This window comes from Actinoplanes oblitus (genome assembly GCF_030252345.1).
GTDB lineage: Bacteria > Actinomycetota > Actinomycetes > Mycobacteriales > Micromonosporaceae > Actinoplanes > Actinoplanes oblitus.
On the sequence record NZ_CP126980.1, the window covers coordinates 5,091,688 to 5,202,316 of the forward strand.

Here is a 110,629-nt window from a genome sequence, read left to right on the forward strand (position 1 = left end):
CGCAGCTCGTCCAGCTGTCGCGGGTCCTTGCCGTCCGGCCCGGGTGACCACGTGCCGCCCGGGTGCATCAGTCGCCAATAGTCGTGCCGCAGGATCAGCAGGTCCAGGTCCCCGTGGCTGCCGAGCCGTCCGGCCGCGGCCAGCCGGGCGGCGGCCAGGCCGGTGCCGGCGAACCAGTCGGATTCGAGGGCGACCTCGGCCGCGGTCAGGGCGATCCGGAACCGGTCGGCCTCGGCGGCGGCCGGGGCGGTGATGTCCAGCAGGGACAGTGCGCGCTGCCACCGTCCGGCCCAGGCGAGTTCGCGGGCCGCGGCGACGATTTCATCGAGGTCGGTCATACCGCGGACGGTAGTTATCCGAAAAACTATCCACAAGAAAACTACTTTGGGGGTACGCGTGCGCGACGCCGTCGACGACCACGTCGAGTTGTGGTCCCGGGAGCTGCCCGGGTTCGACCCGGTCCGGGAGGCGATCATGGGCCGGTTGTCGCTGCTCGGCCGGCACCTGACCCAGCTGCGGCGGGCCACCCTGGACGCGAGCGGGCTCAAGCAGTGGCAGTACAAGGTGCTGCTGATGCTGCGGCGCGCCGGGGAGCCGTTCGAGCAGAGCCCGTCGGAGCTGGCCGACCGGCTCGGGCTGACCCGGGGTGCGCTGTCGGCGCGGCTGCGGCCCCTGGAACTGGCCGGCCTGATCACCCGCACGACAGCGGACGGGGATCGGCGCCGGGTCCGGGTGCGGCTCACACCCGCCGGGCTGGCGGCGTGGGAGCGGCACACCGACGCGGAGAGCGCCGCCGAGTCGTCGCTGCTGGCCCTGCTCGACCCGGCGGAGCGGGAGGAACTCGCCGGGTTGCTGCGCAAGCTGGTCCTGCGGACGGGACTGCCATGACGGCGGCAAGGGTTATCGGAGCGGTTAACCCTTACGGGGGCGCGGTGGGCGTACCCGAATCGGGGTGTTGATCCTCAGGTCAGCGCGGCGATCAGCGCGGCGACGGCGGGATGGGTCGCGGCACCCCGGCGATAGGCGATCCGGGTGCGCCGTCGCAGGCCGAGCGCGATCAGCCGGACCGTCGGCGGTGGCGCGGCGGCCGCGAGCCGCGGGACCAGCGACACGCCCTGACCGGCGCCGACCAGGGCGAGAACCGTCGCGAAGTCGTCGGCGCGGTGCCGCACCCGGGGCGTGTAACCGTGCCCGGCGCAGACCCGCACCGTCACCTCGTGGCACAACGTCCCGGCACTGGCCATGATCCATGGCTGGCCGGCCGCGGCGTCCAGCGAGTCGCAGTCCACCTCGGCCGGCACCGCCAGGAACACCGTCTCGTCCAGCAGCGGCACCGAGTCGAGATCGGCATCGACGTCACCGGGCGCGATGTCGTAGTCGTTGAGCAGCCCCACATCGAGACGCCGCTCGCGCAGCGCCGCCGGCACGTCGGCCGGGTCCACCTCGGTCACCATGAGTTCCAGGGCCGGATGGGCGCGGCCCAGGCTGACCAGCGCGCTCGGCAGCAGGGTGCGCACCGCGGTCGGGAACGCGCCGATCCGCAGCGGCCCGGCCGGCCCGGTGCGCACCGCGGCCAGGGCGGCGTCGGTCTCCTCCAGCGCGGACAGCACCCGGGCGGCGTGCCGGGCCAGGACCTGACCGGCCGCCGTGAACGCCACCCGCCGCCCGGTGCGCTCCAGCAGCGCGACGCCCGCCTCCCGCTCGAGCGCCGACAGTTGCTGGGAGACCGCGCTGGCCGTGTAGCAGCGGGCCTGGGCCACCGCGGCAATCGTGCCGAGGCGCTCCAGGTCGCAGAGCAGGCGCAGTTTCCGCACGTCGAGCATCAGCACAGCTTACGGTTTACGTCAGAAATGTGAACTGGATCTGATGCTGGCCGGCGGGCAGGCTTGCGGGCATGGAGCTGACCGGCGTCTTCGTCCCGATGATCACCCCGTTCGACGCCTGCGGTGCGGTCGCCTTCGACGCGCTGGAGCGGCTGGCGCACGAGGTCCTCGACGCCGGCGCGACCGGCCTGGTCGCGCTCGGCACCACCGGGGAGCCGTCGGCGCTGACCGCCGGGGAACGCGACGGTGTCGTGGCCGTGCTGTCCCGGGTGTGCGCGGCGCACGCGGCGCCGTTGCTGGGCCCGCCCGACGAGCGGGTCAGCGCCGCGCTGACCCTGGTCCCGCCGTTCGTGCGGCCCGGACCGCGAGGTGTCCTCGCGCACTTCACCGCGCTCGCCGCGACCAGCCCGGTCCCGCTGGTGATCTACCACGTGCCGCCGCGTACCGGCCAGCCGCTCGACGCCGTGACCCTGCGCCGCATCGGCGCGCTGGACCGGGTGATCGGGATCAAGTACGCCACCGGCGCCCTGGACGCCGACGTGATCGCGTTGCTCGCCGACCCGCCGCCCGGTTTTGCCGTCCTCTCCGGCGACGACCTGTTCCTGTCCCCGCTGCTCGCGCTCGGCGCGGCCGGCGGCATCCTGGCCTCCGCGCACCTGGCCACCGACCGGTTCGCCGCACTGACCCGCGCCTGGCAGACCGGTGACCTGGACGCCGCCCGCAAGCTCGGGCACGAGCTCACCCCGCTGTCCGCGGCCCTGTTCGCCGAGCCCAACCCCACGGTGATCAAGGCGGTGCTGCACGCGCGGGGCCGCATTCCGACCCCTTCGGTACGCCTGCCGCTGCTGAGCGCCACGGCCGCGTCGCGCGACGCGGCCCTGCGCTGCCTCGGTGCCGCCGGACGCCGATCGTCGCCGGGTGCACCCGGCTCGGCCGGCCGGTGACGCGCCGGGCGCCGGAGCAGGCGAGAACCGGGCTAGGCTGCGGGCCGTGACGCGACGTCTTCTGATCACCGGTGGCAGTGGTGCGCTCGGGCGGCGGGTCGTCGCCCGCGCCGCGGCGGCCGGCTGGGAACCGATCGGCACCTACGTGTCGAAGCCCGCCCCGACCGCCGGCGTGCACCTGGACGTCCGCGACCCGGCCGGTATCCGCCGGGTGCTTGCCGAGGTCCGGCCGGACGCGATCGTGCACACCGCCGCCGGCCGGGACCGCAACGACTGGCCGTCCACCGCCGACGGTGCCGCGCACCTGGCGGTGGCCGCCCGCGGCCTCCGCCTGGTGCACGTCTCCAGCGACGCGATCTTCTCCGGCCGCGAGGTGCACTACGACGAGAGCGCCCTGCCGGACCCGGTCTACCGGTACGGTGCGGCCAAGGCCGCCGCCGAGACCGCGGTCCGCGCCGTCGACCCGGGCGCCGCGATCGTCCGGACCTCGATCATCCTGGGCGACGGCGACGGCGCTCACGAGATCCTCACCCGTGACCTGATCGCCGGCCGGGTCGCCGGCGCGCTGTTCACCGACGAGATCCGCACCCCGGTGCACGTCGACGACCTGGCCGACGCCCTGCTCGAACTGGCCGGCGGCGACTACGCCGGGGTGCTCAACGTGGCCGGCGCCGATCCGGTCAGCCGCTACGACCTGGGTGTGCTGGTCGCCCGCCGGGAGGGCCTGGACGTCGCGGCGATCCCGGCGACCAGCCTGGCCGCGCTGGGGCTGAGCCGGCCGACCGACGTACGCCTGGTCCTGGACCGCGCCAAGCAGCTGCTGCGCACCCGGCTGCGCGGCGCCCACGAGTTCCTGGCCGGCTGACACCATCGGTAATCGGCTGTCGGTGATCGCCGCCGGCGGCCGATACTGTCGCGATGAGTGAGAGCCGCACGATTCGCGTGACCGTACGCGGGTCCTTCGACAACCTGACCGACGAGCAGAAGGCCGAGCTGGCCGCCGGCGGCGGTGACGACCTGCTGAGTGTGCGGTACACCGAGCAGGGTCACCTGACCTACGACATCGCGGCCCGCCCGTTCTTCACCTTCCGCTTCGCCGAGCAGGTCGCCGATGAGAAGGAGATCCCGCAGGCCGCGATCCGCGCGGAGATGAAGGCCGTCGCCTGGCTGGAGGAGCACGGGTACGGCTACAAGAAGATCACCTCGCAGACGGTGGACATGTCGGAGGTGCCGCTGGGCAGGCGCGGCAAGCGGGAAGCCGCCCGGAACTCCTAGGCGGCGCGTTCGGCGGCGCCGCGCTCCACGCAGAACTCGTTGCCCTCCGGGTCGAGCATGGTCACCCAGCCGGTGCCGTCCGGCTTGCGGTGGTCCTCGTGGATCGTGGCGCCGGCCGCCTGCAGCTGCGGGACGAACTCGTCGCGGGTACCGGTGGGCGGCTGGATGTCCAGGTGCAGCCGGTTCTTGGCGGTCTTGCCCTCCGGCACCTTGATGAACAGGATCCCCGGCGCGTCCGGGAACGCCGGGGTGAGCAGCGCCTCCTCGGCGGTGGACTCCTCGTGCAGCTGGTAACCGGTCAGCGCCGCCCAGAACGTCGCGATGGTGACGGCGTCGCGGGCGTCGACGGTGATGTGCCGGATCGGGTTGCTCGTCATGGCGGTCATCCTGCCCGATGCCGCACATGCCTGCCCGGCAGCGCCCTAGATCGTCAACTCACGGTTGACGGTGCCCGCTTCGTCAACCTATGGTTGACGGCATGACGCAGATTACCCCGCCCGTCCGGCTGGACGACCTGATCACCGCGATCACCCAGAACCGTCCCGACGCCCCGCTCGACCGGCTCTCCGACGCGGTCCTGCTCGCCGACCACCTCGGTGAGCTCGCCGACCACCTGATCGGCCACTTCGTCGACCAGGCGCGCCGCTCCGGCGCCTCGTGGACCGACATCGGCCGCAGCATGGGCGTGAGCAAGCAGGCCGCGCAGAAACGGTTCGTCGCCAAAGACAAGATCGACATGTCGCAGGGCTTCAACCGCTTCACCACCGTCGCCCGCAGCGCGATCGTCGCCTCGATGAACCAGGCCAAGCGGCACCACAACGGGGAGATCACCCCGGCGCACCTGATGCTCGGCCTGCTCGACCAGCCGGAGGGGCTGGCCGTCGCGGCGGTCCGCGCGCAGGGCCTGGACCTGGACGGGGTCCGCGAGCGCCTGGTCGCGGCCCTGCCCGAGCGGGTCGACGAGCTGCCCACCCTGACGCCGTACGACGCCCGCTCCCGCAAGGCGCTGGAGCTGACCTTCCGCGAGGCGCTGCGCCTGTCGCACGACGACATCGGCACCGGCCACGTGCTGCTGGCCCTGCTGGAGGAGGAGCAGCCGGACGGCGGCCTGCTCAACGGCCTCGGCCTGACCAAGGCCGCCGTCGAACCGGTGGTCGTCGCTGGCCCGCAGGAACCGGGCCAGGATCATTCCGGCAGCTGACCTCCGGTACGCCGCGGCGGCGTCACCCGAGCGGGAAGTCGGTGAGCGTCTGCCACGAGTCACCCGGCTCGCGGCGGCCGGTGATCAGCCGCAGCGCCGTGACCCGGGCCCGGATCGGCAGTCGCTCCCGCAGCTGCGCGGCCGCGTCGGCCAGCGCCGGCGCCGGCTGGTCGTGCCCGACCGTCAGGTGCGGGATCACCTCGGCGAACTGGCCGCCGTACGGCTGGGCCGCCGGGAACCGCACCGCGAGCCGGTTGGTCAGCTCCCGGAACGGCTCGGCCGGGTTCGGTGACAGCCACAGCACCCGCTGGTCGAACCAGCCGAGCTTGTCCAGGCTCAGATAGAACCGGGGTACCCCGGCGGCGATCCGGCGCACCGCGGCCAGGGCCGGCGTGCTCAGCTGCTCCGGCGGCAGGAACGGGAAGATGACGGTGATGTGCGCGGGCACCCCCCACGAGGCGGACCGGTCGAGACGGGCGCGCAGACCGGCGACGGCCGGCTCGGCCTCCGGAATCGGGACGATCAGGGCGCTCTGCAGCGGTTCCATCCGCGAAGTGTGGTCGATACGCGTCGTGGCGCAAAGCACATACTGACGTTTGTCATGGGCGAGCCGTGACGCATAGCCGGGGACCGGGCGCGGCGGGGCCACGACACTGTCGGTATGACGCTCACCGCTTCACCCGACCTCACGGCCGCCGACACGGGGCAGCTGGCCGTGAACCTGGACGGCGTGGTCAAACGTTTCGGCGCGGTCACCGCCGTGGACGGCATCGACCTGCGCATCCGCCCCGGCGAGGTGGTCGCCCTGCTGGGGCCCAACGGTGCCGGCAAGACGACCACCGTGGACATGCTGCTGGGCCTGTCCCAGCCCACCGAGGGCACCGCCCGGGTGTACGGCCGGCCGCCGCACGAGGCGGTCGCGCTGGGCTTGGTGTCCGCGGTGATGCAGACCGGCGGCCTGCTCAAGGACTACACCGTCGCGGAGACCGTCCGGCTGACCGCCGCGCTGTTCGGCCGGCCCCGCTCGGCGGTCGACGTGGCGCTCAAGCGGGCCGGGATCGCCGACATCGGCGACCGGCTGGTCGGCAAGTGCTCCGGCGGGCAGCAGCAGCGGCTGCGGTTCGCGATGGCGCTGCTGCCCGACCCGGCGCTGCTGATCCTGGACGAGCCGACCACCGGCATGGACGTCGGCGGGCGCCGCGAGTTCTGGGACGCGATCCGCGAGGACGCCGAGGGCGGGCGCACCGTCATCTTCGCCACCCACTACCTGGAGGAGGCCGACGCGTACGCCGACCGGATCGTGCTGGTGCGCCGCGGCCGGATCGTCGCCGACGGCACCGCCGCCGAGGTCAAGGCGCTGGCCGCCGGCCGGACCGTGCGGGCCACCCTGCCCGGCGCCGAACTGGCCGACCTGACCCGGATCCCCGGCGTCGAGTCCTCCGAGGTGCGCGGCGACACCGTCTACCTGCACGGCCGCGAGACCGACGAGATCGCCCGCTACCTGCTCACCCAGACCGCCGCGCGGGACCTGGAGATCACCTCCCGAAACCTGGAAGACGCGTTCCTGACCCTGACGGCCGACGAGGAGACCGCGGCATGACCGCCACCGCCACCCCCACCACCGCGCAGACGCGCACCCTGCCCAGGTTCGGCGGGTTCAGCCTCGGCATGCTGGCCCTGGAGTTGCGCCGGCTGATCCGCAACAAGCGCACCGTCATCTTCACGTTCATCATGCCGGCCGTCTTCTTCCTGCTGTTCGGCACGAGCGCGAACTACAAGCACGAGCAGGTCGGCAACGGCAACGTCACCGGCTACGTCATGGTCAGCATGGCGGTGTACGGGGCGATGCTGGCCACCACCTCCGGCGGCGCGATGGTCTCCATCGAGCGGGCCGCCGGGTGGAGCCGGCAGCTGCGGCTCACCCCGCTGCGACCCGCCGCCTACATCGGCGTCAAGCTGGTGCTGGCGATGGTGATCGGCGCGGTCTCGGTGGCGGTGGTCAACGTGGTCGGCGCGTTCACCGGCGCCGAGCTGGACACCGGCCCGTGGATCGCCTGCGCCCTGCTGTCCTGGGTGTGCTCCCTGGTGTTCGCCGCGTTCGGCCTGTTCATGGGCTACCTGCTGCCCAGCGAGAACGTGATGCAGATCCTCGGCCCGGCGCTGGGCCTGCTCGGTCTGGCCGGTGGCCTGTTCGTCCCGGTCGACAAGCTCGGCAGCACCCTGGAGACGATCGCCAAGTTCACCCCGGTGTACGGCGTCGGCGAGGTGGCCCGCTACCCGCTGACCCACAGCGACAACCTGTGGCAGGCGATCCTGAGCGTCGTGGTGTGGACCGCGCTGTTCGCGGCCGGCGCCATCTGGCGCTTCCGCCGCGACACCGCCCGGGTCTGACTGGCCGGTACCGTTCCTGTCATGGCCCCGGCACCTTCGGAGACACCCGGCCGCGTCGGTTTCCGCGCCGGCTGGGTGTTCGCCGCGATCTGGCTGTTCTACCTGGGTGAGAACCTCAACGCGCTGCTGCGGCATCCGGCCGGCATGTGGCGCGACGTCGGCCTGGTCGCCCTGGCCCTGTTCGCCGTCACCTACGTGCTGCTGGTCAGCATCATGCGCAAGCCCCGCTCCGACGGCGGCTACCCGCCGTCGGAGCTGCGCATCTGGCTCGGCCTGCTGGTCCTGCTCGCGCTGGCCCTGCTGCAACTGCCGGCCGCCGGGCAGCACATCCTGACCTGCACCGTCTACATCGCGGCCAGCGCGGTGATGGGCCTGCCGTTGCGGTCCGGGCTGGCCGTGGCGGTCACCATCGCCGTCGCGGTGGAGGTCGCCATCCGGGTGGTGCCGGAGTGGCGCACGACCAGCCAGGGGTACGCCCTGGCGGTGGTCCTCGCCGCGGCCGCCACCTGGGGGATGCGGCTGGCGTTCGAACGGCAGGGCCGGCTGATCCAGGCGCAGAACGAGCTCGCCGAGCTGGCCGTCGCCGACGAACGCTCCCGGATCGCCGGGGACCTGCACGACATCCTCGGGCATTCGCTGACCGTCGTCGCGGTCAAGGCGGAACTCGCCCAGCGGCTGCTCGACGTCGACCTGGACCGGGCCCGCGCCGAGCTGCGCGACCTGGAGTCGCTGGCCCGCGACGCCCTGGCCGACGTGCGGGCGACGGCGCTGAACATGCGCGGCATCTCGCTGCCCGGTGAGATCGCCGCGGCCAAGGCCGCCCTGGCCGCGGCCGACGTCAAGGCGGAGCTGCCCGGCGCCGCCGACGACGTGCCGACCCGGTACCGGGAACTGTTCGCCTGGACGATCCGGGAGGCGGTCACCAACATCGTGCGGCACAGCCGGGCGCGGCACGCCGAGGTGCGGCTGTGCCCGGACAGTGTCGAGATCGTCGATGATGGGCAGGGCTGCACGTCGACCGCCGGTGGCGGGCAGGGCCTGGCCGGGCTGCGCCGGCGGGCCGACGAGCTGGGTGCACGACTGATCGCCGGGCAGCGGGGGGACCGGCCCGGATTCCGAGTACGAGTGGAGGTCCCCTCATGATCAAACTGTTGCTGGCCGACGATCAGGCGCTGGTCCGCGGCGCGATGGCGGCCCTGCTCGACCTGGAGCCCGATCTGAAGGTGGTCGCCGAGGTCGGCCGTGGTGACGAGGTGCTCGACGCGGCCCGCGCCCACGAGGTCGACGTGGCGCTGCTGGACGTGCAGATGCCCGGCCTGGACGGGATCGCCGCGGCCCGGCTGTTGCAGGAGTCGCTGCCCGGCTGCAAGGTGCTGATGGTGACCACGTTCGGCCGGGCCGGCTATCTGCGCCAGGCGATGGCGGCCGGGGCCAGCGGGTTCGTCGTCAAGGACACCCCGGCGCGGCAGCTGGCCGACGCGGTCCGCCGGGTGCACCAGGGTCTGCGGGTGGTCGACCCGGCCCTGGCGGCGCAGAGCCTGGCGCACGGCGACTCGCCGCTGACCGAGCGGGAGTCCGACGTGCTGCGCGCCGCCCGCGACGGCGGCACGGTCGCCGACATCGCCCGCGAGCTGCGCCTGTCCGACGGCACGGTCCGCAACCACCTGTCCGCCGCCATCGGCAAGACCGGCGCGCGCACCCGCGCCGAAGCCGTCCGCCTCGCCGTCGACAACGGCTGGCTGCTCGGCTGACCCACGGCGGGCGGACCGCTGCCGGGCCCGCCCGCCGCCCCACTCTCGCCACGCCCCGCCGCCCCGCCGACCTGGCCGCCCCCTCGGCTGCCGGCCCTCGGCTGCCCGGAAACAGCTGGTCAGCGTGCCTGTCAAAGGCGCGACGGGCGGGCCGCGGATCTGCTATGCGGCCGACCCCGGTACTTGAGAAGAAATTCGGAGTGCAACCGAGCGGCAACCGAGAGCGACCACTTGCTGCACCCGTAGCCGCGAAAAGTTCCCCCTGCAGCCACCACCACGGGGGGAATCGACATGACCGCGACCACTTCGCCGACTGCCACCAGCACCACCGCCGTCCGTTCCGTGACCCGCGAGCAGGAGCAGCTGATCCGCGACAACATGGCGCTGGTCGGGCACATGGTCCGCGAGATGCTGTTCAAGGTGCCGCCGCACGTGCACCGTGACGACCTGGCCTCGGCCGGCTACGCCGCCCTGGTCACCGCCGCCCAGGCGTACGACGCGTCGCGCGGCATCCCGTTCGGCCGGTTCGCCGCCGTCCGGGTGCGTGGCGCCCTGCTCGACGAGCTGCGCGGCATGGACTGGGCCAGCCGCTCGGTGCGGGCCCGGGCCCGGCGCGCCGACGTCGCCCGCGAGGAGCTGACCCGCCAGCTGGGCCGCACCCCGACCGCGGAGGAGCTGTCCGAGCTGCTCGGTGTCGCGGTCAACGAGCTCGCCAGCGTCGACGACGACGTGCAGCGCGCGGCCGTGCTGTCGCTGCAGGGCTTCACCGCCGGCGCGGCCGAGGACATGGTCACCGAGTCGTCGATGAACCCGGAGGAGATGCTGCTGCACCGCGAGCGCCTCGGCTACCTGCACGACGCGGTCGCCGTGCTGCCCGAGCGGCTGCGTTTCGTGGTCGAGGCGTCCTTCCTGCAGGAGCGTCCGCTGTCCGAGGTCGCCGCCGAGCTCGGGGTCACCGAGTCGCGGGTCTCGCAGCTGCGCACCGAGGCCCTGGCGCTGCTGCGCGACGGCCTGACCACCCACATGGAGCAGGTCGCCGCGCCGGTCGTCAAGGACGGCTGCGTCACCCGGCGCCGCGCCGCGTACGCCGCGCAGATCGCCGCGCGCAGCACCATGGCGTCGCGGCTGGGCGTCACCGACGCGCAGGGCATGCGCCTGGCCGTGGCCGCATGACGCGCCGCCCGTGCGGCGGGGCCGGCGCCACCGCGACCCCGCCCACCGCAGACGCTCAGCCGAGCTTGTCCTTGGCGTCGTCATATCCGGCCTGCCCGGGCGCCTCGCCCGGCGCGTAGATCACCCGGAGCACCCCGGTCGGGAACGCCTCGGTCGACGTCACCTTCAGGTGGTACGGCCGGTCGCCCTCGTCGAACAGCCGCCGCCCCTTGCGCGCGGCCACCGGATGCACCAGCAGCCGCAGCTCGTCGACCAGCCCGGCCGCGAGCAGCTGCCGCACCACCGACAGCGACCCGGGGATCAGGATCGCGCGCACCCCGGCGGTCTGCTTCAGCGCCGTCACCGCGGGCACCAGCTCGCCGTCGAGCCGTTCCGAGTTGCGCCAGGTGAACTCCGGCGACCGGCGGGACACCACCACCTTGCGCATGTCGCCGAGCTGCTTGGCGAACGGCGCGTCCTCCCCACCGCCGCTCTCGCGATCCGGCCACGCCCCGGCGAAACTGTCGTAGGTCTCCCGGCCGATCAGCAGCACGTCGGCGCTCTCGTAGTCCTCGCTGACCGCCCGGCCCATGTTCTCGTCGAAGTACGGGAAATGCCAGTCGGGATCGATCTCGGCGACCCCGTCGGCCGAGATGAACAGCGTCGAGATCAGCTTCGCCATCACAGTGCTCCTTCACGTCAGGTGCGGTCGGCTGTCAGACCACCGCAGCCTGCCAAACTCATCGCCAGACCAGAACCTCTGTCGGCCGGGTTCACGCACCGCCGGATGGACCGGCGGGCAAACCAATTCCGGGTCCAATCCGGTCCTGAACCGGCGTTAGGCTTCCCGCAGACGCCTCAACCAGGCCGTTTCCTCGCCGCGCGCGCCGATGGCACGACCGTCCGCCGACCGTGGGCACCCACGCACCCACCGGAACGGACTCCCGTCATGCCCAGCCAGCGCCTGGCCGCCGTGGCCAGCTCACCCGTGCGCGACCTGCTCGCCCTGATCAACCGCCCGGAGATCATCTCGTTCGCCGGTGGTCTGCCCGCCCCGGAACTGTTCGACGTGCCCGCCTGGCGCGCCGCGTTCGACACCGCGCTGTCCGGTCCGGCCGCCCGCCGGCACCTGCAGTACGCGCCGACCGAGGGCGACGCCCGGCTGCGCGAGCTGGTCGCCGCCCGGATGACCGGTCGCGCCCTGCCCACCGGCGCCGACCAGCTCCTGATCACCACCGGGTCGCAGCAGGCCCTCGCCCTGGTCGCGGCCGCCCTGCTCGACCCGGGCGCGGTCGTCGCCGTCGAGCAGCCCACCTACCTGGCCGCCCTGCAGTGCTTCAGCATGGCCGGCGCCCGGCTCGTCCCGATCACCCCCGACGACCCGGACAGCGTCGCCGACGTCTTCGCCCGCGAGCGTCCCGAGCTGCTCTACCTGGTGCCGACGTTCGCCAACCCGACCGGGCGCACCCTGGACGCCGGCCGCCGGGCCGCGCTGGTCGCCCTGGCCGAACGCCACGGCGTCTGGATCGTCGAGGACGACCCGTACGGCGAGCTGCGCTACCGGGGCGCGCACCTGACCCCGATGGCGGCCGGCAGCGACCGGGTCATCCACCTCGGCAGCCTCTCCAAGATCGGCGCGCCGGGGCTGCGGCTCGGCTGGCTGCGCACCCCGGCCGCACTGCGGGCCGCCCTGATCGTCGCGAAACAGGCCGCCGACCTGCACACCTCCACGATCGACCAGGCCGCCGCGGCCGCCTACCTGGCCACCGCCGACCTGGACGCGCACCTGGCCCGGCTGCGCGCGGCCTACCGGGAACGCCGCGACACCATGCTCGGCATGCTGCCACGGATCATGCCCGCCGGGACGCGCTGGACCGACCCGGACGGCGGCATGTTCGTCTGGGTCCGGCTGCCCGGGCCGGCCGACACCGCCGCGATCCTGCCCCGCGCCCTCGACCACGATGTGGCGTTCGTGCCCGGCGCCCCGTTCTACGCCACCGACCCGGACCCGGCCACGCTGCGGCTGTCGTTCAGTTCCAGCACGCCGGCCGAGATCACCGCGGGGATGCGGCGCCTCGGCGCGGCGGTGACGGCCGGCTGAGCGCTCACCGCGTACGCGAAACGTTTTTTCGGTTGCGGGGCCGGGGCCGCACGGGCAGAGTGGGCCGCGGACCCGGACCCGAGCGCGAGGAGCACGAACAGCCGATGTGAGAGCCACCCGACACCTGCGACATCCGTCGGCTCCGCTTTCCGGAAGGCTCCCGCATGCCCGCTCATCTCAAAGCCACCTCGCTCGCCCGCGCCCACGACGGCGACCTGCTCTTCGCCGGCCTCGACCTGGTCCTGCGCGACGGCGACCGGATCGGGCTCGTCGGGCCCAACGGCGCCGGCAAGACCACCCTGCTGCGCGTGCTCGCCGGCGACCTGCCACCCACCGACGGCGCGGTGGTGCGCGCACCGGGGACCGCGATCGCCCACGTCACCCAGCAGATCCCGGACCCAGCCGGCACCGTCGGCGCCTACCTGGCCGCCGGGCTCGGCGAGCTGGCCCAGGTCACCGCCACCATGCGGGAGCTGGAGAGCCGGCTCGCCGCCGGCGACGACGTCCTGGACGCCTACGCCGCCGCCCAGGAACGCTGGACCGCCCTGCGCGGCTGGACCGCCGAGACCCGGCTGACCGAGATCCGCCAGCGGCTGGACATCGACCACCTCGACGACGGTCTGGCGCTGGCGCAGATCTCCGGCGGCGAGCAGGCCCGGCTGATGCTGGCCCGCGCCCTGCTGGCCGGCCCCGACCTGCTGCTGCTCGACGAGCCGACCAACCACCTCGACGCCGAGGGCGCCGCCTGGCTGCGGGACTGGCTGCGCGAGTTCCCCGGCGGGGTGCTGGCCGTCAGCCACGACCGGGCGTTCCTCGACGCGGTCGCCACCCGCATCATCGAGCTCGACGGCATCGACGAGCAGCCGCAGGACTATCCCGGCGGCGGCTACACCGCCTACCGGCAGGAGAAACAACGCCGCTGGCAGCGGCTGCTGCTCGACTACGAGGCCCAGGAGAAGGACCGGGCCCGCTGGGAAGTCGACATCGCCAGGACCAAGGGGTACGCCCAGGGCGTGGAGAACACCGTGCGCTCCGGGGCCGAGGCACCCCACCTGCGGCGCGTCGCGCGTCTGGTAGCGCGCAAGGCGAAGGTCCGCGAGCGCCGCCTGCGCCGGCAGATGGCCTCGGTCCGGTGGATCGCCGAGCCGCGCCGGCGCCCGCCACTGACCCTGGCCTTCCCGGACGACGACGGCGACCCCGGCGACATCGTCCTGAAGGTCCGCGACCTGACCGTGTCGCATCCCGGCCGGGTCCTGCTCGCGCACGTGGACCTGGACGTCACCCGCGCCGACCGGATCCTGATCACCGGCCGCAACGGGGCCGGCAAGACCACCCTGCTGCGCGCCATCGCCGCACGCCACCCCGAGGTGGCCGTGCTGCCGCAGACCACCGACCACCTGCGGGTGGACACCACCGTCCTGGACTACTTCCGCTCCCAGGTGCCGGTCTACGCCGACGACGCCGAGCGGCTGCTGGCCGGCCACCAGTTCGACACCGACCAGTGGACCGCCCGGCTGCGTGACCTGTCCGCCGGGGAACTGCGCCGCCTGCTGCTCGCCGTGCTGGTCAACAGCCCGGCCCGGGTGCTGCTGCTCGACGAACCGACCAACTTCCTCGATTTCGCCGCCCTCGACGTCATCGAGGAGGCGCTGCGCCGCTACCGGGGCACCCTGCTGACCGTCTCGCACGACAGGTACTTCGCCGACGCCGTCGGGCACACCCGGCACTGGCATGTCGCGGACGGCGCGGTGATCGAAAGCTGAGACCATGAACCGCATGTCGCTGCTGCCCCACGTCACCACCTCCGCCACCCAGTTCACCGAGGCGTGGCTGGAAAACCGGCGACTGTCCGAGCACACCCGCGACGCGTACCGCCGCGACGTGGCGTCCTGGCTCGGCTGGTGCGCCGAACGGGGACTCGATCCCCTGCAGGCCACGTTCCTGGACGTCAACGCGTACGCCAGGGGTTTGGAAGCGCGCCCGATGGCCGCCGCGACCGTGGCCCGCAAGCTGTCCGGACTGTCCTCCTGGTACGCCTTCCTGGTCAAACTGCGCGCGGTGGACGCCAACCCGGTCGGCGGCGCCGACCGGCCCTACGTCGACCGCGACCACTCGGCCACCGTCGGACTGACCCCCGACCAGGTCGACGCCGTCCTGGCCGCCGCCGACCGCCAGGCCGGACCGGCAGCGGTCCGGCACCGCGCCGTGCTCACCCTGCTCGCCGACCTCGGCCTGCGGGTGGGGGAGCTGGTCAGCCTCGACCTGGCCGACCTCGGCTGGGAACGCGGGCACCGCACCATCCGGTTCATCGGCAAGGGCGGCCGGCCCCGCCGCCGGGTGCTCACCCCGGGCGCCGCCGCCAGGCTCGACGAGTACCTGCGGGTGCGCGGCGCCGGCGACGGGCCGCTGTTCACCACCGCCAGCGGCGCCCGCATCGACCGGCACGCCGTCTTCCGCCTGGTGCGCCGCCTCGCCGAACAGGCCGGCATCCCGGGCGCCGCCAAGATGTCCCCGCACTCGCTGCGGCACGCGTTCGCCACCACCGCCCGCGCCGAAGGCGTCCCCCTCGAAGACGTCCAGGACGCCATGGGCCACGCCGACCCGCGCACCACCCGCCGCTACGACCGTGACCGCCACAACCTGGACCGTGACCCCGCGTACACGATCGCCGCGGCCCGGGACCGCCGTCGGTCCGCCTGATCCGTCCCCCTATGCTCGGAACCCGGTCAGGCAAGCTACAAAGGGCGGGATCAGGGTTTGAACATCTTCCAGGCAATTCTGCTCGGTGCCGTGGAGGGCATCACCGAGTTCCTCCCCGTCTCGAGCACCGGGCACCTGACCATCATGGAAAAGATGATGGGCTTCGGCCTCGACGACCCGGACATCACCGCCTTCACAGTGATCATCCAGTCCGGCGCGGTGCTGGCCACCATCATCTTCCTGATGAAGGACATCGTCCGGATCGTCCCCGCCTTCTTCAAGGGCCTGACCAGCGCGGCAGCCCGCGAGCACCCGGACTTCCGGTTCGCGGTGGCGGTCATCATCGGCTCCGTCCCGATCGTCATCGCCGGCCTGACCTTCAAGGACGCCATCGAGACCACGCTGCGCAGCCTGTGGTTCGTCGCGATCGCGCTGATCCTGTGGTCGGCCGTGATGGCCTTCGCCGACCACGCCGCCACCCAGTACCGCCACGAGGACGACATCACCTGGAAGGACTCGCTGATCATCGGCGTCGTCCAGTGCCTCGCGGTGATCCCCGGCATCTCCCGCTCCGGCTCCACCATGTCCGCCGGCCTGCTGCGCGACTTCGACCGGGTGACCGTCACCAAACTATCGTTCTTCCTGTCCGTCCCGGCCCTGACCGGCGCCTCGATCCTGCAGGGCGTCGAGGAGTACGACAACATCTCCACCGGCGTCGGCTGGGTCAACACGATCGTCGCGACCGCGGTCAGCTTCGTGGTCGCCTACTTCGCCGTCAACTGGCTGCTCAAGTTCGTCGCCAAGCACTCCTACAGCGTCTTCATCTTCTACCGGATCGCGCTGGGCTCCCTGCTCATCCTGCTGCTGTCCACCGGCACCATCGCCGCCCAGTAACCCCCGCCGCCCAGTAACCCCCGCCGCCGCCAGCGCCCCACCCCACCGCGGGTGGGGCGCTTTTTTCGGCACACCCCCGCCATTGCCTTCGCGGTGGCCACCCGCCGAGACTGAGGGCGCCGGACCACGGGGGTACCGGCAGTCATGACAAGGGGAGACCCCATGTCACCACGGGGAATCATTGCTTTTCTCACGGCTCTGCTGATCGCGCCGGCGGCACTGCTCAGCGTCGCGGCACCCGCCCAGGCGGACACCATCACCACCTGGATCAGCGTGAAGACACCGTCGGGGCACATCGGACCCAAGGTCCTCGACGTCAAGAAATGGTCGATGGACGACCGAGGACAGGTCCAGATCTGGGACCGGCAGACCGCCAACAACAGCAACCAGCTGTGGCGCATCACCGAGATCGTGCGCGGCTCCGGCGTCTACCAGATCCAGAACGTCAACTCCGGGAAGTGCCTCGACAAGTCGACGGACGCACCGGACGCCAACGGCACACCCGTCTACCAGTACACCTGCCAGACCGGCTGGATCACCAACCAGGCCTGGCAGTTCGTGCCCGTCGCGCCCGGCGACAAATGGGGGAAACTGAAGAACGCCTCCGGCGGCCGCTGCCTCGACGTGCAGGGCAAGAGTTTCACCAACGGCGCCCTGCTGCAGGTGTGGGACTGCGTCGGTGACTGGAACCAGCGCTTCAACATCTTCTGAACCCGCCACACCCACGCCACCAGGCGCCGATGAACCGGCGCCGGCGCGACTAACCGCGACAAGGCTTGCTGGAGGCCGCCTCCTGGGGCACCCCACGGCAGATCACCGCCATCACCTGGGCCCCAGGCGGGCGGCCACCAGCACCCTTCCGCGCACCGGCGCTCACGACGCCGGCGAACCCGCCTCACCCAGCTCCGCCAGCCGCGCCTCGATCTCGGCCAGCTCCGCCCGCAACCGCTGCGCCTGCTGCTCGGCCTCCGCCCGCTCAGCCGACAGGATCTGCTCCACCGCCTCCTGCACCCCCGGCACGTCGATCAACTGCACCATCTTCAACGCCTCCGCCGGGCGGATCACGTAAGGCTTCGCCAACGGCTTGGCCCCCTGAGTGGCACCCACCGTCCACTCACCCTCCCCATAAGCCAGGGTCACCGTCAACGAGGGACCCGGCTTCGCCTTCACCGGGCGAGCCGCCTTACGCGGCGCGGGAGCTGTCACGTCCTGCACATCCTCACTCTTACGCTGCACCGGCGCCGGCTTGCGCTCCACCGGCTTGTCGATCAGAAACTCCGGCCCGGACAACACCGGCTCCGGCTCCGGCTCGGGCGCCACCACCTTTTTCGGCGCCGTCGCACCTCGGGGCGCGATCCGCAGATCACCGGGGGAGAACGGCAACTCGTCACGGCCGAACCGGACCACCACCCACTCCTCGGACACCGCCGGATCCTCCAGCGCCACCACCTGACCGATCTGCCCCGCGATCTGCCCCGCCGACTCGGTGAACTGCACCCGCGGCTTACGCCCCGCCGCCAGCGCCTCCCGAACCCCATCCAACTCCTCCGTGGTCAACCCACGGACCTCCACACCCGCCGCCACCGTCGCCCCACCTTCGTACGCCTGTATCAGAGGGCCCCTTTCTACCAGCACCCACCGACAACAACCGGCACGCCCCGCCAGATACCGTCCACCTTGGCGACGTTCAACCGCTCGAACGGACCCGGACCGCCACCGGACCCCGGCGCCGCGTCGAGACGCACCCTGACCACCGCACCTCACACCCGGAACGTGCGCCGATACGCATCCGGCGCCACCCCCACCACCCGCTGAAAATGCCGCCGCAACGTCGTCGCCGTCCCCATCCCCGCCGCCACCGCGATCACCTCCACACTGTCGTCCGTCGACTCCAGCAACTCCTGCGCCCGCCGCACCCGCTGCGCCGACAACCACTGCAACGGCGTCGTCCCGGTCACCGCCTGGAACTGCCGCGCCAACTGCCGCGAACTCAGATTCGCCCGCCGCGCCAGATCCTCCACCGTCAACGGCTCATCCAGCCGGGCCACCACCCACGCCAGCAACTCCGACAACACATGCCCGGAACGCTGCGGCACCGGCGTCCGCACGAACTGCGCCTGCCCACCCGAACGATGCGGCGGCACCACCAACCGCCGCGCCGCCACATTCGCCACCGCCGGCCCATGATCCAACCGCACCAGATGCAGACACAGATCCATCGCCGCCGCCTTACCCGCCGACGTCAACACCCGCCCGTTGTCCACATACAGCACATCCGGATCCACCCGCACCCGCGGAAACCGCGCCGCCAACTGCTCCGTATGCGCCCAATGCGTCGTCGCCGACAACCCGTCCAACAACCCCGCCGCCGCCAGCACGAACGCACCCGTGCACAACGACACCACCCGCGCACCCGCCGCATACGCCGCTCGCACCGCCGCGACCAGACCCGCCGGGGGAGCGGCATCCACATCCGCCAACCCCGGCACGATCACCGTCCCCGCATCGGCCAACCCGGCCAGCCCGACATCCGGCTCCACCACGAACCGCCCCAGCCGCACCGGCGCATCCCCACACACCCGCACCTCGTACCAGGGCACCGACACCGCGTCCGGACGCGAGCCGAACACCTCGTACGCCAAAGCCAACTCGAAATGCAGCATCCCGTCCGTGGCAGCCACCGCAACCGACCTCATGTCGGAAATTGTATGGACCACGTCGTTCCCGACACTGTCCCGCCCGCCACCACCACGAAAAGATCAACACATGAGCCACACCATCGCCGTCTACGGCGCCACCGGACACACCGGCCGGCACGTCACCACCGAACTACGCCGCCGCGGCCACCACCCCCTGCTCCTCGGCCGCGACCTCACCACCCTGCACACCCTGGACGACCACCCACGACACGCCACCGTCGACGACCCCGACTCCCTCGACCGCGCCCTGCACGGCGCCGACGCCGTCATCAACACCGCCGGACCCTTCGCCACCACCGCCGGCCCCCTGATCGACGCCGCCCGCCGCGCCGGCATCCCCTACCTCGACGTCGCCGCCGAAATCGAAGCCAACCTCGACACCTTCACCCACCACACCGACGCCACCACCCTGATCATCCCGGCCATGGCCTTCTACGGCGGCCTCGGCGACCTCCTCGCCACCACCGCCCTCGACGGCGACACCCACGCCGACACCATCCACATCGCCTACGGCCTCACCAGCTGGCACCCCACCCCCGGCACCCTCGCCTCCGGCACCGTCTCCACCCAACGCCGCGGCGGCCGCCGCCTGCGCTACACCAACGGCGCCCTGCACCACCACGACGACGCCCCCACCACCGTCACCTGGCCCTTCCCACCACCCCTCGGCCCCCGCGAAGTCCTCGCCGAATTCACCATGGCCGACGTCGTCACCCTCCCCACCCACCTGCGCGCCCACCACATCACCACCTACATGACCACCACCGCCGCCACCGACCTCGCCAACGCCGGCCCCCGCCGCGACACCCCGGAAACCTTCACCGTCGACGTCCTCATCCGCACCGGCACCACCCAACGCCGCATCACCGCCACCGGCCAGGACATCTACGCCATCAGCGCCCCACTCGTCGTCGAAGCCACCGACCGCGTCCTCACCGGCCGCACCCGTGTCACCCACGGCGTCGCCTCCGCCGGCACCGCCTTCGACGCCCCCGACTTCCTCCGATCCCTGCACACCCACCTCACCATCCACCACCACAAACCGATTTCCGGTACGCCCACAGCACCGTTCCCGGCCAGCGACAGGGGAACGGCACCGCTCACGCCGTCAACCCGGAATTGACGACGGTGTCTCGGGCGGTCGAGACCAGGGAAGAGGCGGTCCACTTGCCACCCGGCCAGATCGGTTGCGGCTGCCCGGCTCCGGGTAGCCGGGCAGCCGCCTTACCCCGGCCACGCCGATCCCGCGGTGAGTAGGGAAGTGGCCGCCAGGCGGCTCACCGCAACATCGTCAAATCCACCGCACATCGCCTGGAAACGGACGCACATCAACTCCAGCGCAACGCGGTGATGCACAGGCGGACGCATCGGGCCCGGTTCGAACAGCTGTGCGCCGACCGGAGAGCGCAGCCGTCATGGGTGCCGGTGACCATCGGAACGCGCAGACCCGTCTCGTCTCGTCGCGCCGCCGAGACGGTGATCTGCCTGCCTGAGCGCCGACCGCCATCGACTCGTCCGCGGCCCTAAAATATCAGGTCGATAATCTATATTATGTCAACTAGAGCGCGGAGAGGGGTCGCTAACACCGCATTGCCCACCCCCCGCGCTTGTGCGGACCAGCCGGCGGAACTCCAGGGCCAGCACGCAGGAGCGTGGCGTCTGATCGGGCGCCTCCGGCAGTCCCGGGGTCCGCTGCGGCATCCTTCTGCGAGCACTGCGCTCAGGCCACCCGCGCAGGTTTTGAAGGCTGTCCGCACAGGCGTTCGACACAGGCGACGGAGCACTCAGGAGGGTTCTCCTGGAACCGATGCGTGGGCGAATTGGTTCGTGAGCGCCCGTGGAGTGCACGCCGGGCCCGCGTGCTTCACGTATAGGGCTCGGACGGCTTCACGCGCGACGGGGCCGGACGCTTCCCGCGAGGGCTTCCGAGCTTTTCCACAGCAGCGACTTGTCCACAGACCGCCGATCAGCCCGGCGCCTTTTGCGCCACACTGCCTAGCGGGGGCAACCCCCAGGGTTGGGCGGGACTGTGACTGGTTGGCGCGCGGCGTGCCGAAAAATGGTGTGCGCCGCTTGCGCGACAGGGGTGATCAGGAAACCCTCCCCGCTTCCGCGGGTCGGGCACCTCCTGCCTTCCGCCGACTCGCCGCCAACCTCAGGCCAGCCGATCGTGTCGAGCCCTCTTGGGCGCCGCTTGCCCCGGATTCGGGTGAAAGCCTACGCAACTGATCCAGTCGCATGCTAAGGTCCATCCAGGCACAAATGCGGATATATCATGCATAATATCTCTTATGCAGCACGAATCAGCCGCTGAGCCCCCCACCCCCTTGGCCGAGCTCGTCGACGAGTTCTTGGCGGCACGGGCCACCCGCAAGCCTTCGGCGCACACCCTCGCGGCGTACCAGCGGGATTTGACCTTGGTGTTGCGGCTGGTGTCGCCGGTGCCGCTCGCCCCTGCCGACCTCTCCCCCCGGGTGTTGCGGGCGGCGTTCGCGCGGTTCGCCGCGCAGCGGGCGCCGGCGTCGGTGGCGCGGGCGTGGTCGTCGTGGAACGCGTTCTTCACGTTCTTGGTGACGGAGGGTGTTGTGGCGGGGAATCCGATGTCGGCGGTGGACAAGCCGCGGATGGTGGCGCACTCCCCCAAGCCGTTGCGGGGTGAGGATACGCCGGAGCAGTTGTTGCGGGTGGTGTCGCAGGTGGATGAGCGGCAGCGGGATCCGTGGCCGGAGCGGGACGTGCTGGTGCTGGCGTTGGCGTTGTGTGCGGGTTTGCGGTTGTCGGAGTTGTTGGGTTTGCGGGTTGGTTCGGTGTCGGGTCGTGACGGTGAGCGGCGGGTTGAGGTGGCCGGGAAGGGTGGGCGGCCTCGGGTGGTGCCGATCGACAATGGGTTGGACGCGGCGGTGGCGCGGTATGTGGCGAGTCGGCGGGTGCGGTTCGGTCGGGTGGTGCCGTCGGATCCGTTGCTGGTGGATCGGCATGGGGCGCCGTTGCAGCGGGGTGGTTTGCAGTATTTGGTGCGGTCGTGCTTCCGGCGGGCCGGGATTGGTGATCGGGTGCCGCGGGGTGCGCAGTTGCATGCGTTGCGGCATACGTTCGCGACGCGGTTGGCGGAGGACGGGGCGAACGCGTCGGAGATCATGCGGTTGCTGGGGCATGCGTCGTTGGCGACGTCGCAGAATTACATCGAGGTGACGGCGGAGCAGCAGCGGGCAGCGATCGCGTCGAATCGCACCAACCGGGTGTTGCGGGAGTTGGGCTGATTCGGGTGCCGCTCCCCCGCGTTAGGTTGATCGGCATGAGGTTGCGTGAGGATGAGGTGCGGATCGGTGACATCCGCGCGGTCGTGATCGGTCCGGCCGGTGGTGGGGTGTTTCCCGGTGTGCTGTTGTATACGGATATTTTTCAGCTGACCGAGTCGACGTTGCGGTCGGCGCGCCGGTTGGCGTCGGCGGGGTTTGTGGTGTGTGTGCCGGAGATTTATCCGCGGGGTGAGCTGGCGGGGGTGGCGCTGGAGTTCGACGATGCGGGTAAGGCGCGGGGTCTGGCGGGTGCGGCGGCGATGTCGACGGCGCAGTTCGATGCGGATCGGGTGGCTGTTCTGGATTATCTGGAGCGGCGTGCTGAGGTGTCGTCGTTGCTGGTGACCGGGTTTTGTATCGGTGGGCATCTGGCGTTTCGGGCGGCGTTGGATCCGCGGGTGTCGGCGACGGTGTGTTTTTATCCGACGGGTTTGCACAATGGTGCGCTGGGTGCGGATGTCGCGGATTCGCTGGCGCGGGCGGGTGAGATTCGGGGCCGGTTGATGGTGGTGTTCGGGTCGCGGGATCCGCATGTGCCGGCGCAGGCGCGGTTGGCGACGGTTGGTGCGTTGTATGCGGCGGGTCTCGACGATGTGGAGTTGCACGTTTTCGCCGGTGGGGAGCATGCGTTCATGCGGGATGTGGGGGCGCGGCACGATCCGGTGTTGACCGACTTGGCGTTCGCCGAGGCGGTTTCGTTTTTCCGGGGTCGTTGAGCTCGTGTTCTCGTGGGTGCCGTTGGAGACGTCGCGGTTGCGGTTGCGGCGGTTCGAGGCCGCTGACGCGGCGGGGGTGCAGGCCGTGTGGAGCGATCGGGATTTCTTGCGGTTCGCGCCGGTGGGTTTTCGGTACGCGGGGGCGGGTCTCGATCGTGCGGTCGACTGGTGTTCGCGGGGTGTGGACGGGTTGGCGGGGGTGTCGCGCGAGGATGGCCGGTTGGCGTGTCATGTGGGGTTGTTCAACGCGGATTGGTCGGCGATGACCGCGGAGATCCATTATTGGACGGCGGGGTGGGCGCGGGGCCGGGGTTTCGCGGTGGAGGCGGCGGTCGCGGTGAGCCGGTGGGCGTTGACGTCGGAGGGGCTGCATCGGGTGACGTTGCAGGTGGATACCCGTAATGAGGCGTCGGTGCGGGTGGCGTCGCGGGCCGGGTTCCGGTTCGAGGGTGTGTTGCGTAATGCGTCGTGGACCCGGTCGGGGCGTGGTGATCTGGCGGTGTACAGCCTGATCCCGGCGGACTTGGTGGGGTCGGCCGGTTAGTGGTAGGCGCGGAAGGCGCGCATCAGGTAGCCGGGCATGGTGAGTTTTTCGGCGTTGACTTCGGCGGTGATCTGGACGTCTTTGATGGTGATGTCGGTCCAGGTGGGTTCGGGGAACCATTGGGTGAGGTGCTCGCGGGTGATGGTCCAGGTGTCGCCGGCGGCGGCGGAGATGGCCAGGACGTAGAGCATGGTGCCGGGTTCGGCGAGGCCGGGTAGCTGGGCGAGGTAGGCGTCGAGGCCGCCGAAGCGGTGCAGGTTGTGCAGCAGGCCGCAGTCGATGATGGTGTCGAACGGCGCGTTGGGCAGGTTGAGCTGGGTGGCGTCCTGGACTTCGAAGGTGGCGGTGAGGCCGGTGGCTTTGGCGCGGGCGCGTTCGATGGCCACGGGTGAGATGTCGATGCCGGTGACGTGGTATCCGCGGCGGGCCAGGGCGAGGGAGAGGTCGCCGGTGCCGCAGCCGAGGTCGAGGACTTTGGGGCCGCGGATGCCGAAGTCGAGCAGGGCGGTGAGTGCGGGTTGTGGTTTGCCGATGTCCCAGGGTGCGGTGCCGGTGCGGTAGGCCTCGTCGTAGTCGATCATTTCTCCCCCAGAGCCGGTCGGCGTGCTGCGACCCTATCGTGCCGGTGCCGGTGCCGGTGGGGGTGTTGGCGGGTTTGAGGCTTTGTTCGGCGAAACCCGGGTTTCGTCGCGGGAAGTCTCAACGCTTAGAGGCCGAGTCCGTTCAGGATGCGGTGGATTGTCTCGGCTGTTCCGCCGGTGCTCTTGGCCGGTCCGTCGGCGGCCAGGATGTGGTCGCCGGCGATCAGCCGCATCAGTGCGTCGACGTGTTCGATCACGTCCTGCCGGTCGGCGTCGGCTGCCGCGGCTCGCAGTTGCAGGGAGAGTTTCAGCAGTGTGGCGGTGTGCTCCCCCACCTGGTTGGTGCGTTCGGGTCCCATGTTCGCAGAGTAGGGAGGGAACGCCAGGGGGCCGCAACGCGGACCGCGAATCGGGGTTCGGCTCTGTTGCGCGGGGTGTGACCCGGGCCGGTTGTCAGGGGATGCGTTCGGCGAGGGAGACGATGATGCCTTCGGGGCCGCGCAGGTAGGCCATCCGCCAGGTGTTCTCGTATTCGCCGATGCCGCCGACCAGGGTGTAGCCGGCGCTCGCCGCCCAGTCGACGGTGGCTCGCAGGTCGTCGACTTCGAAGCACACGTTGCGCAGGCCGAGTTCGTTGGCCATGGCGGTCGGTGAGCCGGGTACGGAGTCGGGGCGGACGAAGCGGGAGAGTTCCAGGCGGGCGCCGTTGTCGGGGGCTTTCAGCATGACGATCTCGGTGCGTGAGCCGGGGATGCCGCAGACGGTGTCCAGGAAGGCGCCTTCGACGAACATCCGGCCTTCCACCCGCAGGCCGAGTGCCACGAAGAAGGCGGTGGCGGTGTCGAGGTCGGCGACGGTGATGCCGACATGGTCGAAGCGTCGTACGTGGGTCATGGGCGGTGCTCCCGTCGTCGTGCCGGGCCGGTGACTGGCAGGGTACCGGGGGTTGCTGCCCGGGCCGGGCGACGCCGCCGTGCCGGTGGTCGCGGCGGTGGGCCGGGTGGACGGTCGAGGTGTCCAGGCCGGTGGGTGTCTTCTCCCCAGGTGGCGCTCCCCCGTATCGGTGGGTTCGAACGGGTTCCGACGGTACCGCCGTCGCGCGGTGGGTAGTCCTTCTGCGCGGACGTGGCCGTGGGAGGGTGGTGGGTGATGGAGTTGCTGGCCCGGGCGATGTGGGGGCCTGCCGCGCCGGGGTTGCGGGTGTTGCCGTCGTCGGCGGCGGAGCTGTTGACGGCGTTGCGGGCGCCGGCGCGGCTGGGTGCGCATTTGCGGGCGGTGCACGATGTGGCGTGGCGGTTGACCGGCTGGCTGGGTGGGGCGTATCCGGGGTTGCGGTTCGACCGGCGGGCGGTGCTGTTCGGGGCGGCCACTCACGACATCGGCAAGGTGCTGCATCCGGAGGAGTTGTCGGGGCCGGGGTCGCGGCATGAGGATGCCGGCCGGTGGCTGCTGCTGGCGGCCGGGGTGGATCCGCGGTTGGCGCGGTTCGCCGGTAGCCACGGCAGGTGGGATGCGCCGGGGGCGCGGCTGGAGGATCTGCTGGTCGCCGTGGCGGACAAGGTGTGGAAGGCGAACCGGGTGCCGGATCTGGAGTACCTGGTGGTGCAGCGGCTGGTCGTGGTGTCCGGGCAGGAGCCGTGGACGGCGTTCCTGACGCTGGACGGTCAGCTGGACGCGCTGGCGGCCGGGGCGGGCGGGCGGTTGGCGTACCAGAACGGGTTTCCGATCGCCGTCGGGTGACGGCCATGCCGCGCGCCTCGGTGGTCCATCCCGGGCACGGGGTTGTGGTGTGCCCCGGCCACCTGCCGGAATACCTCGGCCGGTTGGTTCTCGCCGGCAAGGCTGTGAAAGTTCACCGGGCCTGGCCGGGCCGGCTCGACAGGTCAGGCATGTCGATGAGTATGCGCTGCGCCATGATCGGGGTCGTGGTCACGGGTCGAGGGCCTCGATGACCGGCTTGCGGGCGTGTTCGTAGATGACCGAGCTGCGGAACCCGATGATCTCGCGGCGGCCGCTGAACTTGTCCATCAGGAAGCCGTGCAGATGAGCCACGATCGCCGCATCAAGTTCGTCCACGACCGGCGTTATCGCCGAGCTGGCGAACGAGGTTCGGAATCGGGCCGGGCAAGCCGCCGGTGTGGCTAGCGTCGCCGCATGGAGCACGAACATGTCGTCACCCGCCGCGGTGAGCGCTGCGGCCTGCCGATCACCATCGCCGTGCACAGCACCGTGCGCGGCCGTTCCGCCGGCGGCTGCCGGATCGCCCACTACCCGCACTGGCGCGACGCGGTCACCGACGCGCTGCGCCTGTCGGCGGCGATGACCGGTAAGTGCGCGGTCGCCGGGCTGCCGCTCGGCGGCGCCAAGACCGTGGTGGCGCTGCCCCCGGCGTACGAGCTGGGTGCCGCGACCCGCCGCGATCTGCTGCATGACGTCGGTGACCTGATCGCCTCCCTGGACGGTCGCTATGCGACCGGGCCGGACGTGGGCAGCGGGCCGGACGACATGGCGGTGATCGCCGAGCGCACCCCGCACGTGTTCTGCCGGCCGCGCTCGGCCGGTGGCAGCGGCGACTCGTCGCCGCACACCGCGCTCGGCGTGCTGGCCGCCCTGCGCGCCGTCTGCGCCGACCGGTTCGGCTGCGCCGAGCTGGGCGGGCGCAGCTTCGCGGTGCTCGGCGCCGGCCGGGTCGGCGGGCATCTGCTCGACCTGCTCGCCGCCACCGGGGCGACGATCCGTGCCGCGGACACCGACCCGGCCCGGCGCCGGCCCGGCGTCACCTGGCTCAGCCCCGAGCGCCGGTCGACGTGCTGATTCCGGCCGCGCTGGGCGGGCTGCTCACCGCGGCGTCGGTGCCCCGGCTGCGCTGCGCCGCGGTCGCCGGGCCGGCCAACAACCAGCTGGACCGGCCGCAGACCGCCGGCCTGCTGCACGAGCGCGGCATCCTGTGGGCGCCGGACATCGTGGTCGGTGCCGGCGGGCTGATCCACGCCACCGCGATCGAGCTGCTGCACGAGGCCCCCGAGCGGGCCGGCGAGCGGGTCGAGGCGATCGGCGACACCCTCGCGGCGATCCTGGCACGTGCCCGGGCCGCCGGGATCGCCCCGGCCGCCGCCGTACGCTAGATCGCCATGGATGTGCAGCTGCGACCCGTACACAAAAATGATCTTGATTTGCTGGCCCGGTTCGATGTGGAGCCGGGACTGATCGGCCCGAACTGGTACGGGTTTCGGGACGCTGCCCGGCACCGGCGGCGCTTCGAGGCCGACGGCTGGCTCGGTGACGAGGACGGCCAGCTGATCGTGACCGCCGACGGGGAACCGGCCGGGTTCGTCGGGTGGCGCCCGGCCGGGTTCGGCGCCGGCCGTTACCGTACCATCGGCGTGGTGCTGCTGCCCGAGTGGCGGGGCCGGCGGATCGGGACCCGCGCGCAGCTGTTGCTGTGCCGCTACCTGTTCGCGCACACCAGCGTGCACCGCATCGAGGCCGGCACCCAGCCGGAGAACGTGGCCGAGCAGCGGGCCCTGCGGCGGCTGGGGTTCCAGCGCGAGGGCCTGCTGCGCGGCGCCGAGTTCCGCGACGGCGCCTGGTGCGACATCGTGGTGTTCGGGCTGCTGCGCGGCGAGCTGGCGGACGACGTGGCGTGACGCTCGGTCGGTCGCCGGTCGGGAAGGCCGGCCGGGAAGGCCGGTCGGTGCCGCCCCGGGCGATACTGGGCCGATGGACAGCCCGCCGCTGCGGTTCGCCCGCACCGAGGACGGCGTGACCCTGGGCTACCAGATGTTCGGCAGCGGCCCGGTCCTGGTGTGGATGCCGTCGCTGAGCAACATCGTCGCCCAGTGGCGGATCCCGGCGATCCGCGCCGCCTACCAGGCGCTGGCCCGGCAGGTGACGCTGGTGCTCTACGACGGCCGCGGCACCGGCAGCTCCGACCGGCGCATCGATCTCGGCGACCTCGGGGTGCCCGCGCACCTGCGGGACCTGCACGCCGTCCTGGACCACGCCGGGATCGCCCGGGCGTCGCTGCTGGGCTATTACCACGCGACGGCCACCGCGATCGCGTTCGCGGCCCGCCGGCCCGAGCGGGTCGACCGGCTGGTGCTCTTCGGCGGCGCGCCGCGGATGCGTGAGGCGATGCTGCCCGCCCAGACGCAGGCGCTGCTGTCGCTGATCGAGCAGGACTGGGACCTGTTCGCCGACGCCGCCGCCGCGGCCTGGCTGGGCTGGGACACGGGCCCGTCGAACCGGTGGACCGCCGAGGCGTTCCGGACCGCCACCACCGCGCCGGTCGCCAAGGCCTGGTTCGCCGCCGCCGAACGCATCGACGTGACCGGCGACCTGCCCCGGGTGCGCGCGCCGGCGCTGGTGCTGCACCGGCAGGGCCACCAGCAGATCCCGGTCGAGGTGTTCCGCCGGCTCGCCGCCGCCCTGCCCGACGCCCGCCTGGTCGAGCTGCCCGGCAGCACGCCGACGCTGTTCCTGGAGGACCCGGCCGCCGACCTGGGCCTGGTGACCGGGTTCCTGACCACCGGCACGGTCACCGCGGTGGCCGCTCGCAGCACCGGCACCGACACCCGGGTGGCCGGCCATCCGCTGACACCCCGGGAACGGCAGGTGCTCGGGCTGCTGCCCGACGGCGACTCCAACGCCGAGCTCGCCCGCCGGCTGGGGATCGCCGTGCACACCGTGGAACGGCACCTGGCCAGCATCTACCGCAAGATCGGCGCGCGTGGCCGGGCCGACGCGGTCGCCTACGCCCTGCGCCGGGTAACGGATTTCCGTCATCCGTCGTGACGGCCGCCGGTGATGCGCCGCCCCGGCCGCGCGCGCCACCATCGGCGGCATGAGTGTTTCCGCAGTCCCTGACAACACCTCGTGGCGTGTCGCCCGGGCCACCGCACCCGCCGTGCGGGTCCTGGCCGGGCGCCGGTTCTTCCCGCTGTGGGCGGTCGTGCAGCACCGGGGCCGGGTGTCCGGGCGGGCCCTGAGCGTGCCGGTCGCGGTGGTCGCCACCCCGGACGTCATCGTGATCAACCTGCCGTGGGGTGCGCGCACCAACTGGGTTCGCAACGTGCTCGCCGCCGGCTCGTGCACGCTGCGCTGGAAGGGCCGCACCCACCAGCTGGACCGCCCCGAGATCATCGGTGCGGCGGCGGCCCGCCCGTACTACTCGCCCGTGGCGTGGCGGCTGGCCCGCACCCTGTTCCCCGCCGACGCCTGGCTGCTGCTGCACCGCGTCCCAAGAGCAAAACCGGTTTCCGGTACGCGATGAGCACCCGCCCGCCCTCGCCGGCGCGCCCCGAGCCGTCACCGCTCAGGCGAGCATCACCCGGCGCAGCAGCGTGCGGTGCCGGGCGATCCACGAGGCGCTGCGCGCCCGCCAGGTGATCCCCCACAGGATCGGATAGCCGTCGGCGCCGACCGCCGCGGTGCTGTCGATGCGCACGGCCGCGTCGACCGCCTCGTGGCGGGCGCTGTGGATCGCGACGTCGGCGAGCCGGTCGACGAGCTCGTCGCGGGCGGCGCGGGGCAGGCCGTACCCGTCGGCGATGGCCCGGGCGTGCCGGGCCCGGGTGGGCGCGTCGGGCAGGTTCTGCAGCTCGGCGACGTCGTCGTCGACGAGGTGGGCGTTCAACCAGACGGTCTGGGCGAGCTCCCAGAGGCGGTCCACCGGCCCGGCGAACTCCCAGTCGATGAACGCCCGCGGCCGCCCGTGCTCGCCGACGATGTTCCACGGGGCGGTGTCGCCGTGACCGATCACCACGTCGTCGCCGCCGAGCTCACGCAGCCAGTGCGGCTGCCACGCGGCGCCGGCCGGTGGCGTGAACGTGGCGGTGGCGTCGTGCAGGCCACGCAGCAGCGTCCCGACTCCGGCCACCGCCTCGTCCGGCCAGGCGTGCGGGTGCGCGGACCGGCCCGGCACGAAGGTGCAGCCGTCCCCGGCCACCCGCGGCGCCCCGCCGAAACCGGCCCGCTCCAGGTGCCTGAGCAGGGCGAATATCGTGGGAGTCCAGGGCCCGGGGCGCTTGCGGACGACACCGTCGCGCAGGACCGCGTCCGCGGCGTGCCCGCCGGAACCCCACGTGCTCAGCTGCTCGGACGATGCCATCGGGTGCCCTCCGTCGCCGGTCGGCGTGCCTGGCAGAGGTCGAGCATCACCGCGCGCAGCCCGGGCCGCAAGCAGGTTGTGCCCGCGCCGGTGCGCGTCCCGGGAAGCCGCCTGCCGCTCGATGGCGTGGTTGCCGGGCCGGGGCCGGCAACCATCCGCGCCGGTCGGCGACGCCGTGGGCACGGCAGGCCGTGTCTGATTTCTCGGTTTCCTGCCGTTTAGGGGTACTCTCTGAAGGAGGTGCTCTGCTTGTGGACTTGCCATTCACCGCGATCGCGACTGCGGCCCGGGGTGGGATGGCAAGGCCCGGCCGGTTGGCCGGGTCCGCCTGAGGTGAGGCGGGGCGGGTAATCATGGTCGTTCTCCATCCCCTGATCTCCGCTGTCCAGGGCGACGGCTTCGTCGCCGCGCTGCTGGACAGCGTGCAGGCGGGGGTGCTGGTCTGCGACAACGACGGTCAGGCGCTGCTGTTCAACCAGGAGTTGCGCCGGATCCACGCGATACCCGACACCGCCTCGCCGCACGAGGCGATGACCATCGCCGTGGGCCGGCTGTACCACCTCGACGGCACCCCGATGCCATCGCAGGACCTGGCCATCACCCGAGCGCTGCACGGCCGGCACATCCGTGACGGGCAAGCGCTGCTGCTCGTGCCCGGCCTGCCGGAGCGCTACCTGCATGTCAACAGCCAGCCGATCGTCGCCGCCGACGGCTGCCAGAGCGGGGCCGTGGCCACCGTCATGGACGTCACCGTCCGGCGACGCGCGCAGCGTTTCCGCGACTGCGAGATACAGGTCGCGGACATTCTGGCCCGCTGCGACACGGTCCCCGAGGCGGTATCGGGTCTGCTGCGAGCGGTCGCCGCGGCATTGGACTGGCCCTATCTGGCGCTGTGGCTGGCCGACGAGGTCAGCGACAGCCTGCTCCCGGCCGGGGACTATGCCGCCGCCGGCCACGAGGATCTGACCGGCCTGCTGCCGCAGCGGATCGGCAGGCACGACCGTGGGCTGGGCCGGGTGTGGACCACCGGGCAACCACTCTGGATTCCCAGCCTCGCCGACATAGACCCGGCTCGCCTGCACACGCCCGGCGCGCCGGCCTTCATCCGAGCATGCGCCGCACGGGGACTGCGGACACTGGCCGCCGTGCCGGTGCCTTGCGGGGACACCACCGTCGGCGTGTTCAGCGGTGTGGCGCAGGCCGCCGAGCATGACAGGTTTCTGCTCACCGGCCTGCTCGACGCGGTCGCCGACCGGTTCGGGTACTACCTGTCGCGCCGCCACGCCGTCCAGCTCGCCCGGCAACTGGACCACGCCAAGAACGACCTGGTGGCCCTGGCCGGCCATGAACTGCGCACCCCGCTGACCTCGATCACCTCCTACACCCAGATGCTGCTCGACGACCCCAGCCCGGACCCGGCCGACGACCGGCGGTATCTGCAAGCGATCGACCGTAACGCCGCGAGGCTACGGGCCCTGGTCGACGACCTGCTCGACCTGGCCGCCCTCGACGCCGGGCACCTGCCCCTGGCCGACACTGTCGTCGACCTGTCCGCACTCGCCACGACAGCGTGCTCCGACCATCAGCCGGCAGCCGCCGTCACCGGGATCAGGCTGCGGTGCGACCTGCACCCGCGGGTCACCGTGACCGGTGACCCCGGCCGGCTCCGCCAGCTCACCGACCGGCTGATCACCCACGCCATCACCGCCAGCCCGGCCGGCGGGCACATCCACGTCACTCTCGGCCTCGTCGACGGTGCCGCCGCACTCACCATCACCCATCCGCGGCGCGACGACGACCCGGTCGATCTGTATCAGCGGCTGTCGGACACCAACACCACCGGCCTGGCCACCACCGGCGGCGCGAGCACCCTGGCCCTGACGCGCATCATCGCCGAACTTCACCACGGCACCATCACCGTGCACCCGGATCAGAGCGGCACCGCCACCATCACCGTGCGGCTACCGGCCGACTGCCCCGCCACCTCTGAGCCAGCGAAGGAAGGCATCATGCCCACCATCCTCATCGGGGAGAACGTGCCCGACATCGCCGACGTCTTGAAGCGGCTGTTCACCCGTGCCGGATACCAGACCCGCGTCGCCGGCACCGGCGATCTCACCCTGGCGAGCGCTCTCGCCGACCTCCCGGACCTGGTTGTGATGAATCCGTCGCTACCCGGCATCAACGGTCTCGACATCTGTCGCAAGCTACGCGCCGAACCCACCACCGAGCACCTACCGATCATCCTGCTGTCCGTACGCCACTACCCGGCCGAACAGGCCGCTGCCCGCGAAGCCGGCGCCGACGACTACATCGGCAAGCCCTTCGACAACAACGACCTGCTCGCCCGCGTCCATCATCTGCTGCAACGCCCCACCACCTCGGCCTGAACACCGGCCCCGGACCGGGGACCCGGAAACGCGGGGTCCGCAAAGCGTGCGCGTGCCCGCGCCGCCGACCTCGGCCTCGACGAGGTCCGCCACGACGTCGTCACCCCTGCGCGCGACGACGCGATCCGGACGTGCGGAAGGAGTCCGATTCGTCACTGCGCGTCATCGGCGGACCGGATCGGGTCCGGTGCCGATGGCCGGCCGCAGGTCGGCGCGGTTCGCGTAGTCGTTGGTCGGTGTGCGGCGCCGTCGGTGGTGATGGCGCGCACGGGGGCCGCTCAGGGCTGGTGCTGGTGCCGCCAGTCGCGGGGGCAGAGGCCGTAGGCGGCGCGGAACAGCTTGCTGAAGTGGGCGTAGTCGGTGAAGCCCCACCGGGCGGCGATCGTCGTGATGGAGCAGCCGGCGCGCAGCGGGTCGCCGAGGTCGGCGCGGCAGCGTTCCAGCCGGGCGGCGCGGATCGACCCGGCGACCGTCTCGCCCTGCTCCTGATACAGCTGGTGCAGCAGGCGGACCGAGATGTGGTGGGCGGCCGCGATGCTGCGCGGGGTCAGCCCCGGATCGCCCAGTCGCTGCTGGACGAAGGCCTGGATCGAGGTGTGCAGCACCCGCCGCCGCGATTCCGGTGACGCCGGGCGCCCCGCGTCGTCGCCCAGCTCATGGCTGAGGACCGCGGTCATCAGGTCGAGGACCACCGGGGCCAGCCGGGACGCGTCGGCGGCGGTGTACCGGGTGGCGTCGGTCAGCAGCCGGTCGACCACGTCGACCATCAGGGCGGCGACACCGTGCCGGCCGGCGATCGGTGCGGCGATCATGCTTTTGACGAGGTTGTCCGCGACCGGCAGCAGGCCCCGGGAGACCGTCAGGGTCACCAGGTGCAGCCGGCCGTTGATCGTGCGCCGCGAGCCGTGGAACGGCCGGGAGGTGTCGTAGAACGCCATCTGGCCCGGGGTCAGCCGGGGGCTGCGATCGCCCTGCGTCATCTGGATGCGGCCGCGCAGGGCCAGCAGCAGCCGGAACGCCTCGGGGTCGCTGCGGCGGATCAGCCGCCGCGGCCGGCTGATCTCCACGTGGGCGTCGTCGGTGGCGCTCACCGAGCACACCTCGACCTGGCCGAGCATCATCAGGCCCATCCGTACCCGGATCGGCGCGCCCGGATCGGCGTGCACGTTGACCGGGACCAGGGCCTGCCCGACGGCCTCACGGTAGCCGGCGAGCCGCTCCGCCGCGGGAAGGTCGTCGCTGCTGAAGATCTCGCGCATCGTCTGTCCCCCTGTTGTCGTCGCCGGGGTGCGGAGTCGCGGCCGGCCGCGGGGCGTGTCGCCACGGCGGTGCCGCGGTGGTGGCGGCGCACGTGGTGCGTCGAGGCCATCATGGACGACGGTGTCGACAACCGGCACGGCGACGGGGCCGCCGGGCCGCGGGTGGGCGAGCGCTGGGCAGTGGGGGCGGTGGGCGTACCGGAAATCGGGCTGACCGGGATCGGCGGCGGCCGTGAGCGGGCGGGCGGTCCGGATGCGGATGCCGCAGGCGACGCGGGAGGTCAGTCGGGCTGGCGCTGGCGCAGGTAGGCCAGCACGGCTTCGCGGGTGGTGCGCACCCCGAACAGGGCGCGGGCCTCGGCGATGCGGCGGTTGGCGGTGCGCAGGGACAGGAATTCGGCGGCGGCCGCGGCGGCGATGGTGTCGCCGGCGGCGAGCCGGTCGAGCAGGGCGCGTTGTTCGGGGATGAGGCTGGCGACCGGGTCGGCGCCGCGGTGCACGGTGCCGATCCGGCCGAGGTCGTCGATGAGGGCGCGCCCGGCGGTGGACTCGGCGTTGCAGACGGCGACGACGCCGGCGCCGCGGGCGGCGGCGAGCACGGCCAGCGCGACGGTGTCGGTGTCGTCGTCGCCGATGCGCCCGTGCAGGACGATGCGGTGCGCGGCGACGTCCCAGGCCGGGTCGGGCAGGGCGAATCCGGGCCGGGCCGTCCAGCCGTCGCGGGCCAGGCGGCGCAGGACGGTGTCGGCCTCGGCGGAGGTGGCTACGACGTGCCGTGGGGCGTCGGGCTGTGTGTTCACCGGCCATCCTCGCTGTTGTCGCTGGTGCCGCGGCCGGTGTCCGGCCGGGCGAAGGCCAGGGCGGCGGCTTCGGTACGGGTGCGGGCGCCGAGTTTGCGCATGCTGGCGCGGATGTGGGTGTCGACGGTCTCGGTGGAGATGCCGAGCTGCCCGGCGATGCGGCGGGTGGGTTCCCCGGCCGCGACCAGGCGCAGCACGTCCTGTTCGCGCTGGGTGAGCCCGCCCTCGGAGCGGCGCCCGCGCACGTCGCGGTGCACCCGGTGGGCGCGCAGGCCGCGCCGGGCCCGGCCGGCCAGCACGGTGAGCCCGGCGGTGTCGGCGAGCTCCTCGGCGCGCAGCAGGGCGGCCACGGCCCGGTCCCGGTCGGTGTCGGTGAGCCCGGCCGCGAGCAGGCAGCGGATCTGTTCGCGCAGGGCGACCGGGTGCCAGCTGTCGGCGGCGGCGGGGAAGCCGGTGCCGACGGCCCAGGCGGTCAGGGTGCGCCGGGCGGGGCCGGGCAGTCCGGTGGGGATCGGGGCGTGCGCGGTGAGGCCGAGGTCGTGGGCGGCCCAGCGGGCGGTGATCGCGTGTAGGCCGGCGAGCAGCCCGTCGCCGGTCGCGGTGCCGGTGCCGCGCTCGGGTTGCCCGTCGAGCCAGGCGGCTTCGCGGGTGACCCAGTCGGCGGCCGGGTGTGCCGGTGCGGTGGCCAGCCGGGCGCGGGCGGCGGCGAGCAGGCCGGTGTCGGCCTCGATCAGGGCGGTGGCGGCGGTGGCGTAGGCGCGGGCCTGCTCGGGCAGGGCCAGGTCGGTGAGGTTGCCGGCCTGCCGGAGCACCGCCTCGGGGTCGGTGTCGTCGCGCCGGCCGTGCAGGGCGAGGGCCCAGTCGGCGGCGGCCAGGAACCGGGTCTGCCAGCCGTAGGCCAGGGCGGTGCCGGCCGCGTCGGCGGCGCGCCGGGCGACGACGGCCGATTCGGTGAGCCGGCCGTCGGCGGCCAGGTGCTCGACCAGCAGCCAGGCGCTCCACCGGCTGATCAGCGGGTCGCCGGCCGGGTCGGCGGCCTGCGCCAGGGCGGTGTCCCAGCCGGGGACGCGGTGCTCGGCGCGGACGGCGGCCAGGGCGGCGGCGACACCGGGCGGCGGTGCCGGGTGCCGGGTGGCGATCTTGTCGGCCAGGTCGAGGGCGGACATCGGGGCGGTGTGCAGGGCGGCGAGCAGCAGGACCCGGTCGCGGGCGGCCAGGACCGCGGTGGCGGCGGTGTCCGGGACGCCGGTGACCGCGTCGCGGGCGGCCTCCGGGTCGCCGGCCTGCAGCAGGGCCTCGCCGCGCAGCACGGCGACTTCCAGGGCCAGCGGTGCGGCGGCGCCGGTGGGGCGGGCGCCGGCCGCGGCCAGGACGGTGGCGGCGTCGGCGGGCCGGCCGGCGACCAGGGCGGCGTCCGCGGCGGCCAGGCGTACCCGCAGGTCGACCGGGGTGTCCAGGCCGCAGGCGAACAGCAGCAGGTCGGCGCGTTCCCCGGCGGTGGCGTGGTCGGCGGCGGCCAGGGCCTGCCGGTACGCCCCGGCCGGGTCCCCGGCGGCGGCCAGGTGCCGGGCGGCCTCGGCCGGCGGGGTCAGCTGGGCGAGCCGCTGGTGCATGTCGGTACGGGCGGCGGCGTCGAGCAGGCCGGCGGCGGTCTCGGCGACGTAGGCGGAGACCGGGGACAGCGCGCCGCCCGGCTCGGCCCGCACCAGCCCGGCGGCGTGCAGGTCGGCGGCGCCGGGACCGAGCAGGGCGGCGTCGGCGGGCCGGCCGAGCAGGCCGAGGGCGGCCAGCGCGGTGCGCGCCGGGCGGGGCAGGTCGGCCAGGGCGGTGGCGATGGCGTACCCGATCTGGTCGATGTCCTGCCCGGCGGGGGCGCGCCCGGCGCCGGCCTGCCGGGCCAGCGCGATGATCGCCAGCGGGTTGCCGCCGGCCCGGGCGAGCACCTGGGCGAGGGTGGCCTCGTCGAGGCGCGCGGCGGTGCGCCGGGCCAGGGCCAGGGCGTCGTCGCCGGTCAGCGGCGGCACGCCCAGCCAGGCGGTGGCCGCCTCGCGCAGCGCCTGGTAGGCCTGGTCGCTCAGCCGGTGCGGGGTGCGCAGCGCGACCAGGACCCGGCAGGTGCGGGCCAGGTGCGGCAGGGCGGCGAGGGTGGCCGGGTCGCAGTGCTGCAGGTCGTCCAGGACGAGCAGCCCGCCCCGGACCCGGGACCGGACCGCCTCGGCCAGCAGGTGCACGTCGTCGCCGGGCAGCCGGGCGCGGACCGCGCGTGACAGGGCCAGGGCGGGCACGCCGGCGAGCATGGCCAGGCCGCCGCCGCTGTGCACGGGGCCGCCGGCGGCGGTGGCGATGCGCTGCAGCAGGGTGCTGCGGCCGCAGCCGGGCGGGCCGGTCAGGACGACGAGGGCCGGGCCGTGACGCAGAGTGGAGGATGCGGCCAGGTAAGGCTCGTCCGCCACTAGTGTCCTCCTCGCCTGGCACGAACTCGGGATCCCCGACGCGTCATCGGCATCCTAGGCTGTGCGGCGGGCAGGTGATCGTCCTGCCATCGCCGCGAGAAGGGCCCCGTTCGTGACGTCGACTGCCGCGTCCCGCACATTGTCGCTGACAGTGTGCTGCGCTGACGAGTCGTGGTGACCGGCCCGCTCAGCCACCGTCTGGCTACACTGTGTCACGAGATCGTCACGGAATTCGGTTCCCACGCTGGTGGCCAGGTACGACAGATCGGCAACCGTCTACACGAACCGTTACGGGTGGCGATCGCGGGTCGCCTGAAAGCCGGAAAGTCGACACTAGTGAACGCCCTGATCGGCCGGCGGGTCGCCCCGACCGCCGCCGGCGAATGCACTAGAGTCGTCACCCGCTTCCGGTACGGGCCGGCCGACCGCATCGACGTCGTCACCCGCGACGGCGCCCGCCGCAGCCTGCCACTCGACGACGACGGCATGATCCCCGCCCGGCTCGGCGTGCCCGCCACCCGGGTCGCCTACCTCGACGTCACCCTCACCAACGACCGGCTGCGCACCCTCACCGTCGTCGACACCCCGGGCCTGTCCTCCACCGACACCGCCAGCAGTGACCGCGCCGCCCGCGTCGTCGGCGACGCGCCCTTCGACGACGACATCGACGCCGACTCCGAACGTGAGGTCGCCGCCGCCGAAGCCGTCGTCTACGTGTTCACCCAGGCCGTGCGCGCCGACGACGTACGCGCCCTGGACGCCTTCCACGACGCCTCCGCCCGCCTCGCCGCCTCCCCGATCAACGCCCTCGCCGTCCTGGCCAAGGTCGACACCCTGGCCGGTGGCGCCGACGACCCGTGGCCGATCGCCGCACCCCTGGCCCAGCAGCAGGCCGGCCTGCTGGCCCGCACCGTCGGCGACGTCGTCCCGCTGGCCGGGCTGCTCGCCGAGACCGCCGGCGCCGGCCGGCTCACCGACGCCGACCGCGACGCCCTCACCCGCCTGGCCGCCCTGCCCGGCCCCGACCTGCAGCTGCTGCTGACCTCCGTCGACCTGTTCCGCACCGGGCCCGCCCCGCTGGACGCCGAGCGCCGCGAACGCCTGCTCGCCCGCCTCGACCTGTACGGCATCGGCTACGCCTGCGCCCAGCTGGCCGCCGAACCCCGCCTGGGCACCGGCGAACTGGTCCGCCGGCTGCTCGCCGTCTCCGGCTTCCCCCGGCTCGCGCACACCCTGCGGCAGTCGTTCGGCTGGCGCTCCGACGCGATCAAAGCCGGCTGGGCGCTGACCCGGCTGGAACGCCTGGCCGGGCACACCGGCGACCCGCGGCTGCGCACCCGGGTCCGCGACGCCCTCGAAGACGTGCTGCGCGACCCCGCCTACCACCGGCTGCGGCTGCTCGACGCCGCCCAGCGCGCCGCCACCGGCGCCGTGCGGCTGCCCGCCGACCGGGAGACCGAACTGATCCGGCTGGCCACCTCCGACGACCCGGCCTACATCCTGGGCCGGCCCGGCGCCGGCGCGAAGGACCTGATCGCCGCCGCCGGCCGGTGGCGCGCCTACGCCGTCGACGGCGCCGGGCCCGCCCAGGCCCGGATCGCGCACATCGCCCACCGCGGCTTCCAGCTGCTCGCGCAGGAGGTACGCCATGCGTGACCTGACCGCCACCCTGGACACCGCCGTCCGCGACGCCCTGGCCTATCTGCGCACCACCGACATGGACGCCGCCGCCGACCTCGCCGAGCTGCGCCGCCTGCACCTGACCCGGCCCGGCATCGTCGTCGTCGGCGAAACCAAACGCGGCAAGAGCTCGCTGGTCAACGCGCTGCTCGGGGTGCCCGGCCTGTCCCCGGTCGACGTCGCCGTCAGCACCGCCGCCTACCTCGACGTCGTGCCCGGCGACACGTTCACCGCCCGCGCCTGGCTGCCCGAGGGCGGCGAACCCGTCCCGGTCGACGACCTGGCCGACTGGGCCGCCGGCCGCCGCCGCGCCCGCCGCATCGAGATCACCCACCCGGCGCCGCTGCTGCGCTACCTGAGCCTGCTCGACACCCCCGGCGCCGGGGGCCTCGACCCGGCCCACGCCACCATCGCCCTGGACGCGGTCCGCCGCGGCACCGCCCTGCTGTTCGCCGCCGACGCCTCCGCCCCGCTGTCGCGACCCGAACTCGACTTCCTCGCCCAGGCCGCCGAACGCGTCGACGCCGTCGTGTTCGCCCTCACCAAGATCGACGCGTACCCGCAGTGGCGGGGCATCGCCGAGGACAACCAGGCCCTGCTGCACGCCCACGCCCCCCGGTTCGCCGCGGCACCCTGGTTCCCGGTCTCGGCCCGCCTGGCCGAACTCGCCCTGGCCGCCACCGACCCCGACCGGCAGGCCGCCCTCGCCGACGCCTCCAGGATCCCCGGCCTGCAGCACGCCCTGATCGAACTCGCCGGCCGCGGCCACCAGCTGCAACTGGCCAACGTGCTGCGCGCCGCCCGCGGCGAACTGGGCCGCCTGCAGGGCCTGGCCGAGGCCACCGTGCAGGCCGCGGCCGCCGACCCGGCCCGCCACGCCGGCCTGCGCGCCGACCGGGCCGCCCTGGCCGCCCGCAAACGCACCGAATCGCGGCAGTGGACCCTGCTGCTCGGCGCCGAGATCCAGCGCGCCCGGGTCGAGACCGTCGGGCTGCTGCGCAGCCGCATCGCCGACCTGCAGCAGGAGATCGGCGCCCGCATCGAGACCTCCCGCGGCGACCAGCTCAGCAAACTCCCCGACGACCTCGACATCCACCTGCAGGCCGTGGCCGCCACCGTCTCCGAACACCTGCAGACCACCTTCGCCCAGGTCGCCGAGACGGTGCTGGCCAGCGCGTTCGACACCGGCGAGCGCGACGCCGTGCTCGGCAAGGTCAACGCGACGCTGCGGCACACCCTGGCCGCCACCCCGCCGCGCGACGGCTCCGGCGACAACCTGCTGATCGCCCTGTCCGCCGGCGGCATCGCGTTCATGGCCGGCCGCGGCGCCGCCCTGGGCATGTCGGTGCTCGGCGCCGCCGGCGGCCTGCTCGTCCCGGTCGCCGGCCTCGGCCTCGGCCTGGCCGCCGGCGGCTACGTGCTGTACCGCCGGCGCGTGCACAGCGACCGCCAGCACGCCCGGACCTGGCTGCGTGACGTGCTCGGCGAGGCCCGCGCCGCCCTCGCCGACGAGATCACCGTCCGGTTCACCGACCTGCAGTACGCCCTGTCGGTGGCCCTCGACGACGCCGTCGAACGCCGCCTCAAGGACCTCGACGCGCAGATCGCCGAGATCGACGCGGCCGCCGCCGAGGACGCGGCCGGCCGCGCCAGACGCCGCGCCGCGGCACAGCAGCAACTCGACACGGTACGGGTACGGGTACGGCAGGCCGACGAGGCGCTGCTGCGGGCCCGGGCGTTGACGCCGGCACCCATCGACGACGAAAGGCAGAAATGAGCGACCACTGGGGTGGCTTCGACCACCACGACGATCTTCCGGATCTCGCCGACACGCACGACGTGCCGCAAGCCCACGATCTGCCGGACCTCTCCGACATCGCGGAGCATCACGAGGACGATGTTCCCGCATGGGAGCACCACGATCCGGTGCTCGATCACGACGATCTTCCGGACACCCCCGACACGCACGACGTGACGGCGGACGACTTCCCGCCCGCCCTCGACGTCGGCGACCTGCCCGAGCCCGTCGACGGCTTCCCCTGGGTCGACGCCGCCACCCTCGGCACCCCCGGCGCCTACCAGCCGGACGTCGACCCGGTCGACCCGCACGAGCTGGCCGCCTCCGCCGGCGTCGAGATCCCCGAGGGCACCGATCCGTGGACCGCCCTCGCCGCCTCCGACGACCCCGCCGTCAGCGCCCTCGCCCGCTGGTGGACACCCGATGAACAGTGAGAAGAATCTCGCCTGAACGACCCGCGGATGGCATCATGTGCCCGCACCGACGAACCCTGGAGCGCACACGATGGCCGTCACCGGCACCCCGACCCCCGTCCCGGCCGGTAAACGCGAACGCACCGGCTGGTACCTCTACGACTGGGCCAACTCGGCGTTCTCCACCACGGTCATCACCGTCTTCCTGGGGCCGTTCCTGACCAGCGTCACCGAACGGGCCGCCGGCTGCGCCATCGACGCCGATGAATGCCACGCCAGTGTGCACCCGCTCGGCATCACCGTCGCCGCCGGCTCCTACTTCCCCTACCTGGTCTCGCTGTCCGTCCTGCTCACCGTCTTCGTCCTGCCCGTCATGGGCGCCGTCGCCGACCGCGCCCCCCGCAAGAAACCGCTGCTCGCCACCGCCGCGTTCGTCGGCGCCGCCGCCACCGTCGCGATGGCCTTCGTCACCGGCGAGCGCTACCTGCTCGGCGGCGTCCTCTTCCTGATCGCCAACATCGCCTTCGGCGCCTCGATCGTCGTCTACAACTCGTTCCTGCCCCAGCTCGCCGGCCCCGACGACCGCGACAAGATCTCCAGCCGCGGCTGGGGCATCGGCTACCTCGGCGGCGGCGTCCTGCTGCTGCTCAACCTCGTCGCCGTCACCCTGTTCAGCCAGGACGACAACCCGCAACGCACCCTCGACCTGGCCCGCTGGTCCATCGTGTCGGCCGGTGTCTGGTGGGCCGCGTTCACCCTGCTGCCCCTGCTCTGGCTGCGCGAACACCCCGGAGCCGACAGCACCGCCCAGCGCGGCAACGTCCTCACCGACGGCTTCCGCCAGCTCGGCCACACCCTGCGGGCGATGCGCGCCTACCCGCTCACCCTCGCCTTCCTCGGCGCCTACCTGATCTACAACGACGGCATCCAGACCGTCATCTCGCTGGCCAGCCAATTCGGCACCGAAGAACTCCACCTCGAACAATCCACGCTGATCATCACCATCCTGATCGTGCAGTTCCTCGCCTTCGGCGGCGCCCTGCTGCTCGGCGCCCTCGCCCACCGCATCGGCGCCCGCAACACCATCCTGGTCGCCCTGGCCCTGTGGCTCGGCGTCGTCATCGCCGCGTTCTGGCTACCCGCCGAAGCACCCGTCCCGTTCATGCTGCTCGGCGCCGGCATCGGCCTGGTCATGGGCGGCAGCCAAGCCCTCAGCCGCAGCCTGTTCTCCCAGCTGATCCCAGCCGGCCGGGAAGGCGAGTACTACGGCTTCTACGAGATCAGCGACAAAGGCACCAGCTGGCTCGGCCCGCTGTTCTTCGGCCTGATCTTCCAGCTCACCGACAGCTACCGCCTCGGCATCGTCTCGCTCGTCGTGTTCTTCGTCGCCGGTGGCATCCTGCTCGCCCTCGTCCCCATCCGGCGCGCCATCGTCGCCGCCGGCAACACACCCCCGAAGCTGGTCTGATGCCCGTGCTCGCCGACGACATCACGCTCGACCCGGACTCCCCGATCCCGCCCTACGAACAGGTCCGGCTCCGCATCGCCGCCCTGGCCGCCGGCGGCGCCCTGGCCGCCGGCACCAAACTGCCCCCGGTCCGGCAACTCGCCACCGACCTCGGCCTGGCCGCCAACACCGTCGCCCGCGCCTACAAGGAACTCGAACAAGCCGGCCTCGTCGAAACCCGGGGACGGGCCGGGACAGTGGTCACGGCCCGCGCCACCGGGACGTCGCTGCGGGCCCAGACCGCCGCTGTGGCGTACGCCCAGACCACCCGCTCCCTGGGCATCCCCACCGAGACCGCGCTCGCCCTGGTCAAAGCCGCCCTGGAAGCCGGCTGACCCCGCCGGGGCCGCACGCCGGCCGGTGCCGCTGGACCTGACCACGGACCGGCGCCTGCGCGACGCCGCCGCGGCCGGGCAGGACCGGGCCGGCACCGTCCCGGCCGCCGCCGGCCGGTCTGCCGGTGCCGTCCGGGATACCGGAAGGCGATCAGATCATCGAAATGACGATCTTGCCCCTGGTGGTGCCCCTGGCGATCTGGTCGAGGGCTTGCGGCGTGGCGGAGAAGGGGAAGACGCGGTCGACAACCGGCCGGATGGTCCCGTTCTCCACGAGGGCGGTGATCTCGCTGAGTTGTCTGCCGTCGGCCCGCATGAACAGGAACGAGTAGTCGACCCCGAGCCGTGCGGCTTTGCGCCTGGTCGGCAGGCTGAGCAGCCGGGTGGCGATCTTGAGGAGAGGGTTGCCGCCGATCTCGCGGGCGAAGCCGGGGTCGGGCGGTCCGGCGATGCCGATGACCTTGCCGCCCGGCTTGAGGATGCTCATCGATTTCGCCACGCTGCCCGGGCCCTGACTGTCCAGGACGACGTCGTAGCCTTCCAGCAGGGTGGCGAAGTCCTGGCTGCGGTAGTCGATGACGATGTCGGCGCCCAGATCCTTGAGGAAGCCGGCGTTCGCGGCACTCGCGGTGGTGGCCACGGTGGCGCCGAGGTGTTTGGCGAGCTGGATGGCGATGGTGCCGACCCCGCCCGAGCCGGCCTGGACGAGAACCTTCTGACCGGGTCGCACGTTCGCGCGTTCGACCAGGGCCTGCCAGGCGGTCAGGGCGACCAGGGGCAGCGACGCGGCCTCGGTCATGGTGAGGTTGGCCGGCTTGAGCGCGAGGTCGTCCTGGCTCACGCTGAGCAACTCGGCGAAGGTGCCGATCCGGTCCTTGCCGGGGCGGGCGTAGACCTCGTCGCCCGGCTGGAACGCGTGGACCCCGGCACCGACCCGGACGACGACGCCGGCCAGATCGTTGCCCAGGACCAGCGGCAGCCGGTACGGCAGGACCAGCTTCAACTCCCCCGCCGCGATCTTGGTGTCGAGCTGGTTGACGCCCGCCGCGTGAATGCGGACCAGGACCTCGCCGGCCGCGACGTCCGGCTCGGGCAGCTCGGCGAGCCGGACACCCTGATCACTGCGGTACCGGTCGATGACATAGGCCTTCATGGCATTCCCCTGATGGTGGAAGCGGAGACGGTGACGGGCGCCGCGTGGTCCGGCCCGGCCAATTGTAGTATGGTCGTAATTCCAAAGGGCCGGAACATGACGTGCAACACCCGAAGGACGAGGAGGAACCGTGGCGCGCTACGGCAAGGAGCACAAGGAAGTCACCCGGCGGCGCATAGTGAACAGCGCCGGCCGCCGGCTGAAGAAGGACGGCCTGGACGGCTCCGGCGTGGCGACACTGATGGCCGATGCCGGGTTGACCAACGGCGCGTTCTACGCGCACTTCGAGTCCAAGGACGACCTGATCGCCGCGACCATCGCCGACCAGCTCCAGCAACAGCGGATACTCCTGCGGCAGCTCGCCGCCGAGCCGGACGGGTTCACCCGCTTCGTGCACGGATACCTGTCACCGGAACACCGCGACGATCCCGAGGGCGGATGCCCATCCGGGGCCCTGCTCGACGAGGTGGCCCGCAGCTCGCCGGCGATCCGCCGCGCCTACAGCGCGGGCATCCTCGGCGTGGCCGACGACCTGGCGGCACTGATGGCGCCGGACGCCCCCACGGCCGGACGGCGTGAAGCGCTGGGATACATCGCGATCCTCGTCGGATCGCTGCAACTGGCCCGCGCGATCGACGACCCGCAGGAATCCGCGACGGTGCTCGCCGAGGCGATCCGGTCCATCTCCGCGCTCCTCACCACCACGAAGAGCTGAATCCGCACGTCAGGCGCGCAAACCGCACCTCACCCGGCCGACCCCTCCGCCAGCCGCTTGAACGTGAGCAACTGCCGGCGCGCCATCACCAGATCACCGAGACACACCGCCCACGCCACCAACCGGTTACCACCCATCACCACCTTCAGCAGCAACCGCGTCGACCCGTCCGGCTGCGGCACCAACACATACGACATCACCGCACCCATGATCCGCGCGGTCAGCTCCCGCCCCGGCACGACCGCCAGCACCCGGCCCTGCGGCCGCCCACCGGTACTCGTGACCGGCTCACCCACCCGCGGCTCCGCCACCTCCACCAGACGCCGCGGCGAACGCCGCCCCAGATTGTCGATCCAGTCGTAGGAATACGGCCCCAACCGGATCTGCCGCACCCACGCCCACACCCGCTCCGGCGGCGCCGCCACCCGCACCCCGCGCCACGCCCGCAACACCGGATCGACGACGAAGTCATCACACGGATAACGACGCACCGTCTCGCCGCCGGACACCCCCCACCGATCACCGAGCATGTCCCCATTCTTGTCACACCCCCGGAGTAGGCAAGAGGGCATGACTATCGCCGTCACCACACCCACCGGCAACGTCGGCTCCCGCACCGTGCGCCTGCTCGCCCAGGCCGGAGCACGCCCCCGCGTCCTGCTGCGCGACCCCACCCGCCTCGACCCCGGCCTGCACGACCTTGTCGACATCGCCCACGGCGACCTGCGCGACCCCGCCTTCGTGCACACCGCCACCGAGGGCGTCGACACCCTGCTCTGGATCACCCCGGAGGACTTCTCCGCCGCCGACCCACTCGCCGACATGGCCACCCTCGTCGACGCCGGCACCGCCGCCGTCCGCGCCCACCGGATCCCCCGCATCGTCCTGATCAGCAGCGTCGGCGCCGAGCTCGGCACCGGCGCCGGCCTGATCGACGGCCTCGCCCACAGCGAGCACGCCTTCACCGCCACCGGCGCGCACGTGCACACCCTGCGCTGCGGCTACTACTACACCAACCTGCTCGCCATGACCGGCGAGCTGCGCACCGGCCGCCTCACCACCACCGCCGACCCCGACCGGCCGATGCCCTGGGTCGACCCCCGCGACATCGGCGACATCGCCGCCGCCCGCCTGCTCAGCCCGCACCGGACCGGCACCGCCGTCCAAGCCGTCCACGGCCCCGCCGACCTCACCTGGACCCAGGCCGCCGACATCCTCTCCGCCGCCCTCGACACCACCATCACCGTGCACCAGGTGACCGACGAGACGATGGCCGCCCGCCTCACCCAGACCGGCATGTCCACCAAAGCCGTCGCCGCCATCCTGGCCATGACCAGCGGCCTGCGCGACGGCTTCACCCCCGAGCAGCCCCGCACCCCGCTGACCACCACCCCGACCACCCTGCACGCCTGGGCCGTCACCACCCTCGCCCCCGCCCTCACCGCCTGACCCGGGTCACCGGCATCGGCACGCTGAGGGCTGTCACGGTACGCCCGTCGCGCGGCTTCCCCGCCTGCTCCACGCAGGCCACGGCACCGTCCTGTTCAGAGGCCATGCTCGACTCGAAACCACCCGGGCGTACCGGCAGCCACCGTGCCGCCATCCGGCCGGCCTCGCTCCCGGCGACAGCTGCTACGAGCCGGTGAGCGTGTCCAAGAGCCCGACCAACTCCAGGATCCGGCGGATCGACGGCCGCGGCTTCACCAGCCGCAAGACGATACCCGCGTCCTGCGCCTCGCCGTAGGCACGATCGAGAACCCCGATGCCCGACGAGTCACAGAAGCCGACCCCGCCGAAATCCACCACGATGCTCGTCACGCCCGGCTGGACGACCGCCTCGTGCAACGCCTTGTACAGCACGTCGGCGGTCGCCATGTCCAGCTCCCCGGCGACGAGGACGGACACGACACCCGCATCGGCGCGGACGCTCACCTTCATCGGCGACCGGCTCGATTGAGGTACGCGGCCAGGCCGCCAAGCTCCTCGTTCGCGATGAACACCGACCGGACGTTGACGATCGCCTCCTCGACGTGGGCGGTGCAACCCCACGCCGAATCACCCCACGAATCCGCCACCTTGATCTCCGCCGGTTCCGTGCACCCCGCCACCCCACCCAGCTGACAGTGCTCCGGATGCGGCAGATTGGCCTGCAGGGCCGCCGCGGCACGCATCTGAGCCGCCAGCTCCGCGGCGTCCTCGGCCCGCTGCTCGGCCTCGGCACGAAGCTTCCGCTCCGCCCGCACCGTCCTGGCCAGCTCCTCCAACGCCGACGCCGCACGAGCCTCGGCGGCCAGCTTCCCCTGCTCGATATGGTGCCGCTCGATCGCCAAGGCCGCGGTATCGGTGAACAGCCGGGCCAACGCGAGATCGATCTCCTGCGGAGCCCGCGGCGTGCGGTGATACATGGCGAAGGTGCCCAGCAGACTGCCATCACGCGCCAGGATCGGCATCGACCAGCACGCCGCCAACCCGGCCGCCTCGGCCAGATCCCGGAAATCCGCCCAAAACGGATCGGTGGCGATGTCACTGACGATCACCGGCTCCCGGCGGTGCGCCGCCGTACCACACGAACCAACCCCGTCACCGATGGCAATACCATCGATGGCCCGATTGTAGAAATCCGGGAGACTGGGCGCCGCCCCGTGATGCAGATGCCGGCCACCCGAATCGGCGAGCAGCACCGAGACCAGCACCCCGTGCGGCGAAAGACTCTCGATGGACCGCGCCATGCCGTCCAGGACATCACCCAACGGCGCCTGCCGGGCAATCTGCTCCAACAACGCCCGATGCTTGCTCATCAATCGCTGCGCATGCTTGACCTGAGTCGTCTCGACACCGATCACCCGGATGCCGATCACCTCGCCGGAACTGCCCCGCCGCGGCTCGTAGGTGAAGTCGAAATAGCTCTCCCGCACCTGTGCGCCGGTGCCCAGCAGCACCCGGGCATTACGACTGGCATAGGGCTCACCGGTGCGATAGACCCGGTCCAGCAGATCCAGGAAGCCCTGACCGGCCAGCTCGGGCAACAGCTCGGCGACCGGGACCCCGGTGCGGGCCCGCTCCTCACCGATGGTCGAGAAGAACGCCGGATTCGCCACCTCCAGCACATGCGAAGGCCCGGAGAGCAGAGCGAACACGGCGATGGACTGCCCGAACAGCGCCTGCAGATCCTCATCGGCCGGTTCCTCGCCGACCGACCGCTGCTCTGGTACCGCCCTCATGATGTGTGGTGCCTTTCGTCTGCGGTGCACGGGCAAGGGCAGTCTCGGTGATCGGGGGCAGACCGCCGAGGCAGCGCCCAAGCCCCGACCCGCCACCGGTAGGCCGGGACACCTCGGACCCGCATACCCGAGAGAGATCCGGCCATGCGCGAAGTGTAACGAAGAGCCCCCCGCCCCTCCCGCTCCGCCATTCCCGGCCAGGCAGTACCCTACTGCCCCCGCCCCGGAACCTCCGCGCAGCTCAGACCCCGGCAGCAGGCACCGGTCAGAGACAGAGACCCAGCAACCGCCCACCGGGGACGATCAGATGGCGCACCACGCCATCACCCCGCCACCACGACCGGCTTACGCATCCGGACCAGCGGCACCGTGACACCACCGACCTCCTCGGACACCCGCTCGACCGCGACGAACCCGGCGGACCGATACAACGGCTCCCCGGACAGCGTCGCCATCAACTCCAGCGTGGTGAACCCCTCCGCCGCGGCCGCCGCCTCACCCAGCGACAGGATCAGCCGCCCGACACCCCGCCGCGCGAAATCCGGATGCGTGTACATCGCCCGCACCTTCGCCGGATCCCGCCCCGGGACCAGCAGCGCCGCATCCCGCCCCGCCGAATGATCCCCGCCGTACAGCGTCGCCCGCCGGCTCCACCCACCGCACCCGGCGACCCGGCCGTCCTCCTCCACCACGAAGTACGTACCGTCGTCGACCAGCGCCGTATCCAGACCCATGACCGCCCGGCTCGCCTCGATCTGCCCGTCGTCCAGAAACTCCTTCTGCAGCTGCTCGATCGCCGCCTCGATCACTGGAACCAGCACCGGCAGATCCACCCGCGACGCGACCCGATGCGTGAACGCCACAACCACCCCGATCTGTTCGCCCGGCCACCCCGGGCTCCGGCTTCGTGCACGTGTCCCGTACACCTACCCGACCGGCTAGGTCACGGGCACCCGCATTCCCGGCCAAAGTTCCGGATCCGCGGGGCGTACAGAAACAAGAAGTTGGCTCGTCGGCGAAGCCGGCCTTTTGTTTTTGTGGTGCGGCTTGCCGCACTGCCTCTAAGCCGTCCTAGGATACTGATACACGGGCTCAGTGGGCGTATTTCAAGCCCACGACACCGCCCACCACCAAGAGCAGGCAAAAGATCTTCAGGACCGAGACGCTCTCGCCGAGCGCCACCATCCCGGTCACCGCCGTCCCGGCCGCACCGATGCCCACCCACACCGCATAACCGGTCCCGACCGGAATGCTGCGCAACGCATAGCCCAGCCCCAGCATGCTCGCCACCACGGCCACCCCGAAGATCGCCGTCGGCAGCGGACGGGAGAAACCGGCACTACGGTCCAGGGCGATCGCCCACACGGCCTCCAGCAGACCGGAAACGACCAGGACAAACCACGCCATGACAGACCCACCCCACGGAACGGTCGTCTTGTCAGAGCCGGGTACGACACGCACTCGTCCGGGACAGCCGTGAACACGGTGCCGTGACAAACGGTAGCACCGCTGCCACGATGGCCACCGTGACCGAATTCATCAATCAGGACCTGAGCCGCGCCCGCTTCCGCAACGTCGACCTCACCCGCGCCCAGATCCGCGGCGTCGTCCTCGACAACGCCGAGATCGACGGCTACATCACCGGTCTCACCGTCAACGGCGTCGAGATCGAACCCCTGGTCGAAGCGGAACTCAACCGGCGCTACCCGGACCGCGCCAAGATGAAGCCCACCGACCTCGCCGGATACCGCGAAGCCTGGACCATCCTGGAGAAACTCTGGGCCGGCACCGTCGACCGCGCCCGCCGGCTCCCGCCCGAGCAGCTGCACGAACGCGTCGACGACGAGTACTCGTTCATCGAAACCCTGCGCCACCTGCTCTTCGCCACCGACGCCTGGGTCCTGCGCGCCATCCTCGGCAACCCCTCCCCCTGGTCCCCGCTCGACCTGCCGCACGACGAGATGCCGCCGATGCCCGGCGTCCTCCCCTGCGACCGCACGGCCCGCCCCAGCCTCGACGAGGTGCTCGCCCTGCGCGCCGACCGGATGGCCACCGTGCGCCGCGTCCTCGACGACATCGACCTGGACGCCACCACCACCCCGGTCACCGCCCCCGGATACCCCGGGCCGAACGCCTACCCGGTCCGCCGCTGCCTCGGCGCCGTCCTCAACGAGGAATGGGAGCACCGCCTGTTCGCGGAGCGCGACCTCGACACCCTGACCGGCCGGTAGCTGCCCGGCACACGGGCATGCCATCATGGCCCGCCTATGGAAACGTCGACTACCTGGCGACCGCCGCTGCTGTGGCGATTCCTGCTCGCCCTGTCCCGCGTGGTGATCTACCCGTTCTGCCGGCTGCGGGTCACCGGCGACATCCCGGCCGCCCTGCGCACCGGACCGATCATCCTGGCCGCCAACCACATCAGCCCGAGCGACCCGATCATCATGGTCGCGGCCTGCCACAAAGCCGGCCTCGCCCCGCGCATCATGATGACCGGCGGGCTCTTCGACGCCCCGATCGTCGGCGCCGCCATGCGCGCCTGCGAACACATCCGCGTCGACCGCGGCACCGCCCAGGTCGCCGACGCCCTCCCCACGGCCGCCCAGGCCCTCAAGGACGGCGCCACCGTCCTGGTCTACCCCGAAGGCCGCATCGGCCTCGATCCGTGGATGTGGCCCGAGCGCGGCAAGACCGGCGTCGCCCGGATGGCGGCCGCGGCCGGGGCGCCGGTCGTTCCGGTCGCCATGTGGGGCGCCCACGCCGTCCTGCCCTACGAGGCACCCAGAAACATCGGCCGGGCCCTGCTGCGCGCCCTGCTGCACCGGCCGCGCGTCGCCGTCAACTTCGGCGCACCGGTCGACCTCACCTCGGTCACCGGCAGCCCCGGCGCCCAGGCCATGCAGGCCACCCGCCTCATCATGAACGGCATCGACGCGGCCCTCACACCGCTGCGCGCCGACGAGATGCAAACCCCCAAGCACGTCGACACGTCCCGGCCGCACGACACGTCACGAGTCCGCCCCCGGCCCTGACAACGCTCCAGCGAAGGAGGCCAGGACGGGATTGTCGGGCCGGGGCTGCCCCGACTGCGGTCGCAGGTCCGGGCACACCTCACGGCCGGTGATCATGGGCTCTACGGCAGGCGCGGTCACCGACGACACCGGGCCGCGTCCGGCGTCTGGGCGATGCTCATGCGCGAGGTCCGACGCGCCGCTCGCCGCGTCTTCCCCCAGAACCCGCCCGCCCCGGTTTTCGTCACCTCCCGGTGGCAGGATCACCGGCATGGTCAAAGGACGAATCCTCGCCGAAAGCCTGCGCCCCGGCGCCGCGCTGACCGTGCCGGGGCTAGAGCTGACCCGCGTCTCCCGGGTCACCATCACCGATCCGGCACCCGGCCAGCCCTCGATCTGGACCCTGCTCGACATCACCGCCCCCGACGAACGCGCCGAGGAGCTCGCCGCCGCCCTCAGCGCCGTCCTCGCCGCCGACGGCGGGTGGTATGCCGATTTCCGAGCCGGCGCCGACCACGTCGTCGTCTTCGCCGGCCGGATCTTCCGGTACTCGGTGACCGACCCCGCCGCCCGGGAGGAGGCGGTGGCTTACGGCCGCTCGGTCGGCGTCCCCGAGGCCCAGCTCGACTGGGGTCCCTGACCGCCCGTGCACCATTTCTTTCGGTACGCCGCGCAGCCCCCGAGCCCGGGCAACGCGCCCACCCGCGCCGTCCGCCGGTACTCGCAGCGGCCTCGATAGCGGCGGCCGACATGCGGCGCTCCCGCCGCGACCCGGAACCGAAACACCTCGCATCGAGAAATCAAATGTGTACGCGTCGGCGAAGCCGTCGTTTTGATAGGTGCGGCTTGCCGCACTGTCTCTAAGCCATCCTAGGATTCTAGGAATGAGGCGTGTACCCGCCGATCTCCGTGTGACCCGAGTGCCGGATGCGTGCCCAGCCCCGCGGCATCCGCCCCGAGGGCGACCAGCAGCCGCCGGCCGAGCCCGGCGCCACGCGTGTCCCCGGCGATCCACCGGTGTCGCAGCTCGGCGGTGCTCCCCGCGCACCGCGTCCACAAACCGCAGCCGACCGGCCGAGCAGCATGGTGCCGTCGAGCTCGCTCGGATCGGTCAGGGCGCCCGAGTCGTACCCTCGGGGAACCGCTGCGCCAGCTCCGCCGCATAGCGGCGCAGGCACTCGCGGGCCTCCCGTCTGCCGGATCGACCGCGGCGATCGTGATGGCCGCCGCGCGCCGCAGCCGGCCAGGCGGGGCCGGCACACCGAGGCGCGGGCCGAGTTCGAGCGGGCGGCGGCACTGACCCGCAACGAGCGCGAGCGCGCCCCGCTGCTCGACCGGGCCCGGCAGTCCAGGACTTGAACCCGACGTCACGTCAGGTCCTAGCGTCGAGGGCGCACCCGCGAGAAGGAGGCTACGTGGCGGAATCCCCGCATCAGTGGCGCATCGGCGAGCTGGCCCGCGCGACCGGCGTGACGGTCCGCACGCTGCACCACTACGACCGGCTCGGCCTGCTCGTGCCGTCGGCCCGCACCACGGGCGGGCACCGCTGCTACACCGGGGACGACGTGCGCAGGCTGCACGTCATTCTGGCGTTGCGCGGGTTCGGGCTGAGCCTGGCGCAGATCCGCGACACGCTCGGCGAGGCGTCCGGCGACCCGGTCGGGTTGCTGCGCCGCCAGCTGGCCGAGGTCGAGGAGCGGATCCGGCGCGGGATCAGCCTGCGCAGCCGCCTGCACGGGGTGCTCGGCGCGCTCGACCGGATGGCCGAGCCGTCGGTGTCGGATTTCCTGCAGTTGATCGAGGAGATGGTCACCATGTCCGCACCCCTCACCCCGGAGCAGCTCGACGAGATGCAGCGCCAGCGGTCCGCGTGGGCCGCGACGCTGACCCAGGAGGAGCTGGCCGCGATGAACCGGCACCGCTCGGAGGCGATGGCGGCACTCTCGCCCGAGCAGCGCGCGCAGATGCGGGCGCAGCGCGCCCGCCACCTGCCGCAGGCCGGCTGAGAACCGGCAGGACCCGGCCGTCCGGACGTCCGGGTCTTGCCGTACACCCTTGCGCCGTGACAAGCTGTCGGGCATGCAGTTGCGGAATGACATCATTCGCGATGAGATCTGTCTGAGCAGCACGGCCCTGGCCGAGCGCGGCTGGACGCCGGCGGCGATCCGCCTGTTCCTCGGCGAGCCCGACCGGATCACCCCACACCCGGTGCTGCGGAACGCACCGCCGGTGCACCTGTTCCGCCGGGCCCGGGTCCTCGCCGCCGAGGGCACCCAGCAGTGGCAGCGCTGGCACGACCGATCGGTGCAGCGCTCGGCCCAGCTCCGGGCCGCCGCCGACACCCAGCGGGCCGCGATCCTCGCCGAGATCGCCGCCCTCGACATCCGGGTCCCCGAGCTCGACGAGCAGGTCCTGCTCCAGCGCGCGCTGGCGTACCGCAATCGCCGCCACCCGGCGGCCGCCACCGAGGACCCGGACCCCGAGCCGGCCACGCTACGCCGCTGGATGGTCGGCTACCTGCGCCACGAGACCACCATCCAGAACGCCGGCAGTCTGCCCGCCAGGGCCGGCCGAGCCCAGGCCACCCCAGCGATCCGCGCGAGTGTCTACGCGGTCATCGCCGACCGCTACCCGTCCCTCGCCGACGAGGCCCGCAGCCAGGCCGCCGAGCCCCACGACATCCCACCTTGACTGACCGTCGGATCTCCCCCACACCACCCCCGGCCCGACGATCCACACCCCACCCCCATTCCCACCCATTTTCGGTACGCCCACTGCGGCCCCGTGCCACCCCACGCACCGTCGCCGCTGGCCAGAAACGCGCAAGGCCCCGGTCCGGCGACCCACCGCGCGGCGTGATCGCAGATCCACCCGTCCCCACGCCCCCGGCCAACAACACTCGGCCTCCACATCCCCGGTGTCGCCCCGCAAGGCGGATCAACGTCCGCACAGCCGGACGACATGATGCTGCGGTGGAGTGTCACGAGGCCTTTCCGGACCTCGCCGATGTCTATCTCGAGGACTCCGGGGTGCTGGCCGTTTACGCCCACGGAGCATGCGAACGCCGAGTCACCCTCGGTATCAACCGCCCACACCGGGTGGACAGCAGTGGTACCGCGCAGCATGGCTCGTGGTGTCCAGAGGAATCGGCTGCCTCTGACCCGAGCCGCCCGCGCTCTGCAGGACGATCTAGTAGTTCAGCGTGGAGGTTTGCCCCGGGTATGTGCGCACCCATGCTCCTCGGTTCGCCGCAATGCTGCAGGTGAAAAAGATCCATGCCCAACCGGGATTGGTGATTCCCGTGAAGGTGACCTTGTAGCGGATTTTGCCGTCCCACCAGGACGGTGTGAATTTCTGTGCGGGCGGATGTGAATTGTCGAGATCGCCCTTTACCCAAGCAACCTCTGTGCTCGTGTTGGCGCAGGCATATCCGACGACGGTCGATGTCGTCACGGCCGAGGCCGCGGTTGGATTGATCACGAGGCCAGCCAACACCACCGTCGCGCTCAGAAAGCCGGCAGTCATCTTCCTTTTCAAATTCTTCCGTTGCATGAAGCTGTCCTACCACACCTGCTAGACAGGGCGACCGGGGTTCCCTCCTCTGCGGTCGGCCGCCTGGACAGAATTGTATGACCGACCCTATTGGACCAACTCTCGTCAGGGGGACACATCTTTTGACGCGCCGTATCTCACAGGCATAGTGAGGTATTTCATGAATGGCAACGGCTGGCCGCGGGGATGAATCCGGCAGCCCATATGCACGCGTAATCGGCGCCGCTGTGACTGTCGGCGGAATTGCCGCGCCGCCAACGGCATCACCGTGCGCAGCCCTCGCGGCCGTCGCTTTCAGCGATGGGAACGCGACGTATCATCCATCAGGCGCGGCAGGGATGATCTTGCCGCACTCCGGCCGGCCGGCCGCGGCGCCGGGAGCATTCTGACGACGCGCGTCAGGGCCACTGGTCGTTCTCACGGTCCACGTCGGGGATCGGCCCGAGGATCACCCATCCGGGGGTCAGCGACCGGATGCTGCGGAACCCTCGGTTCTCTGCCCACGCCGCTGGGTCCGTGTCGCCGGGCGCATGCATGATCGTGTAGCGCGGCGGGTCCTGCATGAAGAGCCGGAAGAACGTGCGCCCGGAGTCCTTCGACTGATACACGATCAAGTCGACGTCCGGCAGCGCCTCGTAGATCGCTTTGTCCTTTGCGGTGGCGTGCTCGCAGACGTCGCCGACGCAGACCAACGCCCGGGTCCAGGAGACGCGCGGGGCCTGCGGGTGAGCGGCCACCAGCTCCCGCATCCGGGCGTCGGCCTGAGTGAAGGCCGCCGGCGAACGATCGAACTCCGACTCCAGCCGGTCGAACCGCTTCTTGTCGAACCCGCTGCCGAAGTGCAGCTCCAGAGCGCCGAGGACGGCGCCTCGCCAAGCCACCACGAGCGCCGCCACGACGATGAGCGTGACGAGCACGATCCGGACCGGCGAGCGTCGTCCCCGGCGCTGCGGCTTCACGGTGTCAGGTTCCGGCGGATCAGAACGAGCCGCTGATGGGGACTTCGACGTCCGCCACCGCGATCGCCGGGGGGTACTTCCCGTTGAACCGGTCATAGTGCTGAAGCGTAAACCAGTCGATGAAACCGTAATTCGTGATCTCGTCGTCGGGGTCGAGCCCAAAATGGTCGTACGAGTGGAAGAGCAACGTCCCCGAGAAGGTGTTTCCGGTGATCACATAATTCCGCAGTTCGATCGTGTGCCCGTGGAACTGGTGAATGGCGATGGAGAGGGCCCGCTGGTTGGCGTCGGTGACGGAGAAGTCGTAGACCGGATAGTGCAGGCCGCTGCTGTCGAACAGCTGGTACAGCAGGTTCAGGTTGAGATCGTCCTGGACCTGGAACTGCGCGACGCCGCCCAGATTATCCGTGATCGACTGGACGATGATCCCCTTCGCCTTGTCGATGTAGCTCTGCTCCTGAGGCGAGGCCGCGACCGCCCGGGACAGCGCGGTGCCGGAGCCGACCTGGAGGTACTTGGCGGGGTCGTAGTTGTCGTCCACGCTGACGGTGCCCGCGCTCTGCCCGTTGCGGCCGTAGTGGAAGGCGTTGCGCAGGTCGTCAACCGCCTGCTGGTTGTCGGCGGCCGCGCCGACCTTACCGATGTTCATGATGTCGTTGAACTCGCCCCACATGAGGAACTCGGGCGTGATCCGGGCGACCCAGAAATCCCAGTCCAGATCGGTCAGCTCGCCGTAGGTGTAGTCGTTGAACGTCAGGTCGTCCGCCACCTGCTGGCTCGGCGGAACCTGGAAGTGTTCCGGGTCGGGCTCCTTGCGCCGGCCCTCCCGGTTCTGGGACTGGTGGATCAGCATGGACACCGGGTCGGGGGTTTGGGGCTGCCCGTCGTCGCCGTCGCGGGTGCCGTCGCCGTCGGTGTCCTGCCTCAGCGGATTCGAGGTCAGCTTGGCGTAGACCAGCTCCTGCGAGCCGGGCAACTCGTCCGTGGCGATCCGGACCTCGGTGCCGTCGGTGAGTGAGTCGCCGTCGGTGTCCGCGTTGTTCGGGTCCAGCGCGCCGAGCGGCACACCGTTGCCCTGCCGGAGCCGCCCGGCCCGGCTCTCGTTCTCGTAGTAGTCGCTGATCCCGTCACCGTCGGTATCCACCGAACCCGTACGGGAGGCCTGATCCCAGACCTCGTCGAAAACGTGGCTGTCGAGCACGACGTACTTGCCGGCGGTCGCTGTCGTGGCCGTGATCGTGCCGCCGTCGATCCGCTGGTCCACGACCTTCACCAGCCGCTGTGACGTGTCGTCGTAGCGGTAGACGGCGGGCTTGACGTCCGCTCCCGTCCGTTCGGGGTCGACCTTGAAGGTCATCGTCGCCTGGGCGAACCGGCCGTCGACCGAGAACTCGTAGCCATTGCCGAGGTGACCCGGAGTGGACGCCGGGAACTGTCGCTGATCGGCCGGGAGCTCAGTGATCCGGAATGTCGGCACCTGATGGGCGCCGAGACCCTTGATCGTGGCCGAGGCCGTGGTGGCGCCGCCATCGGCGGACCGCGTCACGTCGAACGCGGCGCGCGCGGCACGGGGATCCGATCCGATCCGCGTTTCCTCGCCGTCGTCCACGCCGTCACCGTCGGTGTCGGGCTTGACCGGGCTCGTGCGCCGGGCCAGTTCCTGCCCGTCGGCCAGCCCGTCGCTGTCGGTGTCCGGTCCGGTGAGCGCGGTCTGCAACTGGGCCTCACGCTGGTTCGTCACCTTGTCGCCGTCGGTGTCCTCACTGCCGTCCCGGACGCCGTCACCGTCGCTGTCCGCCTTCGAGGGACTGGTGCCGGTGCCGAGTTCGAGGAAGTCGGAGAGACCGTCGCGGTCGGTGTCCGGACTCCTCGGATCGAGCTTCGCGCGCTGTTCCATGTCGTCCGGGAGCCCGTCGCCGTCGGTGTCCTGCGCCGGCCGCGCCCCGCCCTTCGCGAAGGTCGCCCACCTGGGCGTGTACGCGGCTGTCCGGCCGTCCTGCGCGCGGTACCAGAGCGTCGAGGTCGTGCCCGCCTCGATCAGCTTGTCCGCCGGGTCGTTCTGGATCGTCGCGCGCAGGCCCCGCGGGGCGTCCAGTTTCGCCGCCGCGGTCGCCGTGATCCGGTCCGGCGACTCGAACGACAGCGACCAACCGTCGATGTCGTCGCCGGAGACGTTCTTGATCTGCAGCTGCGCGATGTAGGAACCCGCCGGCAGGGTGTCGCGGAACGTCCGCGGCACGGAGCTCCACTGCGGATCGCCCGCCACGAGCCGCCGGTAGGACACGTCGACCGTGGTGTCCCGGTAGATCGTCTCCCCGGTCGCCGGGCTGGCGACGGGGCCGGCGACGGCGGGCGCCGCGGTGGCGACCATGAGCATCGAGGTGCCTATCGAAAGGCCGAGCCGATGGAGGTACTGAGACGTACGCACACTTTCCTCCCCGTTCTTGGAATGTGGTCGCGCCCGAAGCGACGAATGGGCGTGACCGACTCAAGGTAGGCGGACGTGAGGTTCAATGCGACCCCATCACATTGACGGCAATCAAAGCTTGACCCGACCTGGTGGATCACGTATAGCGGGCCACCCATCAGCGATTCTGAGTGAAAACCGGGCGGCGGCCCGACTGCGCCGTGGGGCATGGGTGACGTGGGTCACGCGTAAAAATGACAGTCAGGCGCATGAGAAGTCGCCAATAGTTCAAGGGGCTCGGACCAACGTCCGGGAAGTCCCGCTAAGCGTGATCTTGGCCGTGCACCCGGGCTTCGATGATCGGAAACTCTGACCGGCTCGACCTCATGCCGAACGCCCTCGATCACGGCGTAGAGCCGCGGCCGGCGGAGCGGCAGACGCGGGCTCCGTTCATGCCGGTACCCCGCCGACATCCGGTGCCGGGGCGGGGCCTGGGGCGTGCCATTCGCCGGCGCCACCGAGCAGAGGCGTGCCCGCGGCGTACCCGGAAATCGGCGGCCGGAAACGACAGCGGTCCGCACCGGGGTGCGGACCGCCGTCGGTGGGTGTATCAGGCGAGGGTGAGCTGGACCTCGACGTTGCCACGGGTCGCGTTCGAGTACGGGCAGACCTGGTGCGCGGCCTCCAGGAGCGCCGTCGCCTGCTCCTCGCTGAGGCCGGGCAGCTCCGCCTCGATCGACACGGACAGGCCGAAGCCGCCGCTGGGCAGCTGACCGATGCCGACGTCGACGGTGATCGCGGTGTCGGTGAGGGTCACCTTCTGCTTGCCGGCGACCAGCTTGAGGGCACTGTGGAAGCAGGCCGCGTAGCCGGCGGCGAACAGCTGCTCCGGGTTGGTCAGCGCGCCGCCGGGGCCGCCCATCTCCTTCGGCACGGCCAGGTCGAAGTCGAGCACGCCGTCGCTGGAGCGGACGTGGCCGTTACGGCCGTCGCCGGTGGCGGTCGCGGACGCGGTGTAGATCGCGGTCATGCGGGGATGCCCCTTTCGAGGGATGTCGGGCCGGCTGCTCCGCCGCGGGCGCGGCTGAGCAGGTCGTTCAGCTGAGCGAGCTCGTCGACGCTCAGGTTCACCGAGCAGAGCAGCGCCTGCGTGAGATCACCGATCTCGTCGCGCAGCCGCATCCCGGACTCGGTCGGGCTGACCAGCACGGTCCGCTCGTCGTCGGCGCCCCGGGTGCGAACCAGGTGCCCCTGCGCCTCGAGCCGCTTGAGCAGCGGCGACAGGGTGCCGCTGTCCAGTTGAAGGGTGCGCCCGAGGTCACGCACCGTAGTCGGACCGTCGTGCCAGAGCACCCGCAGCACCAGGTACTGCGGGTAGGTCAGCCCGTGCGGGTCGAGCAGCGGCCGATAGAGCGCCGTCATCGCCCGGCTGGCCGCATAGAGCTGGAAGCAGATCATCTGGTCCAGTGCCGTGCTCTCCCGCATGGCCAGAACAGTAGCGCGCAATTGAGTTGTGCGCAATCGAATTGGCGACCTCCGACCACGGTGTGTGATCATCGCCGCATGCCGGCCATCCGATTCGTGAAGCTGTCCCCCGCCGCCCTGGCCGCCCTCGTCGAGGGTGACCTGGAGGCCGCCAGCCAGGCCGCCGGAACCCCGCTGAGCCAGTACCTGATCGACGAGAACTGGCTCTGGCGGGTCCGGCTCGACGACATCGCCAACAACCCGGAAGCCGCCGACTGGATCGCCCGCCCCGCCCTCGCCGACCCGGACGGCATCGTCGTCGGCCACGGCGGCTTCCACGGCCCGCCGGACACGAACGGCGTCGTCGAGGTGGCCTACTCGGTGGATCCCGGACACCGGCGCCGGGGCTACGCCAAGGCGATGCTGCGCGCGCTGCTCGAACGCGCGGACGCCGACCCGCGGGTGACGGCGGTCCGCGCCAGCATCCGGCCGGACAACATCGGCTCACGCGCGACGATCAAGGGGTTCGGGTTCAAGAAGATCGGCGAGCAGTGGGACCGGGAGGAGGGCCTGGAGGACGTCTACCTGCGGCCCGCCAGACCCGCCGCCCGCTGACGGGTCCGCCGCCGGTTCCGGCGCCCGATTTCCGGTACGCCACGCGCCGGTCACGCGGGCCGTGCCGGGATACTTCTCGCCGTGACGATCAAGGCGCTGATCTTCGACTTCGACGGTCTGCTGATGGACACCGAAAGCACGCTGCTGGAGAGCTGGCGCTGGGAGTGGCAGCGGCACGGCCTCGCACTCGACCCGGCCGGGTTCTTCGCCGACCACGGCGGCGACGCCAACGAGCCGCGGTACGCCGCGCTCGCCGCGGCGGTCGGGCCGGCATACGACCGGGCGTCCAGCCACGCGCTGCGGATGGCGTACCGGGCCGGCCTCAACGCGGCGCTGACCCCGGCACCGGGCGTGACCGAATGGCTGGACCGGGCCGCGGAGCTGGGACTACGGCTGGCGGTGGCGAGCAGTTCGCCGCTCACCCACGTGGGCGCGCTGCTGGATCAGGCGGGGCTACGCGCGCGGTTCGAGGTGCTGGCGACCGGCGAGGAGGTCACGGCGCACAAGCCGGACCCGGCCGTGTACGCGCTGGCGCTGGACCGGCTCGGGCTGCCGGCGCAGGAGGCCGTCGCCTTCGAGGACACCGCGCACGGGGTGATCGCGGCGCGGGCGGCCGGCCTGCGCTGCGTGGCGGTGCCCAACCCGCATGCCGACCGCAGTCGCTTCGGGATGGCCGATCTGTTGCTGCCCAGCGCCGCCGAGCTGTCCCTGGACGGGGTGCTGGCCACGCTCGACCCTCGCCGGTAGGCGGAGCGGGGACTCGTCGCCGCCGGATGGATCGGATCATGACGCGACACCGAGGACTCCCCGAGCAGCCATGGGACGAATCGCCCCTTGCCCGCGTCGGTGTCAGCACACGGTCTTTCGCACCGCTTCGGTCCAGGGTGAACCGTCGAACTCGGGTAAGGGGGTCACGGTTCTGCTCCCGTTGACCTCCAGGGTCACGTCGGCGCTGCCCGTCACCGCCGATCGGCAGGTCATCTCGCCGGCGATGGACAAGCTCACCGGTGAACCCTTCCGCAGGGTCACCCGGGTGGTGGCGGCGCCCGCGACATCGGTGAAACCCGGCTCGGGATCGAACGCGTCGCGCGGCAGGACAGCGACGGCGAGGTGCGTGAAGGCGGGGTTCTTCGCCTGTGGACCCGCTGCCACCCGGGGCTGGGAACCGTCCTGGTCCTGGAGCGCGTACGTCAGGAGGAACCGTCGCCCGTCAGCGGACAGGGAGTAGGCCGTCTCGATCTGGACGTGCGTGCCGACCCGGATCGGCACCGGATCGGCCCGGGTCACCGGCGTGCCGGCCGGAGAGACGGACGGGCCGAAGGACGGCGAGCCGGCCAGGTCCGCCCGGTCCGGGCGCTGAGCGAGGTACGCCCCAACGACCGCGATCAGAACGGCACCGACGACAGCGCCAGCCACAACTCTCGAACGCTTGCCCGTTGGCGGTCGTTCCGAGCCTTGTCCGAGAATGTCCACAGCTTGGCAAAATAGCAAGGCGCTGCCAGCCGCTCGGCAATCCGAAAGCGCCGGCCTGAACCGAAGCGACGATTTCAGTCCCGGCACGGTGCTGTTCCGCAGCGACCAAACCTTCCAGGTGTTGTCACCCGTGGTCAGCCACAGCCGGCTTCTCCAGTCCGCCGGTCCGAGCGCGGCTGACGAGGGGTGCGAGACCACCGTGCAGGTGCCGGTCAAGGCGGCGCCGGGCGCGACGGCGAACGCCATCGTGACAGCGGCTTTCCTCGGCGCTGCGGCGGTGACCGCGACGACGGCGGTGGCGAAGGTCAGCCGGGTCAGGCGCGCCGGGCGGGCTCCAAGCTGTCACACGCGGTGAGGTCGCGGGTGCTGCGGCTGCGCCGCATACCCTCGTTGATCAACACGCCGGAACGCCCGTACAGATGATCTTGCGTGGCCGAGTTCGGCGGGCGGAAGCTGCCCTACCGGTCGATCCGGACCACCAGCGGGCGGTGATCGGACACCGGCGGGTGTGGTGTGCGCACCTGCACCACCCGCCCCAGCGCCGCCGCCCCGCGCGGATCGACCAGCACATGATCCAGCTGGGTGCGCGGCGTCCCGCTGGGAAACGTCGCCGCCCGCGCCAGCGGCCGCCAGCCGCTGAACGCCCGGACCGGCGCCACCGGCATGTTCAGGTCGCCGAGCAGCACCCGGGGCGCCGGCAACGCCCGCATCGCCCGGACCGCGTGGCGCAGCTGGCGGACGTTCCAGCCCGGCACGAACGACAGGTGCGTGGTGCCGACACTGACGATGCCGTGCGGTGTCTCCAGGACCGCCGCCAGCAGCACCCGCGGCTCGTCCTTGAGCAGCAACAATCCCTCGTCCGGGGTGAGCACCGGCGACCGGATCGGCGCACCGGGCAGCTCGGTGATCTGCCACCGCTGCACCGGGAACCGGCTGACCAGGGCGATCCCGTACTGCGGGTGGGCGGCGTCGGCCTCGGCGTGCCACGGCTGCCAGGTCTGCCCCGGCGTGCCGACGACGGCGGCGGCGAAGCGGTGCACGGGCGCGCCGAGGGCGTCGGCGGCCAGCGCGGTCAGGTCCAGGTGCCCGGAGCGCGGCTGGGCCCGGTCGACCTCCTGCAGGCCGAGCACGTCCGCGTCGAGGTCGGTGACGGCGGCGCGGACCCGGTCGGCGTGGACCATGCCGTCGGACAGGGACCTGCCGTGCAGCAGGTTGAACGTGGCCAGACGCACCCGCCGACCCTAACCGAGCCGTGCCGGCCGCGGGTTGACCGCATCCGGTACGAATCGAGGCATGGACTGGGCGGTGATCGGCGCGATGGTGGGACTGGCGGCCCTGATCGTGCGGGGCGTGGTGGCGTTCGGCATGGCCGGCAAGGAGTTCGGCAAGTTACGGGCCTCCGGGCAGGGCGTGCGCCAGCTGCGCGCGCAGGCCCTGGCCCGCCGCTGGACCTGGGAGCCGGCCCGGTTGGCGCCCAGCTTCCCGGCCGGCCGCCTCGCCGAGCTGCCGCGACTGCGCCAGCGCGGCGCCGCCCACGGCCGGTTCCGGCAGCGCGAGGCGAGCGCGGCGGTGCTGTCCGCGGTGGTGGACTCCGGTTTCGAGTCCGAGCTGGGCTTCGACCACGGCAGCACCCTGCTGTCGCTGGTGGTCACCATGCGGGCACCGGAGCTCGCCGGCGACCTGCGCCTGGATCCCCGCCGCGGCGGCATCGGATACGAGTTGTCCGGCAGCCTGGCACCGCTCGTCGATGGCGCCGTGCTGGCCGCTCTCGACCAGGTGGGCCGGCCGGCGGTGGACCTCGCCGGCGGGCAGGCGATCTTCATCTATCCGAGCCTGCGCGACGCCGGCGAGCTGGATCGGCTCCTGGCCGCCGCGGACGACGTGCTCAGTGGCCTGTGTAACCTCCAGCGGGAGGAACGCCCCTGACCACGAGGAGAGCCATTGTTCACCAAGGCCCTCTGCTGCACGATGCTGATCTTCATCGTCGGCGCTAGCTTCGGTCTCTGGCTGCAGAAGGTGCGCGGCCGGAAATGATCGTGACGCTCCTGGTGGCGGCCGCCGCGGCCGGCTGGGTCGACGCGGTCGTCGGTGGTGGCGGGCTCCTGCTGCTGCCGGCCCTGCTGGTCGCCGCCCCGCAACTACCGCTGCCCACTGCCCTCGGCACCAACAAGCTCGCGGCGATCTGCGGCACCAGCACCGCGGCGGTCACCTACGCCCGGCGTACCAAAATCGATTGGGGTGTCGCCGGACCGTCAGCGGCCCTGGCGCTGCTCTGCGCCGGCTGCGGCGCCGCCCTGGCCGGCAGCATCCAGGCAAGCGTCTACCGGCCGATCGTGCTGGTCGTGCTGATCGCCGTGGCGATCTTCGTGACCGTGCGCCCGGCCATGGGCCTGGCCGAGCACATGGAGAAACGCACCCCGCTGCGCCGCGGCATCGCCGTCGCGGTCGCCGGTGGGCTGATCGCCGCCTACGACGGTCTGATCGGCCCGGGCACCGGCACGTTCCTGGTGCTGGCGTTCACCACCATCGTCGGCGCCGACTTCGTGCACGGCTCGGCGATGGCGAAACTGGTCAACACCGGCACCAACCTGGGCGCGCTGATCGTCTTCGCGGCGACCGGGCACGTGCACTGGTGGCTCGGCGCCGGCATGGCGGTCTGCAACATCGCCGGCGCCGTCGTCGGCGCCCGGATGGCGCTGCGCAAGGGCTCGGGCTTCGTCCGGATCGTGCTGCTGATCGTGGTGCTCGCCCTGATCGTCAAGCTGGGCGTCGACCAGATGAGAATGACCTGATGAGCGACGAGTCGCAGCAACTGATCGCCGAACTCGAGGAGCAGGAGAGGCGCCTGGTCTTCCCCCGCTTCGACGAGGCCGACGCCTGGGCCCTGGGCTGCCTGCTGGTCAACCTGGCCACCGAGCGCAGCCTGCCGGTCGCGGTGGACATCCGCCGCGGCCAGCAGCAGCTGTTCCACGCCGGACTGCCCGGCTCCACCGCCGACAACGACACCTGGATCGAACGCAAGGTCCGGGTGGTGTACCGGTTCGCCCGGTCGTCCTTCCTGGTCGGCCGCGAGCTGGCGGCCAAGGGTCGCCGGCTGGACGAGGCGATGGGCGTCGACCCGATCCTGTTCGCCGCGCACGGCGGCGCCTTCCCGATCCGGGTGCCCGGCGCCGGGGTGATCGGCGTGGTGACCGTTTCCGGTCTGCCGCAGGCGGAGGACCACGCTCTCGTGGTCGAAGCCGTGGAGACGTTCCTGGGCGCCGACGACGACTAGTCTGCCCACAGCAGATCCGTTTGGGGCCGGGCCGGTCGATCCGGCAGGCTCGGCCGCATGCGGATTCTCATCCTGGGTGGCAGCGGTTTCGTCGGTCGTGTCCTCGCCGAGGAGGCGGTGGCGGCCGGTCACCGGGTGACGGTGTTCAACCGCGGCCGGCGAGATCCGGTGCCCGGCGTCACCACGCTGGTCGGCGACCGGCTGACCGATCCGGACTTCGGTTCCGGCACCTGGGACGCGGTGATCGACACCTGGTCCGCCGAGGCGTCCGCGGTGGGCACGGCCGCCGCCGCGCTCGCGGGCCGTGCCGGACATTTGACGTACGTCAGCAGCCGCTCGGTCTATCGCTGGCCGGGTACCGCCCGGATGACCGAGGACGCGCCCCTGGCCGACCTGGACGATCCCGGTTACGCCGGCGACAAGCTGCGCGGCGAGCGGGCGACGGCGGCGTTCGGCGGTCCGGTGCTGTTCGCCCGGGCCGGTCTGATCCTCGGCCCGCACGAGGACGTCGGCCGGCTCCCGTGGTGGCTGGACCGGCTGCGCCGCGGCGGCCCGACCCTGGCGCCAGGGCCCCGGGATCTGCCGCTGCAGTACATCGACGTCCGCGACCTGGCCCTGTTCATCCTCGCGGCCATCGGCACGACCGGCCCGGTCAACCTGGTCAGCCCGTCCGGCCACACCACCATGGGCGAGCTGCTCGACACCGCGGCCGAGGTGACCGGCGGGCGCGCGGAGCTGCGCTGGACCGACCCGGAGCCGATCCTGGCGGCCGGCGTGGCACCGTGGACCGACCTGCCGATCTGGCTGCCGCCGGGCGAGGGCCACGACTTCATGCACCGGGGGGACGTGAGCCGGGCGCTGGCGGCCGGGCTGCGGTGCCGCCCGGTCCGGGAGACGGTGCGGGACACCTGGGCGTGGTTGCGGTCGCTGCCGGGGGCCGCGCCGAAGCGCTCCGACCGGCCGGCCGTCGGCCTCGACCCGGCGACCGAGGCGAGGCTGCTCGCGAGCGCGGTGAGCCGCTGACCGGCCGGATCACCCGGCCCCGGGGCGAGGCGGGGGCGGTGTGCCCGTTCGACCGTGACAACCTTCCTCGCCCGGCCCGGGACGGGTGGCAGTGCCGTCACGCCCGGGACGCCCGGTCGAGGGCCGACCGGGCGTCCGCCGCCACCGCCTGCGGGGAGCGTTCCGCGGCGTGCGGCGCGTCGATGAACACGTCGGTGACCACCCCACCGGCGACCCGGACCCGCACGTAGCGGCCGGGCCCGGTGATCTCGTCGGCGGCCGGGCGGGCCCGGCCCATCGCGGTCAGCTGCCGGTCCGCCCGGTCGAGGGCGTCACGGACCCACTCCAGCCACCGCTCGTCGGTGACGTCCGGCGCGTCGTCGCGGCGCGCCGCCGGTGCCGGGGCGGCGTCGCCGACCAGCCGCGCCGCCATCCGTTTCAGCAGGGCCTGCCGGTACGCCCCGAGGATCGCCGCGGCCAGCGCGTCCACACCGGCGAACCGGCCGGCGATCTCGACGGCGGACACCCCGCCCTCGGCCGTCACCCGGACCCGGACCAGGCCGGCGTCGTCCGTCCCGACCTGCTCGGCGCCGGGCCGCAGGTCCGGTCCGAGCGCCGTGACCACGTCGTCGACCCGGATCCGCGGCAGCTTCGTGACGTTCTCGCGCATGGCTTCGCCGTCCTCTCGGTTCACCCCTACTGAAACGCCGGCGGGGCGAACCCGGCTGACAGCGAGCCGACACCATGCGATCCGCGCGAATTCGACCGTCACCGATGAACCGGCGTGGCCTGCCAGGTGTGTGACCGGGGACGCTCAGAGGGATCGGGCGGCGTGCCGTCCCGCGTTGCGGCCGCTGAACAGGCACCCGCCGAGGAACGTGCCCTCCAGCGCGTTGTAGCCGTGCACCCCGCCCCCGCCGAACCCGGCGACCTCGCCGGCCGCGTAGAGCCCGGGCAGCACCTGGCCGTCCCGGCCGAGCACCCGCGAGTCCAGGTCGGTCTGGATGCCGCCGAGCGTCTTACGGGTCAGGATGTGCAGCTTCACGCCGATCAGCGGCCCGGCGGCCGGGTCCAGGATCCGGTGCGGCGCCGACGTACGCCCGATCCGGTCCCCGATGTACCGCCGCGAGTTGTAGATCCCCTGCACCTGCGCGTCCTTGGTGACCTTGTTCGCCAGCTGCCGGTCCCGCGCCTCGATCTGCCCGCGCACGTGCCCGGCGTCCAGCAGCGGCGTGTCGGTCAGCTTGTTCATGCCGGCGACCAGCTCCTCGATGGTCGGGGCCACCACGAAGTCCGCCCCGTGCCGTTTGAACGCCTCCACCGGCCCGGGCGCGCCCTTGCCCATGATCCGGCCCTTGAGGAACGCCCCGCGGTCCTTCGCGGTGATGTCCGGGTTCTGTTCCGACCCGGACAGCGCGAACTCCTTCTCGATCATCTTCTGGGTGAGGACGAACCACGAGTGGTCGTGCTCGGCCAGCTCCGGCGTGGTCCGCAGGTAGCGCAGCGTGCCGAGGGTGTCGTAGCTCGGGTAGTACGGCTGCGGCAGCCGCCGCCCGAGCGCGTCGAACCACATCGGCGACGGCGCGGACAGGATCCGGATGCCGTGCGCGGGCCAGATCGGGTTCCAGTTGCGGATGCCCTCGGTGTAGTGCCACATCCGGTCGCGGTTGACCAGGCGGGCCCCGGCGTCCTCGGCGATGCCCAGCATCCGCCCGTCCACGTAGGCCGGCACCCCGGTGATCATCGAGGTGGGTGCGGTGCCGAGCCGGGCCGGCCAGTACCGCCGGACGAGGTCGTGGTTGGCTCCGATGCCGCCGGTGGTCACGATCACGGCCTGGGCGCGTACCTCGAAGTCTCTGATCTCGTCGCGGTTGGACGACACACCGCGGGCCGCGTCGTCGTCGGCGAGGACCCGGCCGCGGACCCCGACCACCGCGCCGCCCTCGACGATCAGCTCGTCCACCCGGTGCCGGTGCCGGAACTCCAGCAGGCCCCGCTCGGCGGCCCGGTGCGCGGCGGCGGCGAACGGCTCGACCACGCCGGTGCCGGTGCCCCAGGTGATGTGGAAGCGCGGCACCGAGTTGCCGTGCCCGCCGGCGCGCAGGTCGCCGCGCTCGGCCCAGCCGGCGAACGGCAGCCAGGTCATCCCGAGCCCGGCCAGCCAGGACCGCTTCTCGCCGGCGGCGAACTCGACGTACGCCCGGGCCCACTTGACCGCCCACGCGTCCTCGTCGTCGAGCCGGTCGAAGCCGGCACTGCCGCGCCAGTCGCTCCAGGCCAGCTCGACGCTGTCGGCGATCCGGGCCCGCCGCTGCTCCGGGCTGTCGACGAAGAACAGCCCGCCGAACGACCAGAACGCCTGCCCGCCCAGGTTCGCCGCGTTCTCCTGGTCGATCAGGATCACCCGTTTCCCGGCGCTGGTGATCTCATGAGCGGCGGCCAGGCCGGCCAGCCCCGCGCCCACCACGATGACGTCCACAGCAACTCCCCACGGTGATCCAGACCACTCCGATACACGAATGTATCGGATACACGAATGTATGGAAAGGCTATGCTGAGCGCCATGGTCACCCGCCGACGAGCCGAAACGCGCGGCCGGTTGCTCGACGCCGCCCTGCGAGTCTTCGCCGCCAAGGGCTGGGGCCAGGCCCGGATCGAGGAGATCTGCGACGCCGCCGGCTACACCCGCGGCGCCTTCTACTCCAACTTCGACAGCCTCGACGAGCTGTTCTTCGCCCTCTACGACGAGCGCGCCGACCTGATCGCCGCCCAGGTCACCGACGCCCTCGCGGATCCCGGCCCGGATCTGCACCAGGTCATCGCCCAGGTCGCCGACACCCTGCTGCTCGACCGCGACTGGCTGCTGATCAAGACGGACTTCCTGCTGCGCGCCGCGCGCCATCCCGAGGTCGCCGGCCGGCTCGCCGAGCACCGCGCCAGGCTGCGCACCGCCATCGAGCAGCGCCTGGCCACCATGACCCTGGACATCCCGGACGTGCCGGGCGCCGCCCGGGCGGTGATCGCCGCCTACGACGGGGTGACCGTCCAATTGCTGCTCGACGCCGACACCGACGCCGCCCGGGCCTGGCTGACCCAACTGCTGACCGCCCTGCTCGTGCGCTGACTGTGTCGTCGCTCGCCCCGCGACGCCCTGGAACAGACGCCCCGGGCGGACGACGCGACAATGGTGGGGTGCCGCAGCCGACACCCACCGCCGACCCGGCCCAGACCCGTGCGGATCTCGAAGACATCCGCCCTGACCTGGTCGAACGCTACGACGCGGCACTGCCCGCAGCCCGCGCCGCGATCCTGCGCCGGCTGCGGCTGGCGATCGAGCGCGAGCCGCTGCCCGGCGCCGTCTACGCCGAGCTGGACCCGGTCGAGCTGGCCGCGAAACTCTGGCCCGGCACCGCGTTCGTCACCGAGGTGGCCAACAGCGTCGCCAACCTCGCGCTGGCCCGCGCCGACGCCGTCACGCCGGACCTGACCGAGACCGACCTCGGCCGCATCGAGCAGTTCGAGACCGACGGGCACCCGCTGCACCCGGGCTGCCGCACCCGCGCCGGGATGACCGTCGCCGACGTGCTCGCCTACGCCCCCGAGCACCGCCCGGTGATCCGGCTGCGCCGCCTGCGGGTGCCGGCCGAGCGCTGGCACGGCACCGCCCAGCCGGTCCTCTACGCCCACCCGTGGCAGGCCGCCCGGCTGCGGCAGCAGTACCCGTGGCTGACCGACGTGGGCCCGACCCGCCCGATGCGGCCGCTGATGTCGCTGCGCACGGTCGCCCCGGTCAGCGGCGGCCCGCACCTCAAGACCGCCGTCGACGTGCAGATGACCTCCGCGGTGCGCACCGTCTCCCCGGCCGCCGTGCACAACGGCCCGATCCTCTCGGCAGCCCTGCGGCGACTCACCGCCGACCTGCCGATCGAGGTCCTCGCCGAGACCGAGGCCGGCGCGGTGATCACCGAGCACGGGCCGGACCGGCGGCTGGCCCACCTGGTGCGGCGCGCCCCCCGGCTCGCGGCGGGCGAGCAGGCCGTGCCGCTGGGCGTCTTCACCCACCACTTCCTGCCCACCGTCGACGACCCGTACGCCTGGTTGTCCCAGCTCACCGACCTGCTGTTCGCGCCCCTGGCGACCGTCCTGCGCCGCGGCGTCGCGCTCGAGGCACACGGGCAGAACACCCTCGTCGTGCTCCGCGACCGGCGCCCGGCCCGAATCCTCTACCGCGACCTGGGCGGCGTCCGCGTCCACCGCGAGCTGGGCCTCGACCTGCACGGCGACCTTCTCACCGACGACCCCGCGACGCTGCGCACCAAACTCGCCGCCGCCGCGCTCGGCACCGTCGCGAGCCAGCTCGTCGACGCGTTCGCCGCGCACCACGGCGCCGAACCGGACCGGCTCTGGGCGATCGTCGCGGCCGGGCTGCGGCACGTCCCCGAGCTGCTCACCGAGCCGCTGCCGAGCAAGGCGACCACCGCCATGCGCCTCGCCGCCGACCCGCTCGACGACATCTGGACATACCAGCCCAACCCGATGGCGGTATTCGCATGACCTCCAGCCTCACCACCGGCCGGCTCGCCGCGGCGGCCGCACACACCCAGGCGGCGCTCGCCGTGCACGCACCGGAGCTGGTCAGCGGCTTCCTCGACCACCTGCCGATCGCCGCGGAGACGGTGGGACGGCGGCTGCGCGGCGCCCTCGCCCGGGAGGGCCTGTCCTCGGACCACACGGGCGGGACCCGGCACGCCTTCAACCGTGTCGAATTCGACAGTTCCGGGGTGGCCGACCCGGTCGACCTGCTCACCGCCGACGCGCCGGGATTCGCCGCGGAGATCCGCAACGCGGTGATCAACCTGGCGATCGCCCTCGCCCGGCCCGGCCCGGTCCACCCGGGCGGCGATCCGGACGAGGCGGCGATCGCCGGCGAGCGGCTGGCCATCTCCGGTCACAACCTGCACCCCTGCGGGCGTACCCGGCTGGGCTGGGACACCTGCGACGTCCTCGCTCACGACCTGGAATCCGGACGAACCGAGATCCGATTCATCGCGGTCCGCGATGACGCGCACCTGGGCGACGATCTGGGCGCTCTATATCCCGGCATTCCGGACGCCGGCTACCGCGCACAACCCGTCCACGCCTGGCAACTCGGTCTGATCACGCAGCGCTACCGCGACCTGTTCACCGACGGCACCTTGCGACACCTCGACGGCGCACTCGACGCCGTCCCCACCGCCGCCCTGCGCACCCTGCTGCTGCCGCCCGCCGCCGACGGCACCCGCCGCTACCTCAAGGTCTCCCTCGACATCCAGGTCACCTCCACCCGCCGCAGCATCTCGGTGGCCAGCACCCGCAACGGGCCCGCCGTCTCCGCCCTGCTCCACCGCCTCGCCGCCGACGAGCCATCGCTGCTGCTGATGGCCGAGACCGCCGGCGCCGCGGTTCCCGCCGGCTCCGGCCGTGACCTGTCCGCCATCCTGCGCGACGGCCTCACCGGCCGCCTGCAGCCCGGCGAGGAGGCCATCCCCGGCAGCGCCCTCCCGCACCGCCTGCCCGACCTGGTGCGCCGGCACGGCGGCGGCCCCGCACGCTGGCTCACCGACTACGCGCGGCTACTGCTCCCACCGCTGCTGCGCCTGGCCGTCCACGGCGTCGCCCTCGAAGCCCACCTGCAGAACTGCCTGCCCACCTTCAAGGACGGCCACCCGCATCGGCTCGCCCTGCGCGACTTCGCCGGCCTGCGCCTGCACCTGCCCCGCCTCGCCGCCGCCGGCCACCAGGTCGACCTGTGGCCCGGCTCCGTCGTCGGCACCGACGACCCGGCGATCATGCGGGCCAAGCTCGGCTACACCGCCTTCCAGGCCCACCTCGGCGAGATCGTCCTGCACCTCGACCTCGACGAGCCGGCCGCCTGGCGCCTGATCCGCGACGTCGTCGACGACACCTACGCCGCCCTGACCTCGGCCGAGGCGCGCGCCGACCACGCCTGGCTCACCGCGCCGACCGTCCCGCACAAGGCCCTGGTCCGGATGCGCCTGGCCGGCGACGGCGACCTCTACCTGCCGGTGGAGAACCCGCTGCATGCCTGAGCTGCCCGCGCACGTCGCCGACGCGCTGCGCCACCTGCCCGCGCCCGCCTGCGCCTACCTCTACGACACCGCCGCGCTGCGCGCCCAGGCTGATCACTTGCGCTCCGCTCTGCCACCGTCGACAACCCTTCTGTACGCCGTGAAAGCCAACGGCCACCCCCAGGTCGTGCGCACCCTCGCCGACGCCTGCGACGGTCTCGAAGTCGCCTCGGGCGGCGAACTCGACCTCGCCGTCCGCGCCGGCGCCCGCCGCGTCGTCTTCGGCGGCCCCGCCAAGACCGACACCGAACTCGCCGCCGCCGTCCGCGCCGGCGCCCTGCTCAACGTCGAGAGCCGCCACGAACTCGACCGCCTCGCCGGCCTCGGCCTGCGCGCCGACATCTGCCTGCGGATCAACCGCGCCACCGTCGGCGTCACCGGCAGCCACGCCATGACCGGCACGCCCACCCCGTTCGGCATCGACGAGAACCAGCTCCCCGCCGTCCTCGCCTCGATACCCACCGGCCTGAACGTGATCGGCTTCCACCTGCACGCCGTCTCCAACAACCTGGACGGCGCCGCGCACGCCGCCTTTCTCGATGACGCCCTCGACTGGTCGGTGAAAACCGCTTCCCGGTACGCCCTGACCCTGCGCGTGGTCAACGCCGGTGGCGGCCTCGGCGTCGACTACACCTCCCCCGCCACCATCGACCTCACCCCGCTGTCCCGGGTCACCGTCCCGGCCGGCGTCGAGCTCATCCTGGAACCGGGCCGCTACCTGGCCGCCGACGCCGGCTACTACGCCGCCGAGGTCCTCGACCTGAAGACCACCCACGGGCGCACCTTCGCCGTGCTGCGCGGCGGCACCCACCACTTCCGGCTCCCCGCCGCCTGGGGCTACAGCCACCCCTTCACGATCCTGCCGGTCGACACCTGGGACCGCCCCTACCCCCGGCCCGCCGTCACCGACACCCCGGTCGACGCGGTCGGCGAACTGTGCACCCCACGCGACGTCCTCACCCGCGGCCAGCACGTCGCGCGGTTGCGGGCCGGCGACCGCCTGGTCTTTCGCCGCACCGGCGCCTACGCCTGGGACATCTCGCACCACGACTTCCTGCGCCACCCACCCCCGGACTTCCTCATCCTCTGAACTCGCCGTCCCGCCACTTCGGCCGGGCGCTGCTCGGCTTGCGAAACGAGACCGTCCGCACCCTGGTGGTGGAGCTGAGCGGCAGCCCGCAGCCGGTCCGCTCGGCTCCGCGCGGGCTCACCTCGCCGAGGCCGAGCCCGCCGGTGCGCGCGCAGGAGGCCGGATCCGGACACGGCATGTCTGCCACCGGCCGTCACGCCGGCGAGAATCAGGTCCGCACACCCGCCGCGATCCGGGCAGCCGGCACCATCCGGCACCGGAGTCACTGGCTCTTCTGGAAGGCGTCGAGCCGGGCCCGGGTCTCGGCGTCCACGTCCACGAAGAGCAGGCGGACATCGCCGGGTTCGTCGCTGCCGCGCACTTGACAGTTGAAGTCCGCGGGGCCGTCCGGCAGCAACACTTCGACGGCGACCAACTGGCCGGGGGCCAGCCCGTCAACCAGGTCGATCAACGCTTCCTCGCCCAGATCGTCGACGTCGAGATCGACGATGACGCGTGCCCCGCCCAGGGACAGGTCGATCGCCAGGCCCGGGAACATCTGACCCGATGGCAGGATCAGCACGACCGGCACCTGCACCGAGACGCGCCGGGAACGTCGCCGGTCGACGGCGCCCACGGTCGTGTCCACCCGCATGTACACGCCGGGCAGGCCGCCGGCAGGCGGGGGCACCACCGTGCCCACGACGCTGAAGCCGGCGCCGTTCTGCGTCCAGAGCAGCGCCACGTCGACACCGATCATGGCGAACCCGGTGAGGCTCAGCCGGAGCGTGCCGTCACTTTCCCGGGAGACCCGGCAGCTCCGGGCCGGGCCACCGCCGAGCGACGCGCTGGCGGTCGGGGCGGTCCACGGCTGTGGTTCCTCGGTGGGCTTGACCATCGTTGTCGGATCTTTCTGGGCGTACCGTGCGCGGTCCGGTCGAATCCTCTTCACAGCGACAGTACCGTCGCGAGCGGCACTTCAGGTGCAGGTCAGTACGGCAGGCCGGGCCGGGTGCGACGACAGCCGATCGGGTTGACCCGGCGGGCGGATTTCGACGGCGGGGCCGCACGGCGTGCTCGAAGAAACACGGCGCCGGCGGCTAGAAGCGATGCCACGATCGCGGCTTTACCACCTTCGGGGCCGGCAGCACACGACACCCGTGCGGCGCGGGCCATCTGGCACCGCGATCGACCGGTCAGCCCGGCATCGCGATCTCCAGGAATGATGGGACTGCAGTTCACCTGCCAGTTCGCCGGGAGCCGGGCCGCTGGCCGCGACGACCGGGTCCCGAACTGCGGGGCCGGCCCGGCTGATCGGCCGGGCCGTCGACCGCACCGGGGCTGGAGAACGACACCGAGGGCGCCGCGGGCCGGGATGACGTCGGCGGCGGCCATTGCGACGCCGTGATCTGCGCTCCGGTGACGGGCGGCGGAGGGGAAATCTGGTCGAGCAAGCGCTGCGCCAGAGTGGCGTCGATCTCGAGGTCAGCGCTGATGCGCACATCGGCGGCGATCGCCAGGTCCACGACGTCGTCGCTGGTGAACGCATCGGCTCCGAGAGTGCTCAGCCGCCGTGCGAACTCCTGCAAATTGATCATCTGCAACCTTATCCTCGAATTGCTAATGATCTACCGTAACCCTCACTTCGGTCGGACCCTCCTGCGCCCACCCGAGGGGGCGGGCGTACGGCTCCGGGACGGACTCCGTGAGAGGCTCCGGTGGCGATTCCCGGCGCCGGAGACAGGGATCGGCGCGCGGGTCTCGACGGAGGTCCATAGCGCGACCTTAGGCCCAGCCGTCGATCGACGACGTCGTTGCCCACTCGCTAATCACCTCCCGCGCATAGCCGCAAGTCGCGCGTCTCGGACCGGCACGGCGGCCGGGACCGCCCCTCCCCTGCCCTGGTCAGCGCTGGGCGAACTCCGTCAAGGACAAGATGTTGCCATCCGGATCCCGGAACCAGGCGATGCGGTCGCCTCCGGGCGTCGTCCACACGCCGGCGCCGTCCTGCTCCATACCGTCATAGCGCAGGAACGTGACGCCCACACCACTGAGCCCGGCCACCACCGCGTCGATGTCCGCGACCTCCCAGCCGAACACGGTGAACGGCTGCGGTCGCAGCTGATCGGTCTTGGTGACCCGCAGCGTCGTCGCCCCGACCCGGACGACGCAGGCGAACGACGTGACCTCGTCGACAGCGAGACCGAGCGTGCCGGCGAAGAACCGCCGCGACCGGTCGAGGTCAGTCGACGGAAGGAACGCGATGGGTGAGGCGGAACCGAGCATCGATCCTCCGGAGGCGGCGCGGTCGACGGCGGCACTCAAGGCTATCCCCGACGGTGTGAGGTCCGGCATGGCCTGCCGCACTCCCTCTAAAGCATCCTAGGACTCTAGGAGCCTTGGGTCGGGCCGCTAGGGTAGCGATCTTTCCTGGGACCGGCCACAAGGGAGTGTCATGTTCGACCTCGAGCGGGTGCGGCAGCTGGTCGGCGACGCACAGGTCGTCGGGATCGGCGAGTCCGCGCACAATGTCCGGGAGTATCAGCAGGTCAGGCACCATCTCGCCCGATTCCTGGTGGAGCGGATGGGCTTCGGCGTGCTGGCCCTGGAGTCGGGCTTCAGCGAGGGTCTCCTGGTCGACCGCTGGATTCGTGACGGATCCGGCGACCTCGCGGAGGTCGCGGATCAAGGCCTGACGTACGGGTTCGGCAGCGCCGTGGCGACGCGGGACCTGCTCGCCTGGCTGCGCGAGCACAACGCCGGCGGCGGTGACGTCGGCTTCGCCGGCCTCGACCTGCCCGCCGACCTCGGCTCCCCGCTGCCGGCGCTGGACGGCGTGGCGCACTACCTCGCCGAGGTCGACCCGGCGGCGCGACAAACCTTGGAGCACCTTCGGACGTACGCGTTGCGCTGGGCCAGTCCGTACACGATGGCCGCGTTCCGCGCCTATCAGGCGGTTCCGGCCGCCGACCGGGACGCGCAGACGCTCCTGCTGTCCGAGTTGGCCACCCGCGTCGACGCCCTGCGCCCGCTGTACGAGCGGCGCGGCGGCGCACCCGGCTACGCCACCGCCCGCCACCAGCTGCGCCTCGCCGTGCTGCTCGACCAGATGCTGCGTGCCCAGCTCGCCGCCGCGAACGGATCCGGGATCCACGCCGCAGTCAACGTGCGCGACGCCGCGATGGCGGAGACCGTACGGCACCTGCTCCGGGACGGCCGGCGGATCGTCGTCTCGGCCGCCAACACACACCTGCAGCGGATTCCGATCATGCTGGGCGGGACCTTCGAGGTGCCGGTCATGGGCAGTCACCTGGCGGCCGAGCTCGGCGGGGCGTACCTGTCGATCGCGGTCACGGCCGTCGGTGGCCGCACCCCGACCCGGCGCCCGGCTCCGGGCACCGAGCGCGGCGCGGAGGTCCTGACCGTCGATCTGGCGCCGCCCGCCCCGGGCAGCGTCGAAGCGTTCCTCACCGACCCGGCGTCGCCGCGGGTCACCGGTCCCGGGTCCCCGGACGGCCCGTGGCTCGCCGACCTGCGGCCGCTGCGCGGCGCGCCCGGCGGCCCGCGGCGCTTCCGCAACCTCGACGGCTACGTCGATCTGCCGGTGGCCGACGCCTTCGACCTGGTCGCCCTGGTCCCCCACCTGGCCTGACGTCACCGCCCGCCGGCGTCGCGCACCGGCCGGCCGCGCCCGGCCACACCGTCAGCCGGCCGAGGCGTCGTAGCGGTCGCGGACGAACCCGCCGAGCCGCTCCGCGAACGACTCCAGCGTGGGTGCGGCCGCGTGCCGGGAGTCCCAGACCGCCGCCAGCCGGATGCTCAGCCGCCGGCCACCGACGTCGACCGCCAGCGGCACCAGCCCGAACCGGGGATCGTCCGAGGCCACCGCGATGCCCCGGCCGGCCGCGGCGAGGGCCTGCGCCACCGTCCCGTTGGCCGCCTCGATCGACGACGAGTACGACGCCCCGGCCGCGGTCACCGCCGCCTCCAGCGACTGTCGCGCGGTGGACGTGACCGGCTGCACGATCAGCGTCGACGTCAGCAACTCGGCGAGCGGGATCTCGCCCCGCCCGGCCCACGGGTGCTCGGCGTCGACGTACGCCCACACCGGCAGCACCGCGAGTGGCAGCGACCGGTACGGATCAGGCGCCCGCACCGTCCCGATGGCCAGGTCGGCGCCCAGCCGCAGCGTCTCCACCGGCGACAGCCCGTCGGCGCCGAGCACGTCGGCCGTCGGATCCTCCGGCGCCAGGGTCGCGATGAACGGCGACACCACGTCGGTGAGCGTCACCGTCGGTGCCCCGATGGTCAGCCGTTCGAGCCGGCCGGACGCCGCGACCATGGCCGCCACCCGCAGCGCGTCCACCCGCCCGAGCACGTCCCGGGCCAGCGGCAGCAGCGCCCGCCCGGTCATCGACAGGTCCAGCCGCCGCCCGGACCTGTCGAACAACGGCACCCCGAGATCGCGTTCCAGCACGCGCAGCTGCCGGGAGAGCGCCGGCTGGGTCAGGTGCAGCCGGACCGCCGCCGCGCTCACGGTGCCCGCCTCGGCGGTCGCGACGAAGTACCGCAGCAGCCGCAGCTCCATGTATGCCTCCCGAGCATGGGTCACAGGCCCAATGGGAACTGGACGAGCATACGCAGTGCTGAAGAGACTGCACGGTGTGAGCCTCGAACAGAAACGCCGGCTGGTCACCGAGCTGCCCGGCCCCCGGTCCCAGGAACTGATGGAACGCAAGCTGGCCGCGGTGGCCGGTGGCGTCGGCACCACCATGCCGGTGTTCGCGGCGCGCGCCGGCGGCGGCATCGTGCTCGACGTCGACGGCAACCAGCTGATCGATCTCGGTTCCGGAATCGCCGTCACCACCGTCGGCGCCACCGCGCCACGGGTGGTCGCGGCGGTCACCGAGCAGGTCAGCGCGTTCACCCACACCTGTTTCATGGTCACCCCCTACGACGGGTACGTGGCGGTGGCCGAGGCGCTGAACCGGGTCACGCCCGGCGGCCACGAGAAGCGCAGCGTGCTGTTCAACTCCGGTGCCGAGGCGGTGGAGAACGCTGTCAAGATCGCTCGGGCGTACACCGGGCGCAACGCGGTGGTGGTCTTCGATCACGCGTACCACGGGCGGACGAACCTGACCATGGCGATGACCGCGAAGAGCATGCCGTACAAGCATGGTTTCGGCCCGTTCGCGCCAGAGGTCTACCGCGCGCCGCTGTCCTACCCGTTCCGTGACGGCGGCCTCGACGGCCGGGTGGCGGCGGCCCGCGCCATCGACCAGATCGAGAAGCAGATCGGCGCGGACACCCTCGCCGCCCTGGTCATCGAGCCGATCCAGGGTGAGGGTGGCTTCATCGAACCGGCCCCCGGTTTCCTGCCGGCGCTGGCCGCCTGGTGCCGGGCCAACGGCGTGGTGTTCGTGGCCGACGAGGTGCAGACCGGCTTCGCCCGCACCGGCCACATGTTCGCCTGCGACAGCGAGGGCGTCGTCCCCGACCTGATCGTCACCGCCAAGGGCATCGCCGGCGGCCTGCCGCTGTCCGCGGTGACCGGCCGCGCCGAGATCATGAACGCGCCGCACTCCGGTGGGCTCGGCGGCACCTACGGCGGCAACCCGCTCGCCTGCGCCGCCGCCCTGGCCGCCATCGAGACGATCGAGGCGGACGGCCTCACCGCCCGCGCCCGGGAGATCGAAACCCTGGTCAAGACCCGCCTGCACAAGATCCAGGCGGCGGACGGCCGGCTGGGCGACGTGCGCGGCCGCGGCGCGATGCTCGCCGTGGAGCTCGTGCGGGACGGCTCCGGTGAGCCGGATCCGCGCTTGGCGCGCGACATTTCCCGGTACGCCCACCAGCGCGGCGTGATCGTCCTGACCTGCGGGACCTACGGGAACGTGCTGCGCTTCCTGCCGCCGCTGTCGATCTCGGACGAGCTGCTCGACGACGCTTTCGACGTGCTGGCCGCCGCCTTCGAGGAAACCCGATGAGCGGGCCGGTCGCCACCGCTGTCGCACCGGCCATCGCCACCGCGCGGGCCGCCACCTTCGCCACCGCTGTCGAGGAGATCTGATGGGCACCATCGTCGTTGCCGACCCAGCGACCCTGGCCGCCGTGGCCGAGGTGCCCGACCAGGGTGTCGCAGACGCGCGGGCGGCCGTGGACGCGGCGCACGCGGCGTTCCCGGCGTGGTCCCGCACCGCCCCGCGGCACCGGTCGGAAATCCTGCACCGGGCCTTCGAGCTGATGCTGCGCGACCGCGCGGAGCTGGCCGAGCTGATCTCCCGGGAGAACGGCAAGTCGCTGACCGACGCGGCCGGCGAGGTGACGTACGCCGCGGAGTTCTTCCGCTGGTTCGCCGAGGAGGCGGTCCGCCCCGGTGGCGAATACGGCGAGGCGCCGGCCGGTGGCGCCCGCACCCTGGTCACGCACCGCCCGGTCGGGGTGGCCGCCCTGGTCACACCGTGGAACTTCCCCGCCGCGATGATCACCCGCAAGGTGGGCCCGGCGCTGGCCGCGGGCTGCACGGCGGTGCTCAAACCGGCCGCCGAGACCCCGCTCACCGCACTCGCCATCGCCGCGTTGCTCACCGAGGCCGGCCTGCCCGACGGCGTGGTCACCGTGGTGACGACCTCGGACGCGTCCTCGGTCGTCGGCGCCTGGCTGGCGGACCAGCGGGTCCGGAAGATCTCGTTCACCGGCTCCACCGCCGTCGGCCGGGTGCTGCTGCGCCACGCCGCCGACCGGGTGGTGAACTCGTCGATGGAGCTGGGCGGCAACGCCCCGTTCATCGTGGCCGACGACGCCGACCTGGACGCCGCGGTGGCCGGAGCGATGATCGCCAAGTTCCGCAACGGCGGACAGGCCTGCACCGCGGCGAACCGGTTCTACGTGCACGCGTCGGTGGCCGACGAGTTCGTGGCCCGCTTCGGCGCGGCGGTGGAGAAGCTGACAGTGGGTGCCGCCGCGGACGGCGCCGACATCGGCCCGCTGATCAGTGCGCAGGCCCTGCGCCGGGTGACCCGCGCCGTCGACGGGGCCGTCGCGGCCGGCGCCCGCATCGCCCACCAGGCCGCCACGCCGTCGCTGCCGGGTCACTTCTACCCGCCGACGGTGCTGGTCGACGTGGCACCGGACGCCGAGATCCTGCAGGACGAGATCTTCGGCCCGGTCGCACCCATCGTGACCTGGACCGACGAGTCCGCGATGCTCGACCTGGTCAACGCGACCGAATACGGCCTCGCCGGCTACGTGTTCTCCGGTGACCTGGCCCGCGCGATCCGACTGGGCGAAGCCGTCGAGGCCGGCATGGTCGGCGTCAACCGCGGCCTGGTGTCCGACCCGTCCGCCCCGTTCGGTGGGGTGAAGCAGAGCGGCCTGGGCCGGGAGGGCGCCCGGGACGGGCTGCGCGAGTTCCAGGAGACCCACTACCTGAGCGTTGCCTGGCCGGCCTGACGCCGTACCGAAAATCCGAGGCGGTCCGGTCCCCAGCGGACCGGGTCGCCTCGCCCCACCCGCACCCGCCACCGCGACGGCCCGCACCGGCTTTTGGCCATCCGGAATCTGATCGCGGTAGCGCGACGGGTGTGTTTGGGTGACGGCATGGGCCAACCGACGTTGCGAACCGACCGGCTGCTGCTCGTGCCGCTGACCGACCGGCACTTCGAGCTGGAGGTGGAACTCGACGCCGATGCCGAGGTGCTGAAATACATCTGGGGCCGGGCGCGGACCCGCGACGAGGTGGTCGCCTCGCACGCGGAGCGGATGGCGCTGGCCGCCAAGGTGGACGGGCTCGGCTACTGGATGGCCTTCGGCTCCGGCGGCGGGCGGCGTGATTCGGTGGCGCCGGAAACCGAGGTCGAGGGCGAGTTCGTCGGCCTCATGATGCTGCCGCCGGCGCACGGCGAGGACCAGCCCGACGATCCCACCGTTGCCGAGCTGGGCTACCGGCTGGCCCGCCGCTACTGGCGGCAGGGCCTGGCCAGCGAGGCGTCGCGGGCGTTGCTGCGGCACGCCTTCGACACCGTGGGGCAGTCCCGGGTGATCGCGCAGACGATGGCCGTCAACATCGGCTCGCGCGGCGTGATGGAGAGCGTCGGCATGCGCTACGTGCGCACCTTCCACCCGGTCTGGGACGATCCGCTGCCCGGCTCGGAAGCCGGCGAGGTCGAATACGAGATGACCCGCTCGATGTGGGAGTCGCGCCGCGGAACTCTCTAAGGCGCCCCCGCGTCAGTGAAGCGGCCGGCGTGCCCAGAAGAGTTGGTGCCCGCTGTCCCCTTCCGGCACGAACCGTTCCGACTCGATGTGCAGGCCGGCCTGGATGATCCACTCACGATAGGTGGCCGCGTCGGCGTGGCTCCACCACATCGGGACGGTGCCGCCGAGCCATCGGTTCTGGGTACCGGTCCACTCCTGGGCCCCGGTCGTGGCCAGGAGGATCCCGCCGGGACGTAGCCAGCCGGCGATGCGCTGAAGCAGGCGCGGTTGTGCTTCCAGCGGCATGTGGATCAGTGCGTACAGGCAGACGACCGCGTCGAACGAGTCGCCGGGGAACTCGACTCGGGTGGCGTCGGCCTGCACGAACGTGGCTTGCGGCACCAGCCGACGGGCGCGGTCGATCTGGACTGCGCTGAGGTCCACGCCGGTCACCTGGTGACCGTGGCCGGCGACCGCCTTGGCGACCGGGATGCCGCAGCCGCAGCCGAGGTCCAACACGCTCGCCCGGGCCGGAAGCCGCCGCTGCAGGTCGTCGAGCCAGGGCGCGTATTCGGCCGGGGCGTCGTCGTCGCCACGGTAACGCTGGGACAGGTCATCGTAGCCGCGTCGGACGAGCTCGGCGGGATCGGACACGTTCACGCGGCCATCCTGACCCATCGGCACCCGATCCACGAGCGACTTTCCCTCCGATCCGAGCGCTGGTGCCGGGCCATGGACCTCGCCACCGCCGGGTGAGCACCGCCGCCGGCGCCGATCACACGGTTTCGAGCCACCGGCGAACCTCGGAGAAGTCCGCTTCGCTCAAACCCGCATACGGATCGACCCGATGCACCAGCGCCCGCCCCGGGTGATTAGCCATCACCCACCGCCGATCGGCATCGGTCGTCTCGTCGTCGAGCCAGACGAACGGGCGGCCGGCGGCCCACCGCGTCAAGAAGACGGTCTTCCAATGCAGACCGCCAGCCACGTCCTCGTCCTCGTCCTCGTCCGGCCATTCGACCACGGGCAGTTCCGGCAGCCCCAACCGCGGCGAGACGACCTCGTTGGCCTGTGCCATCCAGGTCGTTGCCCAGACCAACTGACCCCCGAGCGCCAGAAGCCTCCGGCCGTCCTCCGGGTCGAGTCGATCCAGCAACGGATTGCCCCGGTCCGCCGCTGGCTCGCCGGACGCGCCACCGGCTCGTCGAACGGCCCGGGCCTTGAACGGGATCAGCGGCCCATCGACATCGACAAAGATCAGGACAACGCCCGGCATCACGCCCGGACCGTATCGCAGCGTCATCGGCGAAGGCGTCGGGGTGCCCCGGTAAGTGGATCACTGCCTGGATGGTGTTCTGGGGCGTCGACTCGGTCAGACTGGTGTCGCCGTTGACCATCGACGAGGCGCGACGCCGTCTGGCCGTCAGCATCGACCGTCCCCGGTCTGTTCTCGATCTTCGAAGCGGCGGAATCCGCGGCATCTTCGAAGATGACGAGCTGGACGTCGACGCCCCCGATCCGACGACCCGCGATCCGTTCCGGCGCGCGCTGCGTGCTCGCCTCCTCCCGCACGGCGAGGGCTGCCGGCTCGTCGGGCTGATCGGGCCGCCGCCGTGGGCGCAGGCTCTCGGCCTGTTCCTGTTCAACCGTCGTCCGGGAGCATTCGAGACCCCACTGTCCGCACGACACCGGGCGGGGTGTGAGCGCTGTGCCGGTCTTGTGAAGGTGTTGTGTTCATCGGCGGCCAGACTCGCCGGGCGTGGTGGGATCCGGAAATGCTGAGGTCTCTCAAAGCCGCCGCCTACACCCTGTACGCCCGCCGCCTCCGCACGCGACTCGCGGGTGCCGCCCTCCCCCGCCACGTCGCGATGGTGATGGACGGCAACCGCCGCTGGGCCCGCCAGATGGGTTTCGACGACCCGCGGATCGGTCACCGGTACGGCGCCGAGCATCTGGACGAGGTGCTCGGCTGGTGCTGGGCTGCCGGCATCCGGCACGTCACCGTCTTCGTGGCGTCGGTCGACAACGTGACCAAGCGCGACCCCGGCGAGGTCGACAACCTGATGCGCATGATCGAGCAGGTTGTCGCCACCCGTCTGGCCCGGGCCGACAGCCGCTGGCAGGTCCACCTGGCCGGCCGTCTCGACGTGTTGCCGGACTCCACGCGGCACGCCCTCAAGCTGGCCGAGGAGGCGACGCGCGACAACGGCGCCGAGTTCCACGTCGCTGTCGCCATCGGATACGACGGGCGCGACGAGATCGTCAGCGCTCTCCGCTCCCTGCTGGAGGCCGAGGCCCGGGCCGGCCGCACCGTCGACGACATCGCCCAGCGGCTCACCGCCGACCGCATCGCCGAACACCTTTACACCCATGGCCAGCCCGATCCTGACCTGGTCATCCGCACCAGCGGTGAACATCGCATGTCGGGCTTCCTCCTCTGGCAGGCGGCTTACTCGGAGCTGCATTTCTGCGACGTCTACTGGCCCGGTTTCCGCGAGGTCGACTTCCTTCGCGCTCTCCGCTCCTACGCCGCGCGCCACCGTCGTTTCGGCGCCTGACCGGTCGGCGGGAGCCGGCCACCCGCGGATCGGCCACCGGCCCGGGTCAGCCGCCGAAGGTGCTGACGGCCTGGCGGCCCAGGTGCTGGTTGTCAGTGACGTAGGGGCGTAGCTCCTTCTCGTATCGCGTGAAGGCGGCGGCGTGGTCACTCCCGGCCTCGGCCAGGCAGCGAGCCAGGGTGGCGGCGGCGACCAGGGCCTGGGAGGTGCCCATGCCGCTGGTCGGGGCGGCGCAATAGCCGGCGTCGCCCAGCAGGGCGACGCGACCGGTCGACCAGGAGTCCAGGTGGACCTGGCAGGTCGAGGCGAAGTAGAAGTCGGACGCCGCGGTCATCGCGGCCAGCAGGCGTGGCGTCTGCGGCCAGGGGTGATCGGCGAAGGCCGCGCGGACGGCGGCCTCCTGGGCGGCGCGGTCGGCCCGGTCCAACTCCGCGGTGGCGGTCGCGAAGGAGAGGCTCACCGTCATCGCGGCGGGGTCGTCCGCGGAGAACGCGTAGACCGCGCGCCCGGGAGCGGGCTGGAGCAGGCCCTGGTGGTCGAGGGCGAGGAGGTTGCCGGTGGTGAAGCCGGCACCCGACATGCCGAGATGCTCGATCGGGTCGGTGCCGGGAAAGGCCAGGCGGCGGACCGCCGAGTGGACGCCGTCGGCGCCGAAGACCAGGTCGAAGTCGCGGGTCGGTGCGCTCTCGAAGGCGACGGTGACCCGGTCGTCGTGCTGCTCCAGGGCGGTGACGGTGTCGTCGAAGAGGAACTCGGCGTCGACCACGCGGTGCAGGATGCGGGTCAACGCGCGCTTGGGCACCTCGAGGTCACCGGCGAACGTGGACGCCGGCAGCTCGCCGGTGACCGAACCGTCGGGCGCGAGCATGGTGACGCCGCGCATCCGGGTCTCGTGGCTGCGGACCTCATCGAGGATGCCGATCTCGGCGAGCACGTCGAGAGCGGGACCACGGAAGTCCACCGCGTAGCCACTGTCGCGTGGGCCGGGGGCGCGCTCGACGACTGTCACCCGCGCACCGGCGCGACGCAGGAACCAGGCGAGGGCGGGGCCGGCGACGCTCGCGCCGGAAATCAGGACGTCGGTCATGGCGACGACCGTAGCGAAGATTTATCCATCCGGTCAATCCATTTGGATAAACCGCGTGGTTAAGATGGCGGGTATGATCGAGCCGTGGGAAACCGAGAAGCACTCCTCGCCGGAGCGAAGCGATGTCTGACCGAGCGCGGCTGGGCGCGCACGACCGTGCGGGACATCGCGTTCGCGTCGGGGGTCAATCACGCCGCGATCGGCTATCACTTCGGGTCGCGCGAGTCGCTGCTGGTCCAGGCCCTGATCGAGGCGGTGGAGGAGCTGAGCGCCACGGTCGCCGAGCGAGCGGTGGAGGGGTCGGTGGAGGAGCGCTGGCAGGCGCTGATCGACACGTTCGGCACCCACCGGCCCCTCTGGATCGCGCAGCTGGAGGCGGCGGTGCAGGCGGAGCACTCCCCCGAGCTGCGCGAGCATCTGGCCCGGGCCCAGCAACAGGGCCGGGAGGGCATGGGTGGTTCGGTGCCGCTGGCGATGCTGACCGGGCTGATGCTGCAGTGGCTGGTCGACCCGGAGCGGGCCCCGACCGGTGCGCAGGTGGCCGATGAGCTGCGCCGCCAGGCGGCCGAGGCCTGACCCGGCGGGCCGGCCACCCGGTCGAGTGCGGTCAGATCACCTGTCGCGGTTCGTCCAAGAGAATCTTGCGTACGTCCGGCCGCGCCGCAACCGCGAGGACCTGGTCCCGGGTGAGCGTGGCCAGCACCGCGTTCGTCAGTGTCAACCCCCGTGCCCCGGCCACCCCGAGCTCGTTCAGGTGCGCGAAAACGCCGGCCTGCGCGTCGTTGACCCGCTCGGCGAGCCCGCCCAGCCCGGCCTCCCCGGCCGGCACGGCGTGCAGCTCGATGACGACCGGCACCCCGCGGTCCCCGTCCTGCCGGAGGATCGCGGGGTCCACCTTGTCGGCGCTCACGCGGCCTTGCCCAGGATCGGCAGCATCGCGGCGAAGGCGTTCACCAGGCCGTACCCGGTCTCGTTCGGTCCGTACGAGAGGCGTTCCGCGGTGTCCTCGAGGAGCTTCTTGACCACCATCGGCCGGATGCCCGGGTTCTGCTCGATCACCAGTGCGGCGACGGCGGCCACGTGCGGCGTCGCCATCGACGTGCCGTTGAACGAGGCGAACCCGCCGCCGAGCACCGACGAGACGATGTCCGCGCCGGGACCGGCCAGGTCCGGTTTGGTGAGCCGGATCGGGCTGGCCGGACCGACCCGTCCGCTGCCCGGGCCGATGCTGGAGAACGACGCCAGTTGCTTCGCCTTGTCCACCGCTCCCACGGTGACGACCCGGCGGGCCGCGCCGGGGTGCCGGATGTTCAGCTGCCCGGTGCCGGCCCCCGCGGTGCCCTCGTTGCCGGCCGCGACCACCACTGTCACGCCCAGCCGGGACGCGTTGTCGGCCGCCTGGCAGAGGATGCAGTCCGCGTCGTCGCAGACCCACCCGTGGAAGATCTCGCTCCAGCCCAGGCTCAGGCTGGCCACCTGCGCGTTGCGGCGGACCGCCTGTTCCAGACCGTCGATCACGCCGGCCGGGGTGCCCATCCCGGCCGCTGTCAGCACCTTGATGTTGATCAGGTCGGCCTGCCAGGCCACGCCGCGGTACACCGCGTCGTTGCTGGCGATGGTGCCGGCGCAGTGGGTGCCGTGGTCGCCGGGCACGGTGACCGGCTCGCCGGCCGTGCTGAACTCGTCGACCACCTTGCCGGTCAGCGCCGGGTGGGTGCCGTCGATGCCGGTGTCGAGCACGGCCACCCGCACTCCGGACCCCGCGGTCCGGAACTCCTCCCACGCCTCGCGGGCCTCGATCACCGCGACACTCTGGTTCATCGTCGTCACCTTGTCGAGGCGTTCCAGGCGGATCAGCTTCACCTCGTCGAGCTGCGCGACCTGCTCGATCTGCGCCGGGGTGAGCTCGGCGGTGACCGCGTTGGTCAGCGTGTGGCCCCGGGCGGACGCTCCGAGCCCGTCGAGCCGATCGATGATCGGCTGCTGGCTGACCTGCGCCCGCAGTTGCAGCTGCTCCAGCCCGGCCGGGCCGCCGTGGCTCTCCGGCGCGGACAGCGTCTCGTGGTGGGAGATGGTGACGTGGAACTTCTGCCCCTCGGTGACCTCGCCCGCGGCGATCCCGCGGTCCCGGGCCCGGGCGGTCTCCGCACCGATCGCCTCGACCAGCCGCGGCTCGAACTTGTCCATCGACATGACGGTTGTCCTTCCCCTTCGTGTAACGAAGCCCCCTCTGCCAGGACCAGCCGGGACCAGTGCCAGTGACAGGGCCCCACTGTCAGGAACGGTCGGGAACTGCCGGGAACAAGCCAGGGCCAGCGCCCACTGCCAGGAGAAGCCGGGGACAGCGCCCCTCTGCCAGCAAGAGAGACCCGGCCGACCGCGGCAGATACATCCGGAGGTGTCGCTGATCTGGCAGCGACACCGCCTACATCCAGCGTTAGCCTCAGCACGCTCAGTGAGGACTTTGGAGGTTCCGTCATGGACGCTCTGGCCGGCCGCCTGGCCGCCGAGACCGACATCCGCACCCTGCAGATGAGCCAGTACCTGGGATACCTCGACCAGCCGCCGGACACCCCGGCGTACGGCCTGCAACCCGACGGCCGGTTCCACCTCGGCGACCTGCGCGTCGACCTGGCCGCCGGCGAGTCGCTCGGTGAGGTCGGCTTCCAGAACTGCGTGCCGGCCGCGCTGGCCCTGCTCGCCCAGTCCTGGTATGCCGCGGCGAAGGAGCAGTACACCCCCACCCTGGAGGACACCCTCAAGATCTACGAGAGGGTGTCGCCGTTCCGCCGCGACCCGGGCCACGGCCACGACCACCAGCTGACCGTTTCCGGACGTCGCAAGGCGCAGAACGACTTCGGCGCCAGCCTGTTGCTGGCTCTGAAGCTGTGGGTGAACCAGGAGCGGCCGCTGGCCGGCCTGCTGCCCGACGCCAGGGCGTTCCTGGAGATCGAGCCGCGCAACCTGGACCAGGTGCGCGAGGCGGTGCTGCGCTTCGGCGGCGTGCTGCTCGGCCTGGCCCTGCCCCAGTCGATCAGGGACGGCAAGGGTGTGCCGCGCGACGCCTGGTACGTGCCCGGGTACGGCCCGGTCTACGACGCCACGCCGGGCAGCCTGTCCAGCCACTGTGTCGCGATCACCGGGTACTCGTCGCGGGAGTTCTACTGCCTCAGTGCCGGGCGGGTGCGCCGGCTGTCGCCGGAGTTCCTGCTCACCTACGCCGAGGAGGCGTACACGGTGGTGCAGCCGTCGACGCTGGAGACCAACCCGCCGTTGCGCGAGCGGATCACCCAGGACCTGTTCGAGCTGCGTACCTCGGACCGGCCGGGCGCCATGCCGGCGTTCAACCACCGCTGGCGCGGCGGCAACATCATGTAGTGTCCCCGCGCCGGATCAGCGCGGCCTCCCAGCGGTTCGTCGCGCCCAGCTTGGCCAGGATGTTGGAGACGTGCACGCTGACCGTCTTCTCCGCGATCTCCAGGCTGCGCGCGATCCGTCCGTTGGTGTAGCCGAGCGCGATCAGGTCGAGGACCTGCACCTCCCGCGGAGTGAGCCCCCAGTCCGAGTCATGATCAGCGGACGGCGAAGAGGAGGCCGCCTGAGAAGAGGCCCGAGAAGAGGAGGCCGCCTGAGAGGAAGCCCGAGAGGAAGCCCCTTGAAGGGAGGCCGGCTGAGCGGAGGCCGCCCGAGTTGAGGCCGACTGGGCGGAGGCCGGCTGGGCGGAACCCTGCTGACCGGAGACCTGCCGCAGCGAGATCCCGGCCAGCTCCGCCATCGCCTCCAGCTCACGGATGAGCCGCCGGGCCCCGAGTCCGGCGGCCAGCCCTGCCGCGGAGACCAGTTCCCGGTGCAGCGCCGCGGTCGCCCCGCGCCGCAGCAGGCAGGCGGCCAGCCGCAGCCGGGCCTGCGCCTCCGGGTACGGATGCCCCAGCTCCGCCCAGGTCCGCGCCACCTCGACCCAGGCCTCCTCCTGCGGCTCGCCCCGGATCCGCCGCAGTTCCGCGCCGGCCACCCGGTACAGCGCCTCGGCCACCGGCAGGGCCCGCCCACCGGTCGGCGCCCGCAGCGCCGCCATGCTCGCGTCGGCCCGCTCGGCGAGCCGGGCCGACCAGTCCAGCCAGCGTTCCCGGGTGGCGTGCCGGGCCACCGCCTCGCCGGCCGCCTGCAACCCGCAGACCGCCAGCCGCAGCGCCGGGAACACCCCTTCGCCGTCGCCCAGTTTGGCCAGTCCCTCGTCGACGGCCCGGCGCGCCGCCCGCCAGTTCCCGTCGGCGATCTCCAGGGCGCCGAGCGCGGCGTACACGTGCCCGACGAAGTCCTGGTCGGTCTTGCCGGCCGAGCTGCTCATCACCCGGTCCAGGATGTCCCGGGCGGCGTCCCGCTCGTCGCGCGCCACGAACACCTCGGCCCGTACGTACTGCAGGTAGAGCGGCAGGTCGTCGGCCGCCTCGTCGGGCAGCACCTCGCCGATCAGCTTCTCGATCTCGTCCCACCGTCCCAGGTCGAGCAGGATGTCGGCGGCGTTGCCGACCAGCACGGTCCCGGTCGTCATCCGCATCCCGAAGCCGGCCGCCAGGTCGCAGCCGCGCCGGGCCAGGTCGAGTCCCTCGTCGAGCCGGTTCAGCATCTGCAGGCAGTAGGACAGGTTCGTGTACGCCCGCAGGATGTTCTCCTTGCTGTCCGTGCTCTCGGCCAGCGCCAGCCCCTCCCACAGCTGCTCGACGCCGCCCTCCCGCTCCCCCAGCAGGAACCGCACCGTCCCGAGCGTGACCAGCAGGTACCCCCGCTCGACCGGCGCCGTGGCGACCTGCAGGGCGGCGGACCCCTCGGCCAGCGCCTGCCGGTAGTGCCCGCTGAGCATCAGCACCCGGGCGAAGGTGGCTCCGGCCCGGGCCTGCAGCGGCGACCGCGGCACCCCGTCCAGCAGGGCGATCGCGTGGCGCGCCGAGTCGACGGCGCCGGGCGTGTCGTGGGCCCGCCAGCGCAGCCGGGCCAGGTGCTCGTGCAGCCCGGCGAGCACCTGCGGGTCCCCGTCGACGCCGACCACCTGGATCGCCTCGCCGGTCAGCTCGACCGCCCGCTGCGGGTCGCCGGCGTAGTCGAGCACCTCGGCGGCCTCGTCGAGCAGCCGCGGGTAGGTGGTCTCGCAGAGCTTGAACGCGTCCGGGACCCGCCGCCACAGCTCCAGGACCCGGCCGTACTGGCGGCGGGCCTCGGCGTAGGCGTGCACCATCGCCGCCGACCGGGCCGCTCGCAGCGTCCAGAACAGCGCGTCGTCGTCCTTGCGGCCGTGGAACCAGTGGTGGGCCAGCTCGGCCTGCACCACCGGCGACGCGTCGGGCCCGGCCGACACCGCGAGGGCGGCGGCGACCGCCCGGTGCAGTCCGGCGCGTTCGCCGGGCAGCAGGTCCTGGTAGAACGTCTCGGCGGTGAGCGAATGGCGCAGCTGGTAACTGCCCTCCGTGGTACGGACGAGAACCTGCCTGGCCACCGCGTCGCGCAATCCGGACCGCAGTGCCGGACCGGGCAGTCCGCTGGCGGCCTCGAGCAGTGCCCCGGAGACCGGGCGGCCGGCGGCCGCGACCACGCCGACCACCTGCTGACCGTCCTCGGACAGCCCGTCGACCCGCATCATCAGCAGGTCGCGCAGGTGGTCGGGGACCGGGCCGCCCGGGTTGCGCTGCTCGGCGGCGAGGATCTCCTGGGCCAGGAAGGCGTTGCCACCGGACCGCTCGTGCACCTTGGCGATCACCGTGTCGGAGAACGCGCCGCCCGAGGCGCGCAGGAAGACACCCAGCTCGTCCCGGTCGAACCGGTTCAGCTGCAGGTAGCTGGTGGTCCGGCCGCGGATCAGCTCGCCGATCACCACCCGGTGCCGGGAGTCCTCGTCCAGCTCGTCGGTGCGGAACGTGCCGGCCAGCAGCACCGGGGTGTGCCGCAGGTTGCGGCTCAGGAACAGCAGCAGGTCCAGCGAGGAGGTGTCCGCCCAGTGCAGGTCCTCCAGCAGCAGCACCAGCGGGCGCTGGGCGGCGAGCCGGCCGAGCAGCTCCAGGAAGAGCGAGAACAGGTGTGCCCGGGCCAGCTGCCCGCCCTCGCGCGGGTGACCCGAGTCGGTCAGCGCGGGGATGAGCGCGGACAGCGCGGCCTGGCCGCCGCCGGCGCCCTCGACCAGCGCCGCCACGCCGACCTCGGCCTCGACCGCGTGCATCGCGGCCAGCCACGGGCTGTAGGGCAGCTCGCCGGCGCCGACCGAGACGCAGGCGCCGCGCGCGACCAGCAGGTCCTGCCCGGCGCACCGCGACTCGAACTCGTCCAGCAGCCGGGTCTTGCCGACGCCCGCCTCGCCCGCGACCAGCACCGTCCGCGGATCACCGCGGGCGGCGTCGTCCAGCGCCTCGGCGAGAGCGGCCAGTTCGGCCGCGCGCCCCACGAAGCCTTTCCAGGCTGCCATACACAGCAGTATTTACTTCCCGGCCAGCTCCGGGAAGACGTGCGCCAGCTGGGCGCGGCTGGTGACCCCGAGTTTGCGGAACACCTTGCCGAGGTGGAACTCGACGGTCTTCGGGCTCAGGAACAGCCGCGCGGCCGCCTCCCGGGTGGACACCCCGGTCGCGACGACCCCGGCCACCTGGTATTCCGCGGGGGTCAGCCCGGTCGGGGCACGCCCGGTGCGGGTCTCGCCGGTCCCGGTCAGCTCGCGTTCCGCGCGCTGCGCCCACGGGACCGCGTGCAGCCGGGTGAAGCCGTCGCGCGCGGTCCGCAGCTGGTTGCGGGCCGCCCGGCGGTCACCGTCGCGGCGCAGCCTCTCCCCGTACGACAGGTGCACCCGCGCGTTGTCGAACGGCAGGTCCATCGTGGCGTGCAGCCGGGCGGCCCGGGCGAAGCAGTCGTTCGCGCCGTCCCGGGCGGTCAGTCCGAGCACCCGCCAGGCGTTCGCCGCGATCGGCGCCGGCGCCGAGCCGGTCAGCCCGCGCAGCGTGTACAGGTCCTCGGCGCTGAGCTCACGATCCCGGATCAGCCGGGACTCCAGCAGGTCCGGAAGGAACTCCGCGGCGATGTCGGCGTTTCCGCCGACCGCACCGGGCCGTCGCGCGGCCAGGTCGGCGAGCAGTGCGAGCCCAGCACTGACCGGATCCGCTTTCCCCGGTACGCCGGTCGCCGGCTCCCCGCCCCGGGTCGGTACGCCCGACCCGCCGTGCAGCACGCTCAGCAGCAGCCGGGTGTGGTGAGCCCGCGCCGCCACCTCGTCGTTCTCGGTCAGCTGGGCCAGGGCGAGCGCCTGCTCCGCCTCCCGGGAGGCGGCCGCCAGGTTGCCGGCCCGGGCCAGCGCCCAGCTGCGCAGCGCGAGGACGGCCGGGAGCCGGAAGATCACCCCGCTGGCCCACAGCTGCTCCGCCGTGGCCGCCAACTCCCGCTCGGCCGCCAGGTACCGGCCGCGGGCCATCTCGCGCCGGGCCGCCGCGACCGTCTCGTCGACCCGCACGGTCGCCAGCGGGGTCGGCTCGCCGGTCGCGGCGGCGCGGCGCAGCAGCTCGGCCGCCCGTCCCGGCTCCCCCGCGAGCTGCGCGTCGGCGGCCGCCAGGGTGAGCAGCCGGCGCCGCCCGGCCGGTGCCAGGCCGGCCGCCAGTTCCAGGGCGGCGGCCGCGGCGGCGTGCCCGGTCGCGCCCCTGGCCAGGGTGGACAGCTGTTCCAGGACCTCGACGGTGGTGCGTTCGCGGTCCGTCAGCGCCGGCTCGCTCATCGCGCGCCACCGAAGTGAGTGGCGATCACCCGCCGCGCCCAGGCCATCCGGCGGACCGCGTACTCCGGCACCTCCCCGTAGCAGGCCGCCACCTCCGCCGCACAGCCACGGGATCCATGGCACGACCGCACCATGGCCCGGACCACCGCCTCCACCTGCTCCCGCCCCGGCTGTGAGCCGGTGGCCAGCGCACTCACGAACAGCGCATCGGTACGAGCCACGCTCAGCATCGTCGCGGACATCCTCTGCTCCCCCCACCGTTCCCCGGTTTCCGGAACAGACTCGGGCGCGCGGGCCGTCGTACGTTAGGAAGGTCGTCTTAGCCGTGACCCGGACGCCTACCTAGGCCACCGGTCCGGCCTCCCTAGACCGATCGGCCGGGCGGCCTCGGCCGCCGACCGCCACGACTGTCCTGTTTCGGACGCTGACAGCGAGTCGATAGCGGATCGAGAGTCGTTGTCGCGACGATACTGGCACCGGTCGGGGTCGACGCCCCAAGCTCTGGCCCCGTCCGGCCTTCCCGGGATGGGACGATGACGGGCCTGTCGTGGGCGGGCCCGTCATGGCCGCGCCGCCTGTCCAACTGATCGATGCCGGTCAGTACCCCGGATTCGACTGGCGCCCTAGCCTCCTTCGTGGAGGCCGGCGACTCCGGCTTCGTCCATCGACGTCTGTCGCCTTGCGGACGATCCACCGGCCCTGGTCCCCGCGGCTCGCGGGACGATCCGGCCGCCCCCGGCCCGCGACGCGACGACGTCCACCCACGACCACGGGGAGACGACTGTGCGCTATTCCGGCGGGCGAAGGCTCGCGACAGTGCTGGCGGTGGCGGGTGCCATCGCCGTTCCGGGCGGGACTCCCGCACCGGCCGCGGCGGCGGAGGCGGTGTGCCCGGCCGCGGACACGCTGCTGGCCGCCCTGCGGGCCGACCCGCTGACCGACGAGGCGGCCGGGAGTCCGGCCGTACTGGAGAACGTGAGCTGTGCCCTGCCCTGGGCCACCGCCGTGGTGCCGGCCGAGGGCGACTACGACGCCTCGTTCGCGCTGTTCCACGTCGACGACGCGACGCGGCAGTGGAAGCCGCTCAACGTCGGGTCGGGCGGGGTGTGCGACGAGTCGGTGCCCGCCGACCTCGCGGCCCAGCTCGACGGATGCCAGCCCAACGACCCCGGCGACGACCTGCCCGACGACGATCCGGTGGACGGGATCGAGGGCCCGGTGTCCGCCCAGGCGACGGCGAGCGCGTCCACGCTGGCGGCCTCCTCGATCGGCGGCCCGATCACCCGGGCCGAGGTGCTGCAGCGCGCGCAGGGATGGGTGGACAACCAGCCCGGGCCGTACAACCAGCACGCGTTCTCCTGGGACCCGACGCACACCCGCAAGTACCGGCGTGACTGCTCCGGACTGGTGGGCATGTCCTGGCACCTGAACGCCGACCCGAGCACCCGGACGCTGCATCTGTACTCCAACCAGATCAGCAAGTCCGACCTGCTCCCCGGCGACATCCTGAACCTGCCCGCGGCCCACACCGTGATCTTCAAGAGCTGGAAGAGCGACCACCGGCACTTCACCTACTACACCTTCGGCTCGACCCCGGTGAAGATCCGGACGGCGGCGATCGACGCCGGGACGATCGACAGCCACCGGGCCACCAGCTACGTGGCCCGGCGCTATACCAAGATCACCGGCGCCACCCCGTCGCCCACGCCGACCAAGCCGACCGGCAAGGACGCCCCGACGGTCGCGTACGACCAGGGTGACGGGTCGATGCGGATGTACCGCTGGTTGTCCGACGGCGACTCGTTCAACCGCACGAGCGACTACGACTCCGGCGCGTTCCACCTCAGCGCCGTCGGTGACCGGATGGCCGCCGGCGACGTGAACGGCGACGGCAAGGACGACGTCGTGATGGCCTACCAGCTGGCCGACGGGACGTTCTCCTTCTACGTCTGGCGCAACGGCAACTCGGCCGCGAGCGTCTGGTACACCAGCGGCAGGTTCAGCCTCGCCGCCGTCGGCGGTCGTCTGGTGCTGGGCGACTTCAACGGCGACAAGAAGGCCGAACCGGCACTCGCCTACGACCAGGGCGACGGCACCATGCGCATCTATCGCTGGCTGTCCGACGGCGACTCGTTCAACCGCACCACCGACTACGACTCCGGCGCGTTCCACCTCAGCGCCGTCGGTGACCGGATGGCCGCCGGCGACGTGAACGGCGACGGCAAGGACGACATCGTGATGGCCTACCAGCAGGCCGACGGGACGTTCTCGTACTACGTCTGGCGCAACGGCAACTCCGCTGCCAGCGTCTGGTACACCAGCGGCTCCTACAACCTGAACCGCGTGGCCGGCCGTCTGGTGCTGGGCGACTTCAACGGCGACAAGAAGGCCGAACCGGCACTCGCCTACGACCAGGGCGACGGCACCATGCGGACCTACCGCTGGCTGTCCGACGGCGACTCGTTCAATCGCACCACCGACTACGACTCGGGCGCGTTCCACCTCAGCGCGGTCGGTGATCGGATGGCCGCCGGCGATGTCGACGGCGACGGCCGGGACGACATCGTGATGGCGTACCAGCTGGCCGGCGGCACGTTCGCGTACTACGTCTGGCGCAACGGCAACTACGCCGCCCGCGTCTGGTACACCAGCGGCTCGTTCGACCTGACCAACGTGGCCGGCCGCCTGGTCCTCGGCAACTGGTAGGCACCACCTCCCACGACGGCCTCCGCGCGCACGACGTGGGGGCCGTCGTGCTGCCACCACCGAGCGGTCCGGTAGCTGCCGCGCCACCGAAGTGGGCGTCCAACTTGACCCTAAAGCGGGATGGGGATAGATCGATGGCGCCGCTAGTCTGGCGCTTCAGCTGGGGGTGGGCGTGTCCAAACGTGCTTTGCGCGCAGCGGGTGGAGCTGCTGCGGTCGTCATCGGCGTAGCGGTGGGTGTGGCTACGAACGTGGCGACCGACTCGCCGACCACAGGCTGGGTCATCGGGGTTGTCGTCCTGACCGTGCTCGCGGTCGCCCTACAGATCGGCATGGTGATGGTCGAAGGCAACGAGGACCCGCCGGCCGCGGCAGGTTCGCCCGCCCACCAGTCCGCCACGACGAACATGGCCGCCGCGGCCTCCGGGAACGGCCGGATATCGCTGGCCGGTGGCAATATCGGGGTCGGCGGCGGCCACCTCGCCCTGCTCGCCGGTGTGGTCGGCGTCCTCGTGGCCGGGGCGGTGATCGCCGCACTGGTTCTCATTCCGGGGCGCGACGGCGAACAGAACTCCGAGAACGCCGCGGCCAGCGCTTCCACCCCCGCTTCGACGGCGAGTGCCGGCGCGGCGCTCCTGGCGGATGTCGAGACCCCCGCGGACACCAGGGACTGTGACAACGCGTGGAGCGATCAGGCACACGGGGTCCTCACGAGCGGCAGCAAGCTGGGGGTGACACTGCAGGCGCCGGCGGAGCGCACCATTGTCCTCCGCGGCCTGGAAGCACAGGTGGTGGACGCTTCGGCCCCCATCGAGGACCCGCCGGAGGCCACCGAGGAGGGCTGCGGAGGGGTTACCGCTCAGCGCTGGTTCACCGTTCGGCTGCGCGCTGGCGCCACCTCCTCGATAGTCGGCTCGACGAACCGGGATGCCGACCCGGAGACGGCGGGACGGCTGCCGTTGACGATCAAGAATGACGAGCCGGAACAACTGTATTTCCGGTTGGACGCGTCGGCGGCCACCTACCACTTCCGCATTCTGCTGAAATTCGCCAGCGAGGGAAAGAGCTACACCCAGGTGCTGGACAACGGCGGACAGCCATTCGGTGTCACCCCCGATCCGAGGAAAGCGAAGTGATCTCTCACCGGACGCGCCGAGGGCGTCGTCCATCGCTCTCGGTCTTTATTCTCGTCGCGACGCTGGCCGCCTGTGCGAGCTGCTCACATTCCGGAACGCCGCGTACCGAACCGAGTGCGCCGCCGGCGTCGCCGAGTCCGGCGCAGAAATGGATCCCTTCCGACCCGCTCGACTCGAATGATCTCCTCTGGAAGGAATTCCATTTCCGGCAGGACGCGGACACCGGCCAGGTCGCCGTCTCCCGCGACGGCCACGCCTGGGAGGCCGCGGCTCTCGGCAGCTTTCTCTCCGAACAGCGCGTGCGCTTCGCGTTCGACGACACGGCGGCCTACGTTCTCGGCACGTCGACACGCGACGGCCTGCAGGCGGTATGGGCCTCCCGTGACGGGTTGACCTGGGACGGCCCGTCGACCATCGAGGGTCTCCTGGGCCCCTCAGCGCAATTGGACGACACCGATCTGGCCATCGTCGGGTTCGCCGCATACGGTGGCAGGCTGATGGTCGCGGAATTCCAGAACCGGCGGAACATCATCGGGGAGAACCACGGCTTGCGCGTCTGGACCCGGCGGTCCGGATCAGACGAATGGCAACGCCAGCCGAAGGTGCCCGCACTGGGAACATGGGATGCCGCACCGGATGGCGGCCTGGTCGCTCTGCCGTCAGGTTTCTTCATCCTCGGCGGTGACGACGGGCAAGGATGCGACCTCTACTCCTTCGGGCCCTCACAGATCATGGGCCGCAAGGACTGCAGTTTTGTGTACCGGTCAACTGACGGCAGCTCATGGGAGGACGCGTCGCTCGTTCAGGACGGCGGCCGCGTCGGTATTCCCTATGCCATTTCGCAGCGGGGAGACCGGTTGGTCCTGTGGGGTCGGGTGCCGCTCAAGAAGGAATACCAGGCTCCCGGCGGCCCGGTGTTTTCTACCAAGCTGACGGCCTGGTACCGCGACGCGGCGAGTGCGGCCTGGCAGGTGGCCACCGTCGAGGCCGGCAACGTTCCCGACGCCGGCGCCAAACCGCTCACGCAGCAGTTCGTCACCGATGTCGCGACGACGCAGCAGGGTTTCGTGGCCGTCGGCAGCAGCGGGGAAACCACGGGATACGGGGCCCTGTGGACGTCTGACGACGGCGTGGCGTGGCGCAAGGAGCCGACGAAGGCCAACGGATTCCACAAGACCACGAGTCTGCGCCTGCCCGACAGGTCGGCGGCGACGGTGTGCGGCGGCGGCGGGGAGCGCCGGCCGTGCTGGACCCGCCGCTGACCTTCGCGGTGTGGCGGATCATGGCGGGTCGGTATCAGGGGCGGCCGGTGGGGTGTCTTATCGGGCGGACAACCGCACGGGGACGCGCTGGGGAGGCGTCATGCCGCGACAATCGACCGGCGGCCCGGACGCCGCCGACACCAGGATCCATCCGGCCGCCACCGAGGACGCGCCGGGGCCGGGACCGGCCACCATCACGGTCGCCGGCCGGCGACATCCGCTGAACCCCTACGGTACGACCCTCGGTCGCGACCCCGCCTGCGACGTCGTGCTGGCCAGCGACCTGGTCAGCCGCCGGCACGCGGTGATCCGCCGCCGTGGCAGCGGGTTCGAGATCGAGGATCTGGACTCGTCCAACGGCACCCGGGTCAACGGCACACCGATCAGCGGCGCCTACCCGTTGCGTTCCGGCGACCAGCTGGAGCTGGCCGACCTCAAGATCGATTTTTGGTACGCCGGAGCGCCGCCCGCACCCGGCGGATCCCTGCGCCAGGAGTTGCGGCAGGCACCCGGGTTCGGCATGCGCCCGCTGTTTCTCGCCGTCGCCGGTTCGGTCGCCGGAACCGTCCTGCCGGCCGCGCTGAACAGCGGCACCTGGGGCACCCTGGCCGGCGCCGCGATCGGCCCGGTGATCTCCACGGTCTTCTCCACCAAGCACACCGGCGAGACGGGCCGGGTCCGGGCCGCCGCGATCGCGCTGCTCAGCGTGGCCGCGCTGGTCATCACGGTCACCGGGTTCACGCTGGGCGACAAGGCCACCGGTGGCGCCGTGCTGCCCGGCGCGGGCGACCGTACCGCCACGTTCCCCGACCTCATCGAGCCGAACGCCGTGGCGAACACCGCCACGTCGACCCCGGAACCGACCGCCGGGGGCACCACCGAGCCGGTGACCAGCGCCGAGCCGAGCAGCAGCGAGACGACCGACCCGGTCCCCGACGCGTGCCTGTCCGGTTTCGTCTGGCGTGAGGCGGTCGCCGACGACCACGTTTGCGTCCCGCCGGAAACCCGCGACCAGGCCCTGGCCGACAACGCCGCCGCCGACTCGCGGCGCAGTCCCACCGGCGGCGACTACGGACCCGACACCTGTCTGCCCGGCTACATCTGGCGCCTGGTCACCCCGGCCGACCTGGTCTGCGTCACCCCCGAGGTCCACGACCAGGTGGAAACCGACAACGGCCTGGCCGGCTCGCGCCGGGTCGACTGAGGCACGCCGGCCGGGGCGCGCCGCGGACCGGACGGCGCGGCGGCGTCGCGTGCGGTGCCCGGACGGGAGCCGGCCCGCGGACGGGCGGCTTCCGCCGTACCGGAAAGCGGCGGCCGGAAATCAGCGCGGACCGGTCGCCGGCGGCGTAACCGGGACGCCTCTCGCGGTCGTTACACGTGGTGTTCGTGCCGTCCGCTCCCGGAAAGACCGATTCGTGCATCCACAACCGCCACGCCGCACCGTCCACGCCCATGGCACGCCCCGCAACCGTCTGGTCTATGACCGGTGGGGGCGGTTCGGGCGCCCGATCGTGCTGTTGCACGGGCTGTTCTACGACCGGACGATGTGGTGGCCGGTCGCGGCCGAACTGGACGGCAGTTGCGCGGCGGTGGCGGTGGACCTGCCCGGGCACGGCGACTCGGCGGCCCGGGCGGACCTGTCCCGGCTGGTGACGGATCTCGCGACGGTGGTGCACGGGCTCGGGCTGCATCGGGCGCCGGTGCTGGTGGGGCACGGGGAGAGCGCGGTGCTGGCGCAGGAGTTCGCGTCCCGGTTCGCGGTGCACGGGGTGATCACGGTGGCGGACGGGGGCGTTTCTGTCGTACCCGAGGCGTACCGTCAGTTCGCTGTGCGAAGGCCGGACCCGCAGGTGGCGGCGGTCTATCGGGAGTGGTGCGGGGTGCCGGTGGGCGCGGCACCGCAGGCGCCGGTCGTCGACGGGCCGTTTCCGCAGTTGCGGGATCCGGCCGGTTTCGCCACGGTGGTGCATGGCTTGATCTAGGAGCGGGAGGCGGTTGCTGATGATCGGGAAGTTGCGCGGGGTGGTGCTCGACGCGCCTGACGCCCGGCGGCTCGCGGCGTTCTACATCGCGCTGGGCGGCTGGGCCGAGCGCTATGTCGAGGACGACTGGGTGTCGATCGGGACCCCGGACGGGTGGCGTCTCGCCGTCCAGCTCAGCCCGGACCATGTGGCGCCGCGGTGGCCCGATCCGGCGTTCCCGCAGCAGGCGCACCTCGACCTGCGAGTGCCGGACCTCGACGCCGGCGCGGCGCGTGCCGTCGAGCTGGGCGCCGAGCTGCTCCGCGAGAACGAGACCTGGTACACCTTGGCCGACCCGGCCGGGCATCCGTTCGACCTGTGCCTGGACACGTCCCGGCGAGAGACCACGCTGATGGGCGTGATGCTGGACTGCCCGGACGCCGAGCAGCTGAGCACCTTCTGGTCCGAGGTCCTCGGCAAACCGATCACCCACGCGGGTGACGGCATGGCGATGATCGGCGAGGACGGGGCGCAGCCGCTGCTGTTCCAGCAGATCAGCGACTATCGGGCGCCGCAGTGGCCGGACCCGGCGCACCCGCAGCAGTTCCACATCGACGTGACGGTCGAGGATGTCGACGCGGCCGAGGCGGCGGTGCTGAAACTGGGCGCCACCGACCTGCACGCCGCCGGGGAGAATTGGCGGGTCTACGCCGACCCGGCCGGCAAACCGTTCTGCCTCTGCTGGGATTAGCTCGCGGTTCAACCGGTTCGGCGGGGCTCGGTGCAAAGGCCTGATGGCTCGGAGGTTCCGAAACCCGCCGCACCCGGGCCGGCGTGTGCCGCTCCGGCGCCGGTCCTGGGCCAAGGGCCGGGCGCCGGCGCGGCGCCTCCACCTCGATGCGGCCGTGGTTGAGCGCGTCATACATGGCGCCGTGGCCGCGCCGGTGCTCTGCAGCGAGGGCCAGCCCGACGAGGGTCTTGACCGGCCCGTCGGTGCACAACAGCGCATCGGTCGGTTCGAACAACGCGTCCGCCCGCCGGGTCATGCCTCGGTAGAACCGCTCGCGGAACTCCGCCAGCACATCGATCGCTTCCGCTTGGTCAGCCATGACCGCCACAACGATCATCGGGCGCTTCGCGGGCGTCAGCATGCCGAAGCTTCACCTATCCCGACTCCGGATGACGCTCAGCACCGTTCGTCGCTCGGCGGGCGGGACTCTACGAGTGCGCGGACTTGGCTCCTCTCTGTGTCAAGACGTGGTCTGGATTGAGGTTCTAAGATTGCTGTCGGCGGGTTCGGGAAGTGACTTCTCCGAAGAGCCGGTGTAGGGATGAGAGCCGGTCACGCTGGAGTTCGCTGACGTTCCCCGGTGTCCTCCCGGACCCGTCGCCATCGCCGCGGTGGCGTCGTTGATCATCTGTCGGTAGACGATGTCGGACAGGCGCCGTTTCAGTGCCCGCATGGCTTCCATCGACGTCTTCCCCGCTGCTTTCTTGCGGTCGAAGTAGGCGCGGCCTTCGGTCGGACGGCGTAGCTGGACGGTGGCCATGATGTGCAGGACTCGGTTGATCTGCCGATTGCCCGCCCGGGAGAGCCGATGGCGGACCTGGTCGCCGGAGGACGCGTCGATGGGTGCGGTGCCGTTCCAGGAGGCGAAGTGCCCGCGGTCCGGGAAACGGATGACCGCACCGACTTCGATCAGCAGCCGGGCTGCGCCGGACGGGCCGATGCCGTGCAGGTCCATCAGCGTGGTGCCGGTGGCGGCGACCAGATCCTTGAGCTCCTTGTCGGCCTGCTTGGACCGCTGGTAGATCCGCTCAAGGTCAGCGATCAGCTCCGCAGCCACCCGCCGGCGGGCTTTGCCGGCGGCGTCCCGCGGTCGGACGGTGGCCAGCAGTACTTTGGCCTGAGCGGCGGACAGGCTCTTCTTCGCCCCACCGGGGATCAGCTCCAGCAGCAGTTGGTGCAGCTGCGACACCATCCTGGTGTGGTCCTCGCCGAGGGAGCGGCGCCGGTCGGCCAGGATCCGTAGCACGGCCAGTTGTTCATCGTTGACCAGCGGACGCAGCCCGGCCATCCGGGTGCCGACCAGCGCGATGGAGTGCACGTCGGTAGCGTCTGTCTTACGGCCCTGACCGGTGGCGAACACCCGGGCGCGGGCGGACAGTTTCGGTGGGACGTCGACGACCTGCTCGCCGTCGGCCAGGAGCCGGTTGGCGATGTGCCGGCCGATTCCTTGGCAGCCCTCGATGGCCCAGACCCGGTCTGGCCACTGTTTGGCGTACGTGACCATGTCCTTGTAGCCGTCTCGATCGGTGCCGAACCGGCCGGTGCCCAGGATGGTCTCGTCGCTGGTCATTACCTCGATGGTGGCAGAGCGCTTGTGCGGGTCCATGCCGATGACCACACGCTGCGACCGGTTCATGTATCCCTCCGGTGCTCGATCCGACGGTTCGTCGAGCTGGGAGGGCATCGCTACTTTGAGCTGTGCAAACCTCTCTTGAGCCTCTCCCTGCCCTGTGGCGACGCCCGGGACTGCGCAGGCCAAATGAGAGCCACACCGAGGTGGGCAGCCGAAATGAGAGCGACAGCCCGGACGTCTAGACCGAAGCCTGGCCGGGCCGCGGTCCTAGGGCAATGAAACAAGTAGCCGAGAAGAGGGCGTCGCTTTCAGATAAGAAAGGCGAGGTCATGGAGGGATTGCACGCGCGGCACGTCGAGGCGTGGCTTGCTTCTCATTATGTTCTTTGCGTCTGCCAACAATGTGTTGCACGAGACGCAGAAGCCGTTCGCGTGAGTGACCACGATCTATCAACCAGCTCTAGTACAGCAGGAAATCGGTACTACATCTTGGTGGAACTCGCCGCCGATATCCCGGTGCACCTCCCTACCTCCTGGATGATGGACGCGCATGCCTCGCGTCCATGCCGTGATCATCCCACCGGTGTCAGACGGTCAGCACCCGCAATTGTCGTCGCCTGCTGTAGGCGGAACGCTTTATGCCTCAGCGTTACTGCGTTGTCGTCGGGTGACTGAGCGCTCGGTGTCTGCGGCAAATGTGCCCATGCAATCTGCCTCAGCACCGGAGTTTTGATCGACAGCTTCCATCCCCGGGCGATCCTCCGTGGGCCGCTACTCCACGACGGCGGCTCGCGCCCGCGTGACCGCGTCGGTGAACCAAGCCGCTTCGCCGGCCGGCACCATGTCCACCTCGGCCCAGAACCGCCCGAGTTTCTTGGCCTCCGCGCTGGTGAGGGCGGCATCATTGTCGGCCGTGAAGTAGACGGTCACATACCTGACGTCCGGGTCAGTCGGCGAGGGGTTGGCCAGCTTCCCGCTTCGCACGCAGACGGCATGCGTCATCTCACGGACGTCATCGCAGGTGGACGTCGGGCGTGCGGAGAACTCGACGATCCCGGACACACGAGAGCCGCCGGCTTTCGCGTCATAGGCGTCGATCAGGGCACCGTTGCCCGTCCCGCGGTGGCTTCCCCCGCTCAGGTCGGGCGGGTTCCCAGGGCCGATGCTCACCAGGCCCGGCGGGCGAGACTTCGGTAAGTAGGTGAAGCCGACGGGATTACCGAACGCTCGCCACTCGTCGACGTACAGAACACTGTCCAGCAGCTTGTACTCGGGAACCGAAGGGTCGATCATCTTGGGCTCGGGTGCCACCACTGCCGGCTTCTCCGGTGCGCCCGGCCGATGCCACACCCAGATGGCCGTGGAGCCCGCTGCGATGGCCAGCGCGACTGCCGAAACAAGGCCCTTGCGCCGTGCCACGTCCGCAACCCGCTCCCTGGCGCACCCGCCATCATTTGATCATGGGCGCGCAGGCTATCGCAGGAGCCGAGGCGCCGAAAGACGGGGCTCCGGACCGGCGAACACCGCTCTCGGCAGATCCGGGAGTCGCTGGCCACCTGCCCACCGCGGGGACGTGCCGCCGCGCCCACCGCAGGAAGGGCACCGAACCCCGCCGCGCCGGCTGACGGCCAAGCTCAGCGCTCGATCCGCAGGGTGGCTCGTTCCTCGTCGAGCAGCAGGCGGCGCAGGCGGCCCAGGGCGCGGGCACGGGTCGGGCCGATCGCTCCGACCGGGATGTCCAGCCGGGCGCTGAGCTCGGTGTAATGGGCGTCCGGGTCGGTGGCCATCTGCCAGAGCAGCCGGCGCTGCCGTTCGGGGAGCTGGGCGAGCGCCCGGCGGACCGAGGCGGCCTGCTCGGCGCGCAGCAGGTGCGTGTCGGGGGCGTCGCCGGGCTGGGTCAGCCACTCGTCGAGCGCCGGGACCGGGCATTCCCGGTCCCGGCCGGCGACGGCGTGCAGGCAGAACCGGCGCATGGTGACCGCCAGCCAGGAGCCGACCGCCTCCGGGCACTGCAGCCGGTCGATGCCGTTGAACAGTTGCAGCCAGGTGGCCTGCAGCAGGTCACCGACCTGGTCCGGTGGAATGCGGAACCGGCGGGCGATCAGCCGCAGCCGCGGGGCGTACGCCTCGACCAGCCGGCTCCACGCCCGCTCGTCCCCGGCCCGCGCGTCGGAGACCACCGCCGCGAGATCGTCCATCATCACCTGTCGCATGTCCGCCTCCGTCGCCCGCACCTCGTCTGACCAGTTCAGAGTGCCGACGGAGCAAGCCACACCGCGCCGGGTAAAACCCTGGGGTACCGCGGAAGTCATCCGTTCGGGGCAGAATCCGGGCATGCCGCGTGACACCCTCCCCACGCGCCGGGAGGCGCGCCGGCCGCTACGGGTCCGCTGATCGGTGCCGCCTGCTCGCGTCGGTGCTCGCCCTGCTGTTGCAGCGGCATGTGAGCGGGGTGCAGGACGGCACCGCGACGGCTGTCGTCCCGCCCGGCTCGGTCCGGCCGTCGGCGTGACGCCCGGTCAGCGCGCCGCGTCGGCTGGCGACCGGCCGGAGCAGCGGGCCGCGCGCCTCGCCGGCACCTGACGGACCAGGCTGGCCGCCAGGTCAGAGCAGCGGCGCGCACGTCTCATCGGTGGGCGGCTTGACGGCTGACCGGTTCGGTCGCCGCGAAGAGCTTCGAGGCCAGCAGCGGCAGGCAGACGAGAGCCAGCGCCAGGTCGGTGCAGACCAGCAGCCGCACGCTGCTCAGATCGCCGAGCAGCTCCTCGCTGAGCAGGCCCATCACGACGTTGTTGCCGGCATGCGCCAGGCTGGTCACCCAGACCGAGCCGCTGGCGGCGTACAACCAGCAGAGCAGGATCTCGAAGAGCACGAACATCACGGTCCACAACGGCAGGCTGATCGCCCGGTCGGTGAACTCGGCGTACCCCAGAAACGCCAGCGGGTAATGCCACACCGCCCAGATCAGCCCGGTCACCAGCAGCGACGCGCGCGGCCGGCCGGGCATCAGGCGCGGCCAGAGGAAGCTGGTCCAGCCGAACTCCTCGCCGAAGTACACGGGCGTCAGGACGAGCTGGACGATCAGGAGGAACAGCAGCCCGCCACCGTCGAGGCGGAAGTCCCACCAGCCGGCCGAGACGGCGCAGGCCAGCATCGTCAGGGTGATTCCGAGCGGCGCGAGCCAGCCGGCCAGCCACAGTCTCGCGGGACTGCGCCAGGTCAGTCCGGCGCCGGCGAAGCCCTCCCGGGTGACCCAGCGACGCACCACGAAGGCGCCGATCGCCGGGACGAACGCCACCGGCAGCTGGACGAGGGGGTTGACCAGCGACCAGCCCAGCCCGAGCCGTGCCACGAACAGGTACGGCCAGACCACCCCGAAGGCGATGACCAGATAGACAACAATCCCTTTGACCCGCATCGACATGCGATGAGCAGATCATCACGCCGGGATCGCCGTCACTACCCGTAACCGCAGCCCCGGGGTATGGCTATCTACACCCCCGCGACATGAAACACCTCAAGGATCTGGTTCCGGAACCATTAACGGAACCTTAAAGAACCTTGAGCGCGTCGGGACGCCGCGGAAATGCTGGGCCTCCCCCATTTCTCAGGAAAGGTCCACCATGACCGCTCCCCACCACGGCCGCCGCCGGCGGCGGACCCGCTGGCTGGCCGCCGGCACGATCGGCCTGGTAGTCACCGGGCTCGGCGTGGCCGGCGTGGCCGAAGCCCTCGCCGCGAGCAGCGGCACCCTGGTCAGCTCGGCGAACGGCAAGTGCCTCGACGTCACCGACGGCAGCACCGCCAACGGCAACCAGCCGCAGATGTGGACCTGCTCCGGCGGCCCGAACCAGACCTGGACCCTGGCCGACAACGGCCAGGTGCAGGCCCGCGGCAAATGCCTGGACGTGGCGGACAACTCCACCGCGAACGGCGCCGTCGTGCACATGTGGGACTGCTACGACTCGGTCGCCACCCAGAAATGGACGCTGAGCGCCGGCCGCGACCTGGTGAACGTCGCGGCGAACAAGTGCCTCGACATCAAGGACAACAATCTCGCCGACGGCGCCAAGCTCCAGCTCTGGGACTGCTCCGGCGGGGCCAACCAGAAGTGGACGTTCTCCGGCGGGACGACCACGCCCACCACGCCGCCGAGCACCGTACCGACCAACCCGGCCAACCCGGACCTCGGCCCGAACGTGACCGTCTTCGACCCGTCGATGAGCGCCTCGACCATCCAGAGCAAGCTGAACTCGGTCTTCACCGCGCAGGTCAGCAACCAGTTCGGGAACGCCCGCTATGCGCTGCTGTTCAAGCCGGGTGCGTACTCGGTGGACGCCAACGTCGGGTTCTTCACGCAGGTGGCCGGGCTCGGGCTGACCCCGGATCAGGTGACCATCAACGGTCACGTGCACGCCGAGGCGGACTGGTGGCCGGACGGTTCACAGAACGCCACCCAGAACTTCTGGCGCTCCGCCGAGGGACTGTCGGTGACCCCGGCCGACGGCCTGGACCGGTGGGCGGTGTCGCAGGCGGCGCCGTATCGGCGGATGCACGTGCGCGGCAACCTGGCGCTCTCCGACGGCGGCTGGTCCTCCGGCGGCTTCATCGCCGACTCGAAGATCGACGGCCAGATCCAGTCCGGCACGCAACAGCAGTTCCTGACCCGTAACTCGGCGATGTCGAGCTGGTCCGGCTCCAACTGGAACCAGGTGTTCGTCGGCTCGACCGGCGCGCCCGCCCAGAGCTTCCCGTCGCCGCCGTACACCACGGTCGGCTCGGCGCCGACCATCGCCGAGAAGCCCTATCTGTACGTCGACGGCGCCGGCGCCTACCAGGTGTTCGTCCCCGCCCCGCGCAGCAACGCGTCCGGCACCACGTGGGCGTCCGGCTCGCCCGCCGGGACGTCGCTGCCGATCAGCACCTTCTACGTGGTCAAGTCCGGTGACACCGCGGCGACCATCAACGCGGCCCTGGCCGCCGGGAAGAACCTGCTGGTCACCCCGGGGGTCTACCACCTGAACCAGACGCTGAACGTGACCCGCGCCGGGACCGTGGTGCTCGGCCTGGGCCTGGCAACCTTCGTGCCGGACGGTGGCGCCGACGCGATGCACGTGGCCGACGTCGACGGGGTGCGGATCGCCGGGCTGCTGCTCGACGCGGGCACCACCAGCTCGAACATCCTGCTGCAGGTCGGGCCGACCGGCTCGGCGGCGTCGCACGCGACGAACCCGACGGTGCTGTCGGACGTCTTCGTCCGGATCGGCGGCGCGATCGCCGGCAAGGCCACGGTCAGCGTCCAGATCAACAGCAACAACGTGATCGGCGACCACGCCTGGATCTGGCGGGCCGACCACGGCAACAGCGGGACGGTCGGCTGGACCACGAACACCGCCCGCAACGGCCTGGTGGTCAACGGCAACAACGTGACCTTCTACGGCCTGTTCGTCGAGCACTTCCAGCAGTACCAGACGATCTGGAACGGCAACGGCGGGCGGACGTACTTCTACCAGAACGAGATGCCGTACGACCCGCCGAACCAGGCCGCGTACCTGAACGGGTCGACGCAGGGATGGGCGGCGTACAAGGTCGCCGACTCGGTCACCAGCCACGAGGCGTGGGGGCTGGGCAGCTACTGCTACTTCAACGTGAACCCGGCGGTGGCGAACGCCCGGGCGTTCGAGGTGCCGGCGGTGAGCGGGGTGAGATTCCACGACATGGTGACGGTGTCGCTGGGCGGTACCGGCACGATCACCCACGTCATCAACAACACCGGCGCGGCGGCGAACAGCGGCCACCAGGTCACCTATCTGACCAGCGGCCCGTGATGATCGTGCCCGGGAGTGCGCTGCCCCCGCGTTCCCGGGCACTTCGCCGGGCCGCTCCCGGCCGGGCCGGCGGCAACCGAACGGCGACCGGAGGGCCACCGGTCTGCGATCACCCGAGCCGGGCGGCCGACGAAGAGAACGGTGAACCTGGCGGCAAGCCAGGCGCCACTCGTCGAAAGGGTCTTCCTTGCGCTCTCTCCTCCGTAGCTTCGCCCTGGCCGCCTTCATCGTCCCGGCCGCGGCCGGCATCATGATGACCGCGTCCCCGGCTGAGGCCGCGCCGGCGAAGGCCAAGGCCGCCGAGCAGACCCTGCAGGCCGACATCATCCGCCTCACCAACGAGCAGCGCGCCGCGCACGGCTGCGCCGGCCTGACCGAGAACGCGCAGCTCACCGACGCTGCCCGCGGTCACTCCGCGTGGATGGGCCAGACCGGCGCGTTCTCGCACACCGGCCGGGGCGGCTCGGACTTCGTGGTCCGCTCGAAGGCTGCCGGTTACGCCAGCCCGTCCGCGGAGAACATCGCCTGGGGCTACCGCAGCGCGGCGGACGTCGTCGGCGCGTGGATGCGCAGCCCGGGGCACCGCGCCAACATCCTCAACTGCAAGTCGAAGACGGTCGGGGTCGGCGCGGTCTACTCGGCCAACGGCGCCCCGTACTACACCCAGGACTTCGGTTACTGACTCCGACATCGGCCTCGCCACTCTTCCGGGAGCGGCGAGGCCGTTCTGTCGTTCCGCGCCAAGCCGCCGCCCGAGCGCGGTCAGGCGAAGATCGACCCGAGGTTGGCGAAGTTGAACAGGTGATCCTCGATCATCTGGTCCGCCGGCGGCGCGGTGATCTGGACCGGCTGGCCGTAGCCCGAGAAGGTCAGCATGATCGAGGGCTCGTCCGCGTCCGCGGCCGTGCTGACCCGGCTGAACCGGCCGGCGAGATCCAGTTCCGCGGTGCAGACCGGATCCACCGGAACGTGCTCGTCCTTGAGCGTGCCGCGGAAGATCCGGTCAGCGGTCCGCGTCGGCGCGGCCATCCCGGACACGTCCCGGGCCTGCGCCCACGGGAAGTCCTTGCCGAAGGCGAGCGACGATCCGGTCGCCGTGGGAGCCGGCTGGTGCACCCATTTGCCCAGGTCGTCGAGGTACTGCCCGGCGTAGTGGCTGAGCTGCGGCTCGCCGGTCACCTTCGCGTACAGGTCGTTCCCGATCCGGCGAACCACATACGCGTCCCCGACCAGCTCCCAGTCGCCGGTGACCGGGTCGACCGTGCCCGACGCCCGCTGCTCGGACTTCTCGCCCCTCCCGAAGATCACCGAGAACCGGGCAGTCTCGGTGCCCAGCCGGCTCGCCGCCTGGGCCAGAGCCGCCACCGGGTCGGCCGGCAACGGCGAACTCACCATCGGGGCCGGCTGCCCGCCCGCATCCGAGTCAGAGGTGCAACCGGTCAGCGTCAGCGCGCCCACCAGCAGCACGGTCCCCACCGTGAACCGCCGCAGTCGATCATGCACGGCGGCCACTATAGAAGACTCAGGGAACCGGCGTCGGCTCGCCCGCCGCCGGGACGTCGACGCCGGAGGTGCGGCCGGAGGCCACGGCGACCATCCTGGCTCGCCCGATGGCCCGGCCGACAGTGACAGATGTCCCCGATTCTCGGGACGCCGCGGCACTGCCGCCCGGGACACCGGGCGAGCCAGGATTCCAGGCGAAAGCTCGATCTGATCGCTTCGGAGGCCGTCATGCGTGCCCTTGTCATCTACGAGTCGATGTTCGGCAACAGCGCGACCGTGGCCCGGTCGATCGCCGCCGGACTGGCCCTGACCTGCGACGTCACCGTGGCCGACGTGCGCGAGATGCCGACCCTCGACGGCGTCGGCCTCCTCGTGCTCGGCGGCCCGACCCACGCGTTCGGGATGAGCCGGCCGGCCACCCGGGCTGACGCGGCCCGCCAGGGCACCATCCGCCCCGGTGCCGAGCAGACCGGTATCCGCGAGTTCCTGGATCGGGCGCCGCAGCTGGCCGGGATGGCGGTCGCGGCGTTCGACACCCGGTCGGACACACCGCTGCCCTCCGGGTCGGCGGGCCGCAAGGCGATCCGCCGCCTGCGCGGCCTCGGCGGCCGGCCGGTCCTCGAGGTGGCGAGCTTCCGGGTCCAGTCCGCTCAGGGTCCGCTGGTGGCCGGGGAGGCGGACCGGGCACGGCAGTGGGGCGAGACGCTTGCCGCTTCGGTACGCCCGGGAGTCACCTTGTGACCCCAGCCGTCCGCCGGCACCACGGACGCCGCCGGGTTATCCGCGGAGGCGGGCGCGAACCTCCATCAGGGCGAAGCCGAGCAGGTTGAGGCCTCGCCAGCGGGATGGGTCCTCGGCCCGGGGGTCGTCGCGGGTCAGGCCGATGCCCCAGATCCGGTCCACCGGGCTTGCCTCCACGAGGACTCGGTCGCCGGTGCGGAGGAGGAACGTACGCGAATCGGGGTCCTGCTGGAATTTCGCGAGGTTGCCGGCGACCACGATGGCGAACCGGTGGTCATCCCAGGTCTGCTGGTCGAAGGGGGTGACACGACCGCCGAGCGTCTTCGCCTGCCGGGGGTGTGCGGCGGCCAGGATGTGGCCGGCCGCAGTGGTGTCGCCGAAAAGCGTCGCCTTGCGCCACATCATGTAGTGCTCGGCGGACGCGAAACGGGTGTCGTCGACGGTGAAGCCCTCCGGGGACCACTGGCTCAGGCAGCTCGCGCCGACGCTGCCGTCGCGGGGCGGGGTGTGGCCCCAGAAATGGAGATACTTGACCCGCTCGCCGGACTCGGCCAGAGCGGCCAGGTCGGCGACACTGCGCACCTCGGCGATCATGCCCGGCAGTCTGCCGCACGGCACCCGATGACGCTCGGCATTTCCGGGGTCGACGCCGCACGACCCGCGAGCGCTGAGGGCTTTGCGAAACAGC

The 110,629-nt window shown here is 71.9% G+C and carries 114 protein-coding genes, 1 pseudogene and 1 riboswitch (1 of these 116 cut by a window edge); of the genes and pseudogenes, 66 read left to right on the top strand and 49 right to left on the bottom strand.

Annotated features, from left to right (window positions below; translation table 11 throughout):
- Window positions 1-338: the start of a hypothetical protein gene (locus Actob_RS22945; RefSeq protein ID WP_284913844.1), read on the bottom strand. The gene continues 439 nt to the left of window position 1, outside the view; 338 of the gene's 777 nt are visible here — the first part of the coding sequence; its start codon is at window positions 336-338; its stop codon lies off the left edge, out of view.
- 58 nt (window positions 339-396) lie between these two features.
- Here Actob_RS22945 and Actob_RS22950 point away from each other — a divergent pair, with 58 nt between their 5' ends.
- Window positions 397-888: a MarR family winged helix-turn-helix transcriptional regulator gene (locus tag Actob_RS22950; RefSeq protein WP_284913845.1), complete on the top strand. Its 492-nt coding sequence runs from the start codon at window positions 397-399 to the stop codon at window positions 886-888.
- A gap of 74 nt (window positions 889-962) precedes the next feature.
- On the opposite strand, the gene Actob_RS22955 is transcribed toward Actob_RS22950, so the two are convergent.
- Window positions 963-1,823 carry a LysR substrate-binding domain-containing protein gene (locus tag Actob_RS22955; RefSeq protein ID WP_284913846.1) on the bottom strand — a complete coding sequence of 287 codons (861 nt, stop codon included), beginning with the start codon at window positions 1,821-1,823 and terminating at the stop codon, window positions 963-965.
- A 71-nt stretch (window positions 1,824-1,894) separates the two neighbouring features.
- Between Actob_RS22955 and Actob_RS22960 the strand changes: the two genes are divergently transcribed.
- The 3 genes from Actob_RS22960 to Actob_RS22970 are packed head-to-tail and all read left to right on the top strand — an operon-like array spanning window position 1,895 to window position 4,042.
- Window positions 1,895-2,767 carry a dihydrodipicolinate synthase family protein gene (locus tag Actob_RS22960; RefSeq protein WP_284913847.1) on the top strand — a complete coding sequence of 291 codons (873 nt, stop codon included), beginning with the start codon at window positions 1,895-1,897 and terminating at the stop codon, window positions 2,765-2,767.
- A gap of 46 nt (window positions 2,768-2,813) precedes the next feature.
- Complete coding sequence (locus tag Actob_RS22965; protein ID WP_284913848.1) at window positions 2,814-3,632, top strand: SDR family oxidoreductase; 819 nt, start codon at window positions 2,814-2,816, stop codon at window positions 3,630-3,632.
- Window positions 3,633-3,685: 53 nt separating this feature from the next.
- The gene (locus Actob_RS22970) at window positions 3,686-4,042 is read left to right on the top strand and encodes a DUF6204 family protein (RefSeq protein ID WP_284913849.1); all 357 of its coding nucleotides are present in this window, start codon (window positions 3,686-3,688) and stop codon (window positions 4,040-4,042) included.
- Here the strand turns inward: Actob_RS22970 and Actob_RS22975 are convergent.
- A complete protein-coding gene (locus tag Actob_RS22975) occupies window positions 4,039-4,419 on the bottom strand; it encodes a VOC family protein (RefSeq protein WP_284913850.1) in 381 nt (126 codons plus the stop codon). The two genes, Actob_RS22970 and Actob_RS22975, sit on opposite strands and share 4 nt — an antisense overlap.
- Before the next feature lie 89 nt (window positions 4,420-4,508).
- Here Actob_RS22975 and Actob_RS22980 point away from each other — a divergent pair, with 89 nt between their 5' ends.
- Window positions 4,509-5,243, top strand: coding sequence for a Clp protease N-terminal domain-containing protein (locus tag Actob_RS22980; protein ID WP_284913851.1), 735 nt, complete (start codon window positions 4,509-4,511; stop codon window positions 5,241-5,243).
- Between the two features lie 22 nt (window positions 5,244-5,265).
- On the opposite strand, the gene Actob_RS22985 is transcribed toward Actob_RS22980, so the two are convergent.
- Entirely contained in the window at window positions 5,266-5,790 is a 525-nt protein-coding gene (locus Actob_RS22985; RefSeq protein ID WP_284913852.1) for a 2'-5' RNA ligase family protein, read from the bottom strand.
- Window positions 5,791-5,904: 114 nt separating this feature from the next.
- On the opposite strand from Actob_RS22985, the gene Actob_RS22990 reads away from it, so the two are divergent.
- The 5 genes from Actob_RS22990 to Actob_RS23010 all read left to right on the top strand — a co-directional run bounded on the left by Actob_RS22990 (window position 5,905) and on the right by Actob_RS23010 (window position 10,558).
- Window positions 5,905-6,843, top strand: a complete 939-nt coding sequence (locus Actob_RS22990; protein WP_284913853.1) for an ABC transporter ATP-binding protein — start codon at window positions 5,905-5,907, stop codon at window positions 6,841-6,843.
- A complete protein-coding gene (locus Actob_RS22995; RefSeq protein WP_284913854.1) occupies window positions 6,840-7,634 on the top strand; it encodes an ABC transporter permease in 795 nt (264 codons plus the stop codon). Before Actob_RS22990 ends, Actob_RS22995 begins: the two co-directional genes overlap by 4 nt.
- 21 nt (window positions 7,635-7,655) lie before the next feature.
- Window positions 7,656-8,777, top strand: coding sequence for a sensor histidine kinase (locus Actob_RS23000; RefSeq protein WP_284913855.1), 1,122 nt, complete (start codon window positions 7,656-7,658; stop codon window positions 8,775-8,777).
- Window positions 8,774-9,385: a response regulator transcription factor gene (locus tag Actob_RS23005; protein ID WP_284913856.1), complete on the top strand. Its 612-nt coding sequence runs from the start codon at window positions 8,774-8,776 to the stop codon at window positions 9,383-9,385. Before Actob_RS23000 ends, Actob_RS23005 begins: the two co-directional genes overlap by 4 nt.
- Window positions 9,386-9,676: 291 nt before the next feature.
- Window positions 9,677-10,558 carry a sigma-70 family RNA polymerase sigma factor gene (locus tag Actob_RS23010; RefSeq protein WP_284913857.1) on the top strand — a complete coding sequence of 294 codons (882 nt, stop codon included), beginning with the start codon at window positions 9,677-9,679 and terminating at the stop codon, window positions 10,556-10,558.
- 55 nt (window positions 10,559-10,613) lie between these two features.
- Here the strand turns inward: Actob_RS23010 and Actob_RS23015 are convergent, their stop codons facing one another.
- A complete protein-coding gene (locus tag Actob_RS23015) occupies window positions 10,614-11,219 on the bottom strand; it encodes a dihydrofolate reductase family protein (protein ID WP_284913858.1) in 606 nt (201 codons plus the stop codon).
- A 267-nt stretch (window positions 11,220-11,486) separates the two neighbouring features.
- On the opposite strand from Actob_RS23015, the gene Actob_RS23020 reads away from it, so the two are divergent.
- The 5 genes from Actob_RS23020 to Actob_RS23040 all read left to right on the top strand — a co-directional run bounded on the left by Actob_RS23020 (window position 11,487) and on the right by Actob_RS23040 (window position 16,943).
- Complete coding sequence (locus Actob_RS23020; protein ID WP_284913859.1) at window positions 11,487-12,638, top strand: aminotransferase-like domain-containing protein; 1,152 nt, start codon at window positions 11,487-11,489, stop codon at window positions 12,636-12,638.
- Window positions 12,639-12,802: 164 nt separating this feature from the next.
- On the top strand, window positions 12,803-14,401 hold the full coding sequence (locus tag Actob_RS23025) for an ABC-F family ATP-binding cassette domain-containing protein (RefSeq protein WP_284913860.1): 1,599 nt from the start codon (window positions 12,803-12,805) through the stop codon (window positions 14,399-14,401).
- Window positions 14,402-14,405: 4 nt separating this feature from the next.
- Window positions 14,406-15,338: a tyrosine-type recombinase/integrase gene (locus Actob_RS23030; RefSeq protein ID WP_284913861.1), complete on the top strand. Its 933-nt coding sequence runs from the start codon at window positions 14,406-14,408 to the stop codon at window positions 15,336-15,338.
- Between the two features lie 57 nt (window positions 15,339-15,395).
- Window positions 15,396-16,232 (top strand): undecaprenyl-diphosphate phosphatase, encoded by an 837-nt coding sequence (locus Actob_RS23035; protein WP_284913862.1) that lies wholly within the window; start codon window positions 15,396-15,398, stop codon window positions 16,230-16,232.
- 162 nt (window positions 16,233-16,394) lie between these two features.
- The gene (locus Actob_RS23040; RefSeq protein ID WP_284913863.1) at window positions 16,395-16,943 is read left to right on the top strand and encodes an RICIN domain-containing protein; all 549 of its coding nucleotides are present in this window, start codon (window positions 16,395-16,397) and stop codon (window positions 16,941-16,943) included.
- Window positions 16,944-17,105: 162 nt separating this feature from the next.
- Here the strand turns inward: Actob_RS23040 and Actob_RS23045 are convergent, their stop codons facing one another.
- Complete coding sequence (locus tag Actob_RS23045; RefSeq protein ID WP_284922374.1) at window positions 17,106-17,804, bottom strand: hypothetical protein; 699 nt, start codon at window positions 17,802-17,804, stop codon at window positions 17,106-17,108.
- 188 nt (window positions 17,805-17,992) lie between these two features.
- On the bottom strand, window positions 17,993-18,928 hold the full coding sequence (locus tag Actob_RS23050; RefSeq protein ID WP_284913864.1) for a helix-turn-helix domain-containing protein: 936 nt from the start codon (window positions 18,926-18,928) through the stop codon (window positions 17,993-17,995).
- Between the two features lie 70 nt (window positions 18,929-18,998).
- Here Actob_RS23050 and Actob_RS23055 point away from each other — a divergent pair, with 70 nt between their 5' ends.
- The 4 genes from Actob_RS23055 to Actob_RS23070 all read left to right on the top strand — a co-directional run bounded on the left by Actob_RS23055 (window position 18,999) and on the right by Actob_RS23070 (window position 23,490).
- Window positions 18,999-20,054 (top strand): NAD(P)H-binding protein, encoded by a 1,056-nt coding sequence (locus Actob_RS23055; protein WP_284913865.1) that lies wholly within the window; start codon window positions 18,999-19,001, stop codon window positions 20,052-20,054.
- A gap of 1,168 nt (window positions 20,055-21,222) precedes the next feature.
- On the top strand, window positions 21,223-22,191 hold the full coding sequence (locus Actob_RS23060) for a tyrosine-type recombinase/integrase (protein WP_284913866.1): 969 nt from the start codon (window positions 21,223-21,225) through the stop codon (window positions 22,189-22,191).
- A gap of 35 nt (window positions 22,192-22,226) precedes the next feature.
- Window positions 22,227-22,946, top strand: coding sequence for a dienelactone hydrolase family protein (locus tag Actob_RS23065; protein WP_284913867.1), 720 nt, complete (start codon window positions 22,227-22,229; stop codon window positions 22,944-22,946).
- Between the two features lie 4 nt (window positions 22,947-22,950).
- Window positions 22,951-23,490: a GNAT family N-acetyltransferase gene (locus Actob_RS23070; protein ID WP_284913868.1), complete on the top strand. Its 540-nt coding sequence runs from the start codon at window positions 22,951-22,953 to the stop codon at window positions 23,488-23,490.
- On the opposite strand, the gene Actob_RS23075 is transcribed toward Actob_RS23070, so the two are convergent.
- The 3 genes from Actob_RS23075 to Actob_RS23085 all read right to left on the bottom strand — a co-directional run bounded on the left by Actob_RS23075 (window position 23,487) and on the right by Actob_RS23085 (window position 24,965).
- Window positions 23,487-24,071, bottom strand: a complete 585-nt coding sequence (locus Actob_RS23075; protein WP_284913869.1) for a class I SAM-dependent methyltransferase — start codon at window positions 24,069-24,071, stop codon at window positions 23,487-23,489. The genes Actob_RS23070 and Actob_RS23075 overlap by 4 nt on opposite strands.
- A gap of 125 nt (window positions 24,072-24,196) precedes the next feature.
- Window positions 24,197-24,430 (bottom strand): hypothetical protein, encoded by a 234-nt coding sequence (locus Actob_RS23080; protein WP_284913870.1) that lies wholly within the window; start codon window positions 24,428-24,430, stop codon window positions 24,197-24,199.
- 94 nt (window positions 24,431-24,524) lie between these two features.
- A complete protein-coding gene (locus Actob_RS23085) occupies window positions 24,525-24,965 on the bottom strand; it encodes a VOC family protein (RefSeq protein ID WP_284913871.1) in 441 nt (146 codons plus the stop codon).
- Between the two features lie 255 nt (window positions 24,966-25,220).
- On the opposite strand from Actob_RS23085, the gene Actob_RS23090 reads away from it, so the two are divergent.
- Window positions 25,221-25,811, top strand: a complete 591-nt coding sequence (locus tag Actob_RS23090) for an HD domain-containing protein (protein ID WP_284913872.1) — start codon at window positions 25,221-25,223, stop codon at window positions 25,809-25,811.
- Window positions 25,812-26,000: 189 nt separating this feature from the next.
- Here the strand turns inward: Actob_RS23090 and Actob_RS23095 are convergent, their stop codons facing one another.
- Window positions 26,001-26,147 (bottom strand): hypothetical protein, encoded by a 147-nt coding sequence (locus Actob_RS23095; RefSeq protein WP_284913873.1) that lies wholly within the window; start codon window positions 26,145-26,147, stop codon window positions 26,001-26,003.
- A gap of 78 nt (window positions 26,148-26,225) precedes the next feature.
- Between Actob_RS23095 and Actob_RS23100 the strand changes: the two genes are divergently transcribed.
- From Actob_RS23100 to Actob_RS23120, 5 genes are all read left to right on the top strand, one after another.
- Complete coding sequence (locus Actob_RS23100) at window positions 26,226-26,885, top strand: Glu/Leu/Phe/Val dehydrogenase dimerization domain-containing protein (RefSeq protein ID WP_284913874.1); 660 nt, start codon at window positions 26,226-26,228, stop codon at window positions 26,883-26,885.
- Complete coding sequence (locus Actob_RS23105; RefSeq protein WP_284913875.1) at window positions 26,879-27,196, top strand: Rossmann-fold NAD(P)-binding domain-containing protein; 318 nt, start codon at window positions 26,879-26,881, stop codon at window positions 27,194-27,196. Before Actob_RS23100 ends, Actob_RS23105 begins: the two co-directional genes overlap by 7 nt.
- 6 nt (window positions 27,197-27,202) lie before the next feature.
- On the top strand, window positions 27,203-27,718 hold the full coding sequence (locus tag Actob_RS23110; protein ID WP_284913876.1) for a GNAT family N-acetyltransferase: 516 nt from the start codon (window positions 27,203-27,205) through the stop codon (window positions 27,716-27,718).
- Between the two features lie 73 nt (window positions 27,719-27,791).
- Entirely contained in the window at window positions 27,792-28,865 is a 1,074-nt protein-coding gene (locus Actob_RS23115; RefSeq protein WP_284913877.1) for an alpha/beta fold hydrolase, read from the top strand.
- Window positions 28,866-28,914: 49 nt separating this feature from the next.
- The gene (locus Actob_RS23120; protein ID WP_284913878.1) at window positions 28,915-29,343 is read left to right on the top strand and encodes a PNPOx family protein; all 429 of its coding nucleotides are present in this window, start codon (window positions 28,915-28,917) and stop codon (window positions 29,341-29,343) included.
- A gap of 42 nt (window positions 29,344-29,385) precedes the next feature.
- Here the strand turns inward: Actob_RS23120 and Actob_RS23125 are convergent, their stop codons facing one another.
- The gene (locus Actob_RS23125; RefSeq protein ID WP_284913879.1) at window positions 29,386-30,180 is read right to left on the bottom strand and encodes a phosphotransferase; all 795 of its coding nucleotides are present in this window, start codon (window positions 30,178-30,180) and stop codon (window positions 29,386-29,388) included.
- A gap of 353 nt (window positions 30,181-30,533) precedes the next feature.
- Here Actob_RS23125 and Actob_RS23130 point away from each other — a divergent pair, with 353 nt between their 5' ends.
- The gene (locus tag Actob_RS23130) at window positions 30,534-32,570 is read left to right on the top strand and encodes a response regulator (protein WP_284913880.1); all 2,037 of its coding nucleotides are present in this window, start codon (window positions 30,534-30,536) and stop codon (window positions 32,568-32,570) included.
- A 278-nt stretch (window positions 32,571-32,848) separates the two neighbouring features.
- Here the strand turns inward: Actob_RS23130 and Actob_RS23135 are convergent, their stop codons facing one another.
- From Actob_RS23135 to Actob_RS23145, 3 genes are all read right to left on the bottom strand, one after another.
- Window positions 32,849-33,829: an AraC-like ligand-binding domain-containing protein gene (locus Actob_RS23135; protein ID WP_284913881.1), complete on the bottom strand. Its 981-nt coding sequence runs from the start codon at window positions 33,827-33,829 to the stop codon at window positions 32,849-32,851.
- A gap of 281 nt (window positions 33,830-34,110) precedes the next feature.
- Window positions 34,111-34,629, bottom strand: a complete 519-nt coding sequence (locus Actob_RS23140) for a LuxR family transcriptional regulator (protein ID WP_284913882.1) — start codon at window positions 34,627-34,629, stop codon at window positions 34,111-34,113.
- The gene (locus Actob_RS23145) at window positions 34,626-37,082 is read right to left on the bottom strand and encodes a LuxR C-terminal-related transcriptional regulator (RefSeq protein WP_284913883.1); all 2,457 of its coding nucleotides are present in this window, start codon (window positions 37,080-37,082) and stop codon (window positions 34,626-34,628) included. Before Actob_RS23145 ends, Actob_RS23140 begins: the two co-directional genes overlap by 4 nt.
- A 336-nt stretch (window positions 37,083-37,418) precedes the next feature.
- Here Actob_RS23145 and Actob_RS23150 point away from each other — a divergent pair, with 336 nt between their 5' ends.
- The 5 genes from Actob_RS23150 (at window position 37,419) to Actob_RS23170 (ending at window position 42,815) form a co-directional block, all read left to right on the top strand.
- Entirely contained in the window at window positions 37,419-38,738 is a 1,320-nt protein-coding gene (locus Actob_RS23150) for a P-loop NTPase family protein (protein WP_284913884.1), read from the top strand.
- Window positions 38,731-40,539 (top strand): dynamin family protein, encoded by a 1,809-nt coding sequence (locus Actob_RS23155; protein ID WP_284913885.1) that lies wholly within the window; start codon window positions 38,731-38,733, stop codon window positions 40,537-40,539. Before Actob_RS23150 ends, Actob_RS23155 begins: the two co-directional genes overlap by 8 nt.
- Window positions 40,536-40,994 (top strand): hypothetical protein, encoded by a 459-nt coding sequence (locus Actob_RS23160; protein ID WP_284913886.1) that lies wholly within the window; start codon window positions 40,536-40,538, stop codon window positions 40,992-40,994. Before Actob_RS23155 ends, Actob_RS23160 begins: the two co-directional genes overlap by 4 nt.
- A 70-nt stretch (window positions 40,995-41,064) precedes the next feature.
- The gene (locus tag Actob_RS23165; RefSeq protein WP_284913887.1) at window positions 41,065-42,441 is read left to right on the top strand and encodes an MFS transporter; all 1,377 of its coding nucleotides are present in this window, start codon (window positions 41,065-41,067) and stop codon (window positions 42,439-42,441) included.
- Complete coding sequence (locus Actob_RS23170; protein WP_284913888.1) at window positions 42,441-42,815, top strand: GntR family transcriptional regulator; 375 nt, start codon at window positions 42,441-42,443, stop codon at window positions 42,813-42,815. The genes Actob_RS23165 and Actob_RS23170 overlap by 1 nt, the downstream gene beginning before the upstream one ends.
- A 151-nt stretch (window positions 42,816-42,966) precedes the next feature.
- Here Actob_RS23170 and Actob_RS23175 read toward each other — a convergent pair whose 3' ends face one another.
- Window positions 42,967-43,968: an NADP-dependent oxidoreductase gene (locus Actob_RS23175; RefSeq protein WP_284913889.1), complete on the bottom strand. Its 1,002-nt coding sequence runs from the start codon at window positions 43,966-43,968 to the stop codon at window positions 42,967-42,969.
- A gap of 130 nt (window positions 43,969-44,098) precedes the next feature.
- On the opposite strand from Actob_RS23175, the gene Actob_RS23180 reads away from it, so the two are divergent.
- Window positions 44,099-44,683 carry a TetR/AcrR family transcriptional regulator gene (locus tag Actob_RS23180; protein ID WP_284913890.1) on the top strand — a complete coding sequence of 195 codons (585 nt, stop codon included), beginning with the start codon at window positions 44,099-44,101 and terminating at the stop codon, window positions 44,681-44,683.
- A gap of 29 nt (window positions 44,684-44,712) precedes the next feature.
- Here the strand turns inward: Actob_RS23180 and Actob_RS23185 are convergent, their stop codons facing one another.
- Window positions 44,713-45,213 (bottom strand): SRPBCC family protein, encoded by a 501-nt coding sequence (locus Actob_RS23185; protein WP_284913891.1) that lies wholly within the window; start codon window positions 45,211-45,213, stop codon window positions 44,713-44,715.
- 40 nt (window positions 45,214-45,253) lie between these two features.
- Between Actob_RS23185 and Actob_RS23190 the strand changes: the two genes are divergently transcribed.
- On the top strand, window positions 45,254-46,132 hold the full coding sequence (locus tag Actob_RS23190; RefSeq protein ID WP_284913892.1) for an NmrA family NAD(P)-binding protein: 879 nt from the start codon (window positions 45,254-45,256) through the stop codon (window positions 46,130-46,132).
- A gap of 183 nt (window positions 46,133-46,315) precedes the next feature.
- Here the strand turns inward: Actob_RS23190 and Actob_RS23195 are convergent, their stop codons facing one another.
- From Actob_RS23195 to Actob_RS23210, 4 genes are all read right to left on the bottom strand, one after another.
- Complete coding sequence (locus Actob_RS23195) at window positions 46,316-46,588, bottom strand: STAS domain-containing protein (protein ID WP_284913893.1); 273 nt, start codon at window positions 46,586-46,588, stop codon at window positions 46,316-46,318.
- Between the two features lie 29 nt (window positions 46,589-46,617).
- Window positions 46,618-47,904 carry a GAF domain-containing protein gene (locus Actob_RS23200; protein ID WP_284913894.1) on the bottom strand — a complete coding sequence of 429 codons (1,287 nt, stop codon included), beginning with the start codon at window positions 47,902-47,904 and terminating at the stop codon, window positions 46,618-46,620.
- A 323-nt stretch (window positions 47,905-48,227) separates the two neighbouring features.
- A complete protein-coding gene (locus Actob_RS23205; RefSeq protein WP_284913895.1) occupies window positions 48,228-48,725 on the bottom strand; it encodes a GNAT family N-acetyltransferase in 498 nt (165 codons plus the stop codon).
- 271 nt (window positions 48,726-48,996) lie between these two features.
- Complete coding sequence (locus tag Actob_RS23210; RefSeq protein ID WP_284913896.1) at window positions 48,997-49,311, bottom strand: DMT family transporter; 315 nt, start codon at window positions 49,309-49,311, stop codon at window positions 48,997-48,999.
- Window positions 49,312-49,328: 17 nt separating this feature from the next.
- Window positions 49,329-49,396, bottom strand: a riboswitch (guanidine-III (ykkC-III) riboswitch).
- A gap of 25 nt (window positions 49,397-49,421) precedes the next feature.
- On the opposite strand from Actob_RS23210, the gene Actob_RS23215 reads away from it, so the two are divergent.
- The 5 genes from Actob_RS23215 (at window position 49,422) to Actob_RS23235 (ending at window position 53,606) form a co-directional block, all read left to right on the top strand.
- Complete coding sequence (locus Actob_RS23215; protein WP_284913897.1) at window positions 49,422-50,135, top strand: DinB family protein; 714 nt, start codon at window positions 49,422-49,424, stop codon at window positions 50,133-50,135.
- A 36-nt stretch (window positions 50,136-50,171) separates the two neighbouring features.
- On the top strand, window positions 50,172-50,936 hold the full coding sequence (locus tag Actob_RS23220) for a lysophospholipid acyltransferase family protein (protein WP_284913898.1): 765 nt from the start codon (window positions 50,172-50,174) through the stop codon (window positions 50,934-50,936).
- A 250-nt stretch (window positions 50,937-51,186) separates the two neighbouring features.
- On the top strand, window positions 51,187-51,555 hold the full coding sequence (locus tag Actob_RS23225; RefSeq protein WP_284913899.1) for a hypothetical protein: 369 nt from the start codon (window positions 51,187-51,189) through the stop codon (window positions 51,553-51,555).
- 775 nt (window positions 51,556-52,330) lie between these two features.
- Complete coding sequence (locus Actob_RS23230; RefSeq protein ID WP_284913900.1) at window positions 52,331-52,921, top strand: MerR family transcriptional regulator; 591 nt, start codon at window positions 52,331-52,333, stop codon at window positions 52,919-52,921.
- 73 nt (window positions 52,922-52,994) lie between these two features.
- On the top strand, window positions 52,995-53,606 hold the full coding sequence (locus tag Actob_RS23235) for a hypothetical protein (protein ID WP_284913901.1): 612 nt from the start codon (window positions 52,995-52,997) through the stop codon (window positions 53,604-53,606).
- Window positions 53,607-54,104: 498 nt separating this feature from the next.
- Here Actob_RS23235 and Actob_RS23240 read toward each other — a convergent pair whose 3' ends face one another.
- The 5 genes from Actob_RS23240 to Actob_RS23260 all read right to left on the bottom strand — a co-directional run bounded on the left by Actob_RS23240 (window position 54,105) and on the right by Actob_RS23260 (window position 59,318).
- The gene (locus Actob_RS23240; protein ID WP_284913902.1) at window positions 54,105-54,467 is read right to left on the bottom strand and encodes a hypothetical protein; all 363 of its coding nucleotides are present in this window, start codon (window positions 54,465-54,467) and stop codon (window positions 54,105-54,107) included.
- A gap of 398 nt (window positions 54,468-54,865) precedes the next feature.
- The gene (locus Actob_RS23245) at window positions 54,866-55,426 is read right to left on the bottom strand and encodes a hypothetical protein (protein ID WP_284913903.1); all 561 of its coding nucleotides are present in this window, start codon (window positions 55,424-55,426) and stop codon (window positions 54,866-54,868) included.
- A 19-nt stretch (window positions 55,427-55,445) separates the two neighbouring features.
- Entirely contained in the window at window positions 55,446-57,854 is a 2,409-nt protein-coding gene (locus Actob_RS23250) for a DUF3289 family protein (RefSeq protein ID WP_284913904.1), read from the bottom strand.
- Between the two features lie 589 nt (window positions 57,855-58,443).
- Complete coding sequence (locus Actob_RS23255; RefSeq protein ID WP_284913905.1) at window positions 58,444-58,863, bottom strand: organic hydroperoxide resistance protein; 420 nt, start codon at window positions 58,861-58,863, stop codon at window positions 58,444-58,446.
- The gene (locus Actob_RS23260; protein ID WP_284913906.1) at window positions 58,860-59,318 is read right to left on the bottom strand and encodes a MarR family winged helix-turn-helix transcriptional regulator; all 459 of its coding nucleotides are present in this window, start codon (window positions 59,316-59,318) and stop codon (window positions 58,860-58,862) included. Before Actob_RS23260 ends, Actob_RS23255 begins: the two co-directional genes overlap by 4 nt.
- A gap of 78 nt (window positions 59,319-59,396) precedes the next feature.
- Here Actob_RS23260 and Actob_RS23265 point away from each other — a divergent pair, with 78 nt between their 5' ends.
- Together Actob_RS23265 and Actob_RS23270 are read left to right on the top strand one after the other, a co-directional pair.
- Window positions 59,397-59,912 carry a GNAT family N-acetyltransferase gene (locus tag Actob_RS23265; protein ID WP_284913907.1) on the top strand — a complete coding sequence of 172 codons (516 nt, stop codon included), beginning with the start codon at window positions 59,397-59,399 and terminating at the stop codon, window positions 59,910-59,912.
- Window positions 59,913-59,993: 81 nt separating this feature from the next.
- Window positions 59,994-60,659 carry an HAD family hydrolase gene (locus tag Actob_RS23270; RefSeq protein WP_284913908.1) on the top strand — a complete coding sequence of 222 codons (666 nt, stop codon included), beginning with the start codon at window positions 59,994-59,996 and terminating at the stop codon, window positions 60,657-60,659.
- 102 nt (window positions 60,660-60,761) lie between these two features.
- Here the strand turns inward: Actob_RS23270 and Actob_RS23275 are convergent, their stop codons facing one another.
- Together Actob_RS23275 and Actob_RS23280 are read right to left on the bottom strand one after the other, a co-directional pair.
- Window positions 60,762-61,631, bottom strand: coding sequence for a hypothetical protein (locus Actob_RS23275; RefSeq protein ID WP_284913909.1), 870 nt, complete (start codon window positions 61,629-61,631; stop codon window positions 60,762-60,764).
- Window positions 61,632-61,843: 212 nt separating this feature from the next.
- Window positions 61,844-62,617, bottom strand: a complete 774-nt coding sequence (locus tag Actob_RS23280) for an endonuclease/exonuclease/phosphatase family protein (RefSeq protein WP_284913910.1) — start codon at window positions 62,615-62,617, stop codon at window positions 61,844-61,846.
- A gap of 61 nt (window positions 62,618-62,678) precedes the next feature.
- On the opposite strand from Actob_RS23280, the gene Actob_RS23285 reads away from it, so the two are divergent.
- The 4 genes from Actob_RS23285 to Actob_RS23300 all read left to right on the top strand — a co-directional run bounded on the left by Actob_RS23285 (window position 62,679) and on the right by Actob_RS23300 (window position 65,682).
- Window positions 62,679-63,311, top strand: a complete 633-nt coding sequence (locus Actob_RS23285) for a hypothetical protein (protein WP_284913911.1) — start codon at window positions 62,679-62,681, stop codon at window positions 63,309-63,311.
- A 104-nt stretch (window positions 63,312-63,415) separates the two neighbouring features.
- A complete protein-coding gene (locus tag Actob_RS23290; protein ID WP_284913912.1) occupies window positions 63,416-64,177 on the top strand; it encodes a sulfite exporter TauE/SafE family protein in 762 nt (253 codons plus the stop codon).
- Window positions 64,177-64,659 carry a heme-degrading domain-containing protein gene (locus Actob_RS23295; RefSeq protein WP_284913913.1) on the top strand — a complete coding sequence of 161 codons (483 nt, stop codon included), beginning with the start codon at window positions 64,177-64,179 and terminating at the stop codon, window positions 64,657-64,659. Before Actob_RS23290 ends, Actob_RS23295 begins: the two co-directional genes overlap by 1 nt.
- Window positions 64,660-64,716: 57 nt before the next feature.
- Window positions 64,717-65,682, top strand: coding sequence for an NAD-dependent epimerase/dehydratase family protein (locus tag Actob_RS23300; RefSeq protein WP_284913914.1), 966 nt, complete (start codon window positions 64,717-64,719; stop codon window positions 65,680-65,682).
- Between the two features lie 97 nt (window positions 65,683-65,779).
- Here Actob_RS23300 and Actob_RS23305 read toward each other — a convergent pair whose 3' ends face one another.
- Both Actob_RS23305 and Actob_RS23310 read right to left on the bottom strand, forming a co-directional pair.
- Window positions 65,780-66,331 (bottom strand): hypothetical protein, encoded by a 552-nt coding sequence (locus Actob_RS23305; RefSeq protein WP_284913915.1) that lies wholly within the window; start codon window positions 66,329-66,331, stop codon window positions 65,780-65,782.
- 144 nt (window positions 66,332-66,475) lie between these two features.
- A complete protein-coding gene (locus Actob_RS23310; RefSeq protein ID WP_284913916.1) occupies window positions 66,476-68,140 on the bottom strand; it encodes an FAD-binding dehydrogenase in 1,665 nt (554 codons plus the stop codon).
- A gap of 84 nt (window positions 68,141-68,224) precedes the next feature.
- Between Actob_RS23310 and Actob_RS23315 the strand changes: the two genes are divergently transcribed.
- The 4 genes from Actob_RS23315 to Actob_RS23330 all read left to right on the top strand — a co-directional run bounded on the left by Actob_RS23315 (window position 68,225) and on the right by Actob_RS23330 (window position 72,879).
- Entirely contained in the window at window positions 68,225-68,785 is a 561-nt protein-coding gene (locus tag Actob_RS23315; RefSeq protein WP_284913917.1) for a TetR/AcrR family transcriptional regulator, read from the top strand.
- 68 nt (window positions 68,786-68,853) lie between these two features.
- Window positions 68,854-70,215, top strand: coding sequence for an IucA/IucC family protein (locus Actob_RS23320; RefSeq protein ID WP_284913918.1), 1,362 nt, complete (start codon window positions 68,854-68,856; stop codon window positions 70,213-70,215).
- Complete coding sequence (locus Actob_RS23325; protein ID WP_284913919.1) at window positions 70,212-71,750, top strand: IucA/IucC family protein; 1,539 nt, start codon at window positions 70,212-70,214, stop codon at window positions 71,748-71,750. Before Actob_RS23320 ends, Actob_RS23325 begins: the two co-directional genes overlap by 4 nt.
- The gene (locus Actob_RS23330) at window positions 71,743-72,879 is read left to right on the top strand and encodes an alanine racemase (RefSeq protein WP_284913920.1); all 1,137 of its coding nucleotides are present in this window, start codon (window positions 71,743-71,745) and stop codon (window positions 72,877-72,879) included. The genes Actob_RS23325 and Actob_RS23330 overlap by 8 nt, the downstream gene beginning before the upstream one ends.
- 262 nt (window positions 72,880-73,141) lie before the next feature.
- Here the strand turns inward: Actob_RS23330 and Actob_RS23335 are convergent, their stop codons facing one another.
- The 3 genes from Actob_RS23335 to Actob_RS23345 all read right to left on the bottom strand — a co-directional run bounded on the left by Actob_RS23335 (window position 73,142) and on the right by Actob_RS23345 (window position 75,144).
- The gene (locus tag Actob_RS23335; protein WP_284913921.1) at window positions 73,142-73,756 is read right to left on the bottom strand and encodes a PilZ domain-containing protein; all 615 of its coding nucleotides are present in this window, start codon (window positions 73,754-73,756) and stop codon (window positions 73,142-73,144) included.
- A 340-nt stretch (window positions 73,757-74,096) separates the two neighbouring features.
- Window positions 74,097-74,456: a hypothetical protein gene (locus Actob_RS23340; RefSeq protein ID WP_284913922.1), complete on the bottom strand. Its 360-nt coding sequence runs from the start codon at window positions 74,454-74,456 to the stop codon at window positions 74,097-74,099.
- A gap of 307 nt (window positions 74,457-74,763) precedes the next feature.
- Window positions 74,764-75,144 (bottom strand): VOC family protein, encoded by a 381-nt coding sequence (locus Actob_RS23345; RefSeq protein WP_284913923.1) that lies wholly within the window; start codon window positions 75,142-75,144, stop codon window positions 74,764-74,766.
- A 169-nt stretch (window positions 75,145-75,313) separates the two neighbouring features.
- On the opposite strand from Actob_RS23345, the gene Actob_RS23350 reads away from it, so the two are divergent.
- Window positions 75,314-76,510 (top strand): erythromycin esterase family protein, encoded by a 1,197-nt coding sequence (locus Actob_RS23350; protein ID WP_284913924.1) that lies wholly within the window; start codon window positions 75,314-75,316, stop codon window positions 76,508-76,510.
- Between the two features lie 51 nt (window positions 76,511-76,561).
- Here the strand turns inward: Actob_RS23350 and Actob_RS23355 are convergent, their stop codons facing one another.
- The gene (locus Actob_RS23355) at window positions 76,562-77,446 is read right to left on the bottom strand and encodes a LysR family transcriptional regulator (protein ID WP_284913925.1); all 885 of its coding nucleotides are present in this window, start codon (window positions 77,444-77,446) and stop codon (window positions 76,562-76,564) included.
- Between the two features lie 31 nt (window positions 77,447-77,477).
- On the opposite strand from Actob_RS23355, the gene gabT reads away from it, so the two are divergent.
- From gabT to Actob_RS23370, 3 genes are all read left to right on the top strand, one after another.
- A complete protein-coding gene (gabT, locus tag Actob_RS23360) occupies window positions 77,478-78,845 on the top strand; it encodes a 4-aminobutyrate--2-oxoglutarate transaminase (RefSeq protein ID WP_407653382.1) in 1,368 nt (455 codons plus the stop codon).
- Between the two features lie 82 nt (window positions 78,846-78,927).
- Window positions 78,928-80,310: an NAD-dependent succinate-semialdehyde dehydrogenase gene (locus Actob_RS23365; protein WP_284913926.1), complete on the top strand. Its 1,383-nt coding sequence runs from the start codon at window positions 78,928-78,930 to the stop codon at window positions 80,308-80,310.
- A gap of 147 nt (window positions 80,311-80,457) precedes the next feature.
- Entirely contained in the window at window positions 80,458-81,075 is a 618-nt protein-coding gene (locus Actob_RS23370) for a GNAT family N-acetyltransferase (protein ID WP_284913927.1), read from the top strand.
- A 12-nt stretch (window positions 81,076-81,087) separates the two neighbouring features.
- Here Actob_RS23370 and Actob_RS23375 read toward each other — a convergent pair whose 3' ends face one another.
- Window positions 81,088-81,714, bottom strand: coding sequence for a class I SAM-dependent methyltransferase (locus Actob_RS23375; protein WP_284913928.1), 627 nt, complete (start codon window positions 81,712-81,714; stop codon window positions 81,088-81,090).
- Window positions 81,715-81,829: 115 nt separating this feature from the next.
- Window positions 81,830-82,330, bottom strand: a complete 501-nt coding sequence (locus Actob_RS23380; protein ID WP_328518446.1) for an HAD domain-containing protein — start codon at window positions 82,328-82,330, stop codon at window positions 81,830-81,832.
- 113 nt (window positions 82,331-82,443) lie between these two features.
- On the opposite strand from Actob_RS23380, the gene Actob_RS23385 reads away from it, so the two are divergent.
- Together Actob_RS23385 and uppS are read left to right on the top strand one after the other, a co-directional pair.
- Complete coding sequence (locus Actob_RS23385; protein ID WP_284913930.1) at window positions 82,444-82,836, top strand: hypothetical protein; 393 nt, start codon at window positions 82,444-82,446, stop codon at window positions 82,834-82,836.
- Window positions 82,830-83,612 (top strand): polyprenyl diphosphate synthase, encoded by a 783-nt coding sequence (gene uppS / locus Actob_RS23390; protein ID WP_284913931.1) that lies wholly within the window; start codon window positions 82,830-82,832, stop codon window positions 83,610-83,612. The genes Actob_RS23385 and uppS overlap by 7 nt, the downstream gene beginning before the upstream one ends.
- A 46-nt stretch (window positions 83,613-83,658) precedes the next feature.
- Here uppS and Actob_RS23395 read toward each other — a convergent pair whose 3' ends face one another.
- Window positions 83,659-84,699, bottom strand: coding sequence for an FAD-dependent monooxygenase (locus tag Actob_RS23395; protein WP_284913932.1), 1,041 nt, complete (start codon window positions 84,697-84,699; stop codon window positions 83,659-83,661).
- An 84-nt stretch (window positions 84,700-84,783) separates the two neighbouring features.
- Here Actob_RS23395 and Actob_RS23400 point away from each other — a divergent pair, with 84 nt between their 5' ends.
- Entirely contained in the window at window positions 84,784-85,275 is a 492-nt protein-coding gene (locus Actob_RS23400) for a TetR/AcrR family transcriptional regulator (RefSeq protein ID WP_284913933.1), read from the top strand.
- A gap of 31 nt (window positions 85,276-85,306) precedes the next feature.
- Here Actob_RS23400 and Actob_RS23405 read toward each other — a convergent pair whose 3' ends face one another.
- Both Actob_RS23405 and Actob_RS23410 read right to left on the bottom strand, forming a co-directional pair.
- The gene (locus Actob_RS23405) at window positions 85,307-85,609 is read right to left on the bottom strand and encodes a hypothetical protein (RefSeq protein WP_284913934.1); all 303 of its coding nucleotides are present in this window, start codon (window positions 85,607-85,609) and stop codon (window positions 85,307-85,309) included.
- Entirely contained in the window at window positions 85,606-86,892 is a 1,287-nt protein-coding gene (locus Actob_RS23410; RefSeq protein WP_284913935.1) for a S8 family peptidase, read from the bottom strand. Before Actob_RS23410 ends, Actob_RS23405 begins: the two co-directional genes overlap by 4 nt.
- 285 nt (window positions 86,893-87,177) lie before the next feature.
- Between Actob_RS23410 and Actob_RS23415 the strand changes: the two genes are divergently transcribed.
- Complete coding sequence (locus tag Actob_RS23415) at window positions 87,178-88,077, top strand: hypothetical protein (RefSeq protein ID WP_284913936.1); 900 nt, start codon at window positions 87,178-87,180, stop codon at window positions 88,075-88,077.
- Here Actob_RS23415 and Actob_RS23420 read toward each other — a convergent pair.
- Genes Actob_RS23420 through Actob_RS23430 form a run of 3 tightly spaced genes read right to left on the bottom strand, consistent with a single transcriptional unit; the run spans window position 88,070 to window position 92,682 of the window.
- Entirely contained in the window at window positions 88,070-91,150 is a 3,081-nt protein-coding gene (locus Actob_RS23420; RefSeq protein WP_284913937.1) for a helix-turn-helix transcriptional regulator, read from the bottom strand. The two genes, Actob_RS23415 and Actob_RS23420, sit on opposite strands and share 8 nt — an antisense overlap.
- Before the next feature lie 12 nt (window positions 91,151-91,162).
- Window positions 91,163-92,440, bottom strand: a complete 1,278-nt coding sequence (locus Actob_RS23425) for a helix-turn-helix transcriptional regulator (protein ID WP_284913938.1) — start codon at window positions 92,438-92,440, stop codon at window positions 91,163-91,165.
- Window positions 92,437-92,682, bottom strand: a complete 246-nt coding sequence (locus tag Actob_RS23430; RefSeq protein ID WP_284913939.1) for a hypothetical protein — start codon at window positions 92,680-92,682, stop codon at window positions 92,437-92,439. The genes Actob_RS23425 and Actob_RS23430 overlap by 4 nt, the downstream gene beginning before the upstream one ends.
- A 541-nt stretch (window positions 92,683-93,223) precedes the next feature.
- Between Actob_RS23430 and Actob_RS23435 the strand changes: the two genes are divergently transcribed.
- From Actob_RS23435 to Actob_RS23460, 6 genes are all read left to right on the top strand, one after another.
- Entirely contained in the window at window positions 93,224-95,146 is a 1,923-nt protein-coding gene (locus Actob_RS23435) for an FG-GAP repeat domain-containing protein (RefSeq protein ID WP_284913940.1), read from the top strand.
- A gap of 250 nt (window positions 95,147-95,396) precedes the next feature.
- Entirely contained in the window at window positions 95,397-96,281 is an 885-nt protein-coding gene (locus Actob_RS23440; protein ID WP_284913941.1) for a hypothetical protein, read from the top strand.
- Entirely contained in the window at window positions 96,278-97,543 is a 1,266-nt protein-coding gene (locus Actob_RS23445) for a hypothetical protein (protein ID WP_284913942.1), read from the top strand. Before Actob_RS23440 ends, Actob_RS23445 begins: the two co-directional genes overlap by 4 nt.
- A gap of 100 nt (window positions 97,544-97,643) precedes the next feature.
- On the top strand, window positions 97,644-98,747 hold the full coding sequence (locus Actob_RS23450) for an FHA domain-containing protein (protein WP_284913943.1): 1,104 nt from the start codon (window positions 97,644-97,646) through the stop codon (window positions 98,745-98,747).
- A gap of 214 nt (window positions 98,748-98,961) precedes the next feature.
- The gene (locus Actob_RS23455) at window positions 98,962-99,528 is read left to right on the top strand and encodes an alpha/beta fold hydrolase (RefSeq protein ID WP_284913944.1); all 567 of its coding nucleotides are present in this window, start codon (window positions 98,962-98,964) and stop codon (window positions 99,526-99,528) included.
- Window positions 99,529-99,547: 19 nt separating this feature from the next.
- Window positions 99,548-100,258 carry a VOC family protein gene (locus Actob_RS23460; RefSeq protein ID WP_284913945.1) on the top strand — a complete coding sequence of 237 codons (711 nt, stop codon included), beginning with the start codon at window positions 99,548-99,550 and terminating at the stop codon, window positions 100,256-100,258.
- A gap of 100 nt (window positions 100,259-100,358) precedes the next feature.
- Here Actob_RS23460 and Actob_RS23465 read toward each other — a convergent pair.
- The 4 genes and pseudogenes from Actob_RS23465 to Actob_RS23480 form a co-directional block, all read right to left on the bottom strand.
- A pseudogene (locus Actob_RS23465) lies at window positions 100,359-100,634 on the bottom strand (transposase); the annotation flags it as partial.
- A gap of 123 nt (window positions 100,635-100,757) precedes the next feature.
- Entirely contained in the window at window positions 100,758-101,867 is a 1,110-nt protein-coding gene (locus Actob_RS23470; RefSeq protein ID WP_284913946.1) for an IS110 family RNA-guided transposase, read from the bottom strand.
- Between the two features lie 773 nt (window positions 101,868-102,640).
- Window positions 102,641-103,288 carry a hypothetical protein gene (locus Actob_RS23475; protein WP_284913947.1) on the bottom strand — a complete coding sequence of 216 codons (648 nt, stop codon included), beginning with the start codon at window positions 103,286-103,288 and terminating at the stop codon, window positions 102,641-102,643.
- 215 nt (window positions 103,289-103,503) lie between these two features.
- On the bottom strand, window positions 103,504-104,082 hold the full coding sequence (locus Actob_RS23480) for an RNA polymerase sigma factor (RefSeq protein ID WP_284913948.1): 579 nt from the start codon (window positions 104,080-104,082) through the stop codon (window positions 103,504-103,506).
- Window positions 104,083-104,210: 128 nt separating this feature from the next.
- Here Actob_RS23480 and Actob_RS23485 point away from each other — a divergent pair, with 128 nt between their 5' ends.
- Window positions 104,211-104,381: a hypothetical protein gene (locus Actob_RS23485; RefSeq protein ID WP_284913949.1), complete on the top strand. Its 171-nt coding sequence runs from the start codon at window positions 104,211-104,213 to the stop codon at window positions 104,379-104,381.
- Window positions 104,382-104,495: 114 nt separating this feature from the next.
- On the opposite strand, the gene Actob_RS23490 is transcribed toward Actob_RS23485, so the two are convergent.
- The gene (locus tag Actob_RS23490) at window positions 104,496-105,293 is read right to left on the bottom strand and encodes a CPBP family intramembrane glutamic endopeptidase (RefSeq protein WP_284913950.1); all 798 of its coding nucleotides are present in this window, start codon (window positions 105,291-105,293) and stop codon (window positions 104,496-104,498) included.
- 199 nt (window positions 105,294-105,492) lie between these two features.
- On the opposite strand from Actob_RS23490, the gene Actob_RS23495 reads away from it, so the two are divergent.
- The gene (locus Actob_RS23495; RefSeq protein ID WP_284913951.1) at window positions 105,493-107,697 is read left to right on the top strand and encodes an RICIN domain-containing protein; all 2,205 of its coding nucleotides are present in this window, start codon (window positions 105,493-105,495) and stop codon (window positions 107,695-107,697) included.
- Window positions 107,698-107,884: 187 nt separating this feature from the next.
- Window positions 107,885-108,379, top strand: a complete 495-nt coding sequence (locus Actob_RS23500) for a CAP domain-containing protein (protein ID WP_284913952.1) — start codon at window positions 107,885-107,887, stop codon at window positions 108,377-108,379.
- Between the two features lie 80 nt (window positions 108,380-108,459).
- On the opposite strand, the gene Actob_RS23505 is transcribed toward Actob_RS23500, so the two are convergent.
- Window positions 108,460-109,200: a hypothetical protein gene (locus Actob_RS23505; RefSeq protein WP_284913953.1), complete on the bottom strand. Its 741-nt coding sequence runs from the start codon at window positions 109,198-109,200 to the stop codon at window positions 108,460-108,462.
- 228 nt (window positions 109,201-109,428) lie between these two features.
- On the opposite strand from Actob_RS23505, the gene Actob_RS23510 reads away from it, so the two are divergent.
- Window positions 109,429-109,941 (top strand): flavodoxin family protein, encoded by a 513-nt coding sequence (locus tag Actob_RS23510; protein WP_284913954.1) that lies wholly within the window; start codon window positions 109,429-109,431, stop codon window positions 109,939-109,941.
- A gap of 36 nt (window positions 109,942-109,977) precedes the next feature.
- Here Actob_RS23510 and Actob_RS23515 read toward each other — a convergent pair whose 3' ends face one another.
- A complete protein-coding gene (locus Actob_RS23515) occupies window positions 109,978-110,535 on the bottom strand; it encodes an NADAR family protein (protein WP_284913955.1) in 558 nt (185 codons plus the stop codon).
- Window positions 110,536-110,629 lie beyond the last annotated feature (94 nt).

Bases quoted from the DNA above. Each gene is read 5' to 3' on its own strand.
- Actob_RS22955 (WP_284913846.1), bottom strand. From the start codon at position 1,823: ATGCTCGACGTGCGGAAACTGCGCCTGCTCTGCGACCTGGAGCGCCTC.
- Actob_RS22960 (WP_284913847.1), top strand. From the start codon at position 1,895: ATGGAGCTGACCGGCGTCTTCGTCCCGATGATCACCCCGTTCGACGCC.
- Actob_RS22970 (WP_284913849.1), top strand. From the start codon at position 3,686: ATGAGTGAGAGCCGCACGATTCGCGTGACCGTACGCGGGTCCTTCGAC.
- Actob_RS22975 (WP_284913850.1), bottom strand. From the start codon at position 4,419: ATGACGAGCAACCCGATCCGGCACATCACCGTCGACGCCCGCGACGCC.
- Actob_RS22980 (WP_284913851.1), top strand. From the start codon at position 4,509: ATGGTTGACGGCATGACGCAGATTACCCCGCCCGTCCGGCTGGACGAC.
- Actob_RS22985 (WP_284913852.1), bottom strand. From the start codon at position 5,790: ATGGAACCGCTGCAGAGCGCCCTGATCGTCCCGATTCCGGAGGCCGAG.
- Actob_RS22990 (WP_284913853.1), top strand. From the start codon at position 5,905: ATGACGCTCACCGCTTCACCCGACCTCACGGCCGCCGACACGGGGCAG.
- Actob_RS22995 (WP_284913854.1), top strand. From the start codon at position 6,840: ATGACCGCCACCGCCACCCCCACCACCGCGCAGACGCGCACCCTGCCC.
- Actob_RS23000 (WP_284913855.1), top strand. From the start codon at position 7,656: ATGGCCCCGGCACCTTCGGAGACACCCGGCCGCGTCGGTTTCCGCGCC.
- Actob_RS23005 (WP_284913856.1), top strand. From the start codon at position 8,774: ATGATCAAACTGTTGCTGGCCGACGATCAGGCGCTGGTCCGCGGCGCG.
- Actob_RS23010 (WP_284913857.1), top strand. From the start codon at position 9,677: ATGACCGCGACCACTTCGCCGACTGCCACCAGCACCACCGCCGTCCGT.
- Actob_RS23015 (WP_284913858.1), bottom strand. From the start codon at position 11,219: ATGGCGAAGCTGATCTCGACGCTGTTCATCTCGGCCGACGGGGTCGCC.
- Actob_RS23020 (WP_284913859.1), top strand. From the start codon at position 11,487: ATGCCCAGCCAGCGCCTGGCCGCCGTGGCCAGCTCACCCGTGCGCGAC.
- Actob_RS23025 (WP_284913860.1), top strand. From the start codon at position 12,803: ATGCCCGCTCATCTCAAAGCCACCTCGCTCGCCCGCGCCCACGACGGC.
- Actob_RS23030 (WP_284913861.1), top strand. From the start codon at position 14,406: ATGAACCGCATGTCGCTGCTGCCCCACGTCACCACCTCCGCCACCCAG.
- Actob_RS23040 (WP_284913863.1), top strand. From the start codon at position 16,395: ATGTCACCACGGGGAATCATTGCTTTTCTCACGGCTCTGCTGATCGCG.
- Actob_RS23050 (WP_284913864.1), bottom strand. From the start codon at position 18,928: ATGAGGTCGGTTGCGGTGGCTGCCACGGACGGGATGCTGCATTTCGAG.
- Actob_RS23055 (WP_284913865.1), top strand. From the start codon at position 18,999: ATGAGCCACACCATCGCCGTCTACGGCGCCACCGGACACACCGGCCGG.
- Actob_RS23060 (WP_284913866.1), top strand. From the start codon at position 21,223: ATGCAGCACGAATCAGCCGCTGAGCCCCCCACCCCCTTGGCCGAGCTC.
- Actob_RS23065 (WP_284913867.1), top strand. From the start codon at position 22,227: ATGAGGTTGCGTGAGGATGAGGTGCGGATCGGTGACATCCGCGCGGTC.
- Actob_RS23075 (WP_284913869.1), bottom strand. From the start codon at position 24,071: ATGATCGACTACGACGAGGCCTACCGCACCGGCACCGCACCCTGGGAC.
- Actob_RS23080 (WP_284913870.1), bottom strand. From the start codon at position 24,430: ATGGGACCCGAACGCACCAACCAGGTGGGGGAGCACACCGCCACACTG.
- Actob_RS23085 (WP_284913871.1), bottom strand. From the start codon at position 24,965: ATGACCCACGTACGACGCTTCGACCATGTCGGCATCACCGTCGCCGAC.
- Actob_RS23090 (WP_284913872.1), top strand. From the start codon at position 25,221: ATGGAGTTGCTGGCCCGGGCGATGTGGGGGCCTGCCGCGCCGGGGTTG.
- Actob_RS23100 (WP_284913874.1), top strand. From the start codon at position 26,226: ATGGAGCACGAACATGTCGTCACCCGCCGCGGTGAGCGCTGCGGCCTG.
- Actob_RS23110 (WP_284913876.1), top strand. From the start codon at position 27,203: ATGGATGTGCAGCTGCGACCCGTACACAAAAATGATCTTGATTTGCTG.
- Actob_RS23115 (WP_284913877.1), top strand. From the start codon at position 27,792: ATGGACAGCCCGCCGCTGCGGTTCGCCCGCACCGAGGACGGCGTGACC.
- Actob_RS23120 (WP_284913878.1), top strand. From the start codon at position 28,915: ATGAGTGTTTCCGCAGTCCCTGACAACACCTCGTGGCGTGTCGCCCGG.
- Actob_RS23125 (WP_284913879.1), bottom strand. From the start codon at position 30,180: ATGGCATCGTCCGAGCAGCTGAGCACGTGGGGTTCCGGCGGGCACGCC.
- Actob_RS23130 (WP_284913880.1), top strand. From the start codon at position 30,534: ATGGTCGTTCTCCATCCCCTGATCTCCGCTGTCCAGGGCGACGGCTTC.
- Actob_RS23135 (WP_284913881.1), bottom strand. From the start codon at position 33,829: ATGCGCGAGATCTTCAGCAGCGACGACCTTCCCGCGGCGGAGCGGCTC.
- Actob_RS23155 (WP_284913885.1), top strand. From the start codon at position 38,731: ATGCGTGACCTGACCGCCACCCTGGACACCGCCGTCCGCGACGCCCTG.
- Actob_RS23160 (WP_284913886.1), top strand. From the start codon at position 40,536: ATGAGCGACCACTGGGGTGGCTTCGACCACCACGACGATCTTCCGGAT.
- Actob_RS23165 (WP_284913887.1), top strand. From the start codon at position 41,065: ATGGCCGTCACCGGCACCCCGACCCCCGTCCCGGCCGGTAAACGCGAA.
- Actob_RS23170 (WP_284913888.1), top strand. From the start codon at position 42,441: ATGCCCGTGCTCGCCGACGACATCACGCTCGACCCGGACTCCCCGATC.
- Actob_RS23175 (WP_284913889.1), bottom strand. From the start codon at position 43,968: ATGAAGGCCTATGTCATCGACCGGTACCGCAGTGATCAGGGTGTCCGG.
- Actob_RS23185 (WP_284913891.1), bottom strand. From the start codon at position 45,213: ATGCTCGGTGATCGGTGGGGGGTGTCCGGCGGCGAGACGGTGCGTCGT.
- Actob_RS23190 (WP_284913892.1), top strand. From the start codon at position 45,254: ATGACTATCGCCGTCACCACACCCACCGGCAACGTCGGCTCCCGCACC.
- Actob_RS23200 (WP_284913894.1), bottom strand. From the start codon at position 47,904: ATGAGGGCGGTACCAGAGCAGCGGTCGGTCGGCGAGGAACCGGCCGAT.
- Actob_RS23210 (WP_284913896.1), bottom strand. From the start codon at position 49,311: ATGGCGTGGTTTGTCCTGGTCGTTTCCGGTCTGCTGGAGGCCGTGTGG.
- Actob_RS23215 (WP_284913897.1), top strand. From the start codon at position 49,422: ATGGCCACCGTGACCGAATTCATCAATCAGGACCTGAGCCGCGCCCGC.
- Actob_RS23220 (WP_284913898.1), top strand. From the start codon at position 50,172: ATGGAAACGTCGACTACCTGGCGACCGCCGCTGCTGTGGCGATTCCTG.
- Actob_RS23225 (WP_284913899.1), top strand. From the start codon at position 51,187: ATGGTCAAAGGACGAATCCTCGCCGAAAGCCTGCGCCCCGGCGCCGCG.
- Actob_RS23235 (WP_284913901.1), top strand. From the start codon at position 52,995: ATGCAGTTGCGGAATGACATCATTCGCGATGAGATCTGTCTGAGCAGC.
- Actob_RS23240 (WP_284913902.1), bottom strand. From the start codon at position 54,467: ATGCAACGGAAGAATTTGAAAAGGAAGATGACTGCCGGCTTTCTGAGC.
- Actob_RS23255 (WP_284913905.1), bottom strand. From the start codon at position 58,863: ATGACCGCGATCTACACCGCGTCCGCGACCGCCACCGGCGACGGCCGT.
- Actob_RS23260 (WP_284913906.1), bottom strand. From the start codon at position 59,318: ATGCGGGAGAGCACGGCACTGGACCAGATGATCTGCTTCCAGCTCTAT.
- Actob_RS23265 (WP_284913907.1), top strand. From the start codon at position 59,397: ATGCCGGCCATCCGATTCGTGAAGCTGTCCCCCGCCGCCCTGGCCGCC.
- Actob_RS23275 (WP_284913909.1), bottom strand. From the start codon at position 61,631: ATGGCGTTCGCCGTCGCGCCCGGCGCCGCCTTGACCGGCACCTGCACG.
- Actob_RS23285 (WP_284913911.1), top strand. From the start codon at position 62,679: ATGGACTGGGCGGTGATCGGCGCGATGGTGGGACTGGCGGCCCTGATC.
- Actob_RS23290 (WP_284913912.1), top strand. From the start codon at position 63,416: ATGATCGTGACGCTCCTGGTGGCGGCCGCCGCGGCCGGCTGGGTCGAC.
- Actob_RS23295 (WP_284913913.1), top strand. From the start codon at position 64,177: ATGAGCGACGAGTCGCAGCAACTGATCGCCGAACTCGAGGAGCAGGAG.
- Actob_RS23300 (WP_284913914.1), top strand. From the start codon at position 64,717: ATGCGGATTCTCATCCTGGGTGGCAGCGGTTTCGTCGGTCGTGTCCTC.
- Actob_RS23305 (WP_284913915.1), bottom strand. From the start codon at position 66,331: ATGCGCGAGAACGTCACGAAGCTGCCGCGGATCCGGGTCGACGACGTG.
- Actob_RS23315 (WP_284913917.1), top strand. From the start codon at position 68,225: ATGGTCACCCGCCGACGAGCCGAAACGCGCGGCCGGTTGCTCGACGCC.
- Actob_RS23325 (WP_284913919.1), top strand. From the start codon at position 70,212: ATGACCTCCAGCCTCACCACCGGCCGGCTCGCCGCGGCGGCCGCACAC.
- Actob_RS23330 (WP_284913920.1), top strand. From the start codon at position 71,743: ATGCCTGAGCTGCCCGCGCACGTCGCCGACGCGCTGCGCCACCTGCCC.
- Actob_RS23335 (WP_284913921.1), bottom strand. From the start codon at position 73,756: ATGGTCAAGCCCACCGAGGAACCACAGCCGTGGACCGCCCCGACCGCC.
- Actob_RS23340 (WP_284913922.1), bottom strand. From the start codon at position 74,456: ATGATCAATTTGCAGGAGTTCGCACGGCGGCTGAGCACTCTCGGAGCC.
- Actob_RS23345 (WP_284913923.1), bottom strand. From the start codon at position 75,144: ATGCTCGGTTCCGCCTCACCCATCGCGTTCCTTCCGTCGACTGACCTC.
- Actob_RS23350 (WP_284913924.1), top strand. From the start codon at position 75,314: ATGTTCGACCTCGAGCGGGTGCGGCAGCTGGTCGGCGACGCACAGGTC.
- Actob_RS23355 (WP_284913925.1), bottom strand. From the start codon at position 77,446: ATGGAGCTGCGGCTGCTGCGGTACTTCGTCGCGACCGCCGAGGCGGGC.
- gabT (WP_407653382.1), top strand. From the start codon at position 77,478: ATGGGAACTGGACGAGCATACGCAGTGCTGAAGAGACTGCACGGTGTG.
- Actob_RS23365 (WP_284913926.1), top strand. From the start codon at position 78,928: ATGGGCACCATCGTCGTTGCCGACCCAGCGACCCTGGCCGCCGTGGCC.
- Actob_RS23370 (WP_284913927.1), top strand. From the start codon at position 80,458: ATGGGCCAACCGACGTTGCGAACCGACCGGCTGCTGCTCGTGCCGCTG.
- Actob_RS23380 (WP_328518446.1), bottom strand. From the start codon at position 82,330: ATGCCGGGCGTTGTCCTGATCTTTGTCGATGTCGATGGGCCGCTGATC.
- uppS (WP_284913931.1), top strand. From the start codon at position 82,830: ATGCTGAGGTCTCTCAAAGCCGCCGCCTACACCCTGTACGCCCGCCGC.
- Actob_RS23395 (WP_284913932.1), bottom strand. From the start codon at position 84,699: ATGACCGACGTCCTGATTTCCGGCGCGAGCGTCGCCGGCCCCGCCCTC.
- Actob_RS23410 (WP_284913935.1), bottom strand. From the start codon at position 86,892: ATGTCGATGGACAAGTTCGAGCCGCGGCTGGTCGAGGCGATCGGTGCG.
- Actob_RS23415 (WP_284913936.1), top strand. From the start codon at position 87,178: ATGGACGCTCTGGCCGGCCGCCTGGCCGCCGAGACCGACATCCGCACC.
- Actob_RS23420 (WP_284913937.1), bottom strand. From the start codon at position 91,150: ATGGCAGCCTGGAAAGGCTTCGTGGGGCGCGCGGCCGAACTGGCCGCT.
- Actob_RS23425 (WP_284913938.1), bottom strand. From the start codon at position 92,440: ATGAGCGAGCCGGCGCTGACGGACCGCGAACGCACCACCGTCGAGGTC.
- Actob_RS23430 (WP_284913939.1), bottom strand. From the start codon at position 92,682: ATGTCCGCGACGATGCTGAGCGTGGCTCGTACCGATGCGCTGTTCGTG.
- Actob_RS23450 (WP_284913943.1), top strand. From the start codon at position 97,644: ATGCCGCGACAATCGACCGGCGGCCCGGACGCCGCCGACACCAGGATC.
- Actob_RS23460 (WP_284913945.1), top strand. From the start codon at position 99,548: ATGATCGGGAAGTTGCGCGGGGTGGTGCTCGACGCGCCTGACGCCCGG.
- Actob_RS23470 (WP_284913946.1), bottom strand. From the start codon at position 101,867: ATGACCAGCGACGAGACCATCCTGGGCACCGGCCGGTTCGGCACCGAT.
- Actob_RS23480 (WP_284913948.1), bottom strand. From the start codon at position 104,082: ATGCGACAGGTGATGATGGACGATCTCGCGGCGGTGGTCTCCGACGCG.
- Actob_RS23490 (WP_284913950.1), bottom strand. From the start codon at position 105,293: ATGTCGATGCGGGTCAAAGGGATTGTTGTCTATCTGGTCATCGCCTTC.
- Actob_RS23495 (WP_284913951.1), top strand. From the start codon at position 105,493: ATGACCGCTCCCCACCACGGCCGCCGCCGGCGGCGGACCCGCTGGCTG.
- Actob_RS23510 (WP_284913954.1), top strand. From the start codon at position 109,429: ATGCGTGCCCTTGTCATCTACGAGTCGATGTTCGGCAACAGCGCGACC.
- Actob_RS23515 (WP_284913955.1), bottom strand. From the start codon at position 110,535: ATGATCGCCGAGGTGCGCAGTGTCGCCGACCTGGCCGCTCTGGCCGAG.